Source organism: Polaribacter batillariae (assembly GCF_017498485.1).
GTDB classification, from domain to species: Bacteria; Bacteroidota; Bacteroidia; order Flavobacteriales; family Flavobacteriaceae; genus Polaribacter; species Polaribacter batillariae.
Genome location: NZ_CP071795.1, coordinates 1,902,758 through 2,018,100, shown reverse-complemented (window position 1 = coordinate 2,018,100; position 115,343 = coordinate 1,902,758). Strand labels below are relative to the sequence as shown.

Sequence of the window (115,343 nt, the reverse complement as noted above, 5' to 3'; positions counted from 1 at the left end):
TAAATGGTTATAGATTCGACGATTTTACACCCTATGTTTACATGTCTAATGATTATGGACAAACGTGGAAAAACATCAGTAGTAACATACCTACATCATCCGTAAATGTAATAAAAGAAGACCCAGAAAATGAAAATATCTTGTATGTAGGAACAGATAATGGCTTATACATTTCTTTTAATCAAGGAAATTCGTGGGAAGCATTTAGCCATAATTTACCAAATGTAGCTGTACACGATTTGGTCATCCAGCCAACAGCAAAAGACTTAGTTGTGGCAACTCATGGCCGAAGTTTATACAAAACCAATGTTGCTAATTTACAGTTAATAAATGAAGGGATTTTAAGGAAACCGAACCATATTTTCGCGATTAACAATCTCAGAAAAAGTGAAAATTGGGGGCGTTCTTGGAGCCAATGGAGAGCTGCTTATTTACCCGAAATTACAATTCCATTTTACTCAAATTCAGCCAAAAAAGTAACGATTGATGTTTTTAATGGCGAAACAAAAGTAAACTCGGTTTCTGTGGATGCAGATAGAGGTTATAACGAAGCAAAATTCGATGTTTCTTTTTCTAAAAAAGGAAAAAGAACGTATGAAAAAGCACATAAAAAAGCGAATTTAAAAGCAGGTAAAAACGGGGTTTTTTATTTACCAAAAGGAAAATATACTGTAAAAATTGGTGAAGCAGAAAGTGAATTTGAAATAAAATAGCAATTAGAATTTACCTCCTAAAGAAATTCAAACCCTTTGAGGTTTATAGAAATGAAGACGTTATGGAAACAAAAAAAGTAAAAATAGAAGCCAAAGTAGATAAATCGACCCCAAAAGTATGGGAATTTTGGACACAACCAAAACACATTACAAATTGGAATTTTGCTTCTGATGATTGGCATTGCCCAAATGCTGAAAATAATTTGAAAAAAGGAGGTGAATTCTCTTTTACGATGGCATCTAAAGACGGAAAAATGAGTTTCGATTTAAGAGGAACTTATGATGAAGTTATAGAATACGAACAAATTTCGTATTCATTAGAAGATGGCAGAAAAGTAGATGCTTTTTTTACAGCAGAACCCCATTAAACAGTAGTAAAAACAATATTTGAAGCAGAAAATACAAACCCAATTGAAATGCAAAAATCGGGTTGGCAAGCAATTTTAAATAATTTTAAAAAATATGCTGAAAACAATTAATCCGTAATTATGAAAACTACACCAGAACACAACAAAAGAGTTGCAGAAATGAAATTTTTTTCTGTTTGGCCACACTATGTAACAAAAATAGAAAAGAAAGGAAGAACAATAGAAGAATTGTACGAAGTGATAGAGTGGTTAACTGGTTTTAATGAGAAAAAAATACAAGAACTTATCGATGAAAAAGTTACTTTTAAAACATTTTTCGAGAGAGCCAATTTAAACCCAAATGCTCATTTAATAAAAGGGGTTATTTGTGGTTATAGAATAGAAGAAATAGACAATCTACTAACCCAAAAGACTCGTTATTTAGATAAATTAATTGATGAGTTGGCAAAAGGCAGAAAAATGGAGAAAATTTTAAGAGAAGCTTAAAAATGAAAACTTTAGCAAAACTGTTTATTTTGTTTTTTTTGGCTTTTAATTTGTCAAACTGTAAGACAGCTAAAAGTGAACAAAAACCAAGTTCCAATTTTCCAAAAGATATTATTAGACCTTATGCTTTTGGAAAAAATGATTTTCCAGAAAAGAGAAAAGAAGTAAATGATTTTGAGTTTATTTTTAAGGTTGATGAAATAGAAAATTTAACAAAAATAATTCGAGATTACGAAAGAAAAACGACAAATCAAATTGCAATTGTTTCGATTAGTTCCACTGGAAAATATAAAGATTTTGATAAATATGCGATCGATTTATCTAATTACTGGGGAGTAGGACAAAAAAATAAAGATAATGGACTAACCATAGTTTTTAGTAAAAAACTTAGAAGAATAAGAATTTCAACTGGAAATGGAACTGAAAAAATACTGACAGATAAAATCTGCAAAACAATTATCGACCAAATAATTATTCCAGAATTTAAAACTGGAAATTATTATGAAGGAATCCAGAAAGGATTGGTTGCATTAATTGCAAAATGGAAATAAAAATAAAAATACTTTGATAAATGAAAAAACGGCTTCCAATAATATTCTTCGCATTTGTAATTGCTACAAATGCACAATCTGATCTTAAAAGTTTTTTTAAATTATCTGGTCCCATAAAAACATGGGTTTTATTTCATCCTTTTAAAGCAAAAAAATCGTTAAGAATTTCTATGGAAACTAACAGAGTTGCAGATTCTATTCGAAAAACAAATTTGTTAGATGGAGATCCTGCTGGCGGACAAGTAGATGCTTTTAGGCACGCCTACTGGATGGCGCGTTTGCGACAAGAATTAGGAAAATCTTCGGCAAGATCTTTAGGAAAAGCACACGAAAGAGACAATTACATTACCTATAAAAAAATGAAATTAGAAGATGGAGTGGTACCTGACGAGATTTCATCGAAAATGGATTTGTATAATAACGAAGAAGGCTTAAAATTAATTACCAAAAATAGCAAAGTTTCAAAAAAAGGACTGATTTTTAGAATTGTAAACGCAATTCATCAAGGAAAAATGAAAATCATCAAAAAAGATAAAAATGGAAATTTTTTAACCTGTGACGGAAAAATAATCCCGAAAGAAAGTTTAAAAGGAAAATGGAAAAACGAGAAGTGTTTAATTTTTTCGAACCAAAAAGTTCCTTAGAAAAGTTTCTGTATATTTGTTTAAACGAGCTCAATGCATTCTTTTTGAAAAAAATAGGTTTACAAATATTTTTTATACTGCTTACATTTACAAGTAGTTATGCGCAATCTTATAAAACACTTTCAAAAGAAGAAAAACAATTTTTTAGATTGCAGTCTCAACTATTATTTAAAGTTAAAGACATAAACAAAGCTTCTATAGATACATTATTGGCCTCTAAACAAGATTTTGCAATTGAATATGCTGGCCAAAGCGATTTAATTTTGATAAAATACATCTTAAAACGTAAAAAAAAATTAACCCTTATTACCAATAGCGATTTAAGTAATTTATTAGAAAAATACCCTAGAATTCTTCAAATAAATCCTTCTCAAATAGAATTTCTTAATTTGCAAAATAAAAATGTAATAGATAATAAGAAACCTCTTTTTAAAGAATTAGAAAAACTTAGCAGCATTAACTTTATTAATAATAAAAAAGTTACAGATAGTATTGTATTTCGTGTCTGGGAAAGGTCTGGTAAACTTCCAAATTTTATTTATGCCGATTCAAATTCAGTTGCAAAAACCTCTAAACTTGTTTCTTTTTTAAATTCAACAGAAAAAATTTTTGGCGTTGTAAAAACAAAAGAAAAATTACTTAAAAATGTATTATTTAAAAATTTTCCAAACAGAAAAGCAAACGGATATTTTAGTTTTCCACTTCACTTTTTCGGTAAAAGTCCAATTTTAATTCCATACAAAGCTGGGTATTATTTTTCGCCAGACATTATTTACGCAAATGTAAAAAATATTGCAAACTCAAAAGAGTTTATCGGTTTTCCTTTAGACCTTACTTTTGGATTGACAGACTCTTTTGAGTTTGAAAAAAAAGTTTTAAATCGCATTCGAAAAAACAACAATAATATAATTTCTAAACAAGTAGAAATTGTAAATGATTCTGTGCTTGGAAAAGTTGGTTTTTTTAATAAAAGAGCCTATATAGATGCTGGTATAGAAAGTAGAAGAGCCCTAAAAACTAGTTTTACAATTACTGCTTGGATAAAACCCACAGAACTTGGTGTCGCAAATAGTATTTTAGGAAAAGGAGAGCATTTTGTATTAAAAGTTCATAGAGGATATTTAACTTTTACAATGGCAGGCATTAAAGATTACATCTCTTTTTCTTCACCAATTCCTATTGATAAATGGACCCATGTTTCACTTGTTTATTCAGAAGTACACAATGCGTTGTATTTTTATATTAATGGTAAAATTACAGACACTGTTTCGCTTATTTCAAACTATACCACATCTAACCACAACTTATATATTGGTAATAATTTATGGGAAGAGTTTTTTATTGGTTATTTAGGGCCTATTAATATTTGGGAAAGAGAACTAAATAGTTCAGAAATTTTTTTATTATACAAACAAAAAAGTGTAAAGAATACGAATTACAATTTAAGTTATTATTTATGGGCGGGCATTTTAGTATTGATAAGTTTTTTTACCTTTTATTTATTAAAGAGAAATAAAAGAAAATCTGCATTAAAAACTACAAAAAATATACGACCTCCCGTTGTTTTGCCAGTTGAAACTTATAAAGAAAAATTTTGTTGTTTTGGGTCTTTACAAGTTGTAAACAAAGAAAATGTAGATATAGCTCCAAAACTATCACCCAAATTAAAACAACTCTTCTTAATTGTTTTTTTAGAAAGCGTTAAAAATGGCACTGGAATTACAACAAAAAAATTAACAGAAATTTTATGGCCTGGAATGGATACCAGAAGTGCAAAAAACACAAGAGGAACCAATATTCAGAAATTAAGAGCGCTCCTTTCTACTTGTTCTGAAATAAACCTGCTTTTTATAGACAAACACTGGTTTTTAGAAATAAGCGACAATTGTTACTGCGATTATATTTTGGCAAATAGTTATATAGAATTATTTGCCAACCAACAATACAACGCATCGCTTCTAGAAGAGAAATTACCCATTTTATTAAAACTTTTAAAAAGAGGTAAATTATTTACCAATACCAGTGCAACATGGTTGGACCCATATATAGAAAAATTTAGTTATAAAATTACAAAAGAATGCTTTCATTACGTAGATTCTTTATCGATTGAAAAACATTCGGATATTCTTTTAGAAACTATTGAAATTATACATTTTTATGACGATTTAAATGAAAAAGCATTGCAATTAAAGCTTAAAATACTCATTCATCAAGGAAAATTAAGTTTAGCGCATCTTTTGTACGATAATTTCTCTAAACTCTATAAAAATATTTACAAAGAAAATTACCCTATTACTTTCGAAAAGAGCATATCGTAACATTTTTACACTACACAAAGAAGATAAAACGTTTTTTATCGAAAAGAAATCCTCGAGGTTTCTGTTAAAATTCTCATTCCCTTGAAAATGGGAATCTAAATACAGAATTTTGGTTTTCGAACTTTTTTTAAGTCAAAATAAAACCATTTTATTAAAAAAAATGAATTTTTAATTTTTGTTACCCCATTTATTACCCTTCTTTTTACCTACAGGGGCTTATTTTTGATGTCAAATCGAACCGTAAAAAAGTATATATGAGCAATAAAATAAACAGTAGAAGAAGTTTTGTTAAAAAGTCTTTAGCAATAACAGCAGGAATATCAATTATTCCAAGACATGTAATGGGGGGTACAAAATTTTTAGCTCCAAGCGACCAACTTACCAAAGCAGTAATTGGAGTTGGTGGTATGGGACAGCAACATTTAAATTACGAAGGCACAAAATTATTAGCTATTTGCGATGTAGATGGTAAACACTTATCCAATACACTTAAAAAAGTAGGCTCAGATGTAAAAGGTTATCGAGATTTTAGAGAAGTACTCGCAAGACCAGATATAGATATTGTACATATTGCAACACCTCCTCATTGGCATGGAATTATGTCGGTAATGGCAGCAGAAGCAGGAAAAGATGTTTGGTGCGAAAAACCAATGACAAGAACAATTGGAGAAGGAAAACGAGTGGTAGAAGCAATGAAAGTACACGGAAAAATGTTTCGATTAAATACTTGGTTTCGATTTAAAGATAATTTTTACGGAATGGGAACCCCTGTAAAGAAATTAAAAAAAGTAGTTGATAGTGGTGCTTTAGGCTGGCCATTAAAAGTAACAATAAGTGGTGTCACTGGCTTTAATTGGAAATTTTATTGGGTTGGTAAAGAAAATTTAAAACCTCAAGAAGTTCCAGCTCATTTCGATTACAATATGTGGTTAGGACCTGCACCCGAAAAACCATATCATCCACACAGAACTCACGCTACTTTTAGAGGTTATTGGGATTATGATGGTGGTGGTTTAGGAGATATGGGGCAACATTATATAGACCCTGTTCAATATTTTCTAGGCAAAGACAATACCAGTCCTATAAAAGTAGAAATAGATGCACCACAACAACATTACGATGCAATTGGTACTTGGCGTAAAATTATCTTTACCTATGCAGATGGTTGCCAAATTATTTTAGATGGCGAAAATAAAGATAAGAATGCAGCATATATAGAAGGACCAAATGGAAAGATTTTTAACGGGTTTAAATCTACCATTCCAAACATCGAAGGTTTAATCAATAGCCTTCCAGATCCTGAAGAACAAATTAGCGTATTTTCACATTCAGTAAAAACTCGACAAAAATTTGCTTTAAACGAAGAAAATGGCCATCGATCTGCAACCATTGTAAATATGGGCTTAGCAGCGTTAAGGTTGGGTAGAAATTTAGATTTCGATCCTATAAAACAAGAATTTATTAATGATGAAGCAGCAAATAGATTAATTAACCAAGCCGAAAGAACTTCTTGGGAATACTAACAACAACACCAATACAGATGAAAAATACATACAGTACAATTATAACAATCTTATTACTTTTCTGCACTGTAACTTCTGGTTACTCTCAAATTAACAGAACTTTAGATACTAAAGTTGCAGATATTTTGGCACAAATGCCAGCCAAAAATAGTCAGAACATTAATAAATTAATGGAAGATGTTTTAAGTTTAAACAAAGAAGGCATTCTTAAAATTTGCGACATGTTAGTACCATTAGGTACTGGAGACGATACCAGTGCACGTTTTACGATTAATAGTTTAACGATGTATGTTGGAAAAAACAAAAATAGTAATAGAAAAACTGTCGAAGAAGCATTAATTGCTGCTATTCATAAAACCAAGTCTAACGAAGTAAAAACATTTTTAATAGAACGTTTACAATATTGCGCGACCAATACTAGTATTAAAGATTTAAAAAACTATTTATACGAGAGTGCGTTTTACAAACCAGCTTTGGCTGTTTTAACAAATATTAAATCCGAAGAAGCCGCACAAGCAATTTTAGCAGCTTTAAAAGAAAGTAAAGGGCAGCAACAAGTTGCTTATATCAATGCTTTGGGCGTTTTAAAATACAAGCCTGCTGTGGCTACAATAGAAAGTTTAAACAGTTCAAAATCAATAGAAACACGCAGGCATGTGTTAAAAGCGTTGGCCAATATTGCAGATTCAAACTCCTATCAAACGCTGTATAACGAGGCTAAAAAAGTAGATTTTAAAGAAGAAAATACAGAAGCTGTTTTATCTCTTATACATTTTGGTATGCAACAAAACAATGCTAAAATTAAAGAAGAAATAGGTAAAGTATTGCTAAAAAATTGTACTTCTAATGCACAGTTACATTTTAGAACAGCAGGGTTGCATCTTTTAAATCATCAAACAGAAGATAAAGTATTAAAAAGGTTGTTAAAAGAATTTAAGCATAAAAATGATGTTTATAGAGGAGCCGTTGTTGCAATTGCATCAGAGAATTTAACCTCTAATAACCTTTCGAAATGGGCAAAAAGTTTTAAGAAAGCCGTTCCAAAAGGAAAAATACAGTTATTAGGAATGGTTCAGAAGAGAAATGAAAAAGAAGTAATTTCATTATTTATTCTTCCTGCAATAAAAAGCAAACAAGAAGCTGTTAGAATAGCTGGTATAAAAGCTTTGGCTTTTCAACCTAAAAATAGCGCTTTCCCTATTTTATTTGATGGTTTGTTAAAAGCGAAAACACCCGCAGAAATTTCAGCCATAAAAGGCAGTTTACTTCGTTTAACTTCAAAAAACGAAATCGATACAATTGCGAACAATTTAGCAAAAACAAATACCCAAGGAAAAGTTGTACTTGTAGAAGTATTGGCAGCCAGAAATGCCACTTCAAAATTCGATACAATTCTTTCTTTGTTAGAAAATAAAAATGAAAAAGTAGAAGAAGCAGTCTATAAAGCGTTGCCAGAAATTGCTACACCAAATCATTTATCACAATTTATAAATTTATTAAATAGTACAGATAATCCACAATACATTTCTAACCTACAAAGTGCTATTACAGTTGTGTTAGACGAATCTAAAAAAGACTTATCTGAAGCTGTTCTTACAGCTTATAAAAAAGTTTCAAAAAAAGAAAAGTTACTACCAATTTTACCAATGTTAAACAATAAAGAAGCATTAAATTTGGTAACATCTTCTTTAAAATCTAACCATTTAAAAGAAAGAACGAATGCTTTAACAGCCTTATCTAAGTGGAGAAATAAAGATGCAATTCCGTATTTATTTGAAGCCGCAAGTAATAATACAGAACTGCATTCAGAAGCATTTGATATGTATCTATCTCAAGTAATGAATTCTAAGAATACAGCAGACCAAAAGCTATTATTAGTTAAAAAAATAATGCCTTTTAGTAAAAATATAGAGGAACAAAAAAAAGTTATAAATAGTGCTAGCTCAATTAAAACATTTTTGTCTTTAATATTCGTTTCTAAGTATTTAGAAGATAAAAACTTAAGAGCTACAGCCTCTAATGCAGCCATTAAAATTGCGTTGCCAACCCCAGGAAAAAACAATGCTTTAAGCGGAAAAATTGTCCGAGAAATTGTATCAAAGAGCATGAATAATATTACAGGACCCGACAGCCAATATATAAAAATTGATGTAAAAGAATTTTTAGAAAAAATGCCAAACGTAAAAGGCTTTGAATCTATTTTTAATGGTAAAGATTTGTCTGGTTGGGAAGGATTGGTTAAAAACCCAATTGCAAGAGCAAAAATGACTAAAAAGCAACTCGCAGAGGCACAAGAAAAAGCAAACAAACAAATGCTTAAAGATTGGTTTGTAAAAGACGGCATTATCGGTTTTAAAGGAGAAGGTTATAATAATATTTGTACCATAAAAGATTATGGAGATTTCGAAATGTTGGTAGATTGGAAAATTACCAATGGTGGCGATAGTGGAATTTATTTAAGAGGAACACCACAAGTACAAATTTGGGATATTGCAAGAACCAATGTTGGTGCACAAGTAGGAAGTGGTGGTTTATATAATAATCAAAAAAATAGAAGCACCCCTTTAGTGGTTGCAGACAATCCAATAAACGATTGGAATACCTTTCGAATTAAAATGGTTGGCGAACGTGTAACAGTTCACTTAAATGGTATTTTGGTAACAGATAATGTAATTCTCGAGAATTATTGGGATAGAAAATTACCAATCTTTACAAAAGAAGCTATAGAATTACAAGCACATGGAGAAGATTTAGGGTTTAGAAATATATATGTTAGAGAAATTTCTTCTGGAGACGATTCTTTATCTGCAGAAGAAAGAAAAGAAGGATTTACCTCTCTTTTTAACGGTAGAGATTTAGATCATTGGATTGGAAACAAAAAAGATTATTTAGTCGAAAATAACGAGTTAGTTGTGCGTCCAGAAAATGGGGGTCATGGGAACTTATACACAGCGAACGAATATTCAGACTTTAATTTCAGGTTCGAATTTAAGCTTACTCCTGGAGCAAATAATGGTTTAGGAATACACACCCCTTTAGAAGGCGACGCAGCTTATGTTGGTAAAGAATTACAAATTTTAGACAATACAGCCTCCATTTACGCAAATTTAAAACCCTACCAATATCATGGCTCTGTATATGGTGTAATTGCAGCAAAAAGAGGGTTTTTAAAACCAGTTGGAGAATGGAATTCTCAAGAGGTAATCGTAAAAGGAAATCACGTTAAAATTATTTTAAATGGTACAGTTATTATAGACGGAAACTGGCAAGAAGCTTCTAAAAATGGAACACTAGACAATAAAAATCATCCAGGATTAAAAAGAAATAAAGGGCATATTGCTTTTCTTGGTCATGGGTCTGAGTTGAAGTTTAGAAATATAAGAATTAAAGATTTGTCTAAAAATAAGTAACATTAAATTTTATTTTTTGGAATGAGCAAAAAAAATAACGAAGAAATTTACGATGCTATTGTTATTGGTACAGGAGTTTCTGGTGGTTGGGCTGCCAAAGAATTAAGTGAACAAGGTTTAAAAATTTTGGTTTTAGAAAGGGGCAGAATGGTTAAACATGTAGAAGATTACCCAACAATGAATATGGATACTTGGGATTTTGAGAATCGTGGGTTAACAGCTTCAAACCAACCTAAAACACAAGAAAAACAAGCTCGTTCTGGTTATACAACACATGAAGCTTCTAGACATTGGTTTGTAAACGACCTTAAACATCCATATAACGAGAAAAAAAGATTCGATTGGCTACGTGGTTATCATGTAGGCGGAAGGTCTATAATGTGGGGAAGGCAAGTTTTACGTTTAAGCGATTTAGATTTTGAAGCCAATAAAAAAGAAGGTATTGCAGTAGATTGGCCAATTAGATATAAAGACATAGCACCTTGGTACGATAAAGTAGAAGCCTATATTGGTGTAAGTGCAGAAAAATTAAATCTACCACAACTACCAGATGGTATTTTTACACCACCTATGGAATTAAATTGTGTAGAAACTGAATTTAGAAACAAACTTCACGAAAATTATACAAATAGGCATTTAACCATTGGAAGATTTGCAAACATAACTGGAGACAAAATTTACGAAGGTAGAGGCAAATGTTTGCATAGAAATCGTTGCATAAGAGGTTGCCCTTATGGAGCTTATTTTAGTAGTAATTCAACCACATTACCAGCAGCAGATAGAAGTGGTAATATGACGCTAAGACCCAATTCTATTGTAAGTAAAATTATTTATGACGATGCAAAAAAATTAGCCACTGGAGTTGAAGTAATTGATGCAATTACACACGAAAAAATTCAGTTTTCTGCAAAAATTATTTTTTGTTGCGCCTCTACTGTAGCTAGTGCTGCAATTCTATTAAATTCAACTTCAAAAAGGTTTCCAAACGGATTGGGTAATGACTCTGGAGAACTAGGTCATAATTTAATGGATCATCATTTTCAAGTCGGGGCAACAGCTTTAGTAGAAGGTTTTGATGATAAATATTATACAGGAAAAAGACCTGCAAGTTTCCATATTCCTAGATTTCGAAATTTAGGAGATGCAAAAACCAAGCAAAAATACCTGCGTGGTTATGGTTTTCAAGGCAGTGCAAGTAGAACAAAATGGAGCAGAGCCATTAAAGAGATGAGTTTTGGTGAGGACCTAAAAGAAGAGTTATTTAAACCGGGTCCGTGGAAAATTGGAATGACTGCTTTTGGAGAATGTTTGCCTTATCATGAAAATAAAATGACTTTAAATTACGAGAAATTAAACGAATGGGGCTTACCAACCGTAACTTTTGATTGTGAGTTTAAAGAAAATGAAAAAGAGATGCGAAAAGACATTCAGCAAGAAGCAATAAATATGATGAAAGCTGCTGGGTTTAAAAATGTTGAAGGATATGACAACCCTTGTTTTCCAGGAAATGCAATTCACGAAATGGGCACTGCAAGAATGGGGCATGACCCCAAAACATCGGTACTTAACAAAAACAACCAAATACATGCTGTACCCAATGTTTATGTAACCGATGGCGCTTGTATGACTTCTTCTCCATACCAAAACCCATCTTTAACTTACATGGCATTAACTGCTAGAGCAGCACATCACGCAGTTCAACAATTAAAAGAAAATAAATTTTAACTACATGAAAAGAAGAGAATCGCTTAAAATACTAACTTTTGGTTTAGGAGGCGTTGTTGCTGCACCTGTACTTTTGCAGTTACTTAGTTCTTGTAAAACCGATCGAACTGTACAGTGGGCTCCTCAGTTTTTAACTGAAGAAGGGGTTTTTGTAGTCTCACATTTAGCAGACCTTATATTACCAGCCTCTAAAACCATGGGAGCTTTAGATGTTAAAGTACCACAATTTATAGATTTGGTTTTAGAAAAGGTGGCAACCAAAGCAGCGCAAGAAAAATTTAATAAAGGAGCTATTTTATTTAAAAAATCGTTTGAAAAAACCTTTACAAAGGAAATTTCCGAAGGAACAAAAAGTAATTTTTTAACCCTGTTAAATACCTACTTTAAAATTTCTTCGAACAGGCAAGTACAAATTTTTAAATTACTAGAAAGCAACCAAGTTTCAAATGAAAATAAAGAAACGTGTTTTATCTATAGTTATTTAATGTTTGTTAGACATTATACCCTTTTTGGATATTATACCTCAGAAGAAGTTGGTAAAGAAATTTTAACTTACAACCCAACTCCAGGGTTTTATAATGGTTGTGTGCCTGTAGAAGAAGCTGGTAACATTCAATCTGCATAAATAAAACGTTGTAAGAAGTTGTTTTACATGTATTACGATTCTTAATTAAAAATCATTAATTTTTTAAATCTTTATGAATCATCTAATGAATTGTGAATGTTGAGATTCCGCTTTTCGGCGAGATGAGTTTAGCTTGCAATTTTTAATGTATTACTTTGCAACTTTTAAAAATAAAGCTTCACTAATTTAAAACAATTCTAAATACAAACGAAAACGTTGTAATTTCTTTGTTTCGGTAGTTGTTTCGCCGTATTTTTGTAGTAACAATTTTAACTAATAAATACAATGGGCGGATTTTTTAAATCTTCAATTGGAAGAAAAGTAGCAATGGCGCTTTCTGCATTTTTTTTAATGTTCTTCTTACTTCAGCATTTAACAATTAATATTTTATCGGTTTTTAGTCCAGATACTTTTAACGAAGTATCTCATTTTATGGGAACAAACCCTGTAGTTCAATTTGCATTACAGCCGGTTTTAATTTTTGCAGTTGTTTTTCATTTTGTAATGGGTTTTATTTTAGAAATTAAAAACAACAAAGCAAGAACCGTTTCTTATGCTAAAAACAACGGTGCTGCAAATTCGAGTTGGTTCAGTAGAAACATGATTTTTAGCGGAATTACTATTTTACTTTTTATTATTTTACACTTTATCGATTTTTGGTTTCCAGAAATCAACACAAAATTCATTCAAGGAGATTGGTCTGGAACCATGGCTGGTGTAGATGGTTTTAGATACTATGAAGAATTGGTTCATAAATTCGCAGATCCATTAAGAGTAGGAGCCTATGTGCTTGCATTTGTCTTTTTAGGCTTTCATCTGGCACACGGTTTTGCTTCTGCTTTTCAATCTATGGGAGCTTCAACAATTCGCAAAAAAAACTTACAAACATTTGGTAAAGCATATTCAATTATAGTTCCAGCAGGATTTATTTTTATTGCACTTTATCATTACTTAAACCATTAATCTTATATAATTATGGCTTTAGATTCAAAAGTACCAAAGGGTCCAATTAAAGATAAATGGACAGACTATAAAAATCATATAAATTTGGTAAATCCTGCCAACAAACGTAATATAGACGTTATTGTAGTGGGTACAGGTTTAGCAGGCGGTTCTGCTTCTGCGACATTAGCAGAGTTGGGCTACAATGTAAAAGCATTTGCATACCAAGATTCTCCAAGAAGAGCGCATTCAATTGCTGCACAAGGAGGAATTAATGCTGCAAAAAACTATCAAGGAGATGGAGACTCTACTTACAGATTGTTTTACGACACTGTAAAAGGTGGAGATTATCGTTCTCGTGAAGCAAACGTTTATAGATTGGCAGAGGTTTCTGCAAACATTATCGACCAATGTGTGGCACAAGGAGTACCTTTTGCCCGAGATTATGGTGGTTTGTTAGACAATCGTTCTTTTGGTGGTGTTTTAGTTTCTAGAACTTTTTACGCGAAGGGGCAAACAGGGCAGCAATTGTTGTTAGGAGCTTATTCTGCAATGAATAGGCAAATTGCTCGTGGAAAGATTGAAATGTTTAACCGTCACGAAATGTTAGATGTTGTTATTGTAGATGGAAAAGCAAGAGGAATTATTACAAGAAACCTAATTACAGGAGAAATCGAAAGACACTCTGCACATGCAGTTGTAATTGCTTCTGGAGGTTATGGAAATGTATATTTCTTATCTACAAACGCAATGGGTTCTAATGTAACTGCGAGTTGGAAAATTCACAAAAAAGGCGCCTATTTTGCAAACCCTTGTTACACGCAAATTCACCCAACTTGTATTCCACGTTCTGGAGATTATCAATCTAAATTAACGTTAATGTCGGAATCTTTAAGAAACGACGGACGAATTTGGGTGCCAAAGAACATAGAAGACGTAGTCGCAATTAGAGAAGGTCGTAAAAAACCTACAGATTTATCTGAAGAAGAAAGAGATTATTATTTAGAAAGAAGATACCCTGCGTTTGGTAACTTAGTGCCAAGAGATGTTGCCTCTAGAGCAGCAAAAGAGCGTTGTGACGCTGGTTTTGGTGTAAATGCAACAGGAGAAGCTGTGTATTTAGATTTTAAATCGGCAATTACTCGTTATGGAAAAGAGCAGGCGAAAATTCACAATATAGAAAACCCATCTGATGCAAAAATATACGAGTTAGGTCAAAAAATTGTGGAAGCGAAATATGGAAACTTATTTCAGATGTACGAGAAAATTGTAGATCAAAATCCATATAAAACTCCAATGATGATTTATCCTGCAGTACACTATACAATGGGTGGTGTTTGGGTAGATTATAATTTAATGACCACCATTCCTGGATGTTACTGTATTGGAGAAGCAAATTTCTCTGACCATGGAGCAAATAGACTAGGTGCATCTGCATTAATGCAAGGTTTGGCAGACGGTTATTTCGTATTACCTTACACCATTGGAGATTATTTATCTGATGATATACGTACAGGAAAAATATCTACAGAAACTCCAGAATTTGAAGCCGCAGAAAAAGAAGTAAAAGAAAGAATACATTTCTTTATAAATAATAAAGGAACAAAATCTGTGGACTATTTTCATAAGAAATTAGGAAAGGTAATGTGGAACAAAGTAGGAATGTCTCGAAATGCAACTGGTTTAAAAGAAGCCATGGCAGAAATTAAGGCAATTCGCGAAGAGTTTTGGAAAGAAGTTTCTGTTCCAGGCACTGCAAATGAAATGAACCCTGAATTAGAAAAAGCAGGACGTGTGGCAGATTTCTTAGAATTAGGAGAACTGTTCGCAAAAGACGCTTTAATGAGAGAAGAATCTTGTGGAGGCCATTTTAGAGAAGAATCTGCAGAATTAGATGGCCCACAAAAAGGAGAGGCAAAACGAGATGATGAAAATTTCGCCTTTGTTGCTGCTTGGGAATATAAAGGAGAACCTGCAGACGCAGTTTTACACAAAGAAGCATTAGAGTTTAACGACATCGAATTAAAACAACGTTCGTATAAATAATTAGTGAAAGAAAAACTCATCATAAAAAACTTTGGACCTATTAAATCTGTTAATTTAGATCTAGGTAAAATTACGGTGCTTATTGGAGAACAAGCAACTGGTAAAAGTACGATTGCCAAGGTTTTAAGCATGTGTAGGTATTTTTCTTATATTGTTAATTTTTCAGATAATGAAACTCAAACCATAAAGTTTACAAGAAATAATCAATTTCTTGATGGATTAAAAGATTGGGGTATTGAAAATTATTTGAATAAAAATTCTTATTTTTTTTATCAAAATAAACATTATGACTTTGAATTTAAAAATGAATTAATTACCGAATACGAAAATTTGGCCTTTGAGGATGACTATAGAAAAGAATATTATAAACCTCAAACAAGAATTAAACCTAATTCTAAACTTTTTAAAGAATTAATCTTTCAGTTATTCGATCTAAAGAAAGAAACTTATAGCAATGTCGAAAAAGATACAGATTTAGTAGATTTAATTAATTGGTATCCTAATGAAAATTTTTTTAGATTAAATGTAAAAAAGGTAATGAATAACCCTTTATTTGTTCCTGTAGAGAGAGGGTTTCAATCAATATCTGTAGGTAAAGATTCTCTGTTAGCAGATGCAATTTTAGATGAGTTAGCAAAAATAAATAGAATTGTTAGAGGTTATAATATCGATGTAAACATTAAACCTCTTGACATTGTTTTAAGAAATGAAAACGGATTAAGCAAAGTTAAGAAAGAAGGTCAAGATAATTTTTATTATTTGCATCAAGGAGCAAGTGGTTTCCAATCAACAGTACATGTTTTTTTAGCTGTTAAATTTAATAATGATTTAAAAGTTAATAAAGGAAGAACTTTTGTTATTGAAGAACCTGAGCTTAATTTATTCCCAAAAACACAAAAAAAAATAATAGAATTTTTTACAGAATCTGTTAATAATTTTAATAATCAGTTTGTTTTACCAACTCATAGCCCATATATTTTAACCACATTAAATAATTTAATATATGCTTATAAAATTGGCACATCAGAAAAAGGAATGTTTCAAAAAGAAGTAAATGCTATTATTCCAAAAGAATTTTGGATAGATGTAAGTAATATTTCTGTATTTTATTTAAATAATGGGAAAGCGAAAGATTTAGTAAATGTAAAAGAATGTTTAATTAATTTAGATGATTTAGACAGTGTTTCTGAAACTGTTAATAGTGATTTTGATAAACTATTACAAATTGATATGACTTTAGAAAAAGAGGTTCAAGAATAATGATGATATGTAATCTTATAGAAAGTTGTAAAGTATCTGTAAATCATTCTAAAAAAACATTAATAGATAAAGAAGGTGGAAAAAGTAAATATTTAATTCACAATAAATCAACCTCTAATTATTCAATTATAGATTTTGAGAACTGTGTTTACAAAGGAAGACAAAACGATACTAAATGCGATTTTGGTCTAAAAACAGAGACGTCAATTTTTTATATTGAATTAAAAGGATCTGATGCTATTGGAGGAATAAAACAGCTACTTGCAACTGTTAATGAAACTGAAAAATGTTTTAGTAATATCGATAAAAAAGCAAGATTAATCGTTACTCGATTTTCGAAACCGAAAGTTGCTAAACAAACTAAACAAACTAAAGAATATAAAGATTTAATTAAAAAAATAGGTAGTGTTGAAAATTTTGTCATAAAACAAAATGCATACACAGAAATAATTTAAAATAAATAAATTATGAATCTTACACTTAAAATTTGGAGACAAAAAGACGCAAGTTCAAAAGGTCAAATGGTCGATTATAAAGTAACTGAAATTTCAGAACACATGTCTTTTTTAGAAATGATGGATGTTTTAAATGAACAGTTAGTAAATTCTGGTGAAGAACCAGTTGCTTTCGATCACGATTGTAGAGAAGGAATTTGCGGCATGTGTTCTATGTACATAAACGGTGAAGCCCATGGACCAGACAGAGGGGTAACTACCTGTCAATTACACATGAGAATGTTTAAAGATGGCGATACAATTACCATAGAACCATTTAGAGCAGCTGCCTTTCCAGTATTAAAAGATTTAGTAGTAGATAGAAGTTCTTTCGATAGAATACAACATGCAGGAGGTTATATTTCTGTAAATACATCAGGAAACACGCAAGATGCAAACTCAATTCCTATTTCTAAACATGCAGCAGATACAGCAATGGATGCTGCCACTTGTATTGGTTGTGGAGCTTGTGTTGCAACGTGTAAAAACAGCTCTGCCATGTTATTTGTAGGTGCAAAAGTATCTCAATACGCTTTATTACCACAAGGTCAAGTAGAATCAGCAGACAGAGTTCGAAACATGGTTGCACAAATGGATTTAGAAGGTTTTGGAAACTGTACAAATACAGGTGCTTGTGAAGTAGAATGCCCTAAAGGAATTTCTTTAGAAAACATTGCCAGAATGAACCGCGAATTGATGAAAGCCTCTTTTTAGAATAAAATGTTATATCGAAAAATTTTTTTAGGCACTTGCAATTTGCTAAATTATTAGTATTTTAACTTATGAAAGAAATGTTTGAATATATAGATGAAGACCATTCTGTAACGGCTGAATATTATGAAATATTAGATTCAGATATTTCGGATGCGAAGCTCTTATCTAAAATGAAATCTTTAATAAACAAAGACCCTTATTTCTTTGAACCTTATACAAAAGTTTATGATTTACTTTTGTATAAAAGGCAAGTAAAAGAAGCAAATAAGATATTAGATTCTGGTTATAAACTTGCTTTGAGTAGAATTTTAGACGAACAAGGGAATTTTCCTGATTTTTTAGAATGGGGTTGGTTAGAAAACAGGCATATTATTAGAGTTATACTTAAAAAAGGATTAACACTTTGGCAATCTGGAAATACAAAAACAGCTTTAGACATTTTTAGAAACTTATTTAAAAGTAACCCTAACGATAATGTTGGAGTTAGGTACTTTATACTTGCTATTTTAGAAGGTCTTTCTTACGATACTTATACATCGTTATATGAAAATGATGTTTACCTATCTGATAAAATTTTCGAATGGTTTGAAGAAGGAAGAAAAAAATATGCAGATGAGTTTCAAATACTAGACTCGTTTGAATAGGAATAATACCGTTATTTTTTAAGACCTTTACGATTTAAATTTACCGTAAAAAAAAAATGATAATTTTTTCTCACTACAAACCCGAGTTCGATATAAAAATAATAAATGATATTAATCTTCGTAAATTAAATATAACCCGAAATTTCGTAGAGATTTTCTAGAACGAAGATTTTTCCAGCAGAATGTTTTCTACCTCTAGGGAATTAAAAAGGCCGTTAATTTACACTAACAATATCTTTTTCTTCGAGTAAATTTTCGTTGTTAAAACGCAATAAAACCTGGGCTACAGCAATGGTGTCTTTTTCGCAATACTTTACAATTCGTTCGATGTTTTTTTCTTTGTAATAAACATTTGCAACTTCGCTACCATCGATATCGTCTTTTGGCGAAGAAATTCCTAAAATAGAAGTAAGCAGTTTTAAAGAAGTATAATGTTTATAATCGCCAAATTTCCACAGTTCTAAAGTGTCTAAATGTGGTACTTCCCACGGTTTTTTTCCAAATAAGTTTAGTTTTTGAGGCAGTTCTATTTGGTGTACAATCATTCTTCTAGCAATAAAAGGAAAGTCGAACTCTTTTCCATTGTGTGCGCATAAAACATTCGAAGGTTTCGAAAAATGCTTGTTTAATAGGTTCTTAAAATCTACCAAAATTTTATATTCATCATTACCAAAAAACGAGGTAATTCTTAATTGGTTTCTTTTTTCGACCTCTACAAAGTAACCTGCAGAAATACAAATTATCTTTCCGAATTCTGCCCAAATACCTGCTCTTTCATAAAATGCTGCTGCTGTAAACTCTTCTTTTCTTTGGTATTGTGTTTTCTTCTCGAAAAGCTTTTGCATTTCTTTCGATACAGAACTCCAGTACTCTTCTTGTGGCACAGTTTCTATATCTAAAAATAAGATGTTATTCAATTTAATTTTCAAGTTCATTTTTCTTGTTTTTTTCTACTCTAAAGATACAGAAAAAAGAAAGAGGCTGTCACAAAAGTAAATTTAACTGTTATTTTTAGCAAAGTATAAAAATCTAAAATATTGAAATTCAATAAATAAGATTTCTCCATTGCAGTCGAAATGACAAATTTTAATACTTTCGAGACAGCTTCTTCTTTGTATCAACAAAAAAAATAGAAAACTATCTAATTACTAATTTTTTAGTGGCTGTTTTACCTTCTTCAGTAACTTTTAAAATATAAATTCCCGAGCTAATTGAAGAAACATTTAAAGTAGATTTTGTTCCTGTAAAGCTAGATGATAGTACATTTTTACCTAAAACATTAAAAATAGCAACTTCTTTTTTACTTGAATTGCTAGAAGTAATTGTAAACTGGTTACTTGTAATTGGGTTTGGGTATGCTTTAAAGCCTTCTATTCTATTATTTTTAATAAGTAGCGTTCCAGTATAGGTAGCTAATGGAAATGGAGAATCTGCATCGCTATTTTTTGCTTTTCCATCAAAAACATTTGTTCCACTAAAAGTCCATTCAGATGGTGTAAAAGCTGTACCTCCTGGTTGCGAATTTGCATTTCTATACGCCCAGCCATCTAAATAGTCCCAGGCTTCTCCAGAACCATCTGTATTTACATCTCCGAAGACATCAATTATTTGTCCATTTTCATATAATTCTATGGCATCATCACCATTAATAGCAACAGAACCTGTTGTATAAGTAGGCATCATTCCAAAAAATGTATTAAAGTTTGCATCTTCTGTAGCTACATAAATAAAAGTTCCGGCAGTTACAGCTCCAGCAGGAAAAGAAAATTCAACATTTCCAGCAGTAGAACCAGCTCCATTACTTACAGAACTCACACCAAATAAACTTAAATCGGCAATGTCTTTAAAAACGTATAGTTCTACTCCTTTGGGAGTTCCTCCAGATAACGGACCGTCGTAAACTCCTGTAATTATCATACTTTTTGTAACTTCTCCGAAAGCATTACCGCTTACAGCAATTGTTTGGTCTGCAACTCCTGTAGAAGAAAGTGTAATATTACCTGTATATTTTCCAGCAGATAAACCAGATTTTAAACGAACATATACATTTGTTTCTGCTATACTTCCAGAAACGGGTGCAATATTTACTGCTGCACTAAATCCAGTTCCTGTTGTAAGAGATACTTCGTAATTTGCAGGTGCTGCAACAATAAGATCGTTTGTTAAAAACAGCCCTTCTACTGTAAAAGTTTGTTCTTCAGAAGGATTTCCTGTACTAATTATAGTATTAAAGTCGTTTAAAAATGCTCTAAACGAAAATTGAGGATCTGCAGGACTTATTTCTCCAGATAAAGCAACAGTTTTATCTGGAGCTCCTGTAGAAGAAACGGTTACTTCTCCAGAATATGTATCAACAGCTAAGCCTGCTTTTAAACGTACATAAATGTTTGTTGATGCCACAGTACCAGAATTTTGAGTTAAAGTTGCTGTAGGTGCAAAACCGCTTCCAGAAGTTGTAGAAACTTCGAAATTTGTTGGAGCTGTTATTGTTATGTCTGCAGTTAAATTAGCGCCTTCAACAGTAAAACCTTTTTCTGTGGATGGACCATTTCCTTCGAAATAATTTAAACCTGTAACTGCGTTTCCAACTAAAATTGTTGGGTCAGAACTTGGAGCTGTCCAAGTGATATCGTCAATAATAACTTGTTTTGAAGTTGTATTTTTTATTTCAATAATAACATCTCCTGTTATATTTATTCCAGTAACTGTAAATACATGTTCTTCGAAATCATCGAAAGGAGTAGATGTTCCTTTAGAAACGCCATTAACAAAAAGTTCTACTTGTCTGTTTCCAGCTCCAGTAAAACCTTTGTATAGTTTAACAGAAAAATTTCCTATTCCACCAGAAATGGTGCTAGAGGTTATTTTACTATCAGAAGACCTTCTTAGCATTAAGGCAGGTAAAGATATTCCTGATTTATTAAGGTCGTTATTTGCATTTCTAGACGCTACATAAGTCCAAGTAATCGAATTTTCTCCAACAAAACTATTGTCTGTGTAACTACCTGTTGCATTAGAGTTATCGAAAGTTTCTTTTCCTTGGCCAAAAGACAAAAGACCAAAGTAAAGTGTTAAAATAAAAGCGAGTAAGTATTTTTTTTTCATATGTAAAAGTTTAGATAATTTAGAAGAGCAAATATACGATTTTACAAGAATTATTTTGTTATTAAATTATTAATAACCTAATTATCAGATACTAACTAATTTACAATTTTCAAGCAGTTTTGTTGGTTAAGACAACGTTATCTGTAAGCATTTTTAGATTAAATGTATGTTAAGAATGTTTATAGTTTAATAATTATAGCTACTTTTGAGTTTAATTGATTTTTAACTTTAAGGTATGAATAATAGCGATATTAAAATTTTATTGGTAGATGACGAACCAGATATCATAGAAATAGTTGGTTATAACCTTAGAAACGAAGGTTACCAAGTTTTTACAGCAAATAACGGCCAAGAAGCCATAAAATCGGCCAAAAAAAACACTCCTCATTTGATTTTGTTAGATATAATGATGCCAGAAATGGATGGTATTGAGGCCTGTGAAAAAATTAGAAAAATTAGTTCTTTAGAAAATGTGCTAATTTCTTTTTTAACAGCAAGAGGAGAAGATTATTCGCAAGTTGCTGGTTTTGAGGCTGGTGCAGACGATTACATTACCAAGCCAATTAAACCCAAAGTATTGGTTAGCAAAGTAAAATCTTTACTTAGAAGACTTAAAACCGAAAAAGAAAGCGAAGAAACTTTTAAAATTGGCGATATTGTTATAGATAGAGAAGAATATGTGGTTTACAAAGCAGGTACTAAAATTTCGTTGCCAAGAAAAGAATTCGAGCTTTTTTCTTTGTTAACTTCTAAGCCAGGAAAGGTTTTTAAACGAGAAGTAATTTTAGATACGGTTTGGGGAAATGAAGTTGTAGTAGGTGGTAGAACAATAGATGTTCATATTAGAAAACTTCGCGAAAAAATTGGCGACAATCATTTTAAAACTGTAAAAGGCGTTGGCTATAAATTTGTTTTAGAAGGGGCAGATAAATAAACTTCTTCGAATGAAATTTAAAAGAACTTACTCTTACGCACTTTGGTCTGCAGCATATTTAACATTGCTTTCTGTAATTATTGCTACAATTTCTTACTTTGCTATTGTTAAGCATTTAGGAATAGGAGCCATAATAATTTCTATTGTTGTGCTTTTTATAATTTCTTTTTTTATCATTCAATTTAGAGCAGAACACTTTATTTACAGACGTTTAAAGAAAATTTACGAAGATGTTTCTATCTTAGACGTAAAAGATTTACGAAGAGATTCTGTAACCACAGATATAGACAAGCTTTCTAAAAGAATGCAAAAATTTGTAGAGGGCAAGCGAATGGAAATTAAAAACTTAACAGAAAGAGATTCTTTTCGAAGAGACTTCTTAGGCAACGTTGCTCACGAATTAAAAACCCCACTTTTTACGGTACAAGGCTATATTTTAACACTTTTAGAAGGCGCAGGAAATGACAAAGAAATAAGAAAAAAATATTTAGAAAGAGCCAACAAAGGTGTCGAAAGATTGGTTGCTGTAACCAAAGATTTAGACATGATTGCCAAACTAGAAACCGATGGCTTAAAAATAAATTTCGAGGTTTTTAATATTTTAGAATTGATACAAAATGTATTCGATTTATTCGAAATGAAAGCCAAAAAGAGAAATATTACGCTAAAATTTGATCGTGTTTACGAATTTCCTGTTTTTGTAAGAGCAGATATAGAAAAAATAGAGCAAGTATTAATTAACTTGGTGGTAAACTCTATAAAATACGGCAAACCAAATGGAACTACTGTTATTGCTATCGATAGCTATAACCAAAGTAAATTTATCGTTAGAGTTGCAGATAATGGCGAAGGAATTAAACAAAAACACTTGTCTCGTTTATTCGAACGTTTTTACAGAGTAGATCAAAGTAGATCTCGTGAACAAGGAGGTTCTGGCTTAGGTTTATCGATCGTAAAGCATATTATAGAAGCCCACAACCAAACCATCTTTTTAAAAAGTACTTATGGTGAAGGATCAGAGTTTTCTTTTACGATGGAAAAGGCAAAATAAGTTCGAATTTAATTTTGTTTCTACTGCCTTTAATCCGCTATAATCTTCTATTTCAACTAGTTTTTTTACTGTAAATAGATGCTCTTCACAATAAGGCGCTTTTTTTTGTGCTTCTAAATATTTTGCCAAATACTCTTGTTCGGGTTGGTTTTTAGTCGGAATAAAAAACACTTTTTTTTCTAAAACTGCCAAATCTATAATCGAAGAATAACCAGACCTACAAACCACGATTTCGCTAGAATTTATAAATTCTTGAAGTTCTTTTGAAAGCGCATAATTATAAAAAGTACAATTGTTCTTTGTCCATTTTTTTTGATTTTTGGCTACTTTTCCTAAAACAAAAACTACGTTTCTTTTATCGTTTTTAAATGCAGAAATTAATTTTTCTTCTAAATAAGTTCTGTTGGGCTCTGGACCAGAAAGCAAAACCAAAACATCGATGTTTTTTTGAGTTTCCTGTTTTTTAAATCGGCTTAAAACTCCAATAAATTGCTGATTGAGATTTTTTTTAGAAATTGATAATTTTCCTGAAAATTCTGAATTCGAGGTATCTGGAATCCAACATTCATCAAACTTGTTAATTATTTTTTGATGAATTTTACTTGTAAGAAAAGTAACAAAACCAGACAAAATATTAATTTGATGGGTAATATATACAGAAGTAACCTTTTTATTGTTTACTCCAAAACGATTATCAGAAATAATACCAACAACATCAGGATTTTCATCAACATAAAGCTGAATTATTTTTTTTTCTTTTTGTATTCCTCTAAAAATTCTTGGAAGCTGAAAAAATAAATTCTTCTTTAAATTTTTACCGTATTTAATTTTATAAGAAGATAATTTTAATGTGGCTAACGTTGGAAATTCTTGTTGTAAAAACTCTAAAGCGGCACCATCTGAAGCAATTATTGGGGTAAAATTATTTTCTAATAATGCATTAATAATTGGCACACATCGTGAAGCATGACCCAAACCCCAATTTAATGGTGCAACAATTATTTTTTTTTGATGTATCATCTTTAGAAAACAGCAATCTTTAGTTTTTAATATTGCTCTCCTGCAAGGTTTTTTTTAACCTTGTAGGTGTTGTTTATATCATCTACAAATTGAATTTACAGTAAACTCAAATCATAAATAGGATTCTTTACTAAAAACCTGAGTTCGATTAAAATTTAGGCATTTTTTTCTAGTAAAAAAGATAGATTTTCAGTAAATTAAAGTATTGAATTTCAATTTATTAATCTAAAAATCTATCTATGATAATCTACTCTAAAATTACTGAAATTTTCTGTCTTGTTGATGAATTTTGTAAAGAATATGACCAAATAGTCAGTAAACACCTTTTAGGCAATCCATCAAAACGTCCCAGTGTTATGTCAAATAGCGAGGTAATTACCATTACCATTTTGTTTCAGCTTAGTGGTTTTAGGACCTTTAAACACTTTTACGTGTATTACTTGCAAAAGCATATGCAAGATGATTTCCCAGCTACAGTTTCATACAATAGATTTACAGAACTCATGCAGCAAAACCTCATGCCAATGACTTTATTTTTAAAGACATGTTGTTTAGGTAATTCTACGGGTATTTCTTTTGTAGATTCTACACCTGTTAGAGTTTGCAGCCCCAAACGAATTAAGAATAATAAAGTATTTAAAGGCATTGCAACCACTGGAAAATCCACTATAGGATGGTTCCATGGCTTTAAATTGCATATCGTTATAAATGATAAAGGTGAAATCCTAAACTTCTGCATAACCCAAGCTAATGTTGATGATAGAACGCCATTAAAAAAGAAGTCTTTTTTAGATAAAATTTATGGTAAGTTATATGCGGACAAAGGTTATGTTGGAAAAGATTTAATGCAGTTACTTTTTGCTGATGGATTGCATTTAATTACTCATATTAAAAACAATATGAAGAATTCTTTAATGACAATGAGTGATAAAATTTTACTGCGTAAACGCTCTGTTATTGAAACCGTAAATGACGAACTCAAAAATATTTGTCAAATTGAACATTCTAGACATAGAAGTTTTACTAATTTCTTGTCAAACATAATCGCAGGTCTTATTGCATATAGCTTTTTACCAAAAAAACCTGCTATAAAATATCAGACTGTAAAGTCTAATCAGTTGACAATTTATTAATCGAACTCAGGTTAAAAGGAATTTATTTACGATCTGTATTTATACCTACAAGGTTTTTAAAACCTTGCAGGATAAAGGAAACCTTGCAAAAAAAAAATCTTGCTAAAAAACCTTAAAATGGACGTTCTAAACCAAATCGAAACCAATATCTTTTCTAAAATTCATTTTATCGAAACGAATTTCTTCAATACTTCTATACGATTTTTCTAACGCTTCTTCAATAGAATTTGCAAAAGAGGTAATTGCCATTACTCTACCTCCACTTGTAACGATTTTGTGGTCTTTTAAAGTGGTTCCTGCATGAAAAATGGTAGATTCTTTTACGTTTTCTAAGCCCGTAATTTCTTTGTTTTTTTCGTAACTTTCTGGATATCCACCAGAAACCAACATTACTGTAGTGGCCGTTTTTGGGGTTACTTGAAACAACTTCTCCTCTAAATTTTGGTTGGCAACACCATCAAACAAATCAAATAAATCGGATTCTATTCTTGGTAAAACAACTTCTGTTTCTGGATCTCCCATTCGAACATTGTACTCTACTACTGATGGATTTCCATTGTCGTTCATTAAACCAATAAAAATAAAACCTCTGTAATCGATTCCATCTTTTTGTAACCCATTTATGGTTGGTTTTACCACCAATTCTTCAACTTTATCTAAAAAAGCATCGTCTGCAAAAGGTACTGGAGAAATGGCTCCCATTCCACCTGTATTTAAACCAGTATCACCTTCTCCAATTCTTTTATAATCTTTTGCTGAAGGTAAAATTTTATAGTTTTTACCATCTGTTAATACAAAAACCGACAATTCGATTCCTTTTAAAAATTCTTCAATTACCACGGTTGATGAAGCTTCTCCGAATTTTTGGTTGGTAAGCATTTCTTTTAGTTCTGCTTTTGCTTCTTCTAAAGAAAACAAAATTAAAACTCCTTTACCTGCTGCTAAACCATCTGCTTTTAAAACGTAAGGTGCTTGTAAAGTTTCTAAAAAAGCATAACCTTCTTCTAAATTATCTTTTGTAAATGATTTGTATTTTGCAGTTGGAATGCCATGTTTTTGCATGAATTGCTTCGAGAAATCTTTACTACCTTCTAACAATGCTCCATCTTTTTTAGGGCCAATTACTGGAATATTTTTTAGCTCACTATCTGAAAGAAAAAAATCGTGAACACCGTTTACTAAAGGAGCTTCAGGACCAACAACCACCATTTTTATATCATTTTTTAAAACGGTTTCTTTTACAGCTTTAAAATCTGTTGGATTTATATTAATATTGGTTGCAATTTTGTGAGTACCAGCATTTCCTGGTGCTACAAAAAGTTGATTTACTTTATTACTTTCCGATAATTTTAATGCAAATGCATGTTCTCTACCTCCTGAGCCTAATATAAGAATGTTCATTTTTTGTTTTGTTGTTTGATATGCAAATATATTTTATAATTTTTTAGGAAACTAAAAACCCCACTTTAAAAAATATTTTATTGCAGAAGAGATGTGTCTAAAAAAAAGTTTTATGTTTTTTGAAGAGCCTTGTTGATGTTGATGTATTACTTTAACTTTTGGGTAATATTGAATTTTTTTATTGTTTTTTTCTATTCTTCTACAGATATCTGCATCTTCCATATATAAAAAATAACGTTCATCAAATCCGTTTAAATTTTTAAATTCTTCTGTTTTAAAAAGCATAAAACAGCCATGGATAAATTCAGGGTAAAAAGTTTTTTCTAAATCTAAGTTTTTATATTGATTTTTAATATTTTGATTTTTAGAAATCTTAATTTTTCTATTTATTAAATCGAAAATTGTAGGATGTTTTCTGCAAACATACTGCATTTGATAGTTAGGGTAAATTATTTTTGGAGTAATAAAAGAGACGCTATTTTGTTTACCTAATTCATCAATTAATAAAGGGATTACAGTAGCATTAAATTCTACATCTGGATTTAGTATCAAATGAAATTGTGAGTTAATTTTATTTAAAACGATATTATGTGCGGCACCAAAACCAATATTTTTACCAGTAAAAATATATTCTAAATCGGAATGGTTAAATTCTTTTTCTAATCTATTTGTTGGATTATTATCAATTAAAAATAGTTTCTTTTCTATTGAAGTCTTTAAGAAACAAGCTACTGTTTCTTTTAAAGTAGATATTTCTTCTTTAAAAAGTACAATGGTTGCAGATACAATTGTTTCTTTATTCATTAATAAGCTTTTTCTTCTCCTTGAAAAACATTTAGTACTGTTTTTATAATAATTTTTACATCTAAAAAGAAGGACCAATTTTCTATATAAAAATATCAAGTCTAATTCTGTTTTTAATATCAGATTTTTTTTTAATCTCTCCTCTATACCCAGAAACTTGTGCTAAACCTGTAATACCGGGTTTTACAATATGTCTTTTTAAATAATCGTCCACATCTTTTTGATATTCTAAAGATAAACTTTCTAAGTGTGGCCTTGGCCCAACTACACTCATATCGCCTAATAAAACATTGATAAATTGAGGTAATTCATCCATACTTGTTTTTCTTAGAAACATCCCGATTTTGGTTACTCTAACATCATTTTTTGTGGCATGAACTTTGTCTGATAAATCGTTTATTTTCATGGATCTAAATTTATAACAAACAAATTCATCTCCATTAATGCCTTCTCTTTTTTGTTTAAATATTAAGGGTCCTTTAGATTCTATTTTAACTAGAATCCAAAGAATTGGCATTAACCAAGAAAGTAAAAAAATGCAAATAAAAAGTGAAAAAAATATATCAAAAACCCTCTTAATATAAAAATTCTCAGCAAACTCAAATGGTAATTTTTTTACATTTAAAACCATTAATGTATCGTCGTAAAACTCTACAGTTTGATTTTTACTATACAATTCATTTGAGTTTGGTATCAATTTTAATAGAATGCCTTTTTCTAAAACAAATTTATTAATTTCTTTAATTTGTTTACTATTTAAAACTGTTAACGAACAATAAATTTCATCTACATTATTTTCTTCTACATATTTAAAAACAGTTTTTAATTTTCCTAAATAATTAGACTGTTTATGTTCTTTATCAGAAAAAAACCCTAAGTATCTATATCCTAAATTTGCTTTACTATTAAATATTTTAATTACTTTTTTGGCAGAATCATCATAACCTAAAACAATTGTTGTTCTAAAATTATTACCTAAAGATCTATATTTTTTTAAAATTAGAAAACTAGAAAGTTTTATTATTGTTATGGTTAAAAGAATTGTAGATAGAATTAAAAATTGATTATTAACAACTTCTCCTTCTCTAAAAATACCGAAATAAGCAAAATATCCTAACGTAAAAATTAAAAATTGTTTTCCTAAAAGGGTAAAAATTCTAAGAGCACTTGTGTGTCTATAAACTTTATAAAAACCAAAGAAATAAGAGGTAATTAACCAAAATAAAGTAATGTAAGATAAAAAAGATATGTTTAAATAATCTTTATCTTTAATAACAAATACAACAAAAAATATTAAAAAAACATCTAATATAATTTGTAATGGACGTATGTAGTGAGAGTACCTTTTCTTCAATCTAAACTTTATTGCATTAACAAATATATTATTTTAACGTAAAACTTTAAGAATCATTTCTTCAATTGTAAATAATTTTTTTGCAACATTCTTTTGATGCGTTACATCTGTATCTTTTTCTAATAAAAGATTTAATGAGTTAAGTAGTTTTTGGTAAGACCAAGAGTTGGAAATTTGACTTAATCCATTAGACTTAAATACTTTTTCTATTTCACTATTTTTATCTGTAATAACAAGAACTTTACATCCAGAAACTAACAAATTAGGAAGTTTAGAAGGTAAAGATCCTTTTGAAGTATTCTCTTTTTGAGGTACAATTTGTACTGTACTTCTCATGTATAACTCTTCTAAATGTTCTATATTAACTAAATTATGGAAGTTTATTTGGGAGTTTTTATTTTTACTTTTTAATGTATCGAAAATAATGCCTTGTGAGAAAAAGTAAAATTGTGAATTACTAATTTTACGTGAAGCAAAATCAAAAAAATTATATAATTCATAAGGATTTTGTTTTTCCCCTAATGCTCCTGAATAAACAATATTCGTAGTTTGCTTATTAAGTATGTTTCCTAAAGAATTTGATATCGTTTTTTTTAAATTTATAAAAGGATATTGAACTTCTAAGTTTTTCTCATTTAAATTATAAAGTTCTTTTGCTTTAACTTTCATTTCAGTAGATAAAAAAATTAGTTTATCGCAATTTTTATAACATTTCTTTTCAATTTTATGAATTAATGAATGTATTATTTTATTTAATACACCAGTTTTATTTTTAGAATACACTTCTTGTAAATCATGTACCATTCCTACTTTTTTTAACTTTTTATTTAAAAAAAGTAAAGAAGCATAAAAGCCAAAACTTGGTGGAAATACAGGAATAACTATGTCTTTATTCTTTTGATGTTTTCCTAATTTTCTTAAAAGAAAAAAAGAAAAACTAAATTCTAAAACCATTCTTCTTAAAAACTGTTTCTTTGGATATTTTATATTTTTACCTCCTCTAATTATTTTTATATTATTTATAAAATCTTCACTTTTTTTTGTTTTCCAATTTGGGTAAAAAGGATGAAAGCATAGTATTGTTATATTATGGCCTTGTTTTGCTAATTCTCTTGCTAAATCCGTATTAAATTTACCTGTAGATATTAACTCTGGATAAAAAAAAGGGGATAATATTAGAATATTCTTTTTACTACTCATTTTTTTCTTTCTCTAATCACTTTTGCGGGATTTCCAATACATAACTTGTTTGAAGGTAAATCTTTGTAAACACTGCTTCTAGAACCTACAACTGTTCCCGTTTTTATTATTATCCCTGGAGATACAAATACATCTGTTGCCAACCAAACCTCATCTTCAATAATAATTTTTTTTGCATATATAGGGAAATCTGATTTTAAATAATCGTGAGATCCTGTACAGATATAGCATTTTTGAGATACTACAACATTTTTACCTATTTCTATTTCACCTAAAGAATATAATACAACATCATCTCCTATCCAGGAATAATCCCCAATACGAATTTTCCATGGATATGTTATTTTTGCAGATGGTCTTATTATTACTTTCTTTCCAATTTTTGCACCAAATAATCTTAAAATAAAACGTCTATATCCATATAAAAACTGTGGAGATGTTCTAAAAAAAATTGCTTGAACCAACCACCATAGCTGAACTACAAAAGCATTTCTCCCTCGAAAGTTATTTGGTAATTTAAATTTATTTAACTTTTGTAGATGCATTTAAGGTTTCAGTAATTTTCTCTGTGAAATTTTTCACGGTAAAATTATCAATAAAATATTTTTTATTGACACTGGTAATCTCTTTTATTTTAAACTTATTCTTGTCTAGAAATAAAAGTGGTTCTAATATACTGTTAGCGCTTTTGGGAGCAACAATATACCCATTGATTTCTGTTTTTATAATATCTGGAATACCTGCATGGTTAGTTGCAATAATAACATTTTCTGTAGCCAATGCTTCTAAAATAGAAATAGGTTGACCTTCCATTTTGTAAAACGTCGGTAGCACAAAAATATTACTCCATTCCAATAATTTCTTTTTTTCTTTTCCATAAACTACTCCTTCGTAAGTTGTATGTTTAAGATTGTTTACCTTTTCTATTATTTGAGCTTTTAAACTTTCGTCTATATTGCCAGCAATTTTTGCCTCATATACAATATCTTGTTTCTCTAATTCTTTTAAGGCTTCTAATAAAAAAAGTATTCCTTTTTCTTCCATTAAATTACTTAAATAAATAATTTTTAATTTATTAAATGTGCTTGTATTTGAGTTGTTATATAAATAGTCTTCAGCAAAATTATACACTATAAATATCTTCGATTCATCTAAAAATGGTAGTAAATTATTTTTTAATGAAGAAGATAACACAATCCCTTTCGTGAATTTAGAAACCAAAAAATAGAATGTTTTCTTTTTAATACCTTTTAACTTCTTATATTGCTTACCTAAATAGTTACCATGAACATGTATAACTAACTCCTTATTTAATATTGATGCTAGCAGGATAAAAATACTATATTTTGTAACTCCAAAAAAAGTTTGTCCTGGTGTAATATAAATAATATCGTTTTTAAAAACTTTTAAAGCCTTAAAGTTAAGCTTCAGAAAAAAAAATAATTTATGAAATGAAAAACTACCCACACTATCTTTAAAAACTGGATAAGAGGTATTAATTGTGTTTGTTTTAAAGGCAGTAGATTTATCTAATATTTTTTTAACGACTTTGTTCGCCAATGAAACTCCAGATATAGGGTTTGGTAAGGGACCGATTATTAATACTCTTTTATTTTTTAACATTTAGAAGGTTTTTGTAGTCTTTAAAATTAAAATATGAAAGAAAAAACATAAATAATATAATACCAGACTGTCTTTCCAAAATATTCTCAAATAGCAAAACAATAGAGTAAAAAATCATTAAAGAAACAATAATTACTTCATTGTTTCTAATACCTAATTTTAAGGTTTTTATTAGAATCCAAATTAAAAAAATTGCTCCAAGTAATCCGTTACTTAACATAAAACTAAAATATTGGTTGTGCGAATTATATTTTCCTTCTACAAGAATTTTAGATTTCGAAGCATAGCATTTTACTAATTCGTCTTGTACGTCTCCAATTCCATAACCTATCCACCAATTATTTTTAATAACTTTCGTGACACAGTCATAAACTCCGTATCTAATACTAGAAGAATTGTCTGAATTAACTTCTTTATAGGTAATATTATAAAATACCTCTTTAAATCTTTTTTTTAAAACGGGTGTAAAAAAAGTTATGCCAAAAACTGCCAAAATACCAATTACAGCAATTTTCTTAATTGATAACTTTTTAAATCTTAGTAAAAAAACAGAAATTAAACTAACTGCCAACGCTATTAAGGTTCCCCTTCTTGAAAGAAAGAAAAGTATATAACAAAGAAATATAATTCCACAAAAATGAAGAATTTTTAAATACATATTTTTATTAACTATTTCCTTAAGTAAAAAGAATAAAGCCAAAGAAATAAAAATAGAGCTGTAAATAGGATGTTGCTGAACTCCAAAAACATTATTAGTTAAGTTGTTGTAAACATCATTAATATTTACTTTATCGTGATAATAACCTAAACTGTAAATTTTATAAAAAATTAAGAGGCTAAATAAAATTGTAGAAAAAATAAAAATTTTAGAAAACCACAAAACATATTTTTTTTGTAGTTTAATCTTTGTTGATTCTATTAATGAAAAAGATACAGGAAATACTATTAATGAGAGTCTTGTCGATAAAATTTGATCTATTTTATTAAAATTTTCAGTATAAAGAAGGCTAATTAATATTAATAAAAATAAACTACTTAAAAAAATGGTTTTTCTAATATTTAAGACTTTACATTTATATTTCTTTGCAAGATAAATAGAACTTAAAAAGAATAGTATTACAGGTAAACCTTTTATTCGATTAGGTATCAATGGAAATATAGAAAACAATAGAAAACTAAAACCTAATATCTTTTGCTTATTCATTTAAAATGGTTTTTTATAGATAGCTTTTCTTTTCATTGATAAGGAGATCCAAAATAGAGGAGATGCCCATAAAAAAGATGCTGCTGGTAATGAATACACAAAGATTAAAATAAAAATGAGATTCCAAAATATAAAAACAATACTCTGATTTTTCTTAAAAATATTCCTAAAAGAATTTAATAAATCAATTACCAACATAAAGAAAATTATCAACCCCAATAAACCGTATTTATGTATTAAAGCAAATGGTAATAAGTGAATATTATGTATAGATTTACTACCCATTAAAGCCGTTGTTGTAACAGATGGGTCTATAAAAAGTTTACCATCTATGACTCCACCTAAACCACATCCAAAGAGAAAAGATACTATGTTGTTTAACCACAAACTAACAACAACCTTAGCCTCTACAATTCTTTGAGCGATAGATATATGTTGTGGGTTATTAAAATCTATACCCTTGTTAAATATATCTAAGGCTTGCTTTATTCTAAAATGTAAACCAGACCCTTTAGGCACTATCTCAAATAAAATAGATAACAACTCTTGACTAAAAAAAACTAAGAAAAAAAATAAAAATGTAAAAATAAATATTCGATCTTGTTTTTTTAAATACAAACCTATTTTGTAAATAAAATAAAAAATAACTACCGTTACAAAACATATTAGTAAAGCTCTATTTGAATCTTTAATTTGTATTAAAAAAGGAATTAAAACAAATGCACTAAACCAATATTTTTTTTTAATTAAAAATATATACCCTAAACTTAAGAGGATAAAATAATAATTTTCAGAAAAAGACCCATTTATAAAGTAGAATAAAACAAAAACTAAAATTAACCACTTTGCAAAATTCACTAAACTTCCTTTAGTACTTTTACTACTAGAAATTAAGTTGCTAAGCATAATGTAAATGTAACCTCCAAAAATTATATAAATAAAATCTGCAAACAAATACAATTTAGGGTTTCCTAAAAGAGCTCCATGTATAAATTCTATAAAAGCAAATAAAAACCATAATATGACTATGTAATCTTCATTTTTAACTTTCCTAAATTTAAATTTTTGCAACTTTATAAGAAAAATAGGTGTAAAAAAAGTAAACGTAAATAGAATTATAGAGAGTCTATAATAAGGAATGTATGCAAATGCTTTCTCGAAAATTGAATTAAGTATAAAAACCACCAAAATGTCAAACACAAACAAACTAATAAGATATTTAAAAACTACTCCATGTATTTTTTTAAACCCCATAAGACTTAAAGAATTTGTTTTTCAAACACATAATAAACTCTAATTAATGCCAAAAGAACGTCAGACAAAACTCTCAAATAAACAAGGTTCCAAAAAGTAAGAATATCGAACATATGTAAGATTAGAACGATAAAGATATAAATTAAAGAGGAAATTATTAAAGATTGGTTAAACTGTTTATTATAGCCAAATGCAACTAAAGTACAGGTTCCTAAAATAAAAGTTAACGCTACAAATGGAGGGATAATAGCTAACGTTTCTAAAACATTACTATAACTTGTAACTTCTTTACCTCCAAAAAGTTGTAGCAATTCTGTAGAAAAAAAATAAAGAATAATAGACAGAATAATTCCAAGAAACACACTAACAAATATTAATTTTTTAATGAGTGATTTATTTTTGGTTCTTGTTATTGTTGGAAAAACAGCCTGCTGTAACATGTCGAAAGGAATTATACAAACTAAAACTATTTTTAAGGCTATGTCGAAACCAGTTACATAATCCATCGTGTAATATACTCCTATTAAAAAAATGGTCATAAAGTTAAAGGTTAAAGATAAAAACCTTCCTAAAAAAAACATATAGGCCTCTTTAAACAATTTTAATAAAGTTGAATAGCCCACCCACAAAAATTTAAAATCGAATTTACGAACAAGTGTAAAATAGCCTAAAAGTCCCATTAAAGAACTCGAAACAATTAATAAATATATATGAATTTTTAAATCTTCTGGATACAATACAAACAGAAGTGTACCAATTATAAGAACTAACCTAGAGATAATCGTTATGTAAGTTGCTAATTTTAATTTTTCTACTCCCTGAAAATACCAAACAGGAAAAAAAACTTCTCCTATTCCCATAAATAGCATTAGAAAAAGGTAGTTTTTATAGATTGCAAAAACATCTAAGTAGGTAAGAAAAAAAAGAATAATAAAACTAGTTAAAAAAAGAATTGCCTTTACAGTAAAAACGCCAGAAGTAATTTTATTTAAATTACTTTTAGAACTTCTATTATCTACAATATATTTTGCTGCATAAACATTAAAACCAAAATTTATAAAAATAATAAAATATTGAATTGCAGAATCAACCCATGTTAAAACTCCATAATTAATCTTCCCTAATACCCTTACTAAATAAGCAACTAATAAAAATTTTACACCAATATTAAAAAACCTCAACACAGATAAAAAGGAGAGGTTTTTAAGTATAATTAAATTGTCTGAACTTATTTTTTTTAGCATAATTTTACTTCAAATACCAATCATACATTATTTGTACACCTTCTTCTAATTTTACAGAATGTTGCCAACCTAATTTCTTTAATTTAGAAACATCTGTAACTTTACGCATGGTGCCATCTGGTTTGTCTGAATTAAAAACAAATTCACCTTTATAACCAACAACTTCTTTTATAAGATTTGCTAAATCTTTAATAGTAATATCGTTTCCTGTACCAATATTTATGTGTGTGTTTCGAACTTCTTTTTTATCTTTTATTAAATATTTAAAATCTACGTTTTGCATTATATGTACACAGGCATCTGCCATATCTTCCGACCATAAAAATTCTCGCATCGGCTTTCCTGTTCCCCAGATTTCTATTTTTTCTGATGAAATTCCGAATTTAGACAAAATAATTGCTGCTTCACTAAAATTAGAAACATCTAAATCTTTTACAACAGCTTCTTTTTTATCTTCTTCTAACAATTTTGCTAAATGAATTTTCTTTATAAGTGCAGGTAAAACATGAGATTTTTCTAAATCGAAATTGTCATTAGGGCCATATAAGTTTGTTGGCATTACAGAAATAAAGTTAGTTCCGTATTGCAAATTATAACTTTCACACAGTTTTATTCCTGCAATTTTTGCAATCGCATAAGGTTCGTTTGTATATTCTAAAACATTGGTTAATAACGATTCTTCTTTAATTGGTTGTATTGCATTTTTAGGATAAATACAAGTGCTTCCTAAAAATAGGAGTTTTTTTACACCAGAAACATAACTTTCGTGAATTACATTGTTTTGAATCATTAAATTATGATAAATAAAATCTGCCCTATAAGTATTGTTTGCAACAATACCGCCAACTTTAGCAGCGGCTAAAAAGACATAATCTGGTTTTTCATTCGCAAAAAAATCAGCAGTTGCTTGCTGATTTGTTAAGTCTAGTTCTTTATGCGTTTTGGTAATTATGTTTTTAAAACCTCTTTTTTGTAGGTTTTTTAGAAGTGCACTTCCAACCAAACCTCTATGTCCTGCAAGAAATATTTTATCATTTTTATTCATAATTATTTAAAATATCGTGTCCGCCTTTTTTAAGATAGATTTCTTTTTTCATTAAACTCAAGTCGTTTTTCATCATATCTTTTACCAAATCTTGCAGTGTAAATTCTGGCTCCCAACCTAATTTTTCTTTTGCCTTTGTAGCATCTCCTATTAATAGATCTACCTCTGTAGGTCTATAATAATGTGAATCTACTGCAACTACTTCTTTTCCTATTTCTAAATTATAAGCGGTATTTGTACAAGATTTTATATAGCCTTTTTCATTTTCTCCTTCTCCTTTAAACTCTAAAGTAACGCCAACTTCTGCAAAGGCGAATTTAACAAAATCTCTAACTGTAGTTGTTTTTCCTGTGGCAATTACCCAATCTTCTGGTTTTTCTGCCTGCAAAATCATCCACATCATTCTTACGTAATCTTTGGCATGCCCCCAATCTCTTTTCGCATCTAAATTTCCTAAATATACTTTATCTTGTAAATTTAATGCTATTTTAGAAACGGCTCTTGTAATTTTTCTTGTTACAAAAGTTTCGCCTCTAATTGGAGATTCGTGATTGAATAGAATTCCATTACAAGCAAATAAGTTATAGGCTTCTCTGTAATTTACAGTAATCCAATAAGCATAAATTTTTGCAACGCCATAAGGGCTTCTTGGGTAAAAAGGGGTTGTTTCTGTTTGTGGTACTTCTTGTACTTTACCATACAATTCTGATGTTGATGCTTGGTAAATTTTCGTTTTCTTTTCGAGATTTAAGATTCGAATGGCTTCTAACAATCTTAAGGTGCCTAAACCATCTACATTGGCAGTATATTCTGGTGTTTCGAAAGAAACATGTACATGGCTCATTGCTGCTAAATTATAGATCTCATCTGGCTTTACTTCTTGTATAATTCTAATTAAATTAGAAGTATCTGTCATATCTCCATAATGCAAAAAGAGTTTTCTGTTTTCGATATGTGGGTCTTGGTATAAATGATCTATTCTTTGTGTATTAAAACTAGAAGCTCTTCTTTTAATTCCATGAACTTCATACCCTTTTTTTAATAATAGCTCGGTTAAATAAGCTCCATCTTGACCAGTAACTCCAGTAATTAAAGCAATTTTATTCATCTTATATTCATTTTTCTTATAGTAAAGTTGATTGACAAATATACATTTTCGATACCTAAAATAGATGGCTTTGATTTATAATACGTTTTTAGAGTTTCATTTACTTTCTAAACTCTAAAAAAGTAGTTAGAATTTTATCTTTTTCTGATATTAAAATTTCATTCTTTTCCAATCTCCAATCTATATTTAAAGCTTTATCATTATAAATAACTCCATCTTCTGCTTTTTTGTTGTAATAATTATCGCATTTATAAGAAAAAATAGTGTTGTCTTCTAAAGTAGAAAAACCATGTAAAAACCCTCTTGGTATAAATAATTGTTTATTATTTTCTTCGGATAATTCTATCGAAAAATGTTTCCCATAAGTAGGTGAATTTTTTCTAACATCGACAATTACGTCTAAAACTTTACCTTGAATTACTCTAACGAGTTTGGCTTGCGCATGCTCGCCTTTTTGTAAATGCAAACCTCTTAAAACGCCTCTTTGCGAAATAGACTGGTTATCTTGAACAAATTCTATATTTAAACCCGTTTTTTCTTCAAATATTTTTTTATTAAAAACTTCAAAAAAACGACCTCTTTTATCTCCAAAAACAGTTGGTTCTATGACAAAACAACCTTTTAAAAAAGTTTCTGTTACTTTCATTAAATTTTTAATAAATTATTAGAATACCCACTTTTTAAAAGTGGTTCTGTTAAATCGGTCATTTCTTTTTTAGTAATAAAACCAGCTCTAAATGCAGCTTCTTCAATAGAACCAACTTTTAAGCCTTGTCTTTCTTCTATTACCTGCACGAATTGGCCTGCTTGCATTAAAGAATCAAATGTTCCAGTATCTAACCAAGCTGTTCCTCTATCCAATATTTCTACTGATAGTTTTCCTTGTTTTAGATAAATATTGTTAATTTCTGTAATTTCTAATTCTCCTCTTTTACTAGGTTTTATGTTTTTAGCAATATTTACAACGTTGTTATCGTAAAAATAAATTCCTGGAACTGCAAAGTTCGATTTTGGTTTTAGCGGTTTTTCTTCAATTGAAATCACATTCTTTTGCTCGTCAAACTCAACAACCCCATATCTTTCTGGATCGTTTACATGGTATGCATACACAATACCTCCATCTGGATTGTTATTTGCTTTTAATAAATCTGATAATCCTGAGCCATAAAAAATATTGTCTCCTAAAATTAAAGCGACTTTATCTTTACCAATAAATTTTTCGCCAATAATAAATGCTTCTGCCAAACCATTAGGATTTTCTTGTACTTCATACTCGAAATTACATCCTATTTGAGCTCCATCTCCCAATAATTTTTTAAAAAGTGGTAAATCTTGTGGTGTAGAAATAATTAGAATATCTTTTATTCCTGCTGAAATTAACGTTGAAATTGGGTAATAAATCATTGGTTTATCATATACTGGCATTAACTGTTTGCTAACTGCTAATGTTAACGGGTGTAATCTTGTACCAGAACCTCCTGCTAAAACGATGCCTTTCATTTTTTGTTATTTTTTTCTAAATACCATTGAATGGTTTTTAAAATTCCAGATTCGAAATTCTCACTTGCTTTCCAACCCAATTCGGTTTCTAATTTAGAAGCATCTATGGCGTATCTAAAATCATGACCAGGTCTATCTTTTACAAACGTTATTTGGTTTTTATAAGATTTTTTTGTGGGTTTAATTTTGTCTAAAATTTCGCAAATTTTTTCGGCTATATATAAATTGTTTCGTTCATTTTTTCCTCCAATATTGTAGGTTTCTCCTAATTTACCTTTTTTGTAAACCATTTCTATTCCGCTACAATGATCTAAAACATATAACCAATCTCTAATATTTTTTCCATCTCCATAAATGGGAATTTGTTCTCCAGAAATTGCTTTTCTAATAATAGTAGGAATTAATTTTTCGTTATGTTGTTTGGGACCATAGTTGTTAGAACAATTTGTAGTAACCACATTCATTCCATAGGTATGAAAATAACTTCTTACCATAAAATCAGACGATGCTTTTGATGCACTATAAGGGCTGTTAGGAGCATAAGGAGTTTTTTCTGTAAACAAACCTGTTTCGCCTAAAGTTCCGTAAACTTCGTCTGTAGAAATATGATGGAATCTAGCTTTTTCAAATCCTTTTTTATAATGATTTGGCGCTTGCATCCAATAATTTTTAGCGACATCTAACAAATTAAATGTGCCAAATACATTGGTTTGTACAAATGCATCTGGATTTTTAATAGAATTATCTACATGCGATTCTGCTGCAAAATGAATAACCCCAGAAAAATTATGGCTTTCAAACAATTTTTCGACCAAACTTCTGTTACAAATATCGCCTTTTACAAAAATATATCTTGGATGGTTTTCGATTTCTTTTAAGTTATTTAAATCTCCTGCGTAAGTTAATAAATCTAAGTTTACAACGTTTATTTCTTTATTTTTTTTAAGAAAATAAGGAATAAAATTGGCGCCTATAAAACCTGCGCCTCCAGTAATAAGAATTGTTTTCATTCTTATTTTTTATAAGTGTTTAAAAAAGTATTTAACTTTAGAAGTAGTAGTATAAAAATTATTAAAAAAGCGCCTATAACCCCTAATTGTACTGCTTTATTTTTAGTTATTCCAGAAATTTTTGTTCCTATTGGTTGAAAATTAGAAATTACATTAATGATTTCGTATTTTTCGGATTTATCAATCGCAATATCTTTTAAATTATTATTAATTCTTTTATTGGTTTCAAATAATTCTAACTCTTTTGTAGTTCTTTTTTCGCCACCCAAATCTATACTAGTTCCATTGGTTTGTTTTTTAGCTTCTTCGACCATTACTTGCATATATACTCTTCGTAAAGTATCTATTTGCGTTAAATTTTGTCTTAAAATAGAATCTGTTCTATTTAAATTTTCGTTTGTTAACTCCTTTAGGCGATTAAAATATTTGTTTTTTACAACAGAAGAGATCATAACATCGCCTAATTTATCAAAGATGTCGTTTTTTTCTGCGACAACATTTATTTTATGAATTTTATAATCTAAGTCTGTAAACGAAGCTTCAAATTCTTCGAAAGAATAGCTTTTTACAGTTGTGGTATCTACAGATTTAACAAAATTGTTGTAAGAATTTATAACATCGTTTTGATTTGCTACTGGTTCGATTGTAAATTTTCTTAAAGAAGCAGCTTCTTCTTTACTTAAGTGAAACGTATTTTGTAGGCCCAGTGTGTCTTTTTGTTTTACTAAATCGTTATAATAATTTACGTTATTATACAATTGTCTGGAACTCTTAAAATTAGGTTGTACTAACATATCAGATTCAAACCTATCTGTGGTTGTTATCTGTAAAAAAAGACCAATAGCAAAACCAATGGCAGTAGCAATTGCAATTTTTACGATATTATCTTTTAAGAAAATTAAGATAGAAATAATTGCATGAAAAATTCCTTCAAAAATAGCTCCTATAAAGTTGAAAATTTTTTTAAAACCTTTTCCTATAATTACAAATAACGAGCCTAAATCTACTTCTTCTTCGTTATTTTTTTGTTGATTGGTTGACATATTTTTATAAAGTATTGTTGTTTTTAGTTGCTAAAAATTTGCTCTAATATTTTTTGAGTGATGGCATACGTTGGTGTAACCCCTGTCATTCCTAATCCTCCAGAGGCCAATGTTGCTCCAGTTTCTAAAGGATTATCAGAAGCATAATATGCGTATCTTACTTTTATGTCTTTAGATACATTTCCTCTAATTTTCGAAGCAGATTGTATGGCTTTTTGGTAATGTGCGCCTTCCATTTCTAAGCCAATTACATTCCATGTAGATTCGTGAAAGAATTTTAATAAATCTTTATTTTGTAACGATGTCCCTAAAACCGAAATCATGGGACCATCAAAAACTTCGATTCCAAAACCTTGTAAATCTTCTTTAGAAAGTTCGTTTCTAAAAGGATAATTGTCTGCTGTTCCTTCAAAAATATGAGCAGAAGGAATCATAATATCTCCTTTTCCGCCTTCTAAAATACCAGCTTTACCCATTATAGAGATCGATTTTACATCTAAATGCGTTTTTGTATTTTTCTCGCAAGTATATGGTTTTAACAACTCGTCCATGGTTTCATAGGCTTGTTCACCAAAAGCATAGTCCATAACAATAATTACGGCGTTATCTTCTAATTTTTCTTTTTTAGAGAACGTTAAAACATTAAAATTTATTTTAGCAGTATCTATTATTTGAACATCGATATTGGTGCCAGAGGTATCTTTTATATATAATAAACCATTAGAAGAGGCAAATTCTTTTACTTTCTTTTGCAAAGGTTTGCTGTTCGAGTTGCTTAAAAGTTGGTACAATTCAAAACCCTTTAAGTCTTTTCCTTCTTTTGGAAGTGCATTTTTCGCGTATATAGAGTTTAATACACTGTGCATGTTTGCACTAATAATGTGTACAGGTCTTTCTAATAAGTTATTTTGTTTTAAAACCTTTTTTATATGATTTGCCCAAATTTCTCCATAAATATGATGCCCTATTTCTTCGACCAAAACAGAACTAAAAGTAACTGTTCTTTTATTATTTTCGAAAACTTCGTTAATGGCTAATTTACCCAACCAATAAATTAATTGAAAAAAACGATGTGGGTTTTCTTTCGTAGAAAATGTTTTATAAATCGTTAAAACTTCATCGAAAGTTCTTCCTAAAATATTTCCTAAATGAACAATGGTTACCTCTTTTTCTTCTTCGGAAACTTCTTTTTGATAAATTACAATGTCTTCTAAATGTTTCCATTCTCTTGTAAAATCTTCTCCATCGTTTAACGTAACTCTTTGCTGAATTTTATGCGATTCTATAAATAAAAAAGTTAAATGTGTTAGAATGTCATAGATTTCCGATCTTCCTCTGGTAATCTCGATATTCATTTGATCTTTGTCTATTCTATAACAATTTCTTCTTCTTTTTAAAGGAACAATAGGGGTAAAGTGAGAGTTTTTATAGCCTTCGTCTGCCGTTAAATTTATGTATTGGCATTCTTCAATTCCTTCTGGAAGTCTTTCTATTACGTAGGCTAAACCATTTAATTCGATTCTTTCTTCTGCAATAGATCCATAGATTTCTGGTCTAAGTAGTAATAGCGATTTTCGCAGCGTTTCACCAGAAATTCCCATAGGTTTGTAAAAACCTCTACTAAATAAATGGCGCATAGAGATGTATAATTTTTCTATAGCATTTGTAGATTCTTGGGCTCTTGTTCTATCTATTTTTTTAAATTCGGACATTGGTTGTTTTAAAGCACAAATATAAAATTAATTACTCGATAATATTTTTGAATATTTTGTTTGATTATTTAACAAATCTACTGCTTTAGAAATTGTTTTGTCTTTCTTTAATTGATGTTCATAAACTCCTTCTCGATAAAAATAACGGTGTAAAATTTCTTCTTTTATGAGATTTGTAAGAATGTCTTCATTTTTAGAAATTTCTTCAATTTTTACATCAAAAAGTTTTTCTTTAATGTTTTTATATTCTTTAGAAATCCTGTTTTTGTTTGAAGCCAAATAAGCTTTTTTAAATAAATTTTCTTGTTTGGTTAAAAAGGTAGTATCGATTTTTAAGTAGTTTTTAAACGTATTGAAATCGCTATTTTTAAAATCGAAATCTGTTGCACTACCAATTGTAGGGTTTTCGTAATAATATTTTGTTGCAAAATTAAAAATCGCTTTCGATTTTAATAATGCTTCTGTGGCTTTATTTCTATCGGAAGTTTCTATAACAACATCAGGTAAAACTCCACCACCATCGTAAACAGTTCTTCCGTTTTCTGTTTTAAAAGCATTTATACCACGATCCGAAAATTTTGGCACTTTTCCGTTTTTATCTCTATTGGCATAATCTAGTTCTTGAATGCATCTTCCACTTGGTGTATAATACTTAGAAATGGTAACTTTTAATTGGGTGCCGTAAGTTAAAGGTCTGTAACGTTGTACCAAACCCTTACCAAAAGAGCGTTTTCCCATAATTACAGCTCTATCGTAATCTTGCAAAGCACCACTTACAATTTCAGATGCAGAGGCAGATCTTTCGTTTACCAACACCACAATAGGAATCTCGAGGTCTAAAGGCTCGTTGGTAGTTTTATAGGTATTGCTCCATTTTTTAATTTTTGCTTTGGTTGTTACAATTGTTTTTCCTTTTGGTAGAAAGAAATTACAAATATTTATCGATTCTAATAAAGAACCTCCAGGGTTCGAACGAAGGTCGAATACTAATTTTTTCATTCCTTGTTTTTCTAATTTCCTAAACGCTTTTTTAACTTCGGAAGAAGCTTTTTCATTAAAACGTGTTAACGTAATATAACCTGTGTCTTCGTTAACCATTTCTGCAAACGGTACTGGGTTTACAACTACTTTATCTCTGGTAATTTCTTTCTTAAAAATTTGTCCTTGTCTTTCAATGGTTACTTTAATTGTACTATTAGGTACGCCTTTTAAAAATGTAGCGAGTTGCTCTTTATCCATATTTTTTAAAGATTGCCCATCTACAGAAGTAATTATATCTCCGACTTTTAAATTGGCTTTATCTGCAGAAAAATCTTTGTAAATTTCGCTTATTTCAATTCCTTTTTTGGTGTAATGTACAGAAACGCCAATGCCACCATATTCTCCAGCTCTTCGAATTCTTGCAGTTTCTACATCTTGTTCGTTGTAAAAATTTGTGTACGGATCTAAATCTTTAAGTGTATTTTTAATGGCTTTATCCGTAAATTCTGCAGGGTTTATTTCATCTACATAATACATATTTAACTCTTTAAATAATGTATTGTAAATTTCTATTTGTTTGGCAACCTCAAAAAACTTCGATTTGAAAGAGTACGTCATAAAAACGGCTCCAACCAGTAAAATAATTATGGTTCTTTTTTTAAAATTGAATTTTTTCATCTCTATTCTTTTAAATCATTATTTTTAGTTTGTTCTATAAAAAGATGCAGTAACTTTTCCATTTTAGGAAATAAATCTTCATACGACCATACTTCTTTCCCAAGATACGAAATCATAAAAACATAGGGTTTATCTACATTTTTGTAAACAATTTCTTTTTGAAGCCTGTAACATTCGCGCAATAATCTTTTTATTCTATTTCTATCTACAGCTCTTTTAAAATTTCTCTTTGCGACAGAAACACCCATTTGTACTGGAAAATCGGAAGTGTGTTCTGTTTGAACAAACATCATTCTTAAAGGAAATGCTTTTACAGATTTTCCTTCTTCATAAAGCTTTTCTATGAGCTTTCTACTTTTTAAACGTTCTTTTTTCCCTAAAGTGTACTTCATTATTACAAACTTAATAGAAAACGAACACTTTTTAACAATTTCTAAAGCCTATCTTTAAAAAAGATGCGTATTTTTATGTAATATTCTATAATTATTTACAAACATTATTTGTTTGATATAAAACAAATTTTGATAGATTTGTTTATTTTAACATTTTACTGAACCCAATTTTATGAAACCAGATTTATTTCAAGCGCCAGACTATTATAATATAGACGATTTATTAACGGAAGAACATTTATTAATTCGCGAAGCCGCTCGCAATTGGGTAAAACGCGACGTTTCTCCAATTATCGAAGCATATGCTCAAAAAGCTGAATTTCCCACCCAAATTATTGCTGGTTTGGCAGAAATTGGTGCTTTTGGGCCATACATTCCAGAAGCATATGGAGGCGCAGGTTTAGACCAAATTTCTTACGGTTTACTTATGCAAGAAATAGAACGTGGCGATTCTGGTGTACGCTCTACAGCTTCTGTACAATCTTCTTTAGTGATGTATCCTATTTTTGCATACGGAACCGAAGAACAACGTAAAAAATACTTGCCAAAACTAGCTTCTGGAGAATGGATGGGTTGCTTCGGATTAACAGAACCAAACCACGGTTCGAATCCTGCAGGAATGGAAACCAAGTTTAAAGATATGGGCGACCATTATTTATTAAATGGAGCCAAAATGTGGATTTCGAATGCGCCTTTTGCACAAGTTGCAGTGGTTTGGGCAAAAAATGAAGAAGGTAGAATTCACGGTTTAATTGTAGAACGCGGCATGGAAGGTTTCTCTACACCAGAAACACATAACAAATGGTCTTTACGTGCTTCTGCTACTGGAGAATTAATTTTCGATAATGTAAAAGTGCCAAAAGAAAACGTATTACCTAACAAATCTGGTTTAGGCGCTCCATTAGGTTGTTTAGATTCTGCTAGATATGGAATTGCGTGGGGCGCCATTGGTGCAGCTATGGATTGCTACGATACTGCTTTACGTTACTGTAAAGAACGCGAACAATTTGGAAAACCTATTGGTCAATTTCAATTGCAGCAGAAAAAATTAGCAGAAATGATTACCGAAATTACCAAAGCACAATTATTGGCTTGGCGATTAGGAACCTTAAAAAATGATGGAAAAGCAACTTCTGCACAAATTTCTATGGCAAAAAGAAATAATGTAAATATGGCCATACACATTGCTAGAGAGGCAAGGCAAATGTTGGGTGGAATGGGAATTACGGGCGAATATTCCATAATGCGCCATATGATGAATTTAGAAAGTGTAATTACTTACGAAGGTACACACGATATTCATTTATTAATTACTGGGTTAGACATTACTGGTTTTAATGCTTTTAAGTAACATTAAAAAAAATATTTTATACTATTTATTATTTTTGAGGTAGTAAATGAGAAAGAGCTTTTTATGACGGTAAATTCAATTGATAAATGGTATAAATTGATAAATAATGCAACGAAAAGTGGGTAACAATTCTAAAAAATTGTTGAAATAAACACATTTTAATTTATAAAAACATCCACTACATCGTTTTCTTAACTTATTACAAAACATGACATTACGCATGTTTTTCTTTCTGGTATCTTTTTAACTTTGTTACAGAAATTAAACGAACCACAGACTTTGATATTATGAAAGAATCAAGAAAAGACACTATTCAATTTATTAATTTACAACTTGCTTCTTTAGGACAACCTGTTTTTAAAGACAAACCAGAAAGTACCGAAAAATTTTTAGATAGTAAATTCGAAGAATTAACAGCAGGGCTCGTAAAAAGTCTTCAAGCAAAATCTCGCTTGTTGTCTGACCATTATTGCCCTGTAGATGCAAGAATTCAACAATTTATAGATACTTATTTAAAAGATGTTTCTATAAATAAATCTTTAAAATTACCAAATAACACATTAATTCTTGCAAAAAAGGGCCAAGCTCGTGAAATAAGCTTACCACCAGACGGAAATTCTTTTAAAAGCGATTTGGTAACCTCTAGCAGAATAAAACAAGGTATTTTAAACAATCCATTAAACGATAAAAGAACCACAAAAGGTACTTTTCATATTGTAGAAGGAAACTTACCAGTTCCTTTAGACAAGTTCGAAGTTCCAAAAGAAACTTTTGCCCATTTATTAAACGCAGCCTTTAATCCTTCAGAAGACTTAAAAACATTACCTTTTACTTCAACTCAAAAAGAGCAAGCAAAAGTAATGGTTTCTATGCTTTTAAGACCTACTGTTTGTCCGGAAGTAAAAGGGGTAATTTCAAAAAAATCTTTAGAAGTTCGGTTCTTTGTTCCTGGAAATTTAGTAAGTAATTTAGATTTTGTAGAATCTATTTTTGGCAATGCAGGTGACCCTAATCTAGCACAAAATGATGCTGCTTTAGACCCAGAACATTGGACAGGGCATACAGGTTGCATTATTTTAGCTCCACAATTAAAACAATTAAGAAAGATAGATGTTGGTTTGCCTCATTTTAATAAGGCTACAGAACGTCAAAGAAAAGACGGCATGTGTTGGAAAGATGAAAACGAACTGTACAACAATGGTGGCGCTTTTAAAATTACTTGTAGAGACGAAAACGGGGTTGTAATTACCTTAATTGCAGATAATTACTATGGCTATTCTAAAAAAGAAATTAAAACGCAAATTAGTTATTCTGCCAACTTATTTGGTTTGGTAGAAGAAGAACACGCAGGTGGTGCCATTGCTTTTGCAAGAAGAATTATGGGAGACACTTTAGATGGTAAAGACTATTCCGAATTTCATAATTTTAAACATACTTTCGAAGAGGTAAAAGAACTCTTAGGCGATAGCATTGATGTAAAACCAGAAAATTATGCAGTAGATAAAAAATACCCAAATATTATCTACATTCCCGAATTTTCCTATGTAAATATTAATACAAATAGCATTACTTGGATGCATAATAGTAAAGAGCAAAAATTAACACTTTCTCCTTACAAAACATACATTCATCCAACAGGAAACAAATTTAAACTAGAAAAACACAAATCTGTAGATTTATGGAGAATAGTAGATACTTTTGCAGAAGGCGTTTTTTGCCATAAACCCTGTACAGTTTCTGGTGGTGGTAAATCTGAGATTTCTAAATCTATGCAAAATGCCATTACTTATAGCAATTTTAACATCCAAGATATAGATGAAGATTTTAAAAAAGCAGACGAAATTATAGAATTCGATTATTCTAATCGTTGGAAAGTTAAAGACCCAAACAGGCCTAAATCTAGATCGTTTTTAAGTGAAAAAAGATCTTTAAGTTCCGCTGTAAAACTGTTAACTCCTTCCGAAGAAAATTCTGATGAATTTAATACATTTCTAAAAGAAATTCCTGTACATATTCGTTCTTTAGTTTTATTTGTAAAGCGCCTATATAGGCAAGCTCATGGTAAATTAAATTGGAAAGATTATATGTCTGTTGAAATTATCAACGGAAAAAAAGGAACCGGTCTTTTACACAATAACACACCAGTTGTTGGTAGTTACGTAAGAATTGGATTTAACCAAAAAGGCAATTGGATGCTAAATAAATTACGTTCAGATTTCTCTCCGTGTGAAAAAATTCAAAACGAAGACGATATCACAGCATCTATCACAATTCCTAGAAATCAATTAAAAAACTTAAATTCAGAATTTTCCAATAAAAGTTTAAAAATTCTTACCAACTGCGAAGCGCATTTGTTTCAAAGACCAGATGAAGCAGTTGTTAGAGGTTATGACAAAGGTGCAGAATTAGATTTGGTAACCGAAGGTCGTTTTTTAACAAATTACGAATTACTTAAAAAAGAAGATGCCATTGCATTGTATGAAGACACCATTAACTTCGATAAATATACACAACCCGTAAAAGATTTTATTAAAAGCATTGTAAATAGTAATAAAGAAGAAGAATATTTTGCTGTGCCTTCGCACACAAGAATTGTAAATGGAGAACCTACAAAAAACCCGCGTTATTTAGAACCAAATAGGTTTGTTAACGAAACTGAAGCTTCTTATTTAGGTGATTTAGGGGTACGTTTAGTAAGAAAAATTAAACGAAACGAACCTATAAATCATGTGGTAAATGCCGTTTTACCAGGCAGAAGAAATAATCCTATAGACAAAGCCGCAGGCATTAGACCACTTGCAGTATATAACCCAATTCATTACCAAGAAACTCCAGAATTATTTATGGACTTTATTTGCAGTTTAACTGGCAAATCTCCATCTACAACAGGAGCAGGTTCTGAAGGTGCTCTAACAAAAGCACCATTTAATATGTTAACACCAACAACAGATTTAAACAATGCACTATTATCTCATATATTAACAGAATCTCATGGGTTTAGTACTGCTGCAGGTTATATAGGTGCAGAAAATAAAATAGACCACGATGTAAGTTTATTAATACCAGAAATTTGGGCAAGATTAGAACCTGAAGACAGAGATCCAAAAACTTTAATTAAAAATGGTTCTTTAGAAAAAATTGAAGATTTTGTTTACAAAGGAGAAACAATTTTAGCAAGTAGATTAGGATATAGAATTACAAAAAACTTCTCTTACAGATGTATGAATAGAATTTTTGACGAACCTACTGCCGTTTTTAGTGAGAGAATGCTAAAACCAGAATTACAAGGGCTAGAAGACTATGTAGATGGAATTAAAAATATAGTAGAAGCACAACAAAAAGTAGCTTTAAACTATTTTGAAGATGGAAGTGTAGAGGCAGCAATACCTCCTTTAAAAGTACTATTAAATATTATGGCTTATGGCAATTATAAAGGAAAAGATATTAGCGATCCAGAATTACGAAAACTTTTTAATAGAGATTACGTTATAAACAGCGACTGGTATAAAGAAAGATTAGTTTTAAAACAGCAACAAGATATTGCCTTCTATAAAAACCAAATTAAATATTTAGAAGACTTTATTAATAATTCAAAAAACGAAAGGATTATCTTAGAAATGAACCTAAATAATCGTTTGGTAAAATTAAAAAAAGAGTATTTAAAAGTAAAATCTAGTAAATATTTAGAGAGTTTAAATGGAACCATTGGTGCAGATTTCCTATATAAAAAAACATCAAATTTTAATTAAATAAAAAATATTTGTCTATTTTATACCGTTTTTATTGTTTGAAGTTACTGCAAAAGAAAATGATGATTTTTTTTTCTTTATAATGAAGAAATGAAGAGAAGGCCGTTTTATCACGGTAATTTCAAACAAGAAATGGTATTAGGAAATTACAAAGGTACTTTACTGCGATAACCATGAAGAATTAACTTCTAGAGATATTGCAACAAGTGCGATTGATAACAAACTTTAAAAAAATAGAAAACCACATGTTTAGCTAGATTGTAAACATTTAGATTTAAAATCTACGATGCAACCTGTAACAAAACATTTGGGCATCTTTTGCAATTGATGCCTTTTTTCTTGTATTTGTTACAACACTTACTTTTTGGAGTTAAACAACTAGAAGAACATACATTATCGCAAATACTCGTGTTTGGTAATGTAATTGTTGGTTTTTCGGAAGTATAAAAAACAATCATTCTTAATATTAAAGTGCAAATATAATTCTTATTTAGAACAAATAAAAATAAATTTCTAATTTTTGCTGTTTTTTAAAATAATAAACAATTTCTTGAAACCAGCGACCTTGAGGCAGAATCTCTAGGAATTCTTTTCGATTAAATTTAATAAAACAAATATGGTCAGCCTTTTTTCTTTTTATATATTTGAAATCCTCTAAAATTTAAAGAAAAATGGACGATTTTATTCTCTACTTCAAAATGGGTCTCTACCACGTATTAGACCTTAGTGCTTACGATCATATTTTATTTTTAATTGTGTTGGCAGTTGTTTTTAGCTTCAATCAATTTAAAAAAGTATTATGGTTGGTAACCCTTTTTACGGTTGGGCATTCTGTTACACTTGCTTTGTCTGCCTACGGAATTCTAAATATTAAAATGAAATTAATTGAATTTCTAATTCCATTAACCATTTTTATTACAGGAGTTATTAATGTAATAACAGCCAAAAAATCTTCTTTAGGAAAAGAAAACACCAACTTAGTTTTTGCCTTGTTTTTTGGGCTCATTCACGGTTTGGGTTTTTCGAATTACTTTAAAATGATGATTGGTAAAGAAGAAGATAAATTATTACCATTATTAGAATTTGCTTTAGGAATCGAAGCCGCACAAATAATTATTGTGTTAGGGATTTTAATTGTTGGCACCATTCTTCAAAACTTTTTTAGAGTAACTCGAAGAGATTGGATTTTAGTATGCTCTTCCATTGTAATTGGTTTTGCCATACAAATGATGCTAGATCGTGTATTTTGGTAGAAATTTTGTCTAATTATTAACGTTTCAATTCTATTAATCTTGTTACTTTCGTAATCTATGACAGAAAAAAAACAATTAAAATACGATAAAGCTTACTTAAAAATGGCCTACGAATGGGGCAAACTTTCGCATTGCAAACGCAAACAAGTAGGTGCTTTAATTGTAAAAGATAGAATGATTATTTCCGACGGTTTTAACGGAACCCCAACAGGTTTCGATAATTGTTGTGAAGACGAAAACGGAGTTACAAAATGGGAGGTTTTACATGCAGAAGCAAATGCCATCTTAAAAGTTGCATCTTCTACACAATCTGCCAAAAACGCTACATTATACATTACATTATCGCCTTGTACACAATGCAGCAAACTCATTCATCAAGCAGGTATAAAACGTGTGGTTTACGCAAATTCCTATAAAGATGATTCTGGTTTAAAATTTTTAGAAAAAGCAGGCGTTCAAATAATGCATTTACCTTATGAATAAAAATAAACTTCCTCTTTTTTTAGCAATTGCAGTAGTTTTCGGTATTTTTATAGGAATGTCTTTGGGTGGAAGCACACCAGAAATGTTGTCTTTTGGAAAAAATTCTTCCTCAGAAAAAAAAATTAAAAGACTTATTAATTTTATTGAAAGAGACTATGTAGATACCGTAAATACAGACAACCTCTTAGATGATGCAATTACACAAATGCTAGGAAAATTAGACCCACATTCTGTATATATTCCTAAAGAAAACCTACAAAGTGTAAAAGAAAATATGCAAGGCAATTTCGTTGGAATTGGTGTGCAATTTAGAATGATTTCCGACACAATTACCGTAATTCAGCCAATAAAAGGTGGTCCAAGTATAAAAATGGGCATTAAAGCAGGAGACAGAATTTTAATGGCAAATAAAGACACTTTGTTTGGAAAAGACATCTTAAGTGGTGCAGTTCCTCGATATTTAAAAGGAAAACCCAACACAAAAGTATCGCTTCAAGTCTATAGAAAAAGTAACGATTCTCTTTTTACAGTAGATGTAACCCGTGGAAAAGTAAACCTAAAAAGTGTCGATTTAGCTTACATGATAAACGATTCTATTGGGTACATAAAATTAGATCGTTTTGCCAGAAATACCTATTCCGAATTTAAAACGTCTTTAGATAATTTAATAGACGATGGAATGACAGATTTGGTTTTAGACCTTCGCGATAATGGGGGAGGTTTTATAGATATTGCCAATAAAATTGTTGATGAATTTTTAGAAGATGATAAATTAATCGTTTTCACTAAAAACAACAAAGGGCAAATAGACGAGTCGTTTGCAACCTCTAAAGGAGATTTCGAAAAAGGCGGTTTGTATGTGTTGATAAATGAAAACTCTGCATCTGCCTCAGAAATTGTAGCAGGCGCCTTACAAGATAACGATAAAGGTACTATTATTGGACGACGTTCTTTCGGAAAAGGATTGGTACAAATAGAAATGGATTTAGGAGATGGTTCTGCAGTTCGCTTAACAACTGCAAGATATTACACACCAACAGGGCGCTCTATTCAAAAACCTTACGATCACGAAGGCAATAAAAACTATTACCAAGATTATCAAAAAAGAATTGCAAGTGGAGAGTTGTTAAGCAAAGACAGCATAAAAGTGATAGATTCTTTAAAGTACACTACTCCAAAAGGAAAAATTGTTTATGGTGGTGGAGGCATAATTCCAGATGTTTTTGTAGCCATAGACACCACTTCTTACATGTCGAGTTTTTATTTTAACTCTATCAATAATTTTGCATTCGATTATGTAGATAACAATCGTAAAAAATTAGAAAAATGGAAAATAGATACTTTTGTCGAAGATTTCGATAAAAACAATGCTGTTTTCGACACTTATTTAAGCTCTATAAAAGACAAGGTTACACCTTCATTTAAAACAAAACAAACCATTCAAAAATATTTAAAAGCATCCATTGCAAACGTACTTTTTGGCGACGTTGGTTTCTACAGAATTATTCACGAAGAAGATAAAATGCTACAAAAAGTGCTAGAGTTGGAAAGTAAAGAGGAATAACGTTTCTTTGTACCAATGATTACAATTACAACTTCTAAAGATAAAAAAGTCTATTTTGCTTCCGACCAACATTTAGGAGCGCCCACGCCAGAAACAAGTTTCCCTCGTGAAAAAAAGTTTGTAGCTTGGTTAGATAAAATTAAAAAAGATGCAGAAGCCATCTTTTTATTAGGCGATTTGTTCGATTTTTGGTTCGAATATAAAACCGTTGTTCCAAAAGGATTTGTAAGAGTTTTAGGCAAATTAGCAGAAATAAGAGACAGCGGAATTCCTATTTATTTCTTTGTAGGAAATCACGATTTATGGATGAACGATTATTTCGAAAAAGAACTCAATATTCCTGTATATCATTCTCCACAAGAATTTCTCATCAACAATAAAAAATTTTTAATTGGCCATGGAGATGGTTTAGGTCCTGGAGACCAAGGATACAAACGCATGAAAAAAGTATTTACTTTTCCACTATTTAAATGGATGTTTAGGTGGTTGCACCCAGATTTGGGCGTTAAATTAGGCCAATACATGTCTGTAAAAAACAAACTAATTTCTGGTGACGAAGACGCTAAATTTTTAGGAGAAGAAAACGAATGGCTGGTTTTATACTGCAAGAAAAAACTCACAGAACAACATTTCGATTATTTTATTTTCGGTCACAGACACCTTCCTTTAGAAATAAAATTACAAGAAAACAGTACCTATATTAATCTTGGAGACTGGATTAAATACGACACTTTCGCTACATTCGATGGTACCAATGTTAAATTAACAGAGTTTAACTAAAAACAACGTTAAACAGCTACTTATCCATTAAACCTTTAACCTTGTTTTAACAAAATAATTTTGTTAAAATTGTAGCTTTGTTTGCATTAAAAAAATTAACACCTAATACACAATACAATGGATGTAGATGTAAGAGCTATTAACGAGAAAATTGAAAGAGAAAGTGCCTTTATAGACATTCTTACTTTAGAAATGAATAAAGTAATTGTTGGGCAAAAACAAATGATAGAAAGTTTGTTAATTGGTTTGCTAGGAAATGGGCATATTCTTTTAGAAGGGGTTCCTGGTTTAGCAAAAACCTTAGCAATTAATACCTTATCTAAAGCCGTTCAAGCAAGTTTTAGTAGAGTTCAATTTACACCAGATTTATTACCTGCAGATGTTGTTGGAACGATGATTTACAATATGAAAGAAAATGATTTCTCTATTAAAAAAGGACCCATTTTCGCAAATTTTGTATTGGCAGACGAGATAAACAGAGCACCCGCAAAAGTACAATCGGCTTTGTTAGAAGCCATGCAAGAACGCCAAATAACTATTGGAGATACTACTTTTAAGTTAGACGAACCATTTTTAGTAATGGCAACTCAAAACCCTGTAGAACAAGAAGGTACATACCCTTTGCCAGAAGCACAAGTAGATAGGTTTATGTTAAAAGTGGTTATCGATTACCCAAAATTACAAGACGAGCAAATTATTATGCGTCAAAATTTAACAGGCGATTACTCAACAGTAAACCCCGTTATTTCTACAGACCAAATTATAAAAGCAAGAGAAGTTGTAGATGAAGTATATATGGACGAGAAAATCGAAAAATACATTCTCGACATTATCTTTGCCACTCGTTATCCAGAAAAATACAACCTACCACAATTAAAAGATTTAATTAGTTTTGGAGCATCGCCTCGTGGAAGTATCAACTTAGCAAAAGCCGCAAAATGTTATGCTTTTATAAAACGAAGAGGCTATGTAATTCCAGAAGATGTTAGAGCAGTTGTTGGCGATGTTTTACGTCACAGAATTGGTATTACCTACGAAGCAGAAGCAGAAAATGTAACTTCTGTAGATATTATCAATTCTATAATTAACGAAGTTGAAGTACCTTAGAATTGTGTAAACGGGTAATCGTGTAATTGTTTAAATGTTAACAATTACACGCAAAAAACAATTACACTTTTAAACAATTAAACAGTTACACGTTGCAAACTAAAGAAATACTAAAAAAAGTTCGTAAAATAGAGATTAAGACACGTCGTTTGTCTGATCATATTTTTGGAGGCGAATACCATTCGTCTTTCAAAGGACGTGGTATGACTTTTTCTGAAGTACGCCAATACCAATTTGGCGACGACATAAGAACCATCGATTGGAATGTTACAGCACGTTACAGCGAACCTTACGTAAAAGTTTTCGAAGAAGAACGCGAACTTACAATGATGTTAATGGTAGATATTTCTGGCTCAGAATCTTTTGGAACCTCTACACAATTTAAAAAAGACACCATTACAGAAATTGCTGCCACCTTGGCTTTTTCTGCCACACAAAATAACGACAAAGTTGGTTTAATTCTTTTTTCTAATGATATAGAACTCTTTATTCCTCCTAAAAAAGGAAAAAGCCATGTTTTAAGAATTATTAGAGAATTAATAGAATTTAAACCCAAGAGTAAAAAAACAAATATTGCAATTGCATTAAAATTTTTATCAAGTGTTTTAAAGAAAAGAGCCATTGTTTTTATGCTATCGGATTTTATGGATGATGATTACGAAAAAACAATAAAAATTGCCGCTAAAAAACACGATTTAACAGGAATTCGTGTCTTTGATAAACGCGATCAAGAAATTCCGAATTTAGGAATGGTGCCCATGTTAGATGCAGAAACAGGCGACGTTCAGTTGATAAATACCGCATCAAAATCTGTAAGAACAAGCTACAAAGCAAACGCTTTACGCCTACAAGATTACTATATAAATACTTTTAAAAGAAGTGGTGCTGGTACAATTAGCACAAGAGTAGATGAAAGTTACGTAAAAAAAATGTTAGGCTATTTTAAACACAAAGGAAGGTAAAAAAGTCCATCCTATCTTTTCCAAAGAGAAGAGAAACTGTTGCGAAAAATAAGACTGAAAACTGTTTAAATAAAATATAATATTAAAGTTGAAAAAAATTAATAGAAATATCAATTTTCAAAAGAGCGATGAAAAATCAAAGGCTAAATGTCTTCTTTTAGAAGCAAGGGAGCATGTTGCCTTGTCAAATAGCACAGTCTTTTTCTTTTTCCTCTTTTCTCTATTCTTTTTTTCTAGTTTCGCCCAAGAAACAATGGTAAAAGCAGAAATAGATACTACAAATATTAGAATTGGCGAGCAATTTCAGTTAAAAATTTCTGTAGATGAAACCAAAAATGTAATCATTCCAAAATTACACTTAAAAGGTTTAGAAGTTGTAGATTCTACAAAAGTCGATACAATTAAAAATTCACTAATTAAAAAATACATTTTAACGGGTTTCGATAGTGGTGCGTTTTACATACCACAACAACAAATCTTTGTAAAAAACAGAGCCTATTTTACAGATTCTTTATTGGTAAACGTGGCTACAGTTGCCATAGATACTACAAAAGTGAAAAAATTTCCCATAAAATCAATAAAAACAGAACCGTACACTTTCGACGATTTTAAAATATACCTTTACATGCTTTTAGCGGCTTTGGCAATTATTGGTTTTTGGATTTATTGGTTTGTAATTCGAAAAAGAAAAGAAGAAATAGAAGCACCAACTTATAGAACATTGCCTCCTTACGAAGAAGCCATTTTAAGGTTAAATGAATTGGACGAAAAATTATTGTGGCAAAACAATAAAGTAAAAGAATATTACAGCGAATTAACAGAAATTGTACGTGGTTATATAGAACGCGAGTTAAATGTACCTGCGTTAGAAAACACTACAGACGAAGTTTTAGAAATGCTAAGAGATTTCAAAAAAGCAGATACCATACAAACTTCGCAAGACACTTTAGATAAATTAAAAAGTCTATTAAGAGAGGCAGACTTGGTAAAATTTGCAAAATCGAAACCTTTGGCTTTAGAAATAGAAGAAAACCGAAAAGATGCGCAAGAAATTGTGAGTAACTTAAAACCTAAACCAATTATTAAAGAAGAAGATGAATTGGAATAATTTCGAGTTTTATAATCCTGAATTTTTGTGGTTGCTAATTTTAGTTCCACTACTCGCAGTTTGGCATTATTTTATGCGCAAAAAAGACGCGGCTGTTTTAACCATGCCAAGTGTAAAAGGGTTTAAAGTAACGTCTTCTATTTTATCTAAATTAAAACCACTTTTATACATATTAAGGTTATTGGCTTTAGCTGCAATAATTGTGGCACTGGCAAGACCAAGAAATGTTTCTGTTAGTAAAAAAACAAAAACAAATAGAGGAATCGATATTGTAATGGCAATTGATGTTTCTGCAAGTATGTTGGCAAGAGATTTAAAGCCAAACAGGTTAGAAGCTCTTAAAAAAGTGGCGATTAATTTTGTAGATAGAAGACCCAATGATAGAATAGGAATTGTTGTTTACGCAGGTGAAAGTTTTACACAAACGCCAATTACAAGCGATAAAAGCATTGTAAAAAGAACCATTTCCGAATTAAAATGGGGGCAATTAGAAGGCGGAACAGCCATTGGAATGGGTTTAGGTTCTGGTGTTAACAGATTAAAAGAAAGCAAAGCAAAAAGCAAAGTAATTATTTTACTAACAGATGGGGTAAATAACTCTGGAAATATCGACCCTAGAACCGCAACAGAACTCGCAAAAGAATTAAAAATTAAAGTTTATACCATTGGAATTGGAACCAATGGAATGGCCGATTTTCCTTGGAGTAGAGACCCAAGAACAGGAAAATTAAACTTTAGAAAACAACAAGTAGAAATAGACGAAGCTTTATTAAAAGACATTGCTTCAGAAACAGAAGGAAAATATTTTAGAGCCACAGACAATTCATCTTTAAAAGAAATTTATGATGAAATTGATACGCTCGAAAAAACAAAAATAGAAGAATTTAAATACTATAATTATCAAGAAAAATTTAGAATTTTCGTCTTTTTTGCTCTTGGTTTATTAGTATTAGAATTCTTGTTGAGAAACACATTATTTAAGAGTTTTATATAAAAGAGAGGGTAATTGTTGAATTGTTTAATCGTGTAATTGTAAAAATATGTATGTATTTTCATTTGAGAAATTAAAAGTATGGCAAGAAGCTATTGATTTGTCTATGGAAGTTTACAGTATATCTATAAATTTTCCTGCTGATGAAAAATATGGAATTACAAGTCAATTAAAAAGAGCAACAAATTCAATTTCTGCGAATATTGCAGAAGGAACATCAAGAATTACAAATAAAGACAAGGCACATTTTTCAACAATTGCTTTTAGTACAACAATGGAAGTTTTAAATCATATTATTTTATGTTACAAATTAAAATTTATTGATGAGACTACTTATAACGACATAAGGCAGCGTATTTACAAAATATCAAATATGTTGAATGCTTTAAGAAAATCTCAATTAAACAATTAAACAATTACACAGTTACACCTATTCACAATGTATCGTATAGAAGAACCAATTTATTTTTACCTACTCGCAATTATTCCAGCAATAGTTGTACTATTTCTATTGGTTTTATGGTGGAAAAAAAGAACACAACGTAAATTTTCTGATGCAAATTTACTTCAAAAACTGGCACCTAATACGTCCACTTTCAAATCGGTTTTAAAATTAGTGATGCTACTTTTAGGAATTACTTTTTTAGTGGTTTCTTTGGTAAACCCCAAAATGGGTACCAAACTAAAAACGGTAAAAAGAGAAGGTGTAGATGTTGTTTTTGCATTAGATGTTTCTAAAAGTATGTTGGCAGAAGATATTGCCCCAAATCGCTTAGAAAAATCGAAACAAATTATCTCTAAAATAATAGACAAACTAGGTTCAGATAGGGTTGGTATTATTGTATATGCTGGCAATTCGTATCCATTATTACCCATAACAACAGATCATGGAGCTGCAAATATGTTTTTACAAAATGCGAATCCAGATATGGTTTCTAGCCAAGGAACAGCAATTAACGAAGCCTTAGAATTAGCCAAAACATTTTATAATAACGACGAGCAAACAAACCGTTTTCTAGTTATTATTTCAGATGGCGAAGACCATCAAGAAGAAACAAAACAAGTCGCACAAAACTTAACAAACGAAGGAGTAAAAGTTTATACCATTGGTGTTGGTACAGAAAGAGGTAGTCCAATTCCTATTCGAGTAAATAACGCTATTATTGGCTACAAAAAAAACAACAAAGGCGAAACCGTAATTACCAAACGCAAACCAGAGGTTTTACAAGGAATTGCAGAAATTGCCGACGGAAAATATATCGATGGAAATATTACTGAAAACCCAGTAAACGAAATTTCAGAAATTATTGCAAATGCAGAAAAAAATGAATTTGAAACCAAACAATTTTCAGATTATAAAGATCAGTTTCAATGGTTTTTGGCATTAGGTTTGCTATTCTTAATTGTAGATATTTTCTTATTTGATAAGAAAACAAAATGGTTACGAAAAGTAGATTTATTTAACGAAGAAAAGAATAAAAAATAAGATGAAAAAATTAAAATACACACTTATTATCTTTTTATTGCTCTTTTCAACAAAAGAAATAGCAGCGCAAAAAGATACGATTGCATTGCAAAGAAAGGCAAGAAAAATGTTGCGTCAAGGAAATGAATTGTACCAAAAACAACAATTTACAGATGCTTCTGTAGCATACCAAAAAGCTTTAGGGAACAATTCTAATTACGATAAAGCAGCTTACAACTTAGGAAACGCTTTTTATCAAAACAAAAACTTTAAAGAAGCAATTCCACAATACGAATTAACGGCAAAAACAGCAACAGACAAGTTTACCAAGGCAGAAGCTTTTCATAATCTTGGCAATGCACATATGGAAGCAAAAAACTACCAAGGTGCTGTAGATGCTTATAAAAATGCATTAAGAAATAATCCTAATGACGATGAAACTCGTTACAATTTGGCAGTCGCTCAAAAAATGTTAGACAAACAAAATCAGCAAAATAAAAACGACAAAAACAAAGACAAGAAAGATAATAAAGATAAAGACGACAAAAACAAAGATAAAAATAAAGACAAAAAAGACGGAGAAGATAAAAACAAGAAAGACGAAGACAAAGATAAAGACGGAAAAGGCGATAAAGACAAAGATAAAAACAAAGACCCTAAAAAAGACGATAAAAAAGACCAGCAAAAGCCAAAGCCAAAACCAGGTCAAATGACGCCTCAACAAGTAAAACAGTTATTAGAAAGTTTAAATAACGAGGAGAAAAAAACCCAAAAGAAAATGAATGCTAAAAAAGCAAAGGGTAAAAAAATAAAACAAGAAAAAGATTGGTAAATTTATAGCTGTAAAAAAGAAGATGAAGTTGAAATTTTACATATCGATACTACTTTTTATTGTAACGACAAGCTTGGTAGCACAAGATGCAACTATACAAGCAAAAGTTAGTAAAAACAAATTGGGTTTAAACCAACGTTTGCGAATCGTTTTTTCTATAAATAAACAAGGTGGAGAAAATTTTACCCCTCCAAACTTTGCTAATTTTAAAGTAGTAGGTGGTCCTAGTCAATCTGTAAGCCAATCTTGGATTAATGGAAAAACAACATTTTCTCAATCATATACCTACATCATTCAACCAACAAGAAAAGGAGAACTTTCCATTGGTGCTGCAAGCGTGCAAATTGGCGGAAAAACCATAAAATCGGATCCATTAAAAATTATTGTTCTAGATCCGGTAGAGATTCCTAAAGATCCAAACGACCCTAATTATGTAGCACAACAAAATATTCATTTAGTTGCCGAAATTTCTAAATCTAACCCATATGTAGGCGAAGGAATTTATGTCGAATACCGTTTATATGTAAGCGAAAACGTTAGTGTTTACGATACAAATGTAACAGAAGCACCTAAATATAATGGGTTTTGGAATCAGGATATTAAAATAAATGGATACCCTGTAAAAATGGGAAAATACAATGGCGAAGATTATAGATATATTGTATTACAGAAAGCATTATTAATTCCTACAAAATCTGGAAAATTAGAAATCGAACCCATGAAAATGGACATTATTATTGGTGTTCCTACAGGAAGAGCCGATTTCTTTGGCAATGCAATTACCAGTAATGTTCGTAAAGAGTTTACGTCAGAAAAAAAATTAATTTACCCTAAAAGTCTTCCTTTAGAAGGCAAACCAGAAAATTTTAATGGCGCTGTTGGAGAATTCGATTTTGATGTTTCTTTAAGTAAAGACATTTTAAAAGCCAACGAAACTTCAGAAATTAAAGTAGCCGTTTCCGGAAAAGGAAATTTAAAGTTATTTGAATTACCAACCATAGAAACTCCTGCCGAACTAGAAATTTATCAACCAGAAAGAAAAGAAAAAGTAAACGTGCATTCTAATGGAATTTCTGGTTCTGTAGCAGATACTTACACAGTGGTTCCGCAATATAAAGGAAAATACAAAATACCAAGTGTTTCTTTCTCTTACTTTAATCCAAAAGAAAAAAAATACAAAACAATTGCTACCGAAGATTTATTTGTAGATGTACAAGAAGGAAAAGAATTGGTTACTATAGATACCTCTTCTGTAAATAAAAAAGAAGTGGTTACAACAGGTAAAAACTTTAGATATATTGCCACAAGAACTACTTTCGAAGCTGCAAAAAAAGTAGATTTTTTTAAGTCGAATTTGTTCTACATCTTACTTTTATTGCCATTAATTGCAATTCCAATCGGAATTTTTATAGGAAAAAGAAACGAAGCAAGAAATAACGATGTCGTTGGTAATAAGCTAAGAAAAGCAAACAAATTAGCCAAAAAATACTTGTCTGAAGCACAAAAGCAATTGGGTAAAAAAGAGGCTTTTTACGAAGCTTTAGAACGTGCGCTTCATAATTATTTAAAAGCAAAATTAGGCATAGAAACTTCTGAAATTAGCAAAGAAAGAATTACTGAAATTTTAGAAAATAAAAAGGTAGATGCAAACACCATACAGCAATTTATAGAAGTTTTAAAAAGCTCGGATTTTGCACGTTATACACCATTTACTGCCACTCAAATGAAAGAAGAGTTCGAGCGTGCAAAACAAGTGATTGTTCAATTAGATAAACAATTATAAAAATGAAAAAAATACTATTTTTATTGTTGATAATTGCCAGTTCTGCAAATGCCCAGAATGTAGATAGTTTGTTTGTTACTGCAAATGAAAACTACAAAAACGGACAATTTGAAGAGGCTATAAAAAAATATAAAAAAATTGAATCTAAAAACGTAATTTCATCAGAACTATATTACAATTTAGGAAACGCTTATTACAAATTAAATAAAGTTGGGCCTACTATTTTCTATTACGAAAAAGCATTAAAAATAGACCCCTTAAACGAAGATGTAAAAAACAATTTAATTTTTGCAAAACGTTTGGCTTTAGATAATATCGAAGAAGTTCCAAAAACGGTTTTACAGAAATTTAATGCAAATTACCTTCAAAAATTATCTTACAACCAATGGGCTATAATTGTGGTGGTGCTTTCTTTTGTAGCCTCTTTATTGTTTTTACTGTTTTATTTTGCGCACACTCCAAGTAAAAAAAGAATTTATTTTACAACAAGTATTATTAGTTTTATACTCTTAATTGCTACGATTTTTATTACTTACAACCAATACAAACAGGCTAAAAATATTAAAGAAGCAATTATTTTTGCAGAAAAAACAGAAGTTAGAAATGCGCCAACTTTAAATTCGGAAGAAGTTTTTACCTTACATGAAGGTACGAAGGTATATGTTTTAGATGCTGTAGATAATTGGAAAAAAATTAAACTAGCAGATGGTAAGTTAGGTTGGATAATCTCAAGCGAAATAAAAATGTTGAACGATTTTTAATTATAAATTAACAAAAAATTAAAAAACCTTTCTTATGTTTGCGTTTTTATTAAAATATTTAATTTTTGAAAGTAAGAATCGCAATTTTCTTTTCTATAATATTCGTTAGTCTTATTGTAACGCCAACCATTATTAGTTTAATGGATGCGTCGCAAGATGTCTCTTATTTTTATAATTTTAATGAAGAAGAAGAAGAAAACAATGGAAAGGAAGAATCTAAGGTAGATTCTAAACTAAAAGTTCATTCTTCTAGCTTTTTAAATACGATTTTGGCAGGCGATTTTCAAGTGAATAAAAACATTCGTTTTTATTCTAAAAATTACATTTCTAAATACTCTAAGGTTACCACACCTCCACCCAAGTTTGTGTTATAATTTCGCATTCGTTCAACAAAAAAAAATCAATCTTTATTTATTAAAACCAACTCTAGGCATTTTTAGCTCAGAGTAAAAATTATTTACATATGTTTAAACACATTAAAAGCGATTTACCAGCTAGTATTGTGGTATTTTTCGTAGCATTGCCTTTATGTTTAGGTATTGCATTAGCAAGTGGTGCACCTCTTTTTTCTGGATTAATTGCAGGAATTGTTGGAGGTATTGTCGTTGGAAGCTTAAGTGGCTCTAAAATTGGCGTAAGTGGTCCAGCAGCAGGTTTGGCTGCAATTGTTTTAACCGCAATTGGTGCATTAGGTGGTTACGAAAACTTTTTAGTTGCTGTCGTTTTAGGAGGAATTATTCAGGTTATTTTCGGTTTATTAAAAGCAGGAATTATTGGTTATTATTTTCCATCTTCTGTAATTAAAGGAATGTTAACAGGTATTGGAATTATTATTATTTTAAAACAAATTCCACACTTTTTTGGTTACGATTCAGAACCAGAAGGTGCAGACAGTTTTATCGAAGCTTCAGGAGAAAATACATTTTCTGCCATTTTAAATATTACAGATAATATTACTTTAGGATCTACCATTATTGGTTTTATTGGTTTGGGTATTTTATTACTTTGGAGCAATGTACTTTCTAAAAAAGGAAAAATTTTTCAGATAATTCAAGGGCCATTAGTTGCTGTTGTTGCAGGTATTGTATATTATTTTATGACTACCGAAAACTCTAAATACGGTATTAATTCAGAACATTTAGTAAGTGTTCCAGTACCCGATAGTTTCGATTCTTTTTTAGGGCAATTTAGTTTTCCTAATTTTAGTGCCATTACAAACCCAGAAATTTGGGTAACAGCATTTACCATTGCTTTGGTAGCAAGTTTAGAAACTTTATTATGCGTAGAAGCTACAGATAAGTTAGACCCACATAAAAATGTTACTCCAACAAATAGAGAATTATTAGCACAAGGAACAGGAAACGTAATTTCTGGTTTTATTGGTGGTTTGCCTATTACACAAGTAATTGTAAGAAGTTCTGCAAATATACAATCTGGTGGTAGAACCAAATTATCTGCAATTATTCATGGTTTTTTATTACTAATTTCTGTAATCTTAATTCCGACTTTATTAAATAAAATTCCTTTATCTGTTTTGGCTGCAATTTTACTAATTGTGGGTTATAAACTAGCAAAACCATCATTATTTAAAGAAATGATTCAATTAGGGTGGAAACAATGGGTACCGTTTTTTGTAACAGTTATTGGTATTGTTTTTACCGATTTATTAGTGGGTATAGGTTTAGGTTTAGCTGTTGGTATTGTAGTAATTTTAATTAAGAGTTTCCAAAATTCGCACTTTTTACATATCGAAGATAAAAGTAATGGAAAACATAAAATTAAAATGACATTGGCAGAAGAGGTAACCTTCTTTAACAAAGGAGCCATCTTAAAAGAATTAGACAGTTTACCAAAAGATACATTTTTAGAATTAGATGTTCGAAAAACAAGATATTTAGATAACGATATTATCGAAATCTTAGAAGACTTTGCAATTAAGGCAAAAGAAAGAAATATAGATATTCAATTAATTTCTGAAAGAGGCATTGTAAAGAACCCTCCTAGTTATATCGAGTTTTTTAATTTAAGACCTAAAAAATCTGCTTAAAACAAACAATTATGAATAATAAATGTAAAATTTTAGTACTTTCTGATGTCGATAAATCGACAAAAGAAATTCTAAAAAAAGGAGTAGATTTAGCAAAAGTAATCGACGCAGAAATCGATTTTTTTTGTGTAAAAAAACCTACAGATGTTGTCGCAAAAGAAAGCCAGCTTTCTGCAATGAGGTCTATTAATAAAAAGTTTATAGAAACAGACAATCAAATTAAAAAAATGATAGACGATGTTTCTATAAAAAATAACATTAAAATAAGCCACAAAATTTCATTTGGAAATTTAAAAGACGAAATTTCCAACCAATTAAAAGAAACAAAGCCAGATATTGTTCTTTTAGGAAAAAGAAAACCGAAAGTATTCTCTTTTTTAGGAGATAATATTATCGATTTTCTTTTAAAAGAATTTTCAGGAACTATTTTAATTGTTTCAGAAGAAAATTTATTAGAAGTAAACGAAGAAATTTCTATCGGTTTGCTAAATAATGTAAATTTATCTTCAAATAAATTTATGGAAACCTTAGTATCTTATTCTAAAAAGCCTCTAAAATCTTTTCAAATAGATGTAAAATCTGCTGAAGAAAAAGTTTTAATTCCTAAAGATACCATTAAATATGTATTTGAAGATGGAGACAATGCCATTAAAAATATGAGCAGCTACCTAACTAAAAATAACATTAACCTTTTGTTTTTAAATAGAGAAAAAAACACAAACTCTAAAGTAGCAAATTGGGTTCGCAGCATAAACTGCTCTTTAATGTTAAGTTAAATAATTAGCAGCTCAATTACAGGTTACACCATTAATATAAAAGCTTGTAGATTAGAATAGAATGATTAACTTACTATTTACCATTTAAAAAAGAGTAATGAAAAACTTATTTTCAAATATTAAAGGAGATGCTTTCGGTGGAATAACTGCCGGAATTGTAGCATTGCCATTAGCTTTAGCATTTGGTGTTTCCTCTGGGTTAGGACCAAGTGCAGGTTTATACGGAGCTATATTTATTAGTTTTTTCGCCGCTCTTTTTGGAGGAACCAACACTCAAATTTCTGGGCCAACTGCCCCAATGACAGCTGTAAGTATGGTTGTTATTGCTGGTATAATTGCAGCTAACGATGGTGATGTTTCTAAAGCACTACCAGCAATTTTAACAGTTTTCTTATTGGCAGGGCTGTTTCAAATTATTTTAGGAGTTATTGGTTTGGGTAAGTATATTAGATATATTCCATATCCAGTAGTTTCTGGTTTTATGACTGCCATTGGTGTTATTATTTTACTAACCCAAGTATTACCATCTTTAGGATACTATCCCAAAGAAGATACAGCGTTCGTATCTCAATTTAAACCACAAGCAGAAGAAGTAATTTTAGAAAATATTCTAAAAGAAGAAGCTGGCGAAAATATTTTAGTTTTAGAAAACTTCGAAGAAACAATAAGAAGAGCAAAAAAAATTACATCTGCAGATATTTTAAAAGAATCTCAAACTTTAGCGGCAAAAGAAGCTTCTGGAGCTTTGGGAGCTATAAAAGTGTTTCCGCGAGCCATACAGCATATTAATTTATTGGAGCTATTACTCGCTTTAGGAACCATTTTTATTATCTATGGCTTTAAACGAATTACCACAAAAATTCCGAGCACACTCGTTGCTTTAATTGTAGTTTCTGGAATTGCAGTTGGTTTCGATTTAGACTATAGAACCATACAAGAAATACCAAGTGGAATTCCAGAAATTAAATGGGAAATTTTTTCTAATTTTTCTTTAGCAAGTCTTACCCCTTATATTTTTACAGCCCTAACATTATCTCTTTTAGGCGCCATAGACTCACTTTTAACAAGTGTTGTTGCAGATAATATGACCAAAACCAAACACCAACCCAATAAAGAATTGGTAGGGCAAGGAATTGGAAACAGTATTGCTGCAATATTTGGTGGAATTCCTGGTGCAGGAGCAACCATTAGAACCGTTGTAAATATTAATGCTGGCGGAAAAACCAAACTCTCTGGAATGATTGCTGGTATTATGCTATTGGTAATTATGTTAGGTTTAGGGCCAGTTGCATCTAAAATTCCAGCAGCAGTTTTAGCAGGAATATTAATTACAGTTGGTATAGGAGTAATGGATTATAAAGGCTTAAAAGCCATACCATATTTGCCAAAAGATATTAAAATTGGCCCCATTAAATTAAGCTCAGAAGTTTTAATTATGATGGTTGTTTTAATACTATCTACTTTTTGGAACTTGGTATATGCAGTTGGAATAGGGTTGGTAATTGCCTCTTTAATGTTTATGAAAAAAATTGGAGATTTAACAGCAGAAAGATCTGACGTAAAATCTTTAAAGGAAGAATCTTGGGCAGACGAGTTCGATTTTCCTCAGAATTTAAGAGAAGAAGTTTTTATAAAACACATAAAAGGACCTTTATTTTTTGGTTCTACAAGCGAATTTCAAGCGCTTTCACAGCAAATTCCGCCAACTGCAAGAATAGTAATTATGCGCTTAGGAAGAATGCAATATATGGACCAATCTGGTTTGTATGCTATGGAAGATATGTTGCAAGATTTAAAGAAAAAGAATATAGAAGTCTTGTTTGTAAATTTATTAAAACAACCAAGATATATGATGGAACGAATTGATATCATTCCAGATTTTATACCCAAAGAGCACGTTTTCAAAAATTTCGATACTTGTGTAAAATGGGTAAAAGAAAATGTAAAAGACGAATTTTAAAAATTAAAAATTATGAGAACATTAGCATTAAATAAAAACGCACAAGACAACTTAAACCCAAATGATGTCTTAGCAAACCTTTTACAAGGAAATAAAAGATTTATAAACAATTCTTTAGAAAGTGTAGATTATAACGCTTTAGTTAAAGGCACTGTTGGTGGGCAATACCCAAAAGCCGTTGTTTTATCTTGTATCGACTCTAGAGTACCTGTAGAGCAAGTTTTCGACCAAACGATTGGCGATATTTTTGTTGCAAGAGTTGCTGGAAACTTCGAAAACACCGATATTTTAGGGAGCTTAGAATATTCTTGTGCAGTTGCAGGAAGTAAACTAATTTTAGTATTAGGGCACGAAAGTTGTGGTGCTGTTAAAGCAGCTTGCGATGGCGTAGAATTAGGCAATATAACAGCGATGTTAAACAATATTGTACCTGCAGTTAAAAAATCTTCGGAAGAAGTAGATGGAGAAGCAAACTCTACAAATAAAGAATTTGTTGCAAAAACTGTAGAAAATAATGTATTGTTAACGATAGATAGAATCCGCGAAAAAAGTTCAATTCTTCAAGAAATGGAAGATAATGGAGACATTAAAATAGTAGGTGGCGTGTATTCTTTGCAAACAGGCGAGGTTACTATTTTGTAAAGAAACCTTTTAAGTTGTAAAAAAACAAAGAAGCTGTCTCGAAAGTAAATTTAACAGTCATTTTAAGCATTGCTAAAATCAAAATATATTTTGATTGAAAGTAGCTAACGAAGTTATCGAAAAATCTAAATTTCTGAAATTCAATAAATAAGATTTCTCCATTACCGTCTAAATGATAAGTTTTAATACTTTCGAGACAGCTTCTTTTATTCGTATTTCGCTTGTTTTATTTTTGTTAACCTTCCATCCCAAGACCTACCTCCTAAAGTAGAGGTATAATAAACTTTTTTGCCTCTTACTTTATTTATTTTTATATGCATTTTTGTGCCCATTTTAAAAGGAAAATTGGGTAAAGTATTTTCTCGAATAATTAAATAATACTCACAATCGCTTATCCATTCGATATCCGATTTTATAAAATTTTTTCTTTTATTATGGTATTCTATATGCTTATTTCCCTTAAAAATAACAACAACATTTTCACCTTGAGTTTTATAAGAAAATGTATTGTTTTTTAGTATTGTACAATCATTTTCTGTAGTAAAAGAGATAAAAATAAAAGAGCTGAGAATAGCTAATAAGGGAAAAATGTTTTTCATTAATTATTTATTTGGGGCAATATAAAAAATTGCCATAGATTATATGATTGTATTTTTATAGGATTTTTCCTCTTTTTCTTCTATTTCTTCTTTTATAATTGAAGGGAAAATAGTTGGAGCTATTTTTTTTACAGGCTCAAATAAGATAGATTTTTTAATGGTTTCCTTTTCAATAAAAGGGATTGTGTTGTTCATTTTTCCAAAAAATATAAATACGACACTTAAAATCAACCCAATTTTTAGAGCACCAAAAACCCCTCCTAATACTTTATTTATAATGCCCAAAGAAGCAAAATCTGCTAATTTTGTTAGCATTTTACCTAATAAAGCAATAATTATTATAATTATAACAAAGGTTGCTGCAAAGGAAACTAAAGAAATGTATTCTTGTTCCCAAGATACGGATTCTTTTAAAGAATCTCCAATAAAATACGAAAAATGTATCGCTCCATAAACCCCAGCTACTAAAGCTACCAAAGAGGCAATTTCTACAAAAAGCCCTTTCATTATTCCTCTAACAAACCCAAAGAGTAATAGTGCAGCTATAATAATATCAAAAATATTCATTAAAAAAATTTACCCAAACCTACATCTTTTTTTTAAATTTTAAAAATGTCGGTTGTATCTTTACAGAAAAATTGAAGCAATATGCCAAAAATAAGTAATCTTAAAGAAAAATGGAATTTCTTAATCGAAAAATTAACCCATCAATTTGCAGATGGAGATGAGTTAAATATAGACGGTATTATTTATTTAATAGGAGTACAAGAACTTGGGCAAGGGTATAGAACCTTTAAAAAAGACGAAAAAGTAAATCTAATGCACATTGCCATTTGTAAATTATTAGAGCCATATGGTTATTATGAGTTTGATTTTTTTGATGATGAAGGCTGGCCACATTACAAAATACTTACAGAATTACCTAATTTAAAACCTGGAGAACAAACCGTTTTAATGAAAGAGGCTATAATTAACTATTTCGACTCTTTAAACTATTTCGAGTAATATTCTTTTTAAGTTACGCTTATTTTTCTAACTAAAATAGAAAATAGTTTTGGAAAAAATCTTTTTACATAAACACCCAATTTCTCTTTTGCGCCTGCGATATACACTTCTTCTTTTTTCTTTTCGATTGCGTTAACCATCAATTTTGCGAAACGTTCTGGCGACATTCCTTTTTTAGTAGCAGCATCCATTTTGCCTTGCGGAGTGCCATTTCCTGTTAAGGCATTTTTAGAAACATTTGTGTTTATAAACCCAGGACACACTAAGGTAACTGTAATATTATTGTGATGATTTTCTGCTCGTAAGCAATCGAAAAAACCATGCAATGCATGCTTACTTGCTGCGTAACTAGAGCGCAAAGGAGTACCAATTTTACCAACAATACTAGTAGTTACTACAAATTGGCCATTGTTGTTTTTTATAAAATGAGGCAAAACAGCTTTCGTAAGTGCAACTGTGCCTAAATAATTGATGTTTATAATGCGTTTATCGACAGAAATTTGTGTGTTTGCTACTAACGAACGTTGGCTGATACCTCCATTATTTATTAAAATATCTATTTTTCCAAAACTAGCAATCGCATCTTCTGCTTTAGATTGTAAATTATTATAATCTTCTAAATCGAGTGTAATAATTTTAATATTCTTACTTTTTTTGCATTCGTTTTTAACCAATTCTAGTGCTTCTTTTTTTCTTGAAGAAAGAATTAATTTGGCATTTTTATTCGCAAGCGCAATTGCCAATGCTTTTCCAATTCCAGAAGATGCTCCAGTAATCCAAATTACTTTGTTAGAAAAACTCATTTATCATATTTTTATGCCACAATATACCCTTTTTGATTGAGAAATAGTACTTTTGGTATGCTTCTTGAAAAGTGGTTTACAAGAACAAAAAAAAATCAACATAAAAAAATGAAAAAATTACTCGTATTTATATTTTTAGTTTCTTCTATAACACAAGCTCAACACACTGTTAGCGGAACAATGACAAATGCTTTGGAAACAGATTGGGTAATTTTATACAAGATTAAAGGGGCAAGGCAACAATTTGTACAAAATTCTACCATTAAAAAAGATACGATTATAATTGATGGTAAAAATCAAATAATTGGTACTTTTCAATTTCAAATACCACAAACTTCGAAGGCGGGTTTTTACAGAATTACCTATAGAACAAATAGCCCCAATTTTGTAGATTTTATTTATAATAACGAAGATGTAAGTTTTACATTTCATCCAGATTATCCAGAACAATCGGTTACTTTTTCTAAATCTAACGAAAATATTATCTATAAAAATTATCTGAACGAAATTTCTAAAGCGCAGCAGAAGTTAGATTCACTTCAAATTACTGCCATTAAAAACCCTAATTTAGATTTAAATGCAAACTATAAAGCTGCTTTTAATCAGGTAAATGTAATTCAGAATACGTATTTAAAAAACACAAACGGAATGTATGTACAGCCTTTTATTAAGGCTACATTAAGGGCAAATCCTTCAGAAATAAAAACAACTGCGAAAGATTATATGTCGAATATAACCAGTACTTTTTTCGACCATATGGATTTTAAGGACAAAACTCTTATAAACTCTTCTTTTTTAGTAGATAGAATTACAGATTATGTTTTCTATATTAATTATTCCGAAAATAAAGATGTGCAACAAAAACTGTATAAAGAGTCTGTAAAAACGGTACTTTCTAAAATAGAAAATTTGCCATTTAAAAAAGATGTAATTGAATTTTTAGTAGCGCAATTCGAAAATACTAAAAATTTAGAATTGATTGATTTTCTTTTTGAAAACTATTACGAAAAACTTCCAGAAGGCTTACAAAATAAAGATTATTTAAAAGAGAAAAAAGCACTTTTTGCTACTGAGGTGGGTAGAATTGCTCCCGATTTTTCTTGGAAAGAAAATGGTAAAGATTTAAAACTTTCTACCTTAAACGATGCCGAAAAATATGTGTTGGTTTTTTGGAGTACAGGCTGTTCTCATTGTTTAAAAGAAATTCCATTATTGCATAAATTTTTGCAAGACAAAACAGGTGTAAAAGTGGTTGCTTTTTCTTTAGAAAAAAACGATTTTGGTTGGAAAAACATGAAAGCCACATTACCAAATTGGCACCATATTTTAGGGTTGAATAAATGGGAAAATAAAATTGCGAGAACCTATAATATTATGGCTACACCTACCTATTTTATTTTAGATAAAAACAAAAAAATTATTGCAAAACCAGAAACATTAGAAGATCTAAAGGCATTTTTTACTAAAGAATAATGCTTAAAAAATTTCGCTTATTTTTTACTGCTATTTCTACAATAGATGTGATCGAAAATTTTACAAAAAATAAGGTTGTTTTTCTTATTTTGATGTTGGTAGTAAAAAAACGGAATTTAACAATTTAAGAAATGTTGTTTTGGATGTTTTAAAAATACAGAAAAGCATCTTCTATATGCTCTAATTTCGAGACTTTTTTGTTGATTAAAATCGCAATAATATCAAACCGAACTTCTACATCTAAATCTTTTTGAACTACATAATAATCGATGGCAGAAACTAATAATTTTATTTTTTTAGGTGTAATAAAATCTTGTGGATCTCCAAAATAATCTGAGCTTCTGGTTTTTACCTCAACACCTATTAAAAAAGCACCTTTTTGAGCAATAATATCTACTTCCGCTTTTAAATAACGATAGTTTTTTTCAAGAATTTTATAATCGTTTTTAATTAAAAAATCGATGGCGAGTTTTTCTCCTTTTTTACCAAGTTCGTTATGATCTGCCATTTTTTTAGTCTTCAATCTTCAGTTGGTAGTATTCAGTCAAAAATTTTGTGGGTTTAAAATTTGTGCTTTGAATTACCAAAGTGTTAATTTACAGATTATTATTTACTTTCTACATATTTTTTTCCTGCAAGGTTTCAAAAACCTTGTAGGTATATTTTTTATGATAAATAATAACTTTTTTCATAAATACCTACAAGGTCAAAAAAAAAGACCTTGCAGGAAGGTCTAATTTGTAAATTCGCGGCAATTAATTTTTAAAATAAAAAAAAATTAATCAGTAAACGTAACTAAATATTGCTTACTGCCAACGACAATCTTAACGTTTCTTCCAAAAATTAAAGCTCTATTATCTGCTTCATGACCTGCAGGAAAATCGAATAAAACAGGAATATTTTCTGGAACAGCCTCTAAAATTAATTGTTCAATTGAACTTCCCCATTTGGTAGAATTCTTTTTTATAGAGGTCATATTTCCAACAATAACAGCATTTACTTTATTAAAATATCCAGCACGTTTTAAGCTTTGTAGCATTCTATCAACGGAATATTTATATTCGCCAATTTCTTCAATAAATAAAATTTTATTTTCTGTATTAATTTGACTTTTAGAACCCAACATCGATGCTAAAATGGCAATATTTCCGCCAATAATTTCGCCTTCTATTTCTTTAGAAAAAACACGATTGTATTTTAATGATGCTATTTTATAGGCAATTTCTTCTCCAAAAAGTGCTTTCTTAAAACTTGCAATAGTTTCTATAATTTCTGTTGGTTCTTCTTCTAAACTGGTTGCCATCATTGCATGAATGGTTTCTACACCTAAATTATTTATATGATTGTGAAACGCAGTAATATCTGAATAACCAACGATCCATTTCGGATGTTTTTTAAACTTCGTAAAGTCTAACATATCTAAAATTCTTACAGAACCATAACCCCCTCTTGCTGCCCAAATTGCCTTAATATTCGGGTTGTCTAAAGCTTGTTGAAAATCTTCACAACGCTCTATATCTGTACCAGCAAAATGATTATTTTGGTTGAATAAGTTCTCTCCTAAAACTACTTTTAACCCCCAAGTTTCTACTAATTTCTTAGCTTTTGCAATGGTTGCTTGTCGGTTTTTTAAAATTCCTGCAGGTGCTACAATGGCAATGGTATTTCCTGCTTTTAAGTAAGGTGGAGTTATTAATTTTTCTTGTGCTTTTATTGATGAGTATAGTGTTAAAAATAGTATTAATAATATGTTACTTTTCATATTTAATATTTTTTATGCCAGCCTAAGCTAAAATTCAAGCCCAATCCTACATAAGATTTTTTGGCAATATTTGCGTATAATTTTACACCAAAGGAGCGTCCAAAACCTGTAGGTTTTCCAACAGGAATTAAACCAAATAAAACGCTAAACTTTTTCTTTTTAGGCTTAAACCAATTAACACCTATTTCTAAAGGAAAACCAATATAATTAAACGTTTCATTTAGATTTTTATCATTTGTACTACTATAAGAAATTCCACCAGAAAAATGATACGAAAATTTATCTTTAATATATCTTTTTCCATACAATAAAGAATATTCTTTTGTTTCTAATTTTAAATTTGGAATCGGAACAAAATATAAAGACCTAATATTTTCAACATCTAAAATTGTACTGTATTTAAATGTAAAAAGATTGTTTTTATGTTGATAGTTTAAATCGAAACTGGCATTAAATTCCCCTAATTCACCACTTGTAAAACCTAAATTCATTCCCATATAAATTATTGGATTGTTCTTAGTGTTTAAATAATCTAAATTTTCTTGTGCGTTTACAGATGAAAAAATCATCAGAAAGAGTAAAAAAGTGATATTTTTCATTTTAAAGTTTAAAATCGATCAAAAATACTAAAACAATCTTTATTTTGTAGATAAATCAATAATTTGTAGTTTGTAACAAATTAAACGATATGGAAAATACTGTTGAAGAATCAGTTTTAGATTACGGAAAAGTATATACATATGCAGATTATTTACAATGGCGATTTAAAGAAAGAATAGAGATTATAAAAGGTAAAGTTTTTAAAATGTCTCCTACTTCTGCAAGAAATCATCAATTTACCTCAAGAGAATTAAGTAGAATTTTTGTCAATTTTTTTCATAAAACAGACTGCGAAGTTTACATCGCTCCTTTTGATGTTCGTTTGGTTGATAAAAGAAAAAACTCTACGAAAGACGAAGATATTATTACGGTTTTTCAACCAGATTTGTGTGTTATTTGTGATAAGAATAAACTAGATGATAAGGGCTGTATTGGTGCACCAGATTTAATTATTGAAATTTTATCTCCAAGTAACTCCAATAGAGAGATGAAAAACAAGTACGAATTGTACGAAGAAAATGGAGTAAGAGCGTATTGGATTGTAGATTATGTGTACAAAACCATCCATAGATATGTTTTAAAAGAGGGTATTTATATCGGTTTAAAACCATTAATTGCAGAAGAAATCGCTACAAGTTCTATTTTTTCTGATTTATCTTTTACTGTTGGCGAAATTTTTGAAGATTAATTGAAGACTTTCATCAACAAAATCAACTAAAATATCTTTACTTTTGCACAACTAAATTTTCTAATGATGAGTGCTCCAAAAAGATATACAATTACAGCAGCTTTACCTTACACAAATGGGCCTATTCATATTGGGCATTTGGCAGGTGTTTATGTTCCTGCAGATATTTATGCACGTTATTTACGTTTAACAGGTAAAGATGTTGCTTATATTTGTGGTTCAGACGAACATGGAGTTGCCATTCCAATGAGAGCAAAAAAAGAAGGCGTTTCTCCACAAGATATTATTAATAAATATCATAATATCATCCAAAAATCTTTTGCAGATTTTGGCATTTCTTTCGATAATTATTCGAGAACTTCTTCGAAAATTCATCACGAAACTGCTTCCGAATTTTTTATTGATTTATATAACAAAGGCGAATTTATAGAAGAAGTTACAGAACAGTTGTACGATGCAGAAGCGAATCAGTTTTTAGCAGATCGTTTTGTGGTAGGAACTTGCCCAAAATGTGGTTTCGAAGAAAGTTATGGCGACCAGTGCGAAAACTGTGGAACTTCGCATAATGCGACTGATTTAATCAACCCAAAATCGGCAATTACTGGAAATATACCCACAGTAAAAGAAACCAAACATTGGTTTTTACCTTTAGACAAACACGAAGGTTTTTTACGTGAATGGATTTTAAAAGGGCATAAAAAAGACTGGAAACCAAATGTTTATGGGCAAGTAAAATCTTGGGTAGAAGATGGTTTAAGACCAAGAGCTGTAACCAGAGATTTAGATTGGGGTATTCCAGTTCCTGTAGAAGGTGGCCAAGGAAAAGTATTGTATGTGTGGTTTGATGCGCCAATTGGTTACATTTCATCTACCAAAGAATGGGCTGCAAGAGAAGGAAAAAATTGGGAAGATTATTGGAAAAAAAGCGATACCAAATTGGTGCATTTTATCGGAAAAGACAACATTGTTTTTCACTGTATTATTTTTCCATCGATGTTAAAAGCGCATGGAGATTATATTTTGCCTGACAATGTGCCTGCCAACGAATTTTTAAATTTAGAAGGAAACAAATTATCGACCTCTAAAAACTGGGCAGTTTGGTTGCACGAATATTTAGAAGAATTTCCAAACCAGCAAGATGTGTTGCGCTATACATTAACTGCAAACGCACCAGAAAGTAAAGACAACGATTTTACTTGGAAAGATTTTCAAGCAAAAAATAACAACGAATTGGTTGCCATTTTCGGTAATTTTATCAACAGAGTTGTGGTGTTAACCAATAAATACTACCAAGGAATTATTCCTGCTCCGAACGATTTTTTAGAAACCGACGAAGATGTTTTGGCGGCTGTAAAAGAGTACCCAAACATTATTGGAAAATCTATTGAAAGATATCGTTTTAGAGAAGCATCGCAAGAATTAATGAACTTGGCAAGACTTGGCAACAAGTATTTGGCAGACGAAGAGCCTTGGAAAGTAATAAAAGTAGATAAAGAACGCGTACAAACCATTATGTATGTTGCGTTGCAAATCTCAACAGCTTTGGCAGTTTTATCTGAACCATTTTTACCTTTTACTTCCAATAAATTAAAATCTATCCTTAATCTCATTCCGACAAAAATGGAAGAACCTCTTTCTTGGGAAGATATTTCTAAAAAGGATATTTTAATTTCAGATGGTCATCAAATTAACAAAGCATCATTATTATTTTCTAAAATCGAAGACAAAACCATCGAAGAACAGCTTCAAAAGTTAATTGCAACAAAAAAAGCAAACGAACAAGAGAAAAAAACGATTGTTCCACAAAAAGAAACCATCGATTTTGAAGATTTTACAAAATTAGATATTCGAATAGGAACTATTTTAGAAGCAGAAAAAGTGCCTAAAACAAAAAAACTTTTAAAACTAAAGGTAGATGTTGGTATCGATACCAGAACAATCGTTTCAGGAATTGCAGAGAGTTTTTTACCTGAAAATATCATTGGTCAACAGGTTTCTGTATTGGTAAATTTGGCTCCAAGAAAAATTAAAGGTGTAGAAAGCCAAGGAATGATTTTAATGACAGACACTCCAGATGGAAAATTAGCTTTTGTAGAGCCAGAGAAAAAAGTTAAAAACGGACAAGAGGTTAGTTAAAAAAAACTATTTTTATAAAAAATTATATTATAATGACTGAAAAATTAACTATCAAAAATTTTGGACCAATTCGAGATGCAGAAATAGAGGTAAAAGACATGATGGTTTTTATTGGTGCTCAATCAAGTGGAAAAAGTACTTTAGCTAAATTAATAACAATTTTAAATGATTTTAATTTTAGACAAAATTTTTCTAATAAACTTGAGAATGAATTAGAAAAATATAATTTAAAATCTTTTCTAAAAAAAAATACGTTAATCGAATATAAATCTCTTTATTTTACATATACTTACACTAATAAGAACGAAAGTAAGTTTGACTATAACGAATTTTTAAAACATTTTATGTCTAAGATTAATCCTGATAAAGATGATCTTAAAACAATTAAAATAATTCTCGGTCTTATGGTAAGCGCAATTGTTTTTGATGGGAAATCTCATATTTTAAAAAGAGAATTACAAAAGGATGATTATTTCGGGTTTTCAGACGAATTAGATTCTATTTTTGATTTAAAAAATATTAATAATCGTGAAAAAATAATAGAAAACCTTTTAAAAGTTTATAATAAAAAAATAAATCTTACCGAGTTAACAGAATTAGGTTCCAAAGTTAGAAGTGTCTTTTCTTTTATAAGACCTTTAGACTCCATGTACATTCCAGCTGAAAGAACAATAATTCCACTTATAGTAAATAATATAGCAGGTTTAATTAATAATAAAGTGCTAATGCCTTATTACGTTCTTCATGCTGTTCAAGAATTTGAAAAAAGTTTACAAATTGTAGATAACTTCGACTTAAATATTATTGGTAATTTAAGGTTCAAAAGAAATGGAGGAAAATCATATATCTATCATAATAGAAATCAAAAGGTTTTTTTAAGGGAAGCTTCTTCTGGCGTGCAGAGTATTCTTCCTATTTTGCTTTTAATTGAATCTTCTAACAAAACTGAAAATTACATTAATTTAAATTATGTTGTTGAAGAACCCGAACTCAACTTATATCCTGAAGCCCAATACGAATTAATAAAACATTTGGTTAAAAATTGTTTAGAAACTGACCATAAAGTACAATCAAAAAACTTAATTATTACAACTCATAGCCCCTACATTCTTGCATCAATAAATAATTTGTTGTTGTCATATAAGAAAGGACAAACCTCTTCTGAAAAGATAAATAAAATTATAGATAAAGAAAGTTGGATTAACCCTTTTAATTTCAATGCTTATGAAGTTAAAGATGGTGGTGTGGAGAAAATATTTAATTATAAGAGCAAATTAATAGAAGATACCATTATTGATGAAGTTTCTGAAATAATTATGGAAGACTTCAAAGAAATCGCCTCTATCAATGATTAATCAAATAAAGCAGGCATATTTGAGCTATGGGAGCAATTCATGTAATGAAACTCATATAACGTCTTTTTATATTAATGATAATTTAAATGGCAAGTGTTCATCATCTTTAACTTTTAAAAACGCAACTTGTTTTATCGAAAATGTAGATAAAACTGAAATTGATTTTGTTGCAATTGATGATTGTTTAATCGCTGAGACTACAATTCAAAAATGTGATGCTTTAGTTACTAAAGGTAACATAATATGGTTCATTGAATTAAAAGAAATTGATCAATCAGGTACAAGAATTCAATTTAGTAAAAGAAAAAAAAATCATAGAAAAAAAGCAGTAAAACAATTAGCTTCAACTATAAATGATTTCAAAAATAAAGGTATTAATTTTACAGGGTTTCTTGTAGCTGGTTTGATTTGTTTTCCTCCATTTCCCCTTTTGAGCATGCCTACAAATATTCCGACAACATCTTCTCAAGCTAGAATTTTAGAGTTTCAACATCTTTGTGGTTATACTGAATTACATGAAGGAAACTATATTTCCTTATGATTAATATGCTCAAAATAGCATACCATCCCATATACAAACACGAATTACCAGCAGGTCATCGTTTTCCCATGGAAAAATACAATCTTTTGCCCCAACAATTATTGTACGAAGGAACTTGCGTAGAAGAAAATTTCTTCGAACCAGAAATACCAAATAATAAACATTTTTTTACAGTTCACGATCCAGAATATTTTTTCGATTTATTAAACATACAACTTTCACAAAAAGAAGCAAGAAAAATTGGCTTTCCTATTTCTGAAATACTTGTAGAAAGAGAAATGGTTATTGCAGATGGAACTATGAGAGCTTCTGAATTTGCCATACAAAACGGAATTGCGATGAATATTGCTGGCGGAACGCATCATGCTTTTTCGAATCGCGGAGAAGCTTTTTGTATGTTAAATGACCAAGCAATTGGTGCAAAATACCTTCAAAATAAAGGTTTGGCAAAGAAAATTTTAATTGTAGATTTAGATGTGCATCAAGGAAATGGAACTGCAGAAATTTTTAAAAAAGACAAATCTGTTTTTACATTTTCTATGCATGGAAAAAGCAATTATCCTTTCATCAAAGAAAAAAGCGATTTAGATATTCCTCTAGAAAATAGTACAAAAGATGCAGAATATTTATCAATCTTAAAAAACATATTTCCAAAACTTATTGCCAAAGAAAAACCCGATTTTGTATATTATTTATGTGGTGTAGATGTTATTGAAACCGATAAACTAGGAAAATTAGCACTAACCGTTAAAGGATGTAAAGAAAGAGACCAATTTGTATTGGAAACTTGCTTTAAAAATAGCATTCCTATTATGTGTTCTATGGGTGGTGGTTATTCGAAAGACATTAATATTATTGTAAATGCACACGCAAACACCTTTAGGCTTGCTCAAGAAATTTACTTTTAAAAACCTTTTAAAGTGTTTTTATGCCCGTTTATCGGTTGATTACTTCTAGTGATAGAAAAAATAAAAACAAAATTGTCTTTTATGAATATCTTTGTACCTGTCTTACAAGAGATAATTTATAAAGCTATACAAAATGCCCCTAATATAGCCTTTATCAATTTACTAAGAATCGCCAAAACTAAAAACTTAGTTTTGGTGAATTCTTAAATTTCGAACTCCACCTTAAATGTTAAAAATTAAAACTTATATGCATTCATTTTTTTTGCTTTTGAGTTATATTTATAACGAATTCTGTCGTTTATTTGCAACAATTAAAAAAAGAAATAATAATTATGAAAAAAATAATGATTTTTATATTTGCACTAACACTTTTTTCTTGTGGTGCATCTAAAAACGTAAGATCTAAAGAGAAAACGATAAAAGGAAACTGGGTACTTAATAAAATTACCTACAGTAAAACAGGCGACTATAATGTAACCCTTTTTAACGACGCTTCTAAAGAGTGTTTAGAAGGAAGTAGCTGGAAATTTGTACCCAATAATAACTCTGGAGTATATACAGTAAGCAATCAAGGTTGCAACACAGGAGAAAGAGAATTTATTTTCGTAATTCAAGAAATTAACGAAGATTCTGGCTATTACGATTTCTTACTAAAACCAAAAAACAACGAAAACAATATAGGTTTTAGAGTAGAATTGTCTCAATTATCAGATAATTTTATGACTTGGCAACAAAACTTAACCGTAAATGGGAATCCTTTTATTATTAATATGAACTTTACTAAACAATAAATATTATGAAAAACGTAATCAAAAAAATATCTGTTTTTACATTGGCAGTTTCACTAACACTAGGTTTTTCTAGTTGTGAAGCTACTAAAAACGCAAACAATAAACAAAAAGGTGGTGTTATAGGTGCTGGTGCTGGCGCTATTATTGGTGCTATTATTGGAAACAATGTTGGAAGTGGAAAAAACGGAAAACTTGGAGCCGTAATTGGTGGTGTAATTGGTGGTGGAGCTGGTGTTTTAATTGGTAAGAAAATGGACGACCAAGCGAAAAAAATTGAAACAGAAGTTCCTGGAGCCAAAGTAGAAAGAGTAGATAATGGTATTGTTGTTACTTTCGATGAAAATAGTGGTGTTTATTTCGATACAAACAAATCGAATATCAATGCGAAATCTCAAGAAACACTAAACAAACTTTCTAAAGTGTTTTTAGAATTTCCAGATACCAACATTTTAGTTGTTGGTCATACAGATAGCAGTGGTAAAGCCGCTTATAACATGGCTTTATCTGAAAAAAGAGCAAAATCTGTAACCAACTTTTTAGTAAATAAAGGTTTGGCTAGCAGTCGTTTTAATACACTTTGGTATGGAGAAGAAAAACCAAAATACGACAATTCAACTGCAGAAGGTAGAGCTAAAAACAGAAGAGTAAACGTAGCAATTGTTCCTAACGATAAGATGATTGAAGACGTTAAAAAACAAGCCGGAGAAAACTAGAAATAAAAAATCTCCCTTAACAAAAAAAAGCTGCTTTTAAGCAGCTTTTTTTGTTTCTTCTTTAACTGCGTTTAGTTTGGGGAATGCAAACCTATTTTATTTCCTTCTGAGTCAAGAAACAGAGCGTAATAACCACTCTCATCTGCGTGAAGTGATTTTGGAACGATTATTTCTCCACCAAATAGTTTGAAGATTATCTCCACCATTTAAATAAATGGTTACACCATTAGATGAAGGTTTATAGCCTTCTGCTTTCATAATGGAATGTCTAGTTTTGTTGGTACGAATTTATGTGATTAAAATTAGTAAATAAAAACCGAATATAAAATCTTCGTGGATTTTTAAAAGTAGGCGAGAAGAATGTAATATTCTTAGTTTTTCGACAATCATCTATTTTATTACAAAAGGAAATAAAAACTGTTTTAAAACCTTTACCAGAAAAGCTGTTCGAACTTATTTAATTTCTGTAAGAATAATATCAGAACCTGTATAAACATCTTCCATATTATACCAATGACGCATTCTTGGCACTAGAATTTCATCAATTTTAATAATTCCATCAAAAAACAATCTTTCTCCTTTTTTAGGATTATCAGGGAACATCATTTCCACGCCTAAAAGCATGTAATCTTCTTGAGAAAAATATAAATTCCAATATTTAGAGAATAATGGTTCTTTTAGTTCAATATTTATTTTATAAACCTCTTTTTTATTGTAAAGTGTAGGTTCTATCTTATCTTTTATAATAACTTTTTCACTTTGTAAAGACATTGGTAACCCTAATAAAAGTTGATAAAAACGTTTGTAGCGAACGTTTATTTTGGGGTTTAATCTATATTTTTGAATCATTAAAGTATCTACAACAATTTTATGATCTAAAAATGTTTTCGCATTGCCATTCTCGTCAATAATATGTTTAGAAATAAAGGCTTCTCTGTTTCTTTGTAGTTCGAAATGGCCAGTTTTATTGTTTAAATCTACGATTGAATATCTATGCGGATTTTTATTTCTAGGTTCCTGAATATGTACTTTAAAACTTGTAGTTTCCCATTGTTTTTTAGGGTCGTGTTTTTGAATGCTTTTGGCTATTATTTGTTTACTTTCTAAGGATTTTATTTCAGACTTAGAACAATTAATAAACATCAATACAATAAGTACATGATAATATTTCATCAAAAATAAATTTTTATAAAAATAACGAATGAGTGCAACTTCCGTTTTAAAATTATGTTAAAGATAAAATATAAGTTTTAATTCTTATTTTTGAGGAAAATCAATAGAAAAGAGAGATGGCAGTAGAAAAAAAATTGATGTCCAAGAAAAAACCTTCATTTCCTATAAACGAAATGTTGCATGCGTATTTAAAAAACTACAATAGAACCATTAAAAATTCTATTTGTTACGACGATTTATTGCGTTTTCAAGGCTCTATTACTGTTTACGATAAAAACGACGAAGACACACTTTGGATTCGCACCTATTACTCAGATTCTGATAGAAACGAGATAGACAAAAGTCTAAAAAAAGTATATACAATGTTGCATTCAGATGGAAATAGCGACGCCATTCCGTTTTTAAATGTAGATGCCATAGATTATTGTACATTCGGGAATTCGAAACCCTTTAGAATAAAAATTAGAAACATTTTAAACGATAATTTTACTTATTTTTATGTAAAAAAGGCAGATGCATCAAGAGTTTACGGTTTAGAATTAGAGCATATTTTGTCTCCACATAACATGAACTTTCTCGTTTACAAAGACACTTTAATCGAAGAACACATTGCAGGCATTCCAGGAGACGATTTTATTAGCGATTTTTTACCACACTGTACAGAACTAGAAAAAGCACAAATCGCCAAAGAATTTGTAAAATTTAAAGAACGTTGTTTGGTGCGTTTGTTAGGCGATATGCGATCTTACAACTATGTAATTACACCAACACACGATTTCGACCATATTATTTACAAGATTAGAGCCATAGATTTCGACCAACAATCTTTCGAAGGAAACCTAAAAGTTTACAACTTGCAGTTTATGAAAGAAAACTTTAAGATGATAGAAATGGTGGGTAAAAAATTAGAAAACAGTTCCATAAGACAATATAAAATAGAAGAACGTTCTTTTATGGCAAAACGTATGATTACTGCTCCAAGAAGAACTGCACGTTTAATTAAATGTATGAAAGCAGATACGATTTCTTTTCCAGAAAACGTAGCGCTTTTAAAATCGCATTTAATAAAATATGTGGGAGATGTAAAATTTAGAGATTGCCAAAATATGGGCGAAATTCTCGAAACAATTTTGGCCTTTGTAAAACGTAACTATTTAGATATTAGTAACAAAGAGTTGTTTTGACACCAAGTGTCTTTTTGTGTCTCACTCAAATTTTTAAACTTACTATGTCATTTCCGTGAAAACAGGAATCTAAACAAGCCAAATTATACAAACTGTAATTGGTTAAAAATATCATTAAAAAGTGACCGCTTTTGTAGTTACTTAATTATAGATTCCTGCCTGAGTTTATCTTGAGCGAAGTCGAAAGGCAGAAGTTACAGTTGCTTACTCCACTTCAAAAGAAATAGGTAAAGTATATCTTGTTTTTACAATTTTACCATTTTGTTTTCCTGGAATAAATTTGGGTTTTTGGATTATATTAAAGACTTCTTTCTTTAATTTAGGGTGTGGAGCCCTTACTTTAATATCTGTAATATTTCCTTTTTCGTTAATTAAAAACTGAGTATAAATTTTGTATTTATTTTTTTTAAACCTAGGTTTTTTGTAAGGTTATCATCGAAATTATTGAGAATAAAATCTTTTATTCTAACATCAAAATCTTCTTTTGCTTCTTGTTTGGAAAGATTTTTAGAATCTTGAAATCTTGGAGGTTCTTCAATAATAATAAAATCCATTACTATCTCTTCTTCAATTACTACCTCTCCAACTTCAATCCAACCATCTATTACAATTTCTTCATTTAGTTTCAAAGAATCTACTGTTTTTTCATCTGGAAAAATCAAACCAACATCTTCTTCAATAATTTTTAGAGAATCTTTAATAATAACATTTTCTATTTTTTGTTTCTTGCCATCTGCATATTGGCAACTAAACAATGTTGTACCCATCACAAAAAGTAATGCCAAGATAAATAGTTTCTTAAAAGACATTTGTTGATGGAAAGTTATCTGTGGAATTTCAATAATAATGGTGTCTAGTTGCTTTTTGTAGAAATGTCCGCAAACTTTTTGTTGGCTATTCTCAATCAAATAATCTTTAATTTCTTCAGTAGATTTTTTGGTAAAATCTACGACAGTTTTAGCGCAAGAATTGCAAAACCTTCCTTTTTCTGTCGGTGTCATTTTGTTCCAGTCTTCATGACAAGGTTTAGGGATTATAATCTTAAATTTAGAGCTCATAATCTTGGGTTTTAGAGTTTAAAACCAAAGAAGATGCCAGAGTTAAAATTTTGTTAAATAAGATAAGTTGTTACCTGTAAAGCAACTCTTTAAGAGAGTTTTTTATTGCAAATAGAATTACGTAATTTTTTTCTCTGACTGTTACAACCCCACTATTTGCACAAATTCTCTACCTTAAGTAATGCGTTTATTTAATACTTTTGAGAAAAAATCATTTCACACTAAAAAATATGACATTCAAAAAACAAATCGTTGCTGTTTTAGGAATTGTTTTATCAATTTCTACAGTAATATCTGCACAAAACCAAATTGCACCTTCGAGAACTGAAGTGATTCTACCAATTCATAAAAACGAATTTAGAAACGATAAATGTAAACAACGTGTACAAGGTGGAAACCCTAAAACCGTAAATGGTTACATGCAGTTTAATGGAAGTATGGATGGAAACAGACAAGTAGATCCGCAAATTGCCATTGGTGGAGGTTACATTTTACACGGTTCTAACTCTGGTTTGGTTATTTACGACAAAAACGGAAATTATATAGATGGCGTGTCTCAAAAATGTTTTAATAACGGAATTGACCCAAAAATGTATTACGATGCACACAACAAAATGTTTGTTTTTGATTTATGGAATCCTTGGGATAAATCGAAAAAGAAGCCTGTAAATATTGCAGTTTCAGAAACTGATAATCCAAATAAAGCATGGAATATTTATCCTGTTCCAACTCCAAAAGGTGTAGATGGTGGTGGAATTGGTTATAGCAAAAAATGGATTGCTTATTCTTTTCCTGGTGGAGACGAAAAAACATTTGTTTTAAAATCTAAAGAAGTAAAGTCTGGAAAACCAGCCACAATATATCATTTTAAAGGAAGTTTAGGACATCCTGTTTTTACTCAAGACGATACAGAAGATTTGTATTTTTTCGAAATTAAAGGAAATAGTTTTGTAATTAATAAAGTTACTTCTACAGAAGATGGTTCTCCTGTTTATGAAGAAGTTGGTAACCAACCTCATCATTTAAAATATATAAATTATCCTCCAAAATCTCCGCAAAAAGGAACCAATCAAAAAACATCTTCTGGAGATAGAAACCCCAAAAATTTGGTAATGCAAGGTGGTTATATTTGGTTTTCTCAGGCTGTAAATGTAGAAGGAAATTCTGGAGTACAGTGGCATCAAATAAAAACAGATGGTAGTATCGTTCAAACAGGTTTAATTCATAAAAAAGGAACAAATTACATACAAACAACCATTGGAGTTAATGCAAATAACGATGTTTTGGTTGGTTTTCAAGAAACAAATTCAGAGGTGTTTATAAGCCCAAGAATGGCATTTAGATATGCAAATGACCCAAAAGGAACGTTAAGAAAAATTGTAAATTTAGGTAAAGGTAGAGGAGCAACCAATGGAACTTCGTGGGGAGATTATAGTGGAACCACTGTAGATGGAGACAATTTTAAAGATTTATGGACCATACAAAGTATTGCTAACGAAAAAGGAAGAGGAGAAACTGTAATTGTAAAAGTGCCTATGAAGTAGCTTGCTTTTTATTTTGAACACTTTTAATAATAACAGTTAGCAAAAACTGCTGATTTTATCAAAAAAAGGGCATAAGTCCTTCAAGCCCGTTTTTCTATAAAAATTGTAATTTAAAACTCTAAATTTTAAAACGAAGGAAAAGGAATTTTTAAAATGTGGAACACTCTCTCGCCCGCAAAATTCAGGCGGAATTTTGCAAATAGTTGGAATTGTAAAACGTGTGAATTCACTCAAACTCTGAAAAAATTAAACGCGGAATTCTTACTCAATTTTTGAGTTTAAAACGTTTTTGGAATTAAGCAAAATTTATAATTAAAATCTTTGCGGAAAACAAAAAAACGTTGAAAAAAACATAAAAACACGCATTTGCTAACACCGCTTATAAAAAATTGCTACTTTTAGCCATATCAAAATTAGTTGCTTTTTTGCCTACTACTGAATTTCCTTCGGAAATTCCTCGCAGACAAAATCGCAACTTTCCATAAACAAAGACGTTGTAACACATTTGACCAAATCAAGAAAATGCAGGAATTCAGAAATTGGAAAGAGTTTATTAACCAAGTTTTAATTGACAGCGGACAATTTGAAAACTCAACTTCTGAATTAATAAATCAAACCGAAATCCAGACACTTAAATCAACCGACAAAAACTCTTTGACTGAAATTAGAGTTGGATATTTGGAGAAAAACTCACTAATTTATTTACAGATTTTTAATCCAACTGTTCCAGGTTATAATAAATATGTTGAGGGAGAATATTTTTACCAACACGATTTTAGCGACGACGGAAAAACTTATGGAAATCCAGCATTGGAATTTAATGAACGGAATCGAAACGGAATTCTCTCAATTCTCAAAAAAGGATTAAAAGGTAAAGAAGTTCAGTTCGTGAAAAACGACAAAATTCTGAAGTCGAAACTTTACATTGCGGAATTTGACTCGAACTTTAGTTATTCTTATGACTTTACAAAAAGAGGTTTTTGGAAAAAAATATTCGGTCAGAAAATTGACAAAATGGACGGAATTGAAAAACGAGAAATTGAATTGAATAAAATATTTAACGGAATAAAAAACGTGTTACAACAAAGTACTGTGGTAAAAAACAAGTAAAAACTCATTAATTTTTTACGAAAGTACTTTTATAATTTTCATCATATATTAATCCTGATTTTGCTATTGCAAAGACCTGTTTTAGTAGTTTTTTTACCGTTTCGAAATCTAAAAAAAAAATTGAATCCAAAAATGTGGAATACTCTCTCGCTCGCAAAATTCAGGCAGAATTTTGCAAACGGCTGAAACTATAAAACACTAAAAATCAAACATTAAAGAAATTTTACTCAAGTCCTGAAAATCATTTTGGTGGAATTCTTACACAAACGCTGAATTTAAAAACTTGCAGAATTGAGTAAAATGCAGAAAATCAGAATTGCGGAAAATCATTCTAATACTGAACCAAAAACTTGGCGGAATAATCACTAAAAAACAGAATTACAAACTAAAAAAACTACGAAATGCTAGCACTGTTTATAAAAAAATTCTATTTTTAGCCTTATAAAAATTGCCTACGTTTGAATTTTCTGCGGAAATTCCTCGCAGACAAAATCGCAACTATTCTTATACAAACCCGCTACAAACAATTAAAATAAACATTACGAATGAAAAGAACACTTTTACTTATTGGAATAACTTTATTTACTTTAGCATCTTATGGACAGAAAAAAACAGATTTTGGAATAAAAGGAGGACTGAATTACTCAAGTTTCGTTGGTAATAATGATAACGAAATTTCAACTTACTATAAAGGAAAAGTTGGATTTCATATTGGAGCTTTTTTTTCTTTTAAAGTTAACGAAAAATTATCTATAAGACCTGAGATATTATATTCAAAACAAGATAGCGACCTTATAATTAATAACCTTAGAATACTTACGTATGGCGTAGGAGGTATGTTTTATATAAATACAGTAGAAGGAAATATTAAAGAGTCAATGCTTTATATCCCAATAATATTAGAATATAAATTAAATGAAAAATTAAACTTTGGAGCTGGACCTCAGTTTGGATATTCATTAAATAGAGAGTTTAAATTTGAGAAATTATCAAAAGAGGTTTTAAGTTTAATTGATAATTCGGAAAATTTTGAAATAGGAATTGGATTAGAATTAGAATATTTACTTACAGCTAACTATGGAATTTCGTTGAGATATAATTTTGGAATTATAGAACGCCAAAATTCAAATACATCTGTCATTCAATTAGGAATGAATTATAAATTCTAAGATAAACTGTTTGTAACAGACACTTTCCCATTAATTTAAATCAATTTTTTAAAATATTTTCCTTCGGAAATTCCTCGCAGACAAAATCGCAACTTTCCATAAACAAAGACGTTAGGCAACATTAGAAAAATGAAGAGAATTATAATATTTTTAGCCTTTGTATCTGTAATTGGATGCAGTGAGAAAGAAGACATAGATAACGCTGAAAATAACATAGACATTAATTTGGTTACAGGAATTAATTTAATAGATTTCACAGGCGGAAAAATAGGTCAATTAGGAAATCCGAATGAATTAAATATTATTAATTTTGGTTTATACCCAAACCCAACAGTTGATATTTTGAATGTGTATTCAATGGGAATTATGTCTGAAATTTGGATTAGACCTGCAAATTCAAGTAAAAATTACTTACAAACTGATTTTGGAACAATATTAAATTCTGAATTGTACTCTGAAAATGAAATTGAAAAAAATTCAAAAATAAAACTAACAAATTCAGGTCTATCGAAAATTAAAATAGATTTAAGAAGCTTAGAAATTGGTTATTATAGGGTTTTTGTGAAAGTAGATGGAAGTATATTTTGGAGAAATATTTATGTAGGAACTAATACTTCTGAATTAGATAATTTAAAAAATGATTGGAATTAAAACGTTGGTTAACCGGTGTATAATTAATGGCTAGTCCGAGCCTGCTTACGAATATTCCGCAGAAATATTCTATTCGGTTTTTATTTGTTAACTTTCATGCTAAATCACGCCACTAATTTTATATCCGCCGTTAGTCATATTTAAAAAAAATGAAAAAACATCAAATAATTACGATTTTACTACTATTCATTTTTGTATTTTCCTGTAAAGAAAAATCTGAAAAAACTAAATTATCAGAACAAGTTGAAAACCTTGACCCAAAAGTTAATCTGACTGAATTAGAAACTGATTTTATGAAATGGTGGACTTACCACTCAAAGAACATTACTTTATCTTCAAATTTTACAGGTTTAAACGAAAAGTCAGATACCATTGAGAAAAAACAGTTTTTGGAGAAATTAATTACTTCCAATTATATTCCTATAAAGTTAAAATCAAATGAAAGACTTGAAACTTATAAACTTTTTGAGCTTGATTCTTTTGCTAACAAAAGTATTGGAAGTACAATAAAAAATAAATCGTTGTTGGCCCTTAAACACTTTAAAATGGAAAGCACGGAATTTCCTAAGTTTAATTTTACCGACCTTAATGATAATGATTACAATAATAAAAACACAAAAGGAAAAATAATTGTCTTAAAGACTTGGTTCATTAACTGTGTGGCTTGTGTTAAGGAATTTCCTGAATTAAATGAATTAGTTGAAAAATACAAAAACCGTAATGACATAATCTTTTTGAGTTTGGCATTGGACTCAAAACTTGAATTAGATGAATTTTTGCAAAAGAAGTTTTTTGAATATAAAGTAGTATCTAATCAAAGAGAATTTATTGTCAAAACACTAAACTTACAAATCTATCCAACACACATTATTATAGACAAAAATGGAATAATACAAAAAGTGGTAAATAAAGCATCGGAAATGATTCCCTTTTTTGAGAGCAAAATGAAATTAACTGAAAATGTTCCACCTCCACCAATGTAAAAAACTATACACAACAAGCGGTGTATAATTAATGGCTAGTCTGCCAATTTCATAAAATTCAACCTTTAAAAGTTGCTTAAACTGCTCTGAAATAATTTAAATTTCTTATATTCAACAACAAATGGTGGTTTTGGGACAGACTGACGTTGGGCAAAAGCTAGAAACTGACATTAATCATAAAAAATCAATGCCTATGACAAATTGACAAGTAGAAACTTTGAGGAAATCTTTGCTATTGAAGATTATTACTATTTAATTATGGTAATTTGTTTTAGTTAAAATGCTGAATGCCTTGCAGAACCTGAGTAAATAGTAAAAAATCATTCTAGAGAAAGTAATTTTTCCCATTAATATTAAAACTTCATAATAATGAAACTAAAGTTTATAACAGGATTAGGAGTTGTAGCAATTGCTATAACCTTATTTTTAAATACAAATATCCAAAACAGGAATAATGCAGACTTAGCAAGCTTGATTGCTATGAATGTTGCGAGCGCAGAAGGAGACGAAGCTATAGATGGAGATTTGTGTAGTCTTGAACAAGATAAATGGTGTCATGTTGAAAATAATGGATGGATGCATCACATTTATAATTGTGAACCTGACAAATGGTATACATTAGCTGACTGCTATTAATGAAAATATGCAGGCTTTATAAACAAGTCTGCATATTTATATACACATGAATCAAATCTCAAAACCAATATGAAAAAAAACAAAATCTATCTCATCTCAATTACTATTTTATCTTTACTATCCTGTAAAAATGAAAATAGTGTTTATTTTATAAATAATAAAGCTAAAACATTTAATAAATTTCCTAGTGTAGATAAAGTCACATTTAACAACTTAATTGAATATAAAGTTGGAGAACCTTTTCAAATTTATCCAATAGATACAACTCTCATAATCTTTAACAACAATAAAAGAAGTAGATTTTTCTTAAATAATTATTCTCTAAATAAAATAAGCTTTCAAAGGGATATGTCAGTAAAGGAAAGGGACCAAATGAGTCAATAGGTGGATGTAAAATAGGAATAACAGGTAGTCAAATATGGCTGTATGACGGCACTTTAAATAAGATAATTAAGTCAAATGTAAAAAACATTATAAAGAACAACACCTTTTACCCTTCAAAAGAATATAAACTAAAAAATTTTTATTCTAGTATTGCCTTTATAGATAGTTTAAACTTTTGTGGAATTGGGGCTTTTGGGTCTTCATCTAAATCAAAAATAGACATTGTAAATCTAATTTCCAATGATGTGTTAAATAAATATGGAGAATATCAAATTCCAACTGACAAGCTAAAACTTGAAACAATAAGAGATATACATACTTCCGTTATATACTCTCATCCTACTCAAAAAAAAATAGTTCTAGGTTACAGATATAGTGATATAATTGAAATTTATAATTTAGAAACAGAAGAATGTATTACTATACATGGTCCTGAAAAATATGATGTAAACTTCAAACAAGAAAAAACTTCAGGATATTTTTATATGGGTAAAAATAAGGAAACTAAAAAAGCATTTATTAATGGCACTGTCACAAATCAATATATTTACTTAGTCTATTCTGGACATCAAAGAGAAAACAGGTCAGAAGAAGATAGGTATAAGTGGTCTTATGGTAAATATGTTTATATATATGACTGGAATGGAAACCCCATTAAGAGACTAGACTTAGATAGACACATATATACACTTGGTGTATCTAAAAATGACAAAAATTTATATTCTTTTGATATAAATACAGGATATCTGATAGAAGCCAAAATTAATTAGAAAACATGATGACTAAATTTTTAAAATTTTCAATAATAATTGGAATTATTAGCATTTCTATTTTGTCTTGTAAGGGCAAGGGTTTTCATAAAAAAGTGAAGTCTCTAGAATTTATTGTAAATAACACCTTAAATAAAGAATTAATAATTCCTGACAGCTTATTTGAATACAATCCATTCCCCAAACAGATAATCGATAGCAACAGAGTAAATAATTCACAATACAAAATTTACACCCACATTAATGCTTCTTGTGGTGCTTGTATCAATAAAATTAACATATGGAATAAATTATCCAGAGAATTTAAACGTTATAATACTCAGTTTTTTTTGGTTCTAGAATCTGATGATGATTTTGAACTCTTCAAGTATTACTGTCAAACTAATGAGATAGAAAAATATATTTATCCTTTCTTTCTTGATAAAAAGAAGGATTTTATAAGGCTTAACCCGTTTATGGTAAAATCAGATGATTTCAAAACAGTATTGACTGATAAAAATAACAAAATTTTAGTAATGGGCGACCCTACTCGTTCAAATGAGATGAAAGATATATATATAAAAGAAATAGTAAAAAAAAGGGATAATTAAAAAGCCATTGCCCAACAAAGTACTGTGGTAAAAAACAAGTAAAAACTCATTAGTTTTTTACAGAAAGTCCTCGCAGATTTTCTATCTGTGATTTACTTGCTAACTTTAGTGTTTAAAACACGTAACTTTCCATAAACAAAAACGTTAGCAAATATTGCGGGAATCACTCAAACTGGTTAAATGAATAAAAAATTGAAAAATGAGAAAGAGTATTTTAATTTTTATTGCTCTGAATAGTTGCAAGCCCTTACCTACTTATAATGCTTTTGACAATAAGTTTAATATTTCAATGAGAGAAGTCGTGAAAGATGGTTGCGATACAATATCAGCTGGTTGTGGATGGTTTAATTTACGGCAAAAAGAAGGAAGATTGAGAAACTATTATCAAATCTATGTAGATGATTGGAATAATGTTGTTGCAAAAGGATTTGATTACTTTTTAGACACATTAAATATTAAGGGAGAGAAAGATTATGACAAAATCCGTTCATTGAAAATCTCGAATAAACAAATTACTGAATTAAATTCTGAATTAAAAAGGTATGGTTACAAATTTCTCGACCAAAAATTGGGGGAATATGGCAGTAATTATGTTCAAATCATAAACGAAATTTCTAAAGAAAAAAGTAAATTAGAAATTCAACTAAATTGGAAAAACGATAAAGATTCAATAATTTATAGGGAATTGAATTATTGGAAAGAAAAATAACATTTACTAACACTGTTTATAAAAAATTGCTACTTTTAGCCTTATAAAAATTAGTTGCTTTTTTGCCTACTGCTGAATTTCCTTCGGAAATTCAGCAGTAGGCAAAATCGCAACTTTCTATAAATAAAACCGTTAGTCAGAATTAAAAAAAATCACCCAACCAATAATACGAAAGTTAAACCTTATGAAGACTAAAACATTTACTATCTTTTTTTTTCTATTATTTTTTCAAAATTTATTTGCACAAAAAAATGAATTGATTACTTCAATTCCATTTGAATTAAAAGAAGATGGAAGAATTTACATTAAAGCTAAGATTAATAAAAGTGATACTTTGACCTTTCTTTTTGACTCTGGAGCAAAATCAGTAGTTATAGTTGACAGCATTGCTCGAAATAGTCTCAAGTTGAAATTTGATGGAAAAGATATTAATATTGGCTCTTATGGAGAGAGTACCGTAGAATCAAGCTCAAAAAACACTTTAATTTTTGGAAATCAAAAAATTGACAACTTAACTCTATATTCTATTCCGTATTCAACAAAAAAGAAATTTGACGGGATTATTGGCTGTGAAATAATTAAAAAGTATGTAGTCGAAGTTAATTATGACTCAAAAATGATACTATTTTATAATAAAGAAAATTATAACTACAATGGAAATGGAGAGAAACTAAATGTCAAATTCATAGATGATATACCGACAGTAGGCTTTACTTTTAAATTAAGAAAATACTATCACAAAGGACAAATGAGTTGGGATACAGGAAGTAATGGAGATATCAATTTTACAACACAATTCACGGAAAACAACAAACTATATTATGATATGCCAATTTTAGGAGAGAGTGAGTCTATAAGTTCAGATGGTAATATGTCGAAAGAACTAATAGGGTTAATTAATCAAGTAAATCTTGGAGATTATGAGTTTTACAAAATTCCTTGTACGCTTACGACAAATGAATCAAATGTTAACGACTCCAAAAAAGTAGATGGAGCATTTGGAAACAGGTTTTTGAAACGCTTTAATGCCGTTTATGTTTTAGGAAATAATATTATTTATATTACTCCTAATCATTATCTACACTCGCCCTACTATGATTTTCTTATGGGAAAATAACTGTGCCTAGCAAAGTACTGTGGTAAAAAACAAGTAAAAACTCATTAATTTTTTACGAAAATCCTCGCGGATTTTCTATCTGTGATTTACTTGCTAACTTTAGTGTTTAAAACACGTAACTTTCCATAAACAAAGACGTCGAAAAACTCTATAAAATTAATTAAAAAAATGTGCATTAAGAACTAATAAATAGAGCCATTTACATCACAAACTTATATTTTCTGTAAAATATTCAGTCCCGTTTTTACAGAATCAATTTTTATAAAAGTAATAAGCAATCGCAAACCGTTTTTGGTTTGTTTTTCTTTCATCACACAACTTTTTGGGTTTTGTTGCACGTATTTTAACACACGAGAAAATGCTTCAGTTTGGTAAAAATCACTTTGTTGATTTGCAACAAAATAACCAAGCATTCTTTTTTGTTTTAGAATCATTTTTTCGATCCCCAATTCTTTTGCCAACCATTTTATTCTTACAGAATCTAAGAGGTCGCAGACTTGCTTAGGTATTTCTCCAAATCTGTCTGTAATTTCTTTTTCAAAAGTTTGTAATTCTTCTTCTTTTTTTAGCGTTGCTAATTTGTTGTATAAAGCCAATCTTTCAGTAACTGAATTTACATAATCATCAGGAAACAAAATTTCGAAATCGGTATCTATTTGTACCTCTTTTACATATTCTTTAGGTTTGGAGCTGTCTGTTGGATACAAATCTGCAAACTCATTTTCTTTCAGTTCTTCAATGGCTTCTTGCAATATTTTTTGATAGGTATCAAAACCAATATCATTAATAAAACCACTTTGTTCGCCACCCAATAAATCTCCAGCACCACGAATTTCTAAATCTTTCATGGCAATGTTAATTCCACTTCCTAAATCCGAAAATAAAACCAAGGCTTCTATTCGTTTTCTAGCATCGTCTGTCATCATATGATAAGGAGGTGTTATAAAATAACAAAATGCTTTTTTGTTCGAACGCCCAACTCTACCACGCATTTGATGTAAATCCGACAGGCCAAAATTATTGGCATTGTTAATAAAAATGGTGTTTGCATTTGGTACATCTAAACCACTTTCTACAATGGTTGTCGAGACTAAAACATCGAACTCATTATCCATAAAACCGAGCATTAATTGCTCTAGTTTTTTGCCTTCCATTTGTCCATGACCAATGCCTATTTTTGCTGAAGGAACCAGTCTTTGTAACAAACCAGCGACTTCTTTTATATTTTCAATTCTATTATGAATAAAAAAAACTTGCCCTCCTCTTGAGATTTCGTACGAAATAGCATCGCGAATTGCTTCTTCCGAAAAACGAATTACGTGGCTTTCTATAGGATGCCTGTTTGGTGGTGGTGTTTTTATGACAGATAAATCTCTTGCTGCCATTAAACTAAACTGCAACGTTCTAGGAATTGGAGTAGCAGTTAAGGTTAACGTATCTACATTTTCTTTTAAAGTTTTGAGTTTATCTTTTACAGCAACACCAAATTTTTGTTCTTCATCGATAATTAAAAGACCTAAATCTTTAAACTTTATTTTTTGATTTGTTAATTGATGTGTGCCAATAATAATATCTACAGAACCATCATTTACACCACTAATGGTTTCTGTTTTTTGTTTTGCGGTTCTAAAACGATTTAAATAATCTATTTTAATAGGAAAATCTTTTAATCTTTCAGAAAAAGTCTTGTAATGTTGAAATGCCAAAATTGTAGTAGGAACCAAAATCGCAACTTGTTTGCTATTATCAACTGCTTTAAAAGCAGCTCTTACAGCCACTTCTGTTTTTCCAAAGCCAACATCACCACAAACCAACCTATCCATAGGTTGCTCTTTTTCCATGTCGTTTTTTACTGCTTGTGTAGCTGTGTATTGGTCAGGCGTATCTTCGTAGATAAAACTACTTTCTAACTCGTGCTGTATGTGGGTATCTGGGCCATAAGCAAAACCTTTTTGGAGTTTTCTTTTTGCGTATAATTGAATTAAATTAAAAGCAATGTGTTTTACTCTGGCTTTGGTTTTTTGTTTAATTTTTTTCCAAGCTCCTGAACCTAATTTGTATATTTTTGGTGCTTTACCATCTTTACCATTGAATTTAGAAATTTTATGAAGCGAATGAATGCTTACATATAAAATATCTCGTTCGCCATAAACCAATTTAATAGCTTCTTGCTTTTTGCCCTGAACATCAATTTTTTGTAAACCACCAAATTTTCCAATTCCATGATCCATGTGTGTTACATAATCGCCAATTTCCAGTTTATTTAGTTCTTGAAGTGTAATGGCTTGTTTTTTGGCGTAACCATTTTTTAATCGGAATTTATGATATCGTTCAAAAATTTGATGATCTGTATAACAAACCAACTTGTTATCAACATCTACAAAACCTTGGTATAATGGAAAAACAACAGTTTCGTAATGTACTTCTTGCTCTGCATCATCAAAAATATCATGAAAACGTTTGGCTTGTTGTTCGTTTGCACAGAAAATATAGTTGGTAAAACCAGCTTTATGATGTTCGTTTAAATCAGCAATTAATAAATTAAATTTTTTATTAAATGAAGGTTGTGGAATTGTATTGAAATTGATTTCAGAAAGACCTCTCGACTGCGCTCGAGGAGACATTTCAACTAATAAAAAATCGTGTAACTGATTTTTTATAAAAGTTCCATCGCAAAATAATTCAGCTGGTTTTGCGTGCTTTATTTCTTTAGATAAATCGTTAAAAGCCTCTTCTGCTTTTTGATAGAACTTGTCTAAATTTCCAACCAATAAATCGATATTTTTGGTAAAAATGATGGTTTTTGATGAGATGTATTTCAGAAAACTCTCTCTGCTTTCTTGTAGGGTTTTATTCTCTACATTTGGCATGATGGAAACTTTTTTCAATTTCTCTTTAGAAAGTTGTGTTTCTACATCAAAAGAACGAATGCTATCTATTTCATCCCCAAAAAATTCGATTCTATAAGGTTCGTCATTCGAAAAAGAAAAAACGTCTATAATTCCTCCACGTACCGAAAAATCTCCTGGTTCTGTAACAAAATCTACACGTTTAAATTTGTATTCGAATAACACTTCGTTTACAAAATCTAATGATAAATTTTCGCCAACCGTAACTTTTAGCGTATTTTTTTCTAACTCTTTTTTAGTAACTACTTTTTCGAAAAGAGCAGTTGGGTAGGTTACAATTACAGCGGGTTTTTTACGAGAATTTATCCTGTTTAAAACTTCGGAACGTAATAAAACATTGGCATTATCTGTTTCTTCGATTTGATAAGGCCTTCTGTAAGATCCTGGATAAAAAAGCACATTTTTATCTCCTAAAAGTTGTTCTAAATCATTTAAATAATAGGCGGCTTCTTCTTTATCATTAAAAATTAAAAGGTAAGGTTTGTTTGCTTTTTTAAAAGTTTCGGAAATTACAAAAGACAACGAAGAACCTACCAAATTCGAAATTTGAAAATGGTTTTTTTCTTGTTGAAGGGCTGTAACAATCTGCGAAACATTTGCAGATTTTTGGTATTGATTTACAATATGTTGTTTGCTCAACGTACTAAATTTTATGCAAATGTAAGGCGTTCGTTAATAAAAAACCATTTCCTATTTTAATTTCTTAAAGATTATAATATATTTATGTGCAATCTTTTTATAAAAAACAAATAATTCGCCAAATTATGATAATAAATTTGAAGACTGTAATTGTTTATAGTTTTGGAATTAGGTTTTAAACCCTAGACTTTGGGGACTGTAGTTTATACCATATTATTAGGTTTTTTCTACTGAGTATTTTTTGAGAACTTTTAAAAAAGTAGCACTATTTATATAATTTGGTATTTGCAAATCGATTGTAAATGCCGAGCTTAAAATAACGGTTGTTGGGTAACTTATTTTAGAATTTACAGAGGCCAATTCTTCTACCAATTCATGCGTGCCAGTGTTGTTTCCAGAGGGTTTGTGAACAAATGTTTTTCCTAAAAAAGTAATGTCTTTTTTTTCTTCTGCATTTAATCTTACGAAATAAAATTTTTCGTTTAACAATTGTATAATTTCGCTGTTTTTAAACGTTGTACGCTTCATTCCGAAACAAATTTTACACCAATCTGTAGAAATAAAAACAACAATAGGTTTTGGTTTTTGTTGATGAATTTTCTCTACTTCTGCAAATGTATAAACACTTAATTTTGCTTGTTTTTTTTGAGAAAATGTTGCTAAGCTTCCGAATAAAATTAAAAAGAGCCCTATTTTTTTCATAAAATATAAAATTTTTAAAGCATTAAAACAAAGTATATCTTAGCCCTAAAAACGCTCTAATTCCTTGGTTAGAGGCATATACATAACTTGGGTCGAATGTTAAAGCGTTTGGGTTGTTTGGCGTTGCAATTGCTTGTCCGCTTGCATCAAAAACAACTTCTTTATCGAAAGGATCAAAAGAACGTGCAATGCTATTTGCGGCTGGTGTAAAATTTAAAAGGTTTTTTACACCTCCATACAATTCCCAACGATTGGTAAATTTTTTGGTTAACTGAATATTTTGAATGCTAAACCATGGCGAATTAGGGGCTCTTGGATCTGTATCGCTAATTAATGGAAGTCTCATTGGGCCATAAACATTTCCTGTATAATCTATAGAAAAACTGCTATTAAATTTATAGGAAATAGACCAAACTCCACTAAAACTTTCTGTTAGTAATTGTCTTGTTTTTATACCATTTTCTGTGATAGAAACATCCATTAAAGTGGCACCTGCATTTATAGATAAACCATTTGTAAACATAATGTCTGTATTTAAAGAAATTCCTTTAGAAACAGAGAAACCATCTAAATTTGCGTAAATAATTTTGTTTGGGTCTGTTTCGTAATCAGGCAAAATACGATTGTTAAAATAGGTATAAAAAGCACTTCCATCTAAAGTAATAAAAGCATTATCTGTATTTATTTTTTTTACATAATTTACATTTGCATTCCAAGAAGTTTCTGGTTCTAACTCGCCATCAAATTCTACTTCTCTTGCACCAGTTAAAGCAGCATGATCTTCGGTAAAAACATTAGCAACTCTAAAACCATTACCAATGCTAGCTCTAAAAATATCGGATTTATCTTTAGAATTCCATTTATAGTTTATTCTTGGCGAAAAAATATTGCCATGCAAACTATTATAATCCCATCTTGCTCCTAATAATAGTTTATTTTGATTGTTTAAAGCAATTTCATCTTGTACAAAAACGCCAGGCAAATGCGTTATAGAAGGTTTGTTTGTAACACCATCTTCTTCGAAAGTGGCAAAAGTACTATCATCATAAAAAGTATATCTGTAAGCCAAACCTACCAATAAATTGTGTTTTTTGGCAATTTGTTTGTTGTACACAAATTGTCCGAAACCAATAATTTGTTTAGCATCATACTTGTCTGTTCCATAAAAAGAATCTTGATAATGCCCATTTGCACTAAACTGAAAATTAATATTTTCTGATGTTGGCAATTGATAGGTTCCAAAGGTTTCCCAACGATTAGTATAAATACTTTCTCCGTATTTTATATCAGTTCCTCTAAATTTGCGCTCCCAATCTAATTCTCCTCCCCATCGATCTTCGTAAACATAACGTCCTGCAATGGTAAAAACTTTGTTACTTTTTCTTTTAATATTTACTTTGTTAAAAACTGAAATTCTATTTTGAAGTGTTAAATCTGTAAATCCGTCATTGTTATTGTCGATTTTATTTTGATAATTAAAGTAATTCACGCCTAAAAGACCTTGTGTTTTTTTAGACAATTTATAGCGCAAACCAATATCTGTATTTACTTCTCCCCAAGAACTAGACAAAACGTCTGTAGTTAATTGTGGCGCATTCGAAGGCTTTTTTGTAATTATATTTATAATACCCCAACAGCTTCAGAGCCATACAAAGTAGATGCGGGTCCTTTTACAACTTCTACTCTTTCGATTAAGGCTTGCGGAATTCCTGTTAAACCATAAACTGTAGAAAGACCGCTTACAATTGGCATTCCGTCAATTAAAACAAACGTATAAGGCCCTTCTAAGCCGTTAATATGAATATCGCCAGTGTTACAAACATTGCAGTTTAATTGTGGTCGAACTCCATTTATATTTTGCATCGATTCAAAAACAGATGGAGTAGGGTTTTTCTTAAAAAACGTTTTACTATATACTTCTACAGGAACAGGACTATTGGATTTTGTTACAGGTCTTAACGTACCAGAAATAACAATTTCGTTTAAAGATACATGTTCTTCTAAATTAAAATTGCGTGTAATATTTTGGTTATCTTTTAAAGTAATTTTTATTTTTTTCGTTTGATAACCAACACTACTAGCAACTAAAAAATAAGTGCCTTTTGGGATGTTTTTAAGTTGAAAATATCCGTTTTCGTCTGTTGAAGTTCCAATTTTTGTACCCTTTAAATACACATTAACGTAAGGCAAAGCATTAGCGTTGCTAAAAACTTTACCTGAGATAGTATTCGATTGCGATAAAATGGTATTTGCACTTAAAAGAGTAAGTAGTAAAATTAGTGGTTTAAGATTCATAATTGATATTTTTGATGCAAATCTAATCGTTATTTATAATTAATCTAAATAAAAATAACAATTTTAATATCGTGTTTTCGTTTTGTTTTTGGCAAATATAAATATATTTTTAGACAAGACTAAAAATATATTTAATTAAATTTAAAATTATATATTTGTATGTCTAAATAAGTAAAAATGTTTACACTTTCAGAAGAAAACTATTTAAAAGCGATTTATAAATTAGAAATTATTTCTAACAAAGGAATTAGTACCAATGCAATTGCAAAAAAAATTGATGCAAAAGCATCTTCTGTTACAGATATGATTAAAAAACTTTCCGAAAAAGAAGTTGTGGTTTATAAAAAATATAAAGGTGTAAAATTAACAGATTATGGAAAAAAAATAGCCGCAAATGTTGTTAGGAAGCACAGGCTTTGGGAGGTTTTTTTGGTTGATAAACTTAATTTTTCTTGGGATGAAGTACACGAAGTTGCAGAACAATTAGAACATATAAAATCGCCAAAACTCATCAATCAATTAGATGCTTTTTTAGCTTTTCCAACACACGATCCTCATGGAGATCCCATTCCAGATGAAGAAGGAAATTTAAAAACCATCGAAAAAAGCTTATTATCTACTTTATCTAAAAACGAAAGCGGAATTTGTGTTGGGGTAAATGATTCTTCTTCAGAATTTTTGCAATATTTAGATAAAAAAGGCATTACTTTAGGAAAAAAAATAACCATTTTAGAAAAAGAAGATTTCGACGATTCTCTATCGATCTTAATTGAGGGTAAAAAACTATCCATTTCTAATAAAATAGCAAATAATTTATACATACAAAAAAATGAATACATTCGATCAATTAGTAGAATTTGGAAAAGAGCATCCTATACAAGCAGCATTTTTTGCCTCTCTTTTTACTTGGGGTTTAACAGCTGCAGGAGCTGCATTGGTATTTTTCTTTAAAAATGCGAACAGAGCTGTTTTAGACGGAATGCTAGGTTTTACAGGAGGTGTAATGGTCGCTGCAAGTTTTTGGAGTTTGTTGGCACCAGCCATAGAAAATAGCCATGGAGACGGTTTTGTAAAAGTTTTACCTGCAGCAATTGGCTTTGCTTTTGGAGCCTTATCTTTATTTGGAATGGACAAAATTTTACCGCATTTACACATAAATTTTAAAGAAAACGAAGCAGAAGGGGTAAAGACTGAATGGCATAAAACAACCTTGCTAGTTTTAGCAATTACTTTACACAATATTCCTGAAGGTTTGGCTGTTGGGGTTTTATTCGGTGCAGCATCTACCTTGGTAGGTGTAGAACAAACAGAAATGATTATCGCCGCAATTTCGCTGGCAATTGGTATTGGAATTCAAAATTTTCCAGAAGGTTTTGCAGTAGCAATGCCTTTAAGAAGGCAAGGCGTAAGTAGATTAAAAAGTTTTTGGTACGGACAATTATCTGCAGTTGTAGAGCCAATTGCTGCAGTTTTAGGAGCCTTAGCAGTGTCGTTTTTTACACCGATTTTACCTTATGCCTTAGCATTTGCAGCTGGAGCCATGATTTTTGTGGTGGTAGAAGAAGTAATACCAGAAACACAAAGAGACAAATATACAGATATTGCCACACTTGGCTTTATTGGCGGTTTTATAGTAATGATGTCTTTAGATGTGGGTTTAGGGTAGAAAACCCTTTTCCCAAAGGAAAAAAAATACCTTTGAGTTTGCCTTTATAGTTTTCTTAACAGCTTTTATGAAACCATTTTCTGTACAATGTTCCGTGCAAATCTGCGAAATCCTATGTCTTTTTTATTTCCGTAATTTCTTTGCGAATCTCTGTGTAAAAACCTAAATTCGTAGAATTCATTTTTAGAAATAAATTGTGCATCAACCATCTACTTTTCAAGTTTACAATGCCTCTGCAGGAAGTGGAAAAACCTTTACACTTGTAAAAGAATACTTAAAAATTGTACTAAATTCCGACGATATTTTTCGTTTTCAGAAAATATTAGCCATCACTTTTACCAACAAAGCCGCTGGCGAAATGAAAGTGCGCGTTTTAGAAAATTTAGAAGATTTTTCTAAAGGAAAAGAAAACGATTTATTTAAAATTATTATTGAAGAAATTTCTGTCGATAAACCAACAATTCGAGAACGAAGCAAGAAAATTTTAGAGGCAATTCTGCAAAATTATGCTGCATTTTCAATAACTACGATTGATAGTTTTACCCATAAAATCATCAAAAATTTTGCATACGATTTGGGTTTGCCACTTAATTTTGAAGTAGAAATGGATGCAGTTTCTCTATTGAATGAAGCTGTAGATTTACTAATATCTAAAATAGGCACAGACGAAAAACTCACAAAATTACTCATAGATTATTCGCTCGATAAAACCGATGACGATAAATCTTGGGACATTTCTAAAGATTTAAATGATTTTGCAAAAATTCTTTTAAATGAAGACGATCACAAACATTTTAGAGCATTGGCAGATAAAAATTTAGATGATTTTACGAATTTAAAATCGAAGCTTTTCGCACATCAAAAAGAATTAAAAAAATCGCTAAAAGAAGTTGGGCAAAATTGTTTAAATTTAATAAATTCTGCAGGGTTAGCACCCAAAGATTTTATACGAGGAACCGTACCTAAATTTTTTGCAGATTTAAGTGAAAAATCAGCAAATATCGATTTTATAAAAAGAAGCGAAACCATTGAAAAAGCGATTGCAAATAATCAATATTACACAAAAACAGCCAAGCCAGAAATTTGTGAATCTATAGATGCAATTGTACCACAAATTATCGATTTTTTTCGAGAATCTCAAGTAATTTATCAGCAATTTTTAATGAACAAATTGGCTTTAAAAAGCATCATACCTTTAGCCGTTTTAAACAATATAAATGCAGAATTAGATAGCCTAAAAGAAGAAAATAACATTCGTTTAAATGCAGAGTTTAATCAGTTAATTTCCGACAATATAAAAGACCAACCAGCACCTTTTATTTACGAACGAATTGGGCAACGTTTTATGCATTATTTTATTGATGAAATGCAAGATACTTCTGTGTTGCAATGGCAAAATTTAATTCCGTTAATAGACAATGCTTTGGCGCAAGAAAACAGCAATTTAATGTTGGTGGGCGATGGAAAACAAGCCATTTATAGGTGGCGTGGAGGAAAAGCGGAGCAGTTTATCAATTTAGGTTCAGAGACAAAAGATGGTAAAAATCTGTTTCAAGTTTCCAAAGACATTAAAGAATTGGAAACCAATTTTAGAAGCTATTCAGAAATTATCGATTTTAATAATTCGTTTTTTCAACATTCGTCGAGATTTCTTCAAAATGAAGCTTATAAAAAGTTATTTTTCGAAGGAAACCAGCAAAAAGAAAACCCTAAAAAAGGCGGATTTGTATCACTTTCTTTTTTAGAAAAAGAGGATGATAAAGAAGCCGATAAATTAAAATACCCAAAGAAAGTTTTCGATAAAATAAAAGAGCTCGAAAATGATTTTTCTTTAGATGAAATTTGCATTTTAACACGAACTAAAAAAGACGGAGTTGCAATTGCAAATTACTTGTCAGAAAACGGCATCAATATTATTTCGTCGGAAACATTATTGCTTCAAAATAATGCAAAAGTTAATTTTATAATAAATGTTTTGCAGGTTTTACAACACCCAAATGATCAGGAATCTCGTTTCGAAATGTTGTATTTTTTACACGAACATTTAAAAATGGAAACACCCAAGCATCAATTCTTAAAAACGTTTGCAAAATCTACCAATGCAATTATTTTTCAAATCTTAAAAAAATATGGTGTAACTTTTAAGACTGCTATCTTTCATCAGCTTCCTTTTTACGAAAAAATGGAAGCAATTATAAGAGGTTTTCGTTTGGTAAATTCATCAGATGCATACGTGCAGTTTTTCTTAGATGTTGTTTTAGAACAACAAAGAAAAGGAACCAATGTGCAAGATTTCTTAGATTTTTGGGAACTTAAAAAAGACAAATTAAGCATTGTTGCGCCAGAAAGTGCAAATGCGGTTCAGGTAATGACGATTCACAAATCGAAAGGTTTAGAATTTCCAGTAGTTCTTTTTCCATGCAATGTAGATATTTACCGACAAATAAACCCAAAAGTTTGGTTAGATGAATTGCCAGAAAGTTATACAAATTTTCAAGAATTATTGGTGCCTTATAATCGAGATTTAAGTTATGTAAATGCAAAAGGTTTAGAGATTTTTAATTCGCAAAGAGAGGCCTTAGAGTTAGATAATTTTAATTTGCTATATGTTGCATTAACGAGAGCTGTAGAACAATTACATATCATTACAGATAAAAAATTGGTGGGTAAAAATAAAGAAGAAGATTTAAAATTTTATTCAGGATTTTTTATCAATTATTTAAAAGAAAAATCGCTTTGGAATAACGATTTGTTAGAATATTCATTTGGCAATAAAAAGAGAGTTAGTAATAAGAAAGAAGATAATTCTATAGCAGAAATTCACAAAAAATTTATGGCAACACCATGGAAAGAACACAATATTGTTTTATTGGCTGGTGCATCTAAATTGTGGGATACTGTTCAAGGAGAAGCCATCGATTATGGAAATTTATTACACGAAATATTCTCGAAAATAAAAACAAATTGTCAAATTGAAGAAGTCGTAAATTTATATGAACAACAAGGTATTTTAGATGAAAATCAAACAAAACTCATCAAAGAAAAAGTTGTAAAAGTTGTAAATCATCCAAAATTAGGGTTTTATTATTCCGATGAAGTAACTGTTTTTAATGAAAGAGAGATTGTAACTGCGAATCATCAAATTATAATTCCAGATAGGTTGGTTTTCACTACAAATAACGAAGTAACTATTATCGATTATAAAACAGGTATTTTGTTAGAAAAACATCATCAGCAATTAAAAAACTACGAAGATGTTTTAAAATCGATGCATTTTAAAGTTAATAAAAAACTGCTTATATATATAAATGAAGAAATTGATGTTGTTGAAGTATAAGCAAAGAAAATAAACTTTGTAACTTTGTAACTTCTAAATCAACACAATAAAAAATGTACGGAAAAATTAAAGATACTTTAAAGAGTGAGCTCCAGGCAATAAAAGACGCAGGATTATACAAATCGGAACGTATTATTACGTCTTCTCAAGATGCAGTAATTAAAATCTCCACAGGCGAAGAAGTTATTAACTTTTGTGCGAATAATTATTTGGGCTTGTCGAACCATCCAGAAGTAATTCAAGCAGCAAAAGACACCTTAGATTCTCATGGATTTGGAATGTCTTCTGTTCGTTTTATTTGCGGAACACAAGATATCCATAAACAATTGGAAGAAAAAATAGCAGACTTTTACAAAACTGAAGATACTATTTTATACGCAGCTTGTTTTGATGCAAATGGCGGTGTTTTCGAACCTTTATTAACCAAAGACGATGCGATTATTTCCGACAGTTTAAATCACGCTTCTATAATAGATGGTGTTCGTTTGTGTAAATCTGCCAGATATCGTTACAATAATAACGATATGCAATCATTAGAAGAACAGTTAATAAAAGCCAATAAACAAAACCACCGTTTTAAAATTATTGTTACAGATGGTGTTTTTTCTATGGATGGAATTGTAGCTAAATTAGACGAAATTTGCGATTTAGCAGACAAATACGATGCGTTGGTTATGGTAGATGAATGCCATGCAACCGGTTTTATAGGCAAAACAGGAAGAGGAACTGTAGAGCTTAAAAACGTAATGGATAGAGTAGATATCGTTACAGGAACCTTAGGAAAAGCATTAGGAGGGGCAATGGGTGGTTATACAACTGGTAGAAAAGAAATTATAGAAATTTTGCGCCAGCGTTCAAGACCCTATTTGTTTTCCAATTCTTTAGCTCCTGCAATCGTAGGCGCATCTTTAAAAGTATTCGATATTATTTCTAACGATACTACTTTACGTGACCAATTAGAATGGAATACCCATTACTTTCGAACAGAAATGGAAAAAGCAGGATTCGACTTAGTAGGTGCAGATGCAGCCATTGTTCCAGTAATGCTGTATGATGCCAAATTATCGCAAACCATGGCAAATAAGTTGCTAGAAGAAGGTATTTATGTAATAGGTTTCTTTTTTCCAGTAGTTCCAAAAGAAAAAGCTAGAATACGAGTACAGTTATCTGCAGCACACACAAAAGAACATTTAGACAAAGCAATTATGGCCTTTAAAAAAGTAGGAAAAAGCTTAAATGTTATTTAGAATAATTAAAAAAAACTTGTAATTTTAGTAATATTTTGTAGATTTGTCTTTGTAGATAAGTTTTAACAACTTACTTTTGCAATTAAAATAACGAACTTTTAATTTAAAAATTTGATAATGAAACGATTAAAATTAGCTGTGATAGCTTTGTTTGCGTTGGTAACAGTTAGCAACGTAAATGCACAAGACGAAAACAACCCTTGGGCTGTAGGTTTTGGATTAAACAATGTAGATTTTTATAATACTGATGACTTCAGTACTCAGGTTAAAGATTTATTTGGTAATAGCGACTGGAATGTATTACCATCCATCTCTAGAATCTCTGTAGATAGATATCTAGACAAAGGATTCTCTTTACAATTAGCTGGGTCTTTAAACAAAATTGAAACATTAGTTGAAAAAAACGATTCAGATTTCCTATACTGGGGGGTGGACGCTATCGTAAAGTACGACATTAACAATTTAATTGGAGAAACAGGTTGGTTCGATCCTTATGTATATTTAGGAGGAGGTTATACTTCTGTTGATTCAAGTGGAGAAGGTATGTTAAACGCAGGTATTGGTTTTAACACTTGGTTTAGCGATAACTTAGGTTTAAACTTCCAAACAGGAACCAAAAAAGGTTTTGCTGATAAAGTAAGAGCTCACTACCAAACTACTTTAGGTTTAGTAATTCAATTTGGTGGAAAAGATACAGATGGAGATGGAGTATATGACAAAGACGATGCTTGTCCAGAAGTTGCAGGTTTAAAAGAATTCAATGGTTGTCCTGATGCAGATGGAGATGGAATCAAAGATTCTGATGATGCTTGTCCTAACGTAGCTGGTTTAGCTGCAATGAACGGTTGTCCAGATTCTGATGGAGATGGAGTTGCAGATAAAGACGATATGTGTCCTAACGATAAAGGAACAAAAGCTAACAAAGGTTGTCCAGATTCTGATGGAGATGGTGTCATCAACAAAAACGACAAATGTCCTTCAGTTGCAGGTCCTGTGTCTAATGGAGGTTGCCCTTGGCCAGATACAGATGGAGATGGTGTTTTAGATAAAGACGATAAGTGCCCTTCTGTTGCAGGTCCAGCATCTAACAACGGATGTCCTAAGCCAGTAATTACTGCTGAAGATGAAACTGTTGTAGGAGAGGTTGCAAAATCAATTTTCTTTAACGTAGGTAAATCTTCTTTCAAACCAGGAGTTACTGATAAGTTAAACGAAGTAGTAAGAGTTATGAATAACAACCCGCAAGCTACTTTTGTAATTGAAGGTCACACAGATAGTTCAGGTTCTGCTCCATTAAACTTAAGATTGTCAGAAAAAAGAGCAATCGCTGTAAGAGACTACTTAGTAAAACAAGGAATTAGTACAACAAGATTAGAAGCAATTGGTTATGGAGAAGGAGAGCCAATCGCAACAAATAAAACAAGAGCTGGTAGAGCTCAAAACAGAAGAGTTGTTATTAAAGTAACAAACAAGAAATAATTCTTCTTAAAAATTTATAAGCAAAAGCCTCACCTTTATGGTGAGGCTTTTTATTTTGTATCACAGTTGTTTTTTTTAATTTAAAAACTTTTTTAATTACATACAAAAGAATTACCTTTGCAACCTGAAAATGAGATGCTAAATCTCAAAACATAAATAATAATTATAATTAGATACAGAATGTCTACAACAACAGGAAAAGTTTCTCAAATTATTGGGCCAGTAATTGATGTTGAATTCGATACAGAAAACACAGAACTTCCTAAAATTTACGATTCATTAGAAATTAAAAAAGCTGATGGTTCTATTTTAGTATTAGAAGTACAACAACATATTGGAGAAGATACAGTTAGAACCATTGCTATGGATGCTACTGATGGATTGAGCAGAGGCGTTGAAGTTATTGCTACAGGAAACCCTATTCAAATGCCAATTGGAAACGATATTTATGGTCGTTTGTTTAACGTAACTGGAGATGCAATTGATGGTTTAGGAAGCTTAAAGAAAGAAGGAAATGATGGTTTACCAATCCATAGAGCTGCACCTAAATTCGAAGACTTATCTGTTTCTACAGAAGTTTTATTTACAGGAATTAAAGTAATTGATTTAATTGAACCATATGCAAAAGGAGGTAAAATTGGGTTATTTGGTGGAGCAGGAGTAGGTAAAACTGTACTAATTCAAGAATTAATTAACAATATTGCCAAAGGTCATGGTGGTTTATCTGTTTTTGCAGGAGTTGGTGAAAGAACTCGTGAAGGAAACGACTTATTGCGTGAAATGTTAGAATCTGGTATTATTAAATACGGAGACGATTTTATGCATTCTATGGAAGAAGGCGGATGGGATTTATCTAAAGTAGATAAAGCTGGAATGAGAGATTCTAAAGCAACTTTCGTATTTGGGCAAATGAACGAGCCACCTGGAGCACGTGCACGTGTTGCATTATCTGGTTTAACAATTGCAGAATATTTTAGAGATGGAGCAGGAGATGGTCAAGGAAAAGACGTACTTTTCTTCGTAGATAATATTTTCCGTTTTACACAAGCAGGTTCAGAAGTATCTGCATTATTAGGGCGTATGCCTTCTGCAGTAGGTTACCAACCAACATTAGCAACAGAAATGGGTGCAATGCAAGAACGTATTACATCAACTAAAAAAGGTTCAATTACCTCTGTACAAGCAGTTTATGTGCCTGCAGATGATTTAACAGATCCAGCACCAGCCACAACTTTTGCGCATTTAGATGCAACAACAGTATTGTCTCGTAAAATTGCAGAATTAGGTATTTATCCTGCAGTAGATCCTTTAGATTCTACTTCGAGAATTTTATCTGCAGAAATTTTAGGTGACGAACACTATAATTGTGCACAAAGAGTAAAAGAAATTTTACAACGATATAAAGAACTACAAGACATTATCGCAATTTTAGGTATGGAAGAATTATCTGAAGAAGATAAATTAGTAGTTCACAGAGCAAGACGTGTACAACGTTTCTTATCTCAACCATTCCATGTAGCTGAACAATTTACAGGTATTCCTGGTGTTTTAGTTGATATTAAAGATACCATTAAAGGGTTTAATATGATTATGGATGGTGAACTCGATAAATATCCAGAAGCTGCATTTAACCTAAGAGGTTCTATACAAGATGCAATTGATGCTGGAGAAAAAATGTTAGCAGAAGCTTAAAAAAATCAATCAGTTGGCAGTTGCAGTTGGCAGTTACACACTAACAACTAACAACTAACAACTAAAAACTAAAAATATGTTTTTAGAAATTGTAACGCCAGAGGCGATTTTATTTTCATCAGAAGTAGATGCAGTATCTGTTCCTGGTGTAAATGGAGAATTTCAAATGTTAGATAATCACGCACCTATCGTTTCAATTTTAAAAGAAGGTGTTGTTAAAATTCATGTACATTCTCAAGACCATTTAGTTTTAGACGATTTGCATGGAAAATTAGAACAACAAATAGACGATGATAAAGTAATTACCTTAGCCATAAACTCTGGTACTTTAGAATTAAATGATAACAAAGCGATTATCTTAGCAGACTAAGAATACAAATTATAAACTTTACAAATCTCAAAGTAGCCAATACTTTGAGATTTTTGTTTTTATAAGAAAGAGTTTAACTCTCTAAAAAATTGTAAATTTGTACTATGGAAGAAACAAACAGACAACAAAAAATAGCGGGAGTCTTACAAAAAGACTTGGTAGATGTGTTACAAAAGGCAGCACAAGATGGAATGAAAGGAGTAATTATTTCTGTTTCTAAAGTTTATGTAACTTCAGATTTGGGAGTTGCAAAGGTATATTTAAGTATTTTTCCTTCAGAAAAAAGAGACGAAATTGTAAAAGGAATTCAATCGAATACACCTTTAATTCGTCATGAAATGGCAAAAAGAACCAGAAATCAATTAAGAAGAATGCCAGAATTATTATTTTTTGGTGACGATACTTTAGATTATATAGAAGATATAGATAAATCTTTAAAAGGCGAGGACGAAAACCCTATTAAAAATCCTGATATTTTGCCAAAACGTAAAAAAATCTAAATTCTTACAATGTCAGATAGCGCGAAAGCAAAATCTTTAAGCTTCCCTTTGTTTATAGCTAAAAGATATTTATTTACAAAAACTAGCAATAATGCCATAAATATTATCACAATAATCGCTTCTTTTGGTGTTATTGTGGGCTCTTTTGCACTTTTTATTATCCTTTCTGGCTTTTCTGGCTTAAAAACATTTAATTATAGGTTTTTAGATTTTTCTGATCCAGATATTAAAATAACAACAACAAAAGGAAAATCTTTTTTGTTAGATGATAAGACAAAACAAATACTAGCAGATAATTCTCTCATAGAAATCATATCAAAAGTAATAGAAGAACGTGTTTTTTTAGAATATAACGATAAAAGTGAAATTGCCTATATAAAAGGTGTAGATGAAAACTATGTCCAAATTACACAAATAGATTCTTCCTTAAGTCAAGGAACTTGGCTTCAAAGAGATTTTAGAAATACAGCTGTAATAGGAAGAGGAATTTCTAACAAACTTTCTTTAGGAATTTTAAATTATGGAGAGCCATTAACAATTAATGTACCAAAACCTGGAACCGGTTTTATAAATCCTAGACAACCATTTTACAAGCTAGAAACCCAAATTGTTGGCATTTACTCTGGTACAGAAGATTTTGAAGGCAAATATGTTTTTGTAGATTTTAAAGATGCATCTGAACTTTTAAGATTTCAAGAAAACGAAATTACAGGTTTAGAATTAAAATTAAAAAATTCGAACGAGGCCAATTTGGTGGCAGAGAATTTACAAGAAAAATTAGGCACAGATTTTAAAATACAAACCAAAGAACAATTAAATGAAGTGCTTTATAAAGTAATTAATACAGAGAATTTTGTTTCTTATTTAATATTTACACTAATTGTTATTATTGCTTTATTTAATGTTATTGGGGCAATTATTATGATGATTATCGACAAAAAACAAAACCTAAAAACACTGCTTAGCTTAGGAGCTTCTGTAAAAGAAATTAAAAAATATTTGTATTACAAGGGTTTTTGCTAACTCTTTTTGGAATGTGTATTGGACTTTTTTTAGCGATACTTTTGGTATTTCTTCAAAAGAAGTTCGAACTTTTTATGATTGTTCCAGATTTGGCTTATCCAGTAGAGTTTCGCTTTTCGAACTTGTTTATTGTAATTCTAACCATTACAATTTTGGGATATTTAGCGGCGAGAATTGCAAGCAGTAGAATTTCTGAAGTGTTTATTGAAAGATAAAATTACTCATATTCAGGAATAATCGCATTTCCAAATTTGGCTTCTACTTCATCAAAAGCAGCAAAAACATCTTTTGCATCGTCTGAAGTAACCATTTTCATTCGATATTCTTTAAAATGCGGAATTCCTTTAAAGTAATTGGTGTAATGCCTTCTGGTTTCAAAAACCCCCAAAACAGGTCCTTTCCAATCAATGGCCATTTGTAAGTGTCTTCTTGCCATTTCTACGCGTTGTGCAATTGTAGGTTTTGCCAAATATTCTCCAGTTTTAAAAAAGTGTTTTACTTCATTAAAAAACCAAGGATACCCAATAGAAGCTCTACCAATCATAGCGCCATCTAACCCATATTTATCGCGCATTTCCATAGCTCTTTCTGGTGTTGTAACATCACCATTTCCAAAAACAGGAATGTGCATTCTTTGGTTGTTTTTTACCTCTGCAATGGGTTGCCAATCGGCATCTCCTTTATACATTTGTGCACGCGTTCTACCATGAATAGAAATGGCTGCACAGCCCACATCTTGCAAACGTTCTGCAACTTCTACAATTCTAATGGAGTCGTGATCCCAGCCCAAACGTGTTTTTACAGTAATGGGCAAATTTGTGTGTTTTACCATGGCTTCTGTAAGCGAAACCATTAAATCGATGTCTTTTAAAATTCCTGCGCCAGCACCTTTAGAAACGACTTTTTTTACAGGGCAACCAAAGTTGATATCGATAATATCTGGATTCGATTTCTCGACAATTTCTACCGTTTTTAACATCGAATTTAAATTCGCACCAAAAATTTGAATTCCAACAGGACGTTCTTTTTCATAAATGTCTAATTTCATAACACTTTTTGCAGCGTCTCTAATTAAACCTTCCGAAGAAATAAATTCTGTATAAACAACATCTGCCCCATTTTCTTTGCACAAAGCTCTAAATGGTGGATCCGAAACGTCTTCCATGGGTGCTAATAAAAGTGGAAAATCGGGTAATTCTATGTTGCCTATTTTTACCAAAATCGAATTTATTTTTTTGCAAAATTAGTGTTTTCCTACAAGGTTTCAAAAACCTTGTAGGTATTTAGCGCATCGTACTTTTAGATGGTTTTAGAAAATTTCTTCAAAATCTAAACTCCATAAAACCCAAGAAACAATTCAGCAAAAGTGCCGAAAATATAAACGAAAATTGGGGTTCCATCTAAAAACAAACTTAAAATTCGTCCAAAACCTAGGCTTAACATAAAAATAATGTTGGTAAGAATGGCAATCTTTAAATAATTATTTTCAAAAATACCCAAGAGCCAAAGTGTAGAAACTCTATTTAGCGTATTCGAAATAAGAAAGATTTAGAATTGAATTAAAAAATAACGGTTGTCTCAACTTCTTTTTTACCTCTTTTTACAACTACTTTTGTTTTATTTCCTTTTTCAAAAACAGATAGCGCACGCATATAGCTCATCATATTGGTTACTAAACTATCTCCTAATTTAACAACGATATCGCCTTTTTGTAAGCCCGCTTTTTGTGCGGGTTTGTCTTCGGAAATTCCATCAATTCGCATTCCTTTTCCATCGAACATATAATCTGGAATTACTCCCAAAGCCACTTTAAAACGAGGAGAATTTTCACTTTCATTTTTGGTTTTACTAAAAGCTAATTTTCCATTATCATCTAAATCTGTTATTAAATTAAAAATATAATCAGCAATTAAATACATTCCATCGTAGTTTAGTTTTTCTGAATCGTCTCCTGGTTTGTGATAATCTTCATGCTGTCCTGTAAAAAAATGCAATACAGGAATATCTGCCAAATAAAAACTTGTGTGATCACTTGGTCCAACACCAGATTCTTGTTGAATTAATTTAAAATTATGGTTATGCGATTTTAAAACTTGCTTAAAAATTGGCGAAGTTCCAGTGCCGTAAACAGCCAAAGTACTATCTTTTTTTAAACGACC

General features: G+C 30.3%; 102 protein-coding genes and 3 pseudogenes (2 of these 105 running past the window's edge). 69 read left to right on the top strand and 36 right to left on the bottom strand.

The window, feature by feature from the left end; translation table 11 throughout:
* The 16 genes from JL193_RS08665 to JL193_RS08590 all read left to right on the top strand — a co-directional run.
* Positions 1-713: the final stretch of a VPS10 domain-containing protein gene (locus tag JL193_RS08665; RefSeq protein ID WP_207970431.1), read on the top strand. Its footprint begins 2,116 nt before the window's first position; the window shows 713 of its 2,829 coding nt (coding positions 2,117-2,829); its start codon lies beyond the left edge, outside the window; its stop codon occupies positions 711-713.
* A 62-nt stretch (positions 714-775) separates the two neighbouring features.
* Entirely contained in the window at positions 776-1,081 is a 306-nt protein-coding gene (locus JL193_RS08660; RefSeq protein ID WP_367890008.1) for an SRPBCC domain-containing protein, read from the top strand.
* Positions 1,082-1,201: 120 nt separating this feature from the next.
* Entirely contained in the window at positions 1,202-1,567 is a 366-nt protein-coding gene (locus tag JL193_RS08655) for a DUF2200 domain-containing protein (protein ID WP_207970430.1), read from the top strand.
* A gap of 2 nt (positions 1,568-1,569) precedes the next feature.
* Entirely contained in the window at positions 1,570-2,118 is a 549-nt protein-coding gene (locus tag JL193_RS08650) for a TPM domain-containing protein (RefSeq protein WP_207970429.1), read from the top strand.
* 20 nt (positions 2,119-2,138) lie between these two features.
* Positions 2,139-2,762 carry a DUF6973 domain-containing protein gene (locus JL193_RS08645; protein WP_207970428.1) on the top strand — a complete coding sequence of 208 codons (624 nt, stop codon included), beginning with the start codon at positions 2,139-2,141 and terminating at the stop codon, positions 2,760-2,762.
* A 44-nt stretch (positions 2,763-2,806) separates the two neighbouring features.
* Complete coding sequence (locus JL193_RS08640) at positions 2,807-5,080, top strand: LamG-like jellyroll fold domain-containing protein (RefSeq protein ID WP_207970427.1); 2,274 nt, start codon at positions 2,807-2,809, stop codon at positions 5,078-5,080.
* Positions 5,081-5,334: 254 nt separating this feature from the next.
* Positions 5,335-6,603 (top strand): Gfo/Idh/MocA family oxidoreductase, encoded by a 1,269-nt coding sequence (locus JL193_RS08635; protein ID WP_243456710.1) that lies wholly within the window; start codon positions 5,335-5,337, stop codon positions 6,601-6,603.
* A 17-nt stretch (positions 6,604-6,620) separates the two neighbouring features.
* Positions 6,621-10,013 carry a DUF1080 domain-containing protein gene (locus JL193_RS08630; protein WP_207970426.1) on the top strand — a complete coding sequence of 1,131 codons (3,393 nt, stop codon included), beginning with the start codon at positions 6,621-6,623 and terminating at the stop codon, positions 10,011-10,013.
* 21 nt (positions 10,014-10,034) lie between these two features.
* On the top strand, positions 10,035-11,738 hold the full coding sequence (locus JL193_RS08625; protein WP_207970425.1) for a GMC oxidoreductase: 1,704 nt from the start codon (positions 10,035-10,037) through the stop codon (positions 11,736-11,738).
* Between the two features lie 4 nt (positions 11,739-11,742).
* Positions 11,743-12,363, top strand: coding sequence for a gluconate 2-dehydrogenase subunit 3 family protein (locus JL193_RS08620; RefSeq protein ID WP_207970424.1), 621 nt, complete (start codon positions 11,743-11,745; stop codon positions 12,361-12,363).
* A gap of 285 nt (positions 12,364-12,648) precedes the next feature.
* On the top strand, positions 12,649-13,326 hold the full coding sequence (locus JL193_RS08615; RefSeq protein ID WP_207970423.1) for a succinate dehydrogenase cytochrome b subunit: 678 nt from the start codon (positions 12,649-12,651) through the stop codon (positions 13,324-13,326).
* Between the two features lie 12 nt (positions 13,327-13,338).
* Positions 13,339-15,351: a fumarate reductase/succinate dehydrogenase flavoprotein subunit gene (locus JL193_RS08610; protein ID WP_207970422.1), complete on the top strand. Its 2,013-nt coding sequence runs from the start codon at positions 13,339-13,341 to the stop codon at positions 15,349-15,351.
* 3 nt (positions 15,352-15,354) lie between these two features.
* Positions 15,355-16,611, top strand: coding sequence for an AAA family ATPase (locus JL193_RS08605; protein ID WP_207970421.1), 1,257 nt, complete (start codon positions 15,355-15,357; stop codon positions 16,609-16,611).
* Complete coding sequence (locus JL193_RS08600; RefSeq protein WP_207970420.1) at positions 16,611-17,066, top strand: hypothetical protein; 456 nt, start codon at positions 16,611-16,613, stop codon at positions 17,064-17,066. The genes JL193_RS08605 and JL193_RS08600 overlap by 1 nt, the downstream gene beginning before the upstream one ends.
* Before the next feature lie 12 nt (positions 17,067-17,078).
* Positions 17,079-17,819, top strand: a complete 741-nt coding sequence (locus tag JL193_RS08595; protein WP_207970419.1) for a succinate dehydrogenase/fumarate reductase iron-sulfur subunit — start codon at positions 17,079-17,081, stop codon at positions 17,817-17,819.
* A gap of 68 nt (positions 17,820-17,887) precedes the next feature.
* The gene (locus tag JL193_RS08590; protein WP_207970418.1) at positions 17,888-18,463 is read left to right on the top strand and encodes a hypothetical protein; all 576 of its coding nucleotides are present in this window, start codon (positions 17,888-17,890) and stop codon (positions 18,461-18,463) included.
* A gap of 215 nt (positions 18,464-18,678) precedes the next feature.
* Here the strand turns inward: JL193_RS08590 and JL193_RS08585 are convergent, their stop codons facing one another.
* Positions 18,679-19,398, bottom strand: a complete 720-nt coding sequence (locus JL193_RS08585; RefSeq protein WP_207970417.1) for a 3'-5' exonuclease — start codon at positions 19,396-19,398, stop codon at positions 18,679-18,681.
* 202 nt (positions 19,399-19,600) lie between these two features.
* Positions 19,601-21,568, bottom strand: coding sequence for a T9SS type A sorting domain-containing protein (locus JL193_RS08580; RefSeq protein WP_207970416.1), 1,968 nt, complete (start codon positions 21,566-21,568; stop codon positions 19,601-19,603).
* 235 nt (positions 21,569-21,803) lie between these two features.
* On the opposite strand from JL193_RS08580, the gene JL193_RS08575 reads away from it, so the two are divergent.
* Together JL193_RS08575 and JL193_RS08570 are read left to right on the top strand one after the other, a co-directional pair.
* Positions 21,804-22,502 carry a response regulator transcription factor gene (locus JL193_RS08575; RefSeq protein WP_207970415.1) on the top strand — a complete coding sequence of 233 codons (699 nt, stop codon included), beginning with the start codon at positions 21,804-21,806 and terminating at the stop codon, positions 22,500-22,502.
* Between the two features lie 10 nt (positions 22,503-22,512).
* The gene (locus JL193_RS08570) at positions 22,513-23,553 is read left to right on the top strand and encodes a sensor histidine kinase (RefSeq protein WP_207970414.1); all 1,041 of its coding nucleotides are present in this window, start codon (positions 22,513-22,515) and stop codon (positions 23,551-23,553) included.
* Here JL193_RS08570 and JL193_RS08565 read toward each other — a convergent pair.
* Complete coding sequence (locus JL193_RS08565; RefSeq protein ID WP_207970413.1) at positions 23,518-24,573, bottom strand: glycosyltransferase; 1,056 nt, start codon at positions 24,571-24,573, stop codon at positions 23,518-23,520. The two genes, JL193_RS08570 and JL193_RS08565, sit on opposite strands and share 36 nt — an antisense overlap.
* A gap of 239 nt (positions 24,574-24,812) precedes the next feature.
* Between JL193_RS08565 and JL193_RS08560 the strand changes: the two genes are divergently transcribed.
* On the top strand, positions 24,813-25,706 hold the full coding sequence (locus JL193_RS08560) for an IS982 family transposase (RefSeq protein WP_207970412.1): 894 nt from the start codon (positions 24,813-24,815) through the stop codon (positions 25,704-25,706).
* A gap of 126 nt (positions 25,707-25,832) precedes the next feature.
* On the opposite strand, the gene purD is transcribed toward JL193_RS08560, so the two are convergent.
* The 18 genes from purD to rnpA all read right to left on the bottom strand — a co-directional run bounded on the left by purD (position 25,833) and on the right by rnpA (position 45,259).
* A complete protein-coding gene (gene purD / locus JL193_RS08555; protein WP_207970411.1) occupies positions 25,833-27,107 on the bottom strand; it encodes a phosphoribosylamine--glycine ligase in 1,275 nt (424 codons plus the stop codon).
* A 51-nt stretch (positions 27,108-27,158) separates the two neighbouring features.
* Positions 27,159-27,911 (bottom strand): glycosyltransferase, encoded by a 753-nt coding sequence (locus tag JL193_RS08550; protein WP_207970410.1) that lies wholly within the window; start codon positions 27,909-27,911, stop codon positions 27,159-27,161.
* An 82-nt stretch (positions 27,912-27,993) separates the two neighbouring features.
* Complete coding sequence (locus tag JL193_RS08545; protein ID WP_254712888.1) at positions 27,994-29,265, bottom strand: exopolysaccharide biosynthesis polyprenyl glycosylphosphotransferase; 1,272 nt, start codon at positions 29,263-29,265, stop codon at positions 27,994-27,996.
* 33 nt (positions 29,266-29,298) lie between these two features.
* On the bottom strand, positions 29,299-30,465 hold the full coding sequence (locus JL193_RS08540; RefSeq protein WP_207970409.1) for a glycosyltransferase: 1,167 nt from the start codon (positions 30,463-30,465) through the stop codon (positions 29,299-29,301).
* Positions 30,462-31,010 (bottom strand): putative colanic acid biosynthesis acetyltransferase, encoded by a 549-nt coding sequence (locus tag JL193_RS08535; protein ID WP_207970408.1) that lies wholly within the window; start codon positions 31,008-31,010, stop codon positions 30,462-30,464. The genes JL193_RS08540 and JL193_RS08535 overlap by 4 nt, the downstream gene beginning before the upstream one ends.
* Positions 30,988-32,088 carry a glycosyltransferase family 4 protein gene (locus tag JL193_RS08530; RefSeq protein WP_207970407.1) on the bottom strand — a complete coding sequence of 367 codons (1,101 nt, stop codon included), beginning with the start codon at positions 32,086-32,088 and terminating at the stop codon, positions 30,988-30,990. Before JL193_RS08530 ends, JL193_RS08535 begins: the two co-directional genes overlap by 23 nt.
* Positions 32,075-32,968: an O-antigen ligase family protein gene (locus JL193_RS08525; protein WP_207970406.1), complete on the bottom strand. Its 894-nt coding sequence runs from the start codon at positions 32,966-32,968 to the stop codon at positions 32,075-32,077. Before JL193_RS08525 ends, JL193_RS08530 begins: the two co-directional genes overlap by 14 nt.
* A 324-nt stretch (positions 32,969-33,292) precedes the next feature.
* Complete coding sequence (locus tag JL193_RS08520; protein ID WP_207970405.1) at positions 33,293-34,246, bottom strand: hypothetical protein; 954 nt, start codon at positions 34,244-34,246, stop codon at positions 33,293-33,295.
* Between the two features lie 305 nt (positions 34,247-34,551).
* Positions 34,552-35,790 carry an oligosaccharide flippase family protein gene (locus tag JL193_RS08515; RefSeq protein WP_207970404.1) on the bottom strand — a complete coding sequence of 413 codons (1,239 nt, stop codon included), beginning with the start codon at positions 35,788-35,790 and terminating at the stop codon, positions 34,552-34,554.
* A 4-nt stretch (positions 35,791-35,794) separates the two neighbouring features.
* On the bottom strand, positions 35,795-36,835 hold the full coding sequence (locus JL193_RS08510; RefSeq protein WP_207970403.1) for a GDP-L-fucose synthase family protein: 1,041 nt from the start codon (positions 36,833-36,835) through the stop codon (positions 35,795-35,797).
* Entirely contained in the window at positions 36,828-37,943 is a 1,116-nt protein-coding gene (gmd, locus tag JL193_RS08505; RefSeq protein ID WP_207970402.1) for a GDP-mannose 4,6-dehydratase, read from the bottom strand. The genes JL193_RS08510 and gmd overlap by 8 nt, the downstream gene beginning before the upstream one ends.
* 100 nt (positions 37,944-38,043) lie before the next feature.
* The gene (rfbC, locus tag JL193_RS08500; protein ID WP_207970401.1) at positions 38,044-38,589 is read right to left on the bottom strand and encodes a dTDP-4-dehydrorhamnose 3,5-epimerase; all 546 of its coding nucleotides are present in this window, start codon (positions 38,587-38,589) and stop codon (positions 38,044-38,046) included.
* Positions 38,589-39,443 carry a glucose-1-phosphate thymidylyltransferase RfbA gene (gene rfbA, locus JL193_RS08495; RefSeq protein ID WP_207970400.1) on the bottom strand — a complete coding sequence of 285 codons (855 nt, stop codon included), beginning with the start codon at positions 39,441-39,443 and terminating at the stop codon, positions 38,589-38,591. Before rfbA ends, rfbC begins: the two co-directional genes overlap by 1 nt.
* On the bottom strand, positions 39,440-40,453 hold the full coding sequence (gene rfbB / locus JL193_RS08490; protein ID WP_207970399.1) for a dTDP-glucose 4,6-dehydratase: 1,014 nt from the start codon (positions 40,451-40,453) through the stop codon (positions 39,440-39,442). Before rfbB ends, rfbA begins: the two co-directional genes overlap by 4 nt.
* Positions 40,454-40,455: 2 nt before the next feature.
* The gene (locus tag JL193_RS08485; protein ID WP_207970398.1) at positions 40,456-41,496 is read right to left on the bottom strand and encodes a hypothetical protein; all 1,041 of its coding nucleotides are present in this window, start codon (positions 41,494-41,496) and stop codon (positions 40,456-40,458) included.
* A 23-nt stretch (positions 41,497-41,519) separates the two neighbouring features.
* The gene (locus JL193_RS08480) at positions 41,520-43,208 is read right to left on the bottom strand and encodes a DUF6909 family protein (RefSeq protein ID WP_207970397.1); all 1,689 of its coding nucleotides are present in this window, start codon (positions 43,206-43,208) and stop codon (positions 41,520-41,522) included.
* A 27-nt stretch (positions 43,209-43,235) separates the two neighbouring features.
* Entirely contained in the window at positions 43,236-44,867 is a 1,632-nt protein-coding gene (locus tag JL193_RS08475) for a S41 family peptidase (RefSeq protein WP_207970396.1), read from the bottom strand.
* Between the two features lie 2 nt (positions 44,868-44,869).
* Entirely contained in the window at positions 44,870-45,259 is a 390-nt protein-coding gene (gene rnpA, locus JL193_RS08470) for a ribonuclease P protein component (RefSeq protein WP_207970395.1), read from the bottom strand.
* Positions 45,260-45,431: 172 nt separating this feature from the next.
* Here rnpA and JL193_RS08465 point away from each other — a divergent pair, with 172 nt between their 5' ends.
* The 20 genes from JL193_RS08465 to JL193_RS08370 all read left to right on the top strand — a co-directional run bounded on the left by JL193_RS08465 (position 45,432) and on the right by JL193_RS08370 (position 68,873).
* Positions 45,432-46,610 (top strand): acyl-CoA dehydrogenase family protein, encoded by a 1,179-nt coding sequence (locus JL193_RS08465; protein WP_207970394.1) that lies wholly within the window; start codon positions 45,432-45,434, stop codon positions 46,608-46,610.
* Between the two features lie 287 nt (positions 46,611-46,897).
* Entirely contained in the window at positions 46,898-50,359 is a 3,462-nt protein-coding gene (locus JL193_RS08460; RefSeq protein WP_207970393.1) for a PPi-type phosphoenolpyruvate carboxykinase family protein, read from the top strand.
* Between the two features lie 671 nt (positions 50,360-51,030).
* Positions 51,031-51,612 (top strand): HupE/UreJ family protein, encoded by a 582-nt coding sequence (locus JL193_RS08455; protein WP_207970392.1) that lies wholly within the window; start codon positions 51,031-51,033, stop codon positions 51,610-51,612.
* 57 nt (positions 51,613-51,669) lie between these two features.
* Positions 51,670-52,095, top strand: a complete 426-nt coding sequence (locus JL193_RS08450; protein WP_207970391.1) for a deoxycytidylate deaminase — start codon at positions 51,670-51,672, stop codon at positions 52,093-52,095.
* Positions 52,088-53,659 (top strand): S41 family peptidase, encoded by a 1,572-nt coding sequence (locus JL193_RS08445; protein WP_207970390.1) that lies wholly within the window; start codon positions 52,088-52,090, stop codon positions 53,657-53,659. The genes JL193_RS08450 and JL193_RS08445 overlap by 8 nt, the downstream gene beginning before the upstream one ends.
* Positions 53,660-53,674: 15 nt before the next feature.
* Positions 53,675-54,439 carry a UDP-2,3-diacylglucosamine diphosphatase gene (locus tag JL193_RS08440; RefSeq protein ID WP_207970389.1) on the top strand — a complete coding sequence of 255 codons (765 nt, stop codon included), beginning with the start codon at positions 53,675-53,677 and terminating at the stop codon, positions 54,437-54,439.
* Positions 54,440-54,556: 117 nt separating this feature from the next.
* Positions 54,557-55,546 (top strand): AAA family ATPase, encoded by a 990-nt coding sequence (locus JL193_RS08435; RefSeq protein WP_207970388.1) that lies wholly within the window; start codon positions 54,557-54,559, stop codon positions 55,544-55,546.
* Positions 55,547-55,638: 92 nt separating this feature from the next.
* Positions 55,639-56,508 carry a DUF58 domain-containing protein gene (locus tag JL193_RS08430; protein ID WP_207970387.1) on the top strand — a complete coding sequence of 290 codons (870 nt, stop codon included), beginning with the start codon at positions 55,639-55,641 and terminating at the stop codon, positions 56,506-56,508.
* Between the two features lie 253 nt (positions 56,509-56,761).
* On the top strand, positions 56,762-57,616 hold the full coding sequence (locus JL193_RS08425; protein ID WP_243456709.1) for a BatD family protein: 855 nt from the start codon (positions 56,762-56,764) through the stop codon (positions 57,614-57,616).
* On the top strand, positions 57,603-58,610 hold the full coding sequence (locus JL193_RS08420) for a vWA domain-containing protein (protein ID WP_207970386.1): 1,008 nt from the start codon (positions 57,603-57,605) through the stop codon (positions 58,608-58,610). Before JL193_RS08425 ends, JL193_RS08420 begins: the two co-directional genes overlap by 14 nt.
* Before the next feature lie 46 nt (positions 58,611-58,656).
* Complete coding sequence (locus JL193_RS08415; RefSeq protein WP_207970385.1) at positions 58,657-59,019, top strand: four helix bundle protein; 363 nt, start codon at positions 58,657-58,659, stop codon at positions 59,017-59,019.
* Between the two features lie 27 nt (positions 59,020-59,046).
* Entirely contained in the window at positions 59,047-60,093 is a 1,047-nt protein-coding gene (locus JL193_RS08410; RefSeq protein ID WP_207970384.1) for a VWA domain-containing protein, read from the top strand.
* 1 nt (position 60,094) lies between these two features.
* The gene (locus tag JL193_RS08405; RefSeq protein WP_207970383.1) at positions 60,095-60,904 is read left to right on the top strand and encodes a tetratricopeptide repeat protein; all 810 of its coding nucleotides are present in this window, start codon (positions 60,095-60,097) and stop codon (positions 60,902-60,904) included.
* 22 nt (positions 60,905-60,926) lie between these two features.
* Positions 60,927-62,687 (top strand): BatD family protein, encoded by a 1,761-nt coding sequence (locus tag JL193_RS08400; protein WP_207970382.1) that lies wholly within the window; start codon positions 60,927-60,929, stop codon positions 62,685-62,687.
* 2 nt (positions 62,688-62,689) lie between these two features.
* Entirely contained in the window at positions 62,690-63,448 is a 759-nt protein-coding gene (locus JL193_RS08395; RefSeq protein ID WP_207970381.1) for an SH3 domain-containing protein, read from the top strand.
* Positions 63,449-63,513: 65 nt separating this feature from the next.
* On the top strand, positions 63,514-63,822 hold the full coding sequence (locus JL193_RS08390; protein WP_207970380.1) for a hypothetical protein: 309 nt from the start codon (positions 63,514-63,516) through the stop codon (positions 63,820-63,822).
* Between the two features lie 89 nt (positions 63,823-63,911).
* Positions 63,912-65,495 carry a SulP family inorganic anion transporter gene (locus JL193_RS08385; protein WP_207970379.1) on the top strand — a complete coding sequence of 528 codons (1,584 nt, stop codon included), beginning with the start codon at positions 63,912-63,914 and terminating at the stop codon, positions 65,493-65,495.
* A gap of 11 nt (positions 65,496-65,506) precedes the next feature.
* The gene (locus tag JL193_RS08380) at positions 65,507-66,271 is read left to right on the top strand and encodes a universal stress protein (protein ID WP_207970378.1); all 765 of its coding nucleotides are present in this window, start codon (positions 65,507-65,509) and stop codon (positions 66,269-66,271) included.
* A 97-nt stretch (positions 66,272-66,368) separates the two neighbouring features.
* Positions 66,369-68,231 carry a SulP family inorganic anion transporter gene (locus JL193_RS08375; RefSeq protein ID WP_207970377.1) on the top strand — a complete coding sequence of 621 codons (1,863 nt, stop codon included), beginning with the start codon at positions 66,369-66,371 and terminating at the stop codon, positions 68,229-68,231.
* A 12-nt stretch (positions 68,232-68,243) separates the two neighbouring features.
* On the top strand, positions 68,244-68,873 hold the full coding sequence (locus JL193_RS08370; RefSeq protein ID WP_207970376.1) for a carbonic anhydrase family protein: 630 nt from the start codon (positions 68,244-68,246) through the stop codon (positions 68,871-68,873).
* Positions 68,874-69,079: 206 nt separating this feature from the next.
* Here the strand turns inward: JL193_RS08370 and JL193_RS08365 are convergent, their stop codons facing one another.
* Positions 69,080-69,472 carry a hypothetical protein gene (locus JL193_RS08365; protein WP_207970375.1) on the bottom strand — a complete coding sequence of 131 codons (393 nt, stop codon included), beginning with the start codon at positions 69,470-69,472 and terminating at the stop codon, positions 69,080-69,082.
* Positions 69,473-69,511: 39 nt separating this feature from the next.
* Positions 69,512-70,039 (bottom strand): CvpA family protein, encoded by a 528-nt coding sequence (locus JL193_RS08360; protein WP_207970374.1) that lies wholly within the window; start codon positions 70,037-70,039, stop codon positions 69,512-69,514.
* 81 nt (positions 70,040-70,120) lie between these two features.
* On the opposite strand from JL193_RS08360, the gene JL193_RS08355 reads away from it, so the two are divergent.
* Positions 70,121-70,477 (top strand): hypothetical protein, encoded by a 357-nt coding sequence (locus JL193_RS08355; protein ID WP_207970373.1) that lies wholly within the window; start codon positions 70,121-70,123, stop codon positions 70,475-70,477.
* Positions 70,478-70,485: 8 nt separating this feature from the next.
* Here JL193_RS08355 and JL193_RS08350 read toward each other — a convergent pair whose 3' ends face one another.
* Positions 70,486-71,280: an SDR family oxidoreductase gene (locus JL193_RS08350; protein WP_207970372.1), complete on the bottom strand. Its 795-nt coding sequence runs from the start codon at positions 71,278-71,280 to the stop codon at positions 70,486-70,488.
* A gap of 108 nt (positions 71,281-71,388) precedes the next feature.
* On the opposite strand from JL193_RS08350, the gene JL193_RS08345 reads away from it, so the two are divergent.
* The gene (locus JL193_RS08345) at positions 71,389-72,753 is read left to right on the top strand and encodes a TlpA family protein disulfide reductase (protein WP_207970371.1); all 1,365 of its coding nucleotides are present in this window, start codon (positions 71,389-71,391) and stop codon (positions 72,751-72,753) included.
* A gap of 148 nt (positions 72,754-72,901) precedes the next feature.
* On the opposite strand, the gene JL193_RS08340 is transcribed toward JL193_RS08345, so the two are convergent.
* The 3 genes from JL193_RS08340 to JL193_RS08330 form a co-directional block, all read right to left on the bottom strand.
* The gene (locus JL193_RS08340) at positions 72,902-73,261 is read right to left on the bottom strand and encodes a YraN family protein (protein WP_207973338.1); all 360 of its coding nucleotides are present in this window, start codon (positions 73,259-73,261) and stop codon (positions 72,902-72,904) included.
* Between the two features lie 270 nt (positions 73,262-73,531).
* Entirely contained in the window at positions 73,532-74,515 is a 984-nt protein-coding gene (locus JL193_RS08335; protein WP_207973337.1) for a S66 peptidase family protein, read from the bottom strand.
* Positions 74,516-74,517: 2 nt separating this feature from the next.
* The gene (locus JL193_RS08330; protein WP_207973336.1) at positions 74,518-75,114 is read right to left on the bottom strand and encodes a hypothetical protein; all 597 of its coding nucleotides are present in this window, start codon (positions 75,112-75,114) and stop codon (positions 74,518-74,520) included.
* 89 nt (positions 75,115-75,203) lie between these two features.
* On the opposite strand from JL193_RS08330, the gene JL193_RS08325 reads away from it, so the two are divergent.
* From JL193_RS08325 to JL193_RS08295, 7 genes are all read left to right on the top strand, one after another.
* On the top strand, positions 75,204-75,803 hold the full coding sequence (locus JL193_RS08325) for a Uma2 family endonuclease (RefSeq protein WP_207973335.1): 600 nt from the start codon (positions 75,204-75,206) through the stop codon (positions 75,801-75,803).
* Positions 75,804-75,869: 66 nt separating this feature from the next.
* Positions 75,870-77,939: a methionine--tRNA ligase gene (gene metG / locus JL193_RS08320; RefSeq protein WP_207973334.1), complete on the top strand. Its 2,070-nt coding sequence runs from the start codon at positions 75,870-75,872 to the stop codon at positions 77,937-77,939.
* A 32-nt stretch (positions 77,940-77,971) separates the two neighbouring features.
* On the top strand, positions 77,972-79,294 hold the full coding sequence (locus JL193_RS08315; RefSeq protein ID WP_207973333.1) for an AAA family ATPase: 1,323 nt from the start codon (positions 77,972-77,974) through the stop codon (positions 79,292-79,294).
* On the top strand, positions 79,287-79,835 hold the full coding sequence (locus tag JL193_RS08310; protein WP_207973332.1) for a hypothetical protein: 549 nt from the start codon (positions 79,287-79,289) through the stop codon (positions 79,833-79,835). Before JL193_RS08315 ends, JL193_RS08310 begins: the two co-directional genes overlap by 8 nt.
* Positions 79,836-79,840: 5 nt before the next feature.
* Positions 79,841-80,743, top strand: coding sequence for a histone deacetylase family protein (locus JL193_RS08305; protein ID WP_207973331.1), 903 nt, complete (start codon positions 79,841-79,843; stop codon positions 80,741-80,743).
* Positions 80,744-81,075: 332 nt separating this feature from the next.
* Positions 81,076-81,534, top strand: a complete 459-nt coding sequence (locus JL193_RS08300) for a lipocalin family protein (protein ID WP_207973330.1) — start codon at positions 81,076-81,078, stop codon at positions 81,532-81,534.
* 5 nt (positions 81,535-81,539) lie between these two features.
* Positions 81,540-82,247 carry a YiaD family glycine zipper/OmpA-like lipoprotein gene (locus tag JL193_RS08295; RefSeq protein WP_207973329.1) on the top strand — a complete coding sequence of 236 codons (708 nt, stop codon included), beginning with the start codon at positions 81,540-81,542 and terminating at the stop codon, positions 82,245-82,247.
* A 453-nt stretch (positions 82,248-82,700) separates the two neighbouring features.
* Here the strand turns inward: JL193_RS08295 and JL193_RS08290 are convergent, their stop codons facing one another.
* Positions 82,701-83,420, bottom strand: a complete 720-nt coding sequence (locus JL193_RS08290) for a DUF6503 family protein (RefSeq protein ID WP_207973328.1) — start codon at positions 83,418-83,420, stop codon at positions 82,701-82,703.
* Between the two features lie 116 nt (positions 83,421-83,536).
* Here JL193_RS08290 and JL193_RS08285 point away from each other — a divergent pair, with 116 nt between their 5' ends.
* On the top strand, positions 83,537-84,604 hold the full coding sequence (locus tag JL193_RS08285) for a hypothetical protein (protein WP_207973327.1): 1,068 nt from the start codon (positions 83,537-83,539) through the stop codon (positions 84,602-84,604).
* Positions 84,605-84,808: 204 nt separating this feature from the next.
* Here the strand turns inward: JL193_RS08285 and JL193_RS17505 are convergent, their stop codons facing one another.
* A complete protein-coding gene (locus JL193_RS17505) occupies positions 84,809-84,949 on the bottom strand; it encodes an energy transducer TonB (RefSeq protein ID WP_367890043.1) in 141 nt (46 codons plus the stop codon).
* Positions 84,950-84,975: 26 nt separating this feature from the next.
* Positions 84,976-85,662, bottom strand: a complete 687-nt coding sequence (locus tag JL193_RS08275) for a hypothetical protein (RefSeq protein WP_207973326.1) — start codon at positions 85,660-85,662, stop codon at positions 84,976-84,978.
* 230 nt (positions 85,663-85,892) lie between these two features.
* Between JL193_RS08275 and JL193_RS08270 the strand changes: the two genes are divergently transcribed.
* The 10 genes and pseudogenes from JL193_RS08270 (at position 85,893) to JL193_RS08225 (ending at position 95,325) form a co-directional block, all read left to right on the top strand.
* Positions 85,893-87,206 (top strand): hypothetical protein, encoded by a 1,314-nt coding sequence (locus JL193_RS08270; RefSeq protein ID WP_207973325.1) that lies wholly within the window; start codon positions 85,893-85,895, stop codon positions 87,204-87,206.
* A 522-nt stretch (positions 87,207-87,728) separates the two neighbouring features.
* The gene (locus JL193_RS08265; RefSeq protein WP_207973324.1) at positions 87,729-88,316 is read left to right on the top strand and encodes a hypothetical protein; all 588 of its coding nucleotides are present in this window, start codon (positions 87,729-87,731) and stop codon (positions 88,314-88,316) included.
* Positions 88,317-88,861: 545 nt separating this feature from the next.
* On the top strand, positions 88,862-89,485 hold the full coding sequence (locus tag JL193_RS08260) for an outer membrane beta-barrel protein (RefSeq protein WP_207973323.1): 624 nt from the start codon (positions 88,862-88,864) through the stop codon (positions 89,483-89,485).
* Between the two features lie 129 nt (positions 89,486-89,614).
* Positions 89,615-90,136, top strand: coding sequence for a hypothetical protein (locus tag JL193_RS08255; RefSeq protein WP_207973322.1), 522 nt, complete (start codon positions 89,615-89,617; stop codon positions 90,134-90,136).
* 149 nt (positions 90,137-90,285) lie between these two features.
* The gene (locus JL193_RS08250; protein WP_207973321.1) at positions 90,286-91,119 is read left to right on the top strand and encodes a TlpA family protein disulfide reductase; all 834 of its coding nucleotides are present in this window, start codon (positions 90,286-90,288) and stop codon (positions 91,117-91,119) included.
* A gap of 369 nt (positions 91,120-91,488) precedes the next feature.
* Positions 91,489-91,755 (top strand): hypothetical protein, encoded by a 267-nt coding sequence (locus tag JL193_RS08245; protein ID WP_207973320.1) that lies wholly within the window; start codon positions 91,489-91,491, stop codon positions 91,753-91,755.
* Between the two features lie 362 nt (positions 91,756-92,117).
* Positions 92,118-92,909 (top strand): annotated as a pseudogene (locus JL193_RS08240) (BF3164 family lipoprotein); the annotation flags it as partial.
* A 95-nt stretch (positions 92,910-93,004) separates the two neighbouring features.
* Complete coding sequence (locus JL193_RS08235; protein WP_207973319.1) at positions 93,005-93,499, top strand: hypothetical protein; 495 nt, start codon at positions 93,005-93,007, stop codon at positions 93,497-93,499.
* 199 nt (positions 93,500-93,698) lie between these two features.
* Positions 93,699-94,208 (top strand): hypothetical protein, encoded by a 510-nt coding sequence (locus JL193_RS08230; RefSeq protein ID WP_207973318.1) that lies wholly within the window; start codon positions 93,699-93,701, stop codon positions 94,206-94,208.
* Between the two features lie 184 nt (positions 94,209-94,392).
* Positions 94,393-95,325 (top strand): retropepsin-like aspartic protease, encoded by a 933-nt coding sequence (locus JL193_RS08225; protein ID WP_207973317.1) that lies wholly within the window; start codon positions 94,393-94,395, stop codon positions 95,323-95,325.
* 212 nt (positions 95,326-95,537) lie between these two features.
* Here JL193_RS08225 and mfd read toward each other — a convergent pair whose 3' ends face one another.
* The 3 genes and pseudogenes from mfd to JL193_RS08210 all read right to left on the bottom strand — a co-directional run bounded on the left by mfd (position 95,538) and on the right by JL193_RS08210 (position 101,870).
* The gene (gene mfd, locus JL193_RS08220; protein WP_207973316.1) at positions 95,538-98,873 is read right to left on the bottom strand and encodes a transcription-repair coupling factor; all 3,336 of its coding nucleotides are present in this window, start codon (positions 98,871-98,873) and stop codon (positions 95,538-95,540) included.
* Between the two features lie 216 nt (positions 98,874-99,089).
* The gene (locus JL193_RS08215) at positions 99,090-99,575 is read right to left on the bottom strand and encodes a thioredoxin family protein (protein ID WP_207973315.1); all 486 of its coding nucleotides are present in this window, start codon (positions 99,573-99,575) and stop codon (positions 99,090-99,092) included.
* 22 nt (positions 99,576-99,597) lie between these two features.
* Positions 99,598-101,870 (bottom strand): annotated as a pseudogene (locus JL193_RS08210) (TonB-dependent receptor).
* 177 nt (positions 101,871-102,047) lie between these two features.
* Here JL193_RS08210 and JL193_RS08205 point away from each other — a divergent pair.
* The 10 genes and pseudogenes from JL193_RS08205 to JL193_RS17170 all read left to right on the top strand — a co-directional run.
* Positions 102,048-102,698 (top strand): annotated as a pseudogene (locus tag JL193_RS08205) (metal-dependent transcriptional regulator); the annotation flags it as partial.
* Position 102,699: 1 nt separating this feature from the next.
* The gene (locus JL193_RS08200) at positions 102,700-103,536 is read left to right on the top strand and encodes a ZIP family metal transporter (protein WP_207973314.1); all 837 of its coding nucleotides are present in this window, start codon (positions 102,700-102,702) and stop codon (positions 103,534-103,536) included.
* 196 nt (positions 103,537-103,732) lie between these two features.
* Positions 103,733-106,873: a UvrD-helicase domain-containing protein gene (locus JL193_RS08195; RefSeq protein WP_207973313.1), complete on the top strand. Its 3,141-nt coding sequence runs from the start codon at positions 103,733-103,735 to the stop codon at positions 106,871-106,873.
* 53 nt (positions 106,874-106,926) lie between these two features.
* Positions 106,927-108,120 (top strand): glycine C-acetyltransferase, encoded by a 1,194-nt coding sequence (kbl, locus tag JL193_RS08190; RefSeq protein ID WP_207973312.1) that lies wholly within the window; start codon positions 106,927-106,929, stop codon positions 108,118-108,120.
* Positions 108,121-108,237: 117 nt separating this feature from the next.
* Positions 108,238-109,599: an OmpA family protein gene (locus JL193_RS08185; RefSeq protein WP_207973311.1), complete on the top strand. Its 1,362-nt coding sequence runs from the start codon at positions 108,238-108,240 to the stop codon at positions 109,597-109,599.
* Between the two features lie 180 nt (positions 109,600-109,779).
* The gene (gene atpD, locus JL193_RS08180) at positions 109,780-111,291 is read left to right on the top strand and encodes a F0F1 ATP synthase subunit beta (protein WP_207973310.1); all 1,512 of its coding nucleotides are present in this window, start codon (positions 109,780-109,782) and stop codon (positions 111,289-111,291) included.
* Between the two features lie 76 nt (positions 111,292-111,367).
* A complete protein-coding gene (locus JL193_RS08175) occupies positions 111,368-111,661 on the top strand; it encodes a F0F1 ATP synthase subunit delta/epsilon (protein ID WP_207973309.1) in 294 nt (97 codons plus the stop codon).
* Between the two features lie 104 nt (positions 111,662-111,765).
* The gene (gene rbfA, locus JL193_RS08170) at positions 111,766-112,161 is read left to right on the top strand and encodes a 30S ribosome-binding factor RbfA (protein WP_207973308.1); all 396 of its coding nucleotides are present in this window, start codon (positions 111,766-111,768) and stop codon (positions 112,159-112,161) included.
* 9 nt (positions 112,162-112,170) lie between these two features.
* On the top strand, positions 112,171-113,184 hold the full coding sequence (locus JL193_RS08165) for an ABC transporter permease (RefSeq protein ID WP_243456874.1): 1,014 nt from the start codon (positions 112,171-112,173) through the stop codon (positions 113,182-113,184).
* Between the two features lie 11 nt (positions 113,185-113,195).
* Positions 113,196-113,399 (top strand): hypothetical protein, encoded by a 204-nt coding sequence (locus JL193_RS17170; protein WP_243456873.1) that lies wholly within the window; start codon positions 113,196-113,198, stop codon positions 113,397-113,399.
* A gap of 2 nt (positions 113,400-113,401) precedes the next feature.
* Here the strand turns inward: JL193_RS17170 and dusB are convergent, their stop codons facing one another.
* From dusB to JL193_RS08150, 3 genes are all read right to left on the bottom strand, one after another.
* Complete coding sequence (gene dusB / locus JL193_RS08160; protein WP_207973307.1) at positions 113,402-114,403, bottom strand: tRNA dihydrouridine synthase DusB; 1,002 nt, start codon at positions 114,401-114,403, stop codon at positions 113,402-113,404.
* 110 nt (positions 114,404-114,513) lie between these two features.
* Positions 114,514-114,684, bottom strand: a complete 171-nt coding sequence (locus tag JL193_RS08155) for a DUF4345 family protein (RefSeq protein ID WP_243456872.1) — start codon at positions 114,682-114,684, stop codon at positions 114,514-114,516.
* A gap of 59 nt (positions 114,685-114,743) precedes the next feature.
* Positions 114,744-115,343: the 3' portion of a M28 family peptidase gene (locus JL193_RS08150; RefSeq protein ID WP_207973306.1), read on the bottom strand. Its footprint extends 624 nt past the window's final position; 600 of the gene's 1,224 nt are visible here — the last part of the coding sequence; the start codon falls outside the window, past its right edge; its stop codon occupies positions 114,744-114,746.

Bases quoted from the DNA above. Each gene is read 5' to 3' on its own strand.
- JL193_RS08400 (WP_207970382.1), top strand. From the start codon at position 60,927: ATGAAGTTGAAATTTTACATATCGATACTACTTTTTATTGTAACGACA.
- JL193_RS08460 (WP_207970393.1), top strand. From the start codon at position 46,898: ATGAAAGAATCAAGAAAAGACACTATTCAATTTATTAATTTACAACTT.
- JL193_RS08325 (WP_207973335.1), top strand. From the start codon at position 75,204: ATGGAAAATACTGTTGAAGAATCAGTTTTAGATTACGGAAAAGTATAT.
- JL193_RS08385 (WP_207970379.1), top strand. From the start codon at position 63,912: ATGTTTAAACACATTAAAAGCGATTTACCAGCTAGTATTGTGGTATTT.
- JL193_RS08615 (WP_207970423.1), top strand. From the start codon at position 12,649: ATGGGCGGATTTTTTAAATCTTCAATTGGAAGAAAAGTAGCAATGGCG.
- JL193_RS08350 (WP_207970372.1), bottom strand. From the start codon at position 71,280: ATGAGTTTTTCTAACAAAGTAATTTGGATTACTGGAGCATCTTCTGGA.
- JL193_RS08405 (WP_207970383.1), top strand. From the start codon at position 60,095: ATGAAAAAATTAAAATACACACTTATTATCTTTTTATTGCTCTTTTCA.
- JL193_RS08290 (WP_207973328.1), bottom strand. From the start codon at position 83,420: ATGAAATATTATCATGTACTTATTGTATTGATGTTTATTAATTGTTCT.
- JL193_RS08510 (WP_207970403.1), bottom strand. From the start codon at position 36,835: ATGAATAAAAATGATAAAATATTTCTTGCAGGACATAGAGGTTTGGTT.
- JL193_RS08455 (WP_207970392.1), top strand. From the start codon at position 51,031: ATGGACGATTTTATTCTCTACTTCAAAATGGGTCTCTACCACGTATTA.
- JL193_RS08375 (WP_207970377.1), top strand. From the start codon at position 66,369: ATGAAAAACTTATTTTCAAATATTAAAGGAGATGCTTTCGGTGGAATA.
- JL193_RS08360 (WP_207970374.1), bottom strand. From the start codon at position 70,039: ATGAATATTTTTGATATTATTATAGCTGCACTATTACTCTTTGGGTTT.
- JL193_RS08475 (WP_207970396.1), bottom strand. From the start codon at position 44,867: ATGAAAAAATTCAATTTTAAAAAAAGAACCATAATTATTTTACTGGTT.
- JL193_RS08600 (WP_207970420.1), top strand. From the start codon at position 16,611: ATGATGATATGTAATCTTATAGAAAGTTGTAAAGTATCTGTAAATCAT.
- rfbB (WP_207970399.1), bottom strand. From the start codon at position 40,453: ATGAAAACAATTCTTATTACTGGAGGCGCAGGTTTTATAGGCGCCAAT.
- JL193_RS08305 (WP_207973331.1), top strand. From the start codon at position 79,841: ATGCTCAAAATAGCATACCATCCCATATACAAACACGAATTACCAGCA.
- JL193_RS08215 (WP_207973315.1), bottom strand. From the start codon at position 99,575: ATGAAAAAAATAGGGCTCTTTTTAATTTTATTCGGAAGCTTAGCAACA.
- JL193_RS08595 (WP_207970419.1), top strand. From the start codon at position 17,079: ATGAATCTTACACTTAAAATTTGGAGACAAAAAGACGCAAGTTCAAAA.
- purD (WP_207970411.1), bottom strand. From the start codon at position 27,107: ATGAACATTCTTATATTAGGCTCAGGAGGTAGAGAACATGCATTTGCA.
- JL193_RS08440 (WP_207970389.1), top strand. From the start codon at position 53,675: ATGATTACAATTACAACTTCTAAAGATAAAAAAGTCTATTTTGCTTCC.
- JL193_RS08225 (WP_207973317.1), top strand. From the start codon at position 94,393: ATGAAGACTAAAACATTTACTATCTTTTTTTTTCTATTATTTTTTCAA.
- JL193_RS08570 (WP_207970414.1), top strand. From the start codon at position 22,513: ATGAAATTTAAAAGAACTTACTCTTACGCACTTTGGTCTGCAGCATAT.
- JL193_RS08575 (WP_207970415.1), top strand. From the start codon at position 21,804: ATGAATAATAGCGATATTAAAATTTTATTGGTAGATGACGAACCAGAT.
- JL193_RS08465 (WP_207970394.1), top strand. From the start codon at position 45,432: ATGAAACCAGATTTATTTCAAGCGCCAGACTATTATAATATAGACGAT.
- JL193_RS08295 (WP_207973329.1), top strand. From the start codon at position 81,540: ATGAAAAACGTAATCAAAAAAATATCTGTTTTTACATTGGCAGTTTCA.
- JL193_RS08530 (WP_207970407.1), bottom strand. From the start codon at position 32,088: ATGTTAAAAAATAAAAGAGTATTAATAATCGGTCCCTTACCAAACCCT.
- JL193_RS08265 (WP_207973324.1), top strand. From the start codon at position 87,729: ATGCAGGAATTCAGAAATTGGAAAGAGTTTATTAACCAAGTTTTAATT.
- JL193_RS08590 (WP_207970418.1), top strand. From the start codon at position 17,888: ATGAAAGAAATGTTTGAATATATAGATGAAGACCATTCTGTAACGGCT.
- JL193_RS08480 (WP_207970397.1), bottom strand. From the start codon at position 43,208: ATGTCCGAATTTAAAAAAATAGATAGAACAAGAGCCCAAGAATCTACA.
- JL193_RS08340 (WP_207973338.1), bottom strand. From the start codon at position 73,261: ATGGCAGATCATAACGAACTTGGTAAAAAAGGAGAAAAACTCGCCATC.
- JL193_RS08315 (WP_207973333.1), top strand. From the start codon at position 77,972: ATGACTGAAAAATTAACTATCAAAAATTTTGGACCAATTCGAGATGCA.
- JL193_RS08285 (WP_207973327.1), top strand. From the start codon at position 83,537: ATGGCAGTAGAAAAAAAATTGATGTCCAAGAAAAAACCTTCATTTCCT.
- JL193_RS08345 (WP_207970371.1), top strand. From the start codon at position 71,389: ATGAAAAAATTACTCGTATTTATATTTTTAGTTTCTTCTATAACACAA.
- JL193_RS08540 (WP_207970409.1), bottom strand. From the start codon at position 30,465: ATGAGTAGTAAAAAGAATATTCTAATATTATCCCCTTTTTTTTATCCA.
- metG (WP_207973334.1), top strand. From the start codon at position 75,870: ATGAGTGCTCCAAAAAGATATACAATTACAGCAGCTTTACCTTACACA.
- JL193_RS08425 (WP_243456709.1), top strand. From the start codon at position 56,762: ATGGTAAAAGCAGAAATAGATACTACAAATATTAGAATTGGCGAGCAA.
- JL193_RS08300 (WP_207973330.1), top strand. From the start codon at position 81,076: ATGAAAAAAATAATGATTTTTATATTTGCACTAACACTTTTTTCTTGT.
- JL193_RS08580 (WP_207970416.1), bottom strand. From the start codon at position 21,568: ATGAAAAAAAAATACTTACTCGCTTTTATTTTAACACTTTACTTTGGT.
- JL193_RS08630 (WP_207970426.1), top strand. From the start codon at position 6,621: ATGAAAAATACATACAGTACAATTATAACAATCTTATTACTTTTCTGC.
- JL193_RS08485 (WP_207970398.1), bottom strand. From the start codon at position 41,496: ATGTCAACCAATCAACAAAAAAATAACGAAGAAGAAGTAGATTTAGGC.
- JL193_RS08330 (WP_207973336.1), bottom strand. From the start codon at position 75,114: ATGAAAAATATCACTTTTTTACTCTTTCTGATGATTTTTTCATCTGTA.
- JL193_RS08175 (WP_207973309.1), top strand. From the start codon at position 111,368: ATGTTTTTAGAAATTGTAACGCCAGAGGCGATTTTATTTTCATCAGAA.
- JL193_RS08560 (WP_207970412.1), top strand. From the start codon at position 24,813: ATGATAATCTACTCTAAAATTACTGAAATTTTCTGTCTTGTTGATGAA.
- gmd (WP_207970402.1), bottom strand. From the start codon at position 37,943: ATGAATAAAATTGCTTTAATTACTGGAGTTACTGGTCAAGATGGAGCT.
- JL193_RS08165 (WP_243456874.1), top strand. From the start codon at position 112,171: ATGTCAGATAGCGCGAAAGCAAAATCTTTAAGCTTCCCTTTGTTTATA.
- JL193_RS08515 (WP_207970404.1), bottom strand. From the start codon at position 35,790: ATGCTAAAAAAAATAAGTTCAGACAATTTAATTATACTTAAAAACCTC.
- JL193_RS08450 (WP_207970391.1), top strand. From the start codon at position 51,670: ATGACAGAAAAAAAACAATTAAAATACGATAAAGCTTACTTAAAAATG.
- kbl (WP_207973312.1), top strand. From the start codon at position 106,927: ATGTACGGAAAAATTAAAGATACTTTAAAGAGTGAGCTCCAGGCAATA.
- JL193_RS08620 (WP_207970424.1), top strand. From the start codon at position 11,743: ATGAAAAGAAGAGAATCGCTTAAAATACTAACTTTTGGTTTAGGAGGC.
- JL193_RS08395 (WP_207970381.1), top strand. From the start codon at position 62,690: ATGAAAAAAATACTATTTTTATTGTTGATAATTGCCAGTTCTGCAAAT.
- JL193_RS08585 (WP_207970417.1), bottom strand. From the start codon at position 19,398: ATGAACTTGAAAATTAAATTGAATAACATCTTATTTTTAGATATAGAA.
- JL193_RS08200 (WP_207973314.1), top strand. From the start codon at position 102,700: ATGAATACATTCGATCAATTAGTAGAATTTGGAAAAGAGCATCCTATA.
- JL193_RS08255 (WP_207973322.1), top strand. From the start codon at position 89,615: ATGAAGAGAATTATAATATTTTTAGCCTTTGTATCTGTAATTGGATGC.
- JL193_RS08250 (WP_207973321.1), top strand. From the start codon at position 90,286: ATGAAAAAACATCAAATAATTACGATTTTACTACTATTCATTTTTGTA.
- JL193_RS08655 (WP_207970430.1), top strand. From the start codon at position 1,202: ATGAAAACTACACCAGAACACAACAAAAGAGTTGCAGAAATGAAATTT.
- JL193_RS08410 (WP_207970384.1), top strand. From the start codon at position 59,047: ATGTATCGTATAGAAGAACCAATTTATTTTTACCTACTCGCAATTATT.
- JL193_RS08660 (WP_367890008.1), top strand. From the start codon at position 776: ATGGAAACAAAAAAAGTAAAAATAGAAGCCAAAGTAGATAAATCGACC.
- atpD (WP_207973310.1), top strand. From the start codon at position 109,780: ATGTCTACAACAACAGGAAAAGTTTCTCAAATTATTGGGCCAGTAATT.
- JL193_RS17170 (WP_243456873.1), top strand. From the start codon at position 113,196: ATGTGTATTGGACTTTTTTTAGCGATACTTTTGGTATTTCTTCAAAAG.
- JL193_RS08625 (WP_207970425.1), top strand. From the start codon at position 10,035: ATGAGCAAAAAAAATAACGAAGAAATTTACGATGCTATTGTTATTGGT.
- JL193_RS08230 (WP_207973318.1), top strand. From the start codon at position 93,699: ATGAGAAAGAGTATTTTAATTTTTATTGCTCTGAATAGTTGCAAGCCC.
- JL193_RS08270 (WP_207973325.1), top strand. From the start codon at position 85,893: ATGACATTCAAAAAACAAATCGTTGCTGTTTTAGGAATTGTTTTATCA.
- rfbA (WP_207970400.1), bottom strand. From the start codon at position 39,443: ATGAAAGGCATCGTTTTAGCAGGAGGTTCTGGTACAAGATTACACCCG.
- JL193_RS08535 (WP_207970408.1), bottom strand. From the start codon at position 31,010: ATGCATCTACAAAAGTTAAATAAATTTAAATTACCAAATAACTTTCGA.
- JL193_RS08185 (WP_207973311.1), top strand. From the start codon at position 108,238: ATGAAACGATTAAAATTAGCTGTGATAGCTTTGTTTGCGTTGGTAACA.
- JL193_RS08370 (WP_207970376.1), top strand. From the start codon at position 68,244: ATGAGAACATTAGCATTAAATAAAAACGCACAAGACAACTTAAACCCA.
- JL193_RS08435 (WP_207970388.1), top strand. From the start codon at position 54,557: ATGGATGTAGATGTAAGAGCTATTAACGAGAAAATTGAAAGAGAAAGT.
- JL193_RS08635 (WP_243456710.1), top strand. From the start codon at position 5,335: ATGAGCAATAAAATAAACAGTAGAAGAAGTTTTGTTAAAAAGTCTTTA.
- JL193_RS08275 (WP_207973326.1), bottom strand. From the start codon at position 85,662: ATGAGCTCTAAATTTAAGATTATAATCCCTAAACCTTGTCATGAAGAC.
- rnpA (WP_207970395.1), bottom strand. From the start codon at position 45,259: ATGAAGTACACTTTAGGGAAAAAAGAACGTTTAAAAAGTAGAAAGCTC.
- JL193_RS08380 (WP_207970378.1), top strand. From the start codon at position 65,507: ATGAATAATAAATGTAAAATTTTAGTACTTTCTGATGTCGATAAATCG.
- JL193_RS08550 (WP_207970410.1), bottom strand. From the start codon at position 27,911: ATGAATAAAGAAACAATTGTATCTGCAACCATTGTACTTTTTAAAGAA.
- rfbC (WP_207970401.1), bottom strand. From the start codon at position 38,589: ATGAAAGTAACAGAAACTTTTTTAAAAGGTTGTTTTGTCATAGAACCA.
- JL193_RS08260 (WP_207973323.1), top strand. From the start codon at position 88,862: ATGAAAAGAACACTTTTACTTATTGGAATAACTTTATTTACTTTAGCA.
- JL193_RS08565 (WP_207970413.1), bottom strand. From the start codon at position 24,573: ATGATACATCAAAAAAAAATAATTGTTGCACCATTAAATTGGGGTTTG.
- JL193_RS08415 (WP_207970385.1), top strand. From the start codon at position 58,657: ATGTATGTATTTTCATTTGAGAAATTAAAAGTATGGCAAGAAGCTATT.
- JL193_RS08310 (WP_207973332.1), top strand. From the start codon at position 79,287: ATGATTAATCAAATAAAGCAGGCATATTTGAGCTATGGGAGCAATTCA.
- JL193_RS08245 (WP_207973320.1), top strand. From the start codon at position 91,489: ATGAAACTAAAGTTTATAACAGGATTAGGAGTTGTAGCAATTGCTATA.
- JL193_RS08355 (WP_207970373.1), top strand. From the start codon at position 70,121: ATGCCAAAAATAAGTAATCTTAAAGAAAAATGGAATTTCTTAATCGAA.
- JL193_RS08420 (WP_207970386.1), top strand. From the start codon at position 57,603: ATGAATTGGAATAATTTCGAGTTTTATAATCCTGAATTTTTGTGGTTG.
- JL193_RS08335 (WP_207973337.1), bottom strand. From the start codon at position 74,515: ATGAAAAGTAACATATTATTAATACTATTTTTAACACTATACTCATCA.
- JL193_RS08445 (WP_207970390.1), top strand. From the start codon at position 52,088: ATGAATAAAAATAAACTTCCTCTTTTTTTAGCAATTGCAGTAGTTTTC.
- JL193_RS08610 (WP_207970422.1), top strand. From the start codon at position 13,339: ATGGCTTTAGATTCAAAAGTACCAAAGGGTCCAATTAAAGATAAATGG.
- JL193_RS08650 (WP_207970429.1), top strand. From the start codon at position 1,570: ATGAAAACTTTAGCAAAACTGTTTATTTTGTTTTTTTTGGCTTTTAAT.
- JL193_RS08365 (WP_207970375.1), bottom strand. From the start codon at position 69,472: ATGAAAAACATTTTTCCCTTATTAGCTATTCTCAGCTCTTTTATTTTT.
- rbfA (WP_207973308.1), top strand. From the start codon at position 111,766: ATGGAAGAAACAAACAGACAACAAAAAATAGCGGGAGTCTTACAAAAA.
- JL193_RS08645 (WP_207970428.1), top strand. From the start codon at position 2,139: ATGAAAAAACGGCTTCCAATAATATTCTTCGCATTTGTAATTGCTACA.